Genomic DNA, 113,836 nt, shown 5'->3' on the forward strand with positions numbered 1-113,836 from the left:
CCACACGTCCAGCTCGGGCTTGAACAGGCAGAGCGACATGGGCAGTCCGTAGCCGCTGATCGACTTGGAGACGGTCACGATGTCCGGGACGATCCCGGCCTCCTCGAAGGAGAAGAAGGCCCCGGTGCGCCCGCATCCCATCTGGATGTCGTCGACGATCAGCAGCATGTCCTGGCGCTCGCACAGGTCCTTGAGCGCCCGCAGCCACTCCGGACGCGCGACGTTGATGCCGCCCTCGCCCTGCACGGTCTCGACGATCACGGCGGCGGGCTTGTTGAGCCCGGACCCCTGGTCCTCGAGCAGCCGCTCGAACCACAGGAAGTCGGGGACCTGGCCCTCGAAGTAGTTGTCGAACGGCATGGGCGTGCCGTGCACCAGCGGTACCCCGGCACCGGCCCGCTTGAAGGCGTTGCCGGTCACGGCGAGCGACCCGAGGGACATCCCGTGGAAGGCGTTGGTGAACGACACGATGGCCTCGCGTCCCTTCACCTTCCGCGCCAGCTTCAGGGCCGACTCCACGGCGTTGGTGCCGGTTGGGCCCGGGAACATGACCTTGTAGGGCAGGTCACGCGGCCGCAGCACCAGATCCTGGAAGGTCTGCAGGAAGGTCCGCTTGGCCACCGTCGACATGTCGAGCCCGTGCGTGACGCCGTCCCGCATCAGATAGTCGACCAACGCCCGTTTCAGCACCGGGTTGTTGTGGCCGTAGTTGAGGGATCCGGCACCGGCGAAGAAGTCCAGGTAGCGGTGACCGTCCTCGTCGTACATACGGCTGCCCTGCGCGCGGTCGAAGACCGCGGGCCAGCTGCGGCAGTAGCTGCGCACCTCGGACTCGAGGGTCTCGAACACGCTGAGGTCGGGCTGGGTGATGGTCACGACGAAACGCTCCTCGGAGTGGGGGTCGGAAGGAGAGGCGGGCGGAGGCGGGACGGGCGGAGGCGGGGCGGGCGGGTCAGAAGACGAGGGGGCCGATCCGGTACAGGACCTCGGGGTCGTGCGGGCCGTCGGGGAACAGACCGGCGTCGAACAGCACCTCACGGGTGACGGTCGCCCCGTGCCGGTCGGCGAACGAGGTGAACAGCCGCTCGGAGGCGGTGTTGCCCGGCGTGATCGTGGTCTCCACGGCGGTGAGCGGGCGTTCGGCGGCGACCCGTGCGGTCAGCCCGTCCAGCAGGGCGGCGGCGAGGCCGCGACCACGGTGCGCGGCGTCGACGGCCACCTGCCAGACCAGCAGGGTCTGCGGGTCCTGTGGCCGGACGTACCCGGTGACGAACCCGACCGGCTCGCCGCCCTCCGCGCGGGCCACCGCCGAGGTGGCGGCGAAGTCGCGGCACCACAGCAGATAGCTGTAGGACGAGTTCAGGTCGAGCGTCCCGGATTCCTTCGCGAGACGCCAGAGCGCTGCGCCGTCTTCCACCGACGGGCTGTCGATACGTAGGTCTGCTTGTGCGGCAGTCATGCGGATTGAACTTACCCAGGGAAATTCAATAACGCATGGAGAGGCCGTGGTGATTCCGTGATGCCGCTGGGACAGGTCGCCCTTTCGTCCGCTTTTGCACCCCGCAAAAAGGGCATATCGCTCCGCTTGTGCAATGCGTCACGCACTCGAAACCTGCCCGAAATTCCCCGCGTTTAGGTACGGGGAATCGGGGCAGAAGAACTCAGGAAAGCTATCGCCGAGAAGAAGGCAGGGAAAGGAACCGACGGGAATTCTCGAATTACCTTGAATTCAGGCTCCGGTAACCCCGTCGATATGCTCCCGGAGAATGTCCGCGTGGCCGTTGTGCCGGGCGTACTCCTCGATCATGTGGATCAGCACCCAGCGCAGGCTGATCTCGAGCCCGGCCATCGGCCCGTCGGCGATCCGCCCGGTCGCCTCGAGCGGCCGCCCGGCGATCAGCTCACGTCCGCGTGCGATCTCCCGCCGCCACGCGGTCAGCGCCTCGTCGAGGCCCCGCCCGGGGTCGAGGGCGTACCCGGTCCCCTCCTCGAAGACGGGCGGCACGTCCAGCCCGGCGAACGCCCGCTGGAACCAGTTGCGTTCGACCTCGGCGAGATGCTGGACGAGACCGAGCAGGGTCAACTCGGACGGCTCGGCCGCCGGTTGCCGCAGCTGCTCGTCGTCCAGCCCCGCGCACTTCAGCTCGAGCGTGGCCCGGTGGAATGCCAACCAGCTCTCCAGCATGGGGAGTTCGTCACCGGTCAGCAGGGGCACGGGGCGGCCGTCGGGGAGGATGAGGGGAGTGTCGGAGGTCATGCGGGGCAGCATGACAGGCGGCACCGACACCGGGACTTCGTCGGTCCGGCCGACGGCGAACCGACGGCGAACCGACGGCGAACCGGCGGCGGACCGGCGGCGAACCCGCGGCGCCTACCGCCAGGCGCCCTCCACGGCCCGCCGGGCCCCTTCCAGATCGACGTCCAGACCCTTCTCCGCCAGCGCGGCGCCCAGCGCCGCCAGACACCCCTGCACCACGCCGACGGTCGCGTCGCCCCCGTAGTGGTTGACCCGGATCATCTCCGCGGCCAGCGCGCCCCCGCCCGCGGCCAGCGGCAGCTCGGGGTCGCTCGCCAGCGCCCGTGCCACCAGCTCCGAGGCCACCACTGCCGACGGCGTGCGCAGCGTCGTGGCGACGGGCGCCGCCTCCGCCGCGTCGCGCACGTACGGCTCCAGCCCGCCGCCCAGTGCCAGCGCGCCGGCGCGCGTCGCGGCGGCGGCGGACGCGTGCCGGGCCATCACCGTCTGCGGCCGCTCCGCCTCGATCCGCTCGACACACGCCTCCAGCGCCAGCATCTCCAGCTGCGCCGGCGCGTGCAGCAGCGCCTTGCGACCGCCGTCGACCCAGCGCTCCTTCCAGTCCAGCAGGGACAGGTACGACCGGCGCGGCGCCCTCGGGTTCGCGGCCATCCGCGCCCACGCCCGCTCGCTCACCGACACCGCCGACACGCCCGCCGGGCCGCCCATCGCCTTCTGTGCGCCGATCACACACAGGTCCACGCCCCACGCGTCCGGCAGCACCGGCTCCGCGCCGATCGAGGCGACCGCGTCCAGGTAGAACAGCGCGCCGTGCTCACGCACCACCTCGCCGATCTCCGCGACCGGGTTGGTGTTGCCGGTCGCCGCCTCCGCGTGCACCAGCGACACGAAGTCGATCCCGGGGTGCTCGGCGAACGCCTGCCGGATCTGCGCGGCCGTCACCGCCGTGTGGAAGGGCACCGCCAGGTCGATCACCGTGGCACCGCAGTCCCGCAGCCAGTCCCCGAAGGTCTGCCCGTACGGGCCGGTGATCACGTTGAGTGCGGTCGTGCCCGGACCGGCCGTACCGCGGATCGCGCCCTCCAGCGGCAGCAGCGCCTCGCCCTGCATGATCACGACGTCCTGCCGGGTGTCCAGCAGCCGCGCCACACGGTCCTCGATCGAGGCGAAATGTGCGGCGGTCAGCGGGGCAAGATCCAGGAACGGGTGTGTCACGGCGGTGCTCTCTTCACTCACTGGGTAGAGGTGACGAGACTAACCGGCACGCCCCCCACCCTTCCCGCCCTCCCCACCGGTCACTTCGCAGGCCGCACGGCCCGGTGACCATCGGTTTGATTTGAGAGCCTCAAACATCTCCTTATAATCGGAACCCACAGTTCCCTTACAGGAAGGCCCGCCGTGAACACCCTCCCCGGCCGCCGGACCCGCGTCCTGGCCGCCACCACCGTGACGGCCGGGCTGATGCTCGTCGCCGCCTGCACCTCCACCGATGACGGCGGCAGCGGCTCCAAGACCGCCGCCGGCGGGGTCGAGCTCGTCAAGGCGGGCCAGCTCACCACCTGCACCCACCTGCCGTACCCGCCCTTCCAGTCGGAGATCGACGGCAAGGTGCAGGGCTTCGACGTGGCCCTGATCGACCTGGCCGCCAAGAACCTGGGCGTGAAGCAGGAGATCCTCGACACGCCGTTCGAGAACTTCAAGACCGGCGCGTTCCTCAACTCCGGCGAGTGCGACCTGGCCGCGGCCGGCATGACCATCACCGACGAGCGCAAGAAGAACGTCGACTTCTCCGACCCGTACTTCGAGGCCACCCAGGCCGTCCTGGTCGACAAGGGCGCGGGCGTCACCTCGCTCGCCGACGTGAAGTCCAAGGACGTCAAGCTCGGCGCCCAGGCGCAGACCACCGGCGAGGACTACGCCAAGAAGCAGGGCTTCGACCCGGTCTCCTTCGAGTCCTCCGACGCCGTCCTCAACGGTCTGCGCACCGGCCAGGTCAAGGCCGTCATCATCGACTTCCCGGTCGTCCAGGGCTGGCTGAAGGACAAGGCCAACGCCGACGCCTTCAAGGTCGTCGACAACCTCAACACCGGCGAGCAGTACGGCTTCACGGTGAAGAAGGGCAACACCAAGCTGGTCGCCGCGATCAACAAGGCGCTGGCGGACGCGAAGGCCGACGGCACCTACAAGAAGCTGTACGAGAAGTGGATCGGTCCGTACGACGAGTCGGCCGCTTCCCCGTCGGCCGCCGCCTCGGCCTCCTGACCCCATGGCCGACAGCGACGTACGACTCCAACCGAAGAAGAAGGGCCTGACCCGGCGGCAGAAGCGCAGCCTCTCGCGCGGCGCGCAGTACGTCGTCTTCGTCGCCGCCGTGATCGTCTTCGCGGTCACGGCGGACTGGGGCCGGCTGAAGAACCAGTTCGCCCAGTGGGACATCGCGAAGGAGATGTTCCCGGACGTCATCACGCTGGCGTTGAAGAACACCGTGCTGTACACGGTGTCCGGCTTCGTCCTCGGCCTGGTGCTCGGGCTGGTCATCGCCCTGATGCGGCTGTCCTCCGTGGGCCCGTACCGCTGGCTGGCCGGTGTCTACATCGAGATCTTCCGCGGTCTGCCCGCCCTGCTGATCTTCGTCTTCATCGGCGTGGCCGTGCCGCTGGCCTTCCCCGGCACGGAGATCGTCGGCGGCACCTACGGCAAGGCGGCCCTCGGGCTCGGCCTGATCGGGGCCGCGTACATGGCGGAGACGTTCCGCGCGGGCATCCAGGCCGTGCCCAAGGGGCAGCTGGAGGCGGCCCGGTCGCTGGGCTTCTCGCCCGCCCGCGCGATGGTCTCGGTCATCATCCCGCAGGCGTTCCGGATCATCCTCCCGCCGCTCACCAACGAGCTGATCATGCTCTTCAAGGACTCCTCCCTGGTGCTGCTCCTCGGGGTGACGCTGGAGGAGCGCGAACTGTCCAAGTACGGCCGTGACCTGGCCAGCACGACCGCCAACTCCACGCCCATCCTGGTCGCCGGCCTGTGCTACCTGCTGGTGACCATCCCGCTCGGCTTCGTCGTGCGGCGCATGGAGGCCAAGGCCCAGGAGGCCGTGAAATGAGCCGACCGGAGATCGAAGTCCGCGACCTGCACAAGTCGTTCGGCACCAACGAGGTGCTGCGCGGCATCGACCTGGAGATCGGCCAGGGCGAGGTCGTCTGCGTGATCGGCCCGTCCGGCTCCGGCAAGTCGACGCTGCTGCGCTGTGTGAACCTGCTGGAGGAGCCCACCAAGGGCCAGGTCTTCGTGGGCGGCACCGAACTCACCGACCCCGACGTCGACATCGACGCCGTCCGTCGCCGTATCGGGATGGTCTTCCAGCAGTTCAACCTCTTCCCGCACCTGTCGGTGACCGAGAACCTCACGCTGCCGCAGCGCCGGGTGCTCCGGCGCGGCAAGGCGGCGGCGGCGAAGGTGGCCGCCGAGAACCTGGAGCGGGTGGGTCTGTCGGAGAAGGCGGACGCCTACCCCGCCTCCCTCTCCGGCGGCCAGCAGCAGCGCGTCGCGATCGCCCGCGCGCTGGCCATGGGGCCCGAGGTGATGCTGTTCGACGAGCCGACGTCGGCGCTCGACCCGGAGCTGGTCGGCGACGTCCTCGCGGTCATGCGGATGCTGGCCGACGAGGGCATGACGATGATGGTCGTCACCCACGAGATGACCTTCGCCCGCGAGGTCGCCGACCGGGTCGTCTTCATGGACGGCGGGGTGATCGTGGAGGACGGCACCCCGGCCGAGGTCATCGGGAAACCCAGCCACGAGCGCACCCGTCACTTCCTCTCCCGCCTCCTCGACCCGGCGATGGCCCAGGTCGAGGAGGAGACCTCCGACCGGCTGGGCGAGGGCGACTAGTCGGTCACTAAGGTGCGGTGCATGAGCGATCACTCGGTGCTGCACGTGAAGGGCCGGGTCCTTGCCGGGCCCGACGATGTCCGCGACGGGTTGTGGGTCGTCGACGGCCGGATCTCCTACGACCGTCCCGTCGGCGCCCGCGACGTGCGGACGGTCGAGGGCTGGGCGCTGCCCGGCCTGGTCGACGCCCACTGCCATGTGGGTCTGGGCGCGCACGGCCCCGTCGACACGGACGTCGCCGAGAAGCAGGCGCTGACCGACCGCGAGGCGGGCGCCCTGCTGATCCGCGACGCGGGCTCGCCCTCGGACACCCGCTGGGTCGACGACCGCGAGGACCTCCCGAAGATCATCCGGGCGGGCCGGCACATCGCCCGCACCCGCCGCTACATCCGCGGCTACGCGCACGAGATCGAGCCCGAGGATCTGGTCGCGTACGTCGCGCGGGAGGCCCGGCGCGGCGACGGCTGGGTGAAGCTGGTCGGCGACTGGATCGACCGCGAGGTGGGCGACCTGGCGCCCAGCTGGCCGCGGGAGGCGGCCGAGGCGGCCATCGCGGAGGCCCATCGCCTGGGCGCGCGGGTGACGGCGCACTGCTTCGCCGAGAACTCGCTGCGCGACCTCGTGGAGTCGGGCATCGACTGTGTCGAGCACGCGACGGGCCTGACCGACGAGCTGATCCCGCTGTTCGCGTCCCGAGGCGTGGCGATCGTGCCGACCCTCGTCAACATCGCCACCTTCCCGGACCTCGCGGCCGGCGGCGAGTCCAGGTTCCCGCGCTGGTCGGCCCATATGCGCCGGCTCCACGAACGCCGTTACGACACCGTCCGCTCCGCCTACGACGCCGGCATCCCGGTCTTCGTCGGCACGGACGCCGGCGGCACGCTGCCGCACGGTCTGGTGGCCGCGGAGGTCGCGGAACTGGTGACGGCGGGCATCCCGCCGCTGGCGGCGCTCTCGGCGACCACCTGGGGCGCGCGCGAGTGGCTCGGGCGCCCCGGTCTGGTCGAGGGCGCTCCGGCGGACCTGGTGGTCTACGAGAGCGACCCGCGCGCCGACGTCCGGGTGCTCGCGGCACCGCGCCGGGTGGTACTCAACGGCACGGTGGTGAGCTGAGAGCGCCGTGCCGCGGACGGTTGGGGAGAACGTGCGTGCCGATGGATTCGAAGACACGCACGGAAAACTCACGTTGGAGTGAACTCGCGTCACCCTGCTGACCGTTCACCCCTCGTACGTAATTCTTGCGGGGTCCCGAAGCATTTCTCTTCTGGGGGTCCCACCCTTGAACGGCAACAACTTCCCGCTGCCCGCACGCGCCCGGCGCGCCGCCACCGTCGTCGCGGTCACGGCCCTGGCCGCAGGTCCCGCGGCCCTGGCCGGCGCGGGTACCGCCCACGCGACGTCCGGCCAGGGCAGGGCGAGCGCGTCCGTCCTGCGCACCGGCCTCGACGTGGCCCTGCTCAACAAGACCGTCGACATCCCGCTCGCCGTCTCCCTCAACGAGGTGCAGGCTCCGCACAGCGCCGAGAAGACCGCGCTGTCGGCCGAGTTGAACGGCGTCGGAGGCGGAAAGCCCTTCAGCGTCCTGCGCGCGGACGTCGCCGAGGCGAAGGCGACCGTCGACGGCACCAGGGCCGAGGCCTCCACCCGCCTCGCCCACGCCAAGCTGCACGTCCCCGGCCTCCCGCTGCTGTCCCTCATCGAGGTCGGCACGGTCACCTCCAGGGCGACCTGCGAGGCGGGCAGGACGCCGGTCGCCGTCTCCAACCTGCTCGGCTCGGTGACGGTCCTGGGCAAGAAGGTGTCGGTCAGCACCGGCGGCACGACGGACGTGAAGGTACCGGGCGTGGGCGAAGTCCGCCTGGACCTGTCGAAGCGCGGGACCACCTCTCGCACGGCCGCCGCCACCGCCCTCGAACTCACCGTCTCCGTCAATCCGTTGAGCCTCAACGTCGCCGAGGTGACAGGCACCCTGACCCTCGCGAAGGCCACCTGCGAAGCCCCCGCAGGGCAGAAGCGGGAGCAGGAACAGGGCGAGGGCCAGGGCCAGGCAGACGACCAGGGCGAGGCGCAGGACCAGGGCGAGGCGCGGGACCGGGGGCAGGAGCAGGCCGCCGGGCCGAGCGCCGCCCCGGCCGGTGACGTCAAGGCCCAGGGCGCGCCCGCCCAGGCCGACCTGGCGCAGACCGGCGGCAGCTCGACGACCCCGTACATCGCGGGCGGCGCGGTGGCGCTGCTGGCGGCGGGCGGGGGAGCGGTGGTACTGGCCCGCCGCCGCGGCTGACCGGACGGAGCACGAAGCACGGGGGTACGGATCCGGGACGTCCCGCCCGGGTCCGTACCCCCGTGCGTCATCCCCGGGTCAGGGCCAACGCCTGGTCCAGCGCCTGGAGGAAACGGTTCACCGTCGCCCGGTTCCGTACCGCCAGCCGCAGCCACTCCTCGTCCAGCCCCGGGAAGGTGTCCCCGCGCCGGACCGCGAACCCCAGGGTGCGCAGCCGCCGGCGGACGGCGTCGGCCCCGGGCAGCCGCACCAGGACGAACGGGCCCTCCGCAGGCCCCACGACCCGCACCCCCTCGACGGCGAACTCCTCCAGACCGGCCACGAGGTGCGCCCGGTCCGCGGCGACGCGGTGGGCGGCGTGGGCGGCCTCCGCCAGTGCCTGCGCCCCCATGCACGCCTCGGCCGCCACCAGCGCCGGCGTGGACACCGGCCACAGCGGCTGGGCCCGCTCCAGGTCGGCGACGGTCTCCGGCGCGGCGAGCAGGTAGCCGATCCGCAGCCCGGCCAGCCCCCAGGTCTTGGTCAAACTGCGCAGCACCACCAGGCCGGGCACGTCCGTGTGCCCGGCGAGGGCCTCCCGCTCGCCCGGCACCGCGTCCATGAACGCCTCGTCGACCACCAGCGTCCGTCCGGGCCGGGCCAGCCGCCGGATCGTCTCCGCCGGGTGCAGCACCGACGTGGGGTTCGTCGGATTGCCGATGACCACCAGGTCCGCCGTCTCCGGGACGGCCGCCGGATCCAGCCGGAAGCCGTCCTCGGCGCGCAGCACCACCCGGTCCACGCTGTGCCCCGCGTCCCGCAGCGCCGCCTCCGGCTCCGTGAACTGCGGGTGCACGACGACGGGCCGCCGCACCTTCAGGGCCCGTGCCAGCAGCACGAACGCCTCCGCCGCGCCCGCCGTCAGCAGCACCCGCTCGACGGGCAGCCCGTGCCGCGCCGCGACCGCCGCCCGCGCGGCCCGCCCGTCCGGGTAGGCCGCCAGGCCGCCCAGGGACGCGGCGACCCGCTCCCGCAGCCAGCGCGGCGGGGTGTCCGCGCGGACGTTCACCGCGAGGTCGACGAGCGCCGAGCCGTCGTCGCGCACCTCGGCGTCCCCGTGATGGCGCAGGTCGTGGCCGCCGGAGTGACCCTCGGCGGGTCCCTCGGCGGGTCCCTCAGTGCGCATGGGAGTGCGCGTGGCCGTGATGGTGGTGGCCGTCGTGGTGGTGGCCCTCGTCGTCCGGGTGGAAGTGCGGCTGCTGAGGCGTCCCCACCTTGTCCTCGAAGCCCGGCAGCGCAATCCGGTACACGCACGAGTCGCAGTTCATCCGCAGGTCGCCCTTGACGGCCTCCTCGTACCGCTCCATCACCAGGTCGAGCAGCTCCGGCTCGGGACCGATGACGTCCGCCGACCGCACCTCGACCTCCGGATGCGCGGCCGCCCAGCCCTCGGTCTGGTGCCGGACCCGCTCGGGGAGGATCCCGGTGAACAGGAAGTAGGGGAGCACGACGATCCGCTTCGCCCCCAGCCGCACGCACCGGTCGAGCCCGCTCGGCACGTCCGGCGCGGCCAGCGACACGAACGCGGTCTCCACACCCGCGTACCCGCGTCCCTCCCACAGCAGCCGCGCCGCCTTGTACACCTCGGCGTTGGCGTCCGGGTCCGTCGAACCGCGCCCGACCAGCAGCACGGTCACGTCGGCCAGGTCCTCGGGGGTGCGCCCCCCGGTGCCCAGCGCCTCGTCCAGCCGGCGCTCCAGCACCTGCAGCAGCGCCGGGTGCGGGCCCAGCGGACGCCCGTACGTGTAGGAGATCCCCGGGTGCCGCTCCTTCTCGCGGGACAGCGCCGCGGGGATGTCGCCCTTGGCGTGCCCGGCGGACACCAGCATCAGCGGAACGGCGGCGAACCGTCGTACGCCACGCTCCACCAGCTCCGTCACCGCCTCGCCCAGCGGCGGCGGGGACAGCTCGATGAAACCGCCCGCGACGGGCAGTTCGGGATGGCGGCGGCCCAACTCCCGTACGAAGTCGCGGAACGCCTCGGCTCCGGCCTCGTCCCGGGTGCCATGGCCGGCGATGAGCAGGGCGGGCGGCGGGGTGGTCACGATTTCTCCTCGGACTGCGAATCGGGCTGTGGAACAGGGTGGTACAGCAGGGCGTTGAGCGCGGCGGAGGCGACCGCCGACCCGCCCTTCTCGGACACGTTGCTCACGGCGGGCAGCCCGCTCTCGCGGAGCGCGGCCTTGGACTCGACCGCGCCGACGAAACCGACGGGCAGGCCGATGACGAGCACCGGGGCGGCGTCCAGGGTGAGCAGTTCCTCCAGCGCGGTCGGCGCGTTGCCGATCACCCAGAGGGCCCCCGGGCCGACCTGCTCGTACGCGAGCCGTACGGCGTGCGCCGAACGGGTCAGCCCCGGCCCGGACTCGGCGTCCTTGAGCCGGCAGACGGTGTCGCGGCGGGTGATCCCGGCCGCGACCATCTCCACGTCCACGACGACGGGCGCTCCGGCGTGCAGGGCGGCGTGCGCCTTCGCCAACTCGCCCTCGTCCATGACGAGATCGCTCGCGTACTCCAGGTCGGCGGCGGAGTGGACGACCCGCTCCACCACCGCCCGGGTCAGCGGCGGGAAGTGCGAGGTGTCCAGGCGGGCACGCAGCCGCCGGTAGGACTCCTGCTCGATCGGGTGGATCACACGGTTCACCGGGCGCCCTCCTGCTCCTGCGAGGTCTCCTGCCAGCGGTAGCCGCGCGGCGTCACCATGCGCCCCGCGATGTTCCGGGTCGCCGTGTTGCCCACGGTCACGACCGTCATCATGTCGACCCAGGCCGGGTCGAGTTCCGAGAGCGTCGTCAGCCGCGCGGTGCCGTCCGGGCGCGAGGCGTTGCGCACGACACCCACCGGTGTCGTCGGCTCCCGGTGCTCGGCGAGGATCGAGAGCGCCTTGGGGAGCTGCCAGTCGCGGCCCCGGGAACGGGGGTTGTAGAAGGTGACGACGATGTCCGCCTCGGCCGCCGCCCGCACCCGCCGCTCGATGACCTCCCACGGCGTGTGCAGATCGGACAGGCTGATCGACACATGGTCGTGGCCCAGCGGAGCGCCGAGGATCGCACCGGCCGCGAGCGCGGCGGTCACCCCCGGCACCCCGACCACGTCGATGTCGTCGGACGCCTCGGCGAGCGCGGGGGAGGCCATCGCGTACACGCCCGCGTCCCCGCTGCCGATCAGCGCCACGCTCTGCCCGCGCCGGGCCTCCTCGACGGCCGTCCGGGCCCGCTCCTCCTCGGCGCCGAGCCCCGACTCCAGGATCCGGGTGCCGGGCCGCAGCAGGTCGCGGATCTGGTCGACGTACTGGTCGAGGCCGACGAGCACCGAGGCGCGCCGCAGCTCCGCCTTCGCCCGCGGTGTGAGCAGGTCCCGGGCGCCCGGCCCGAGTCCGACGACCGCGAGCCGCCCGCGCCCGGGGCGCCGTACGACGGCACAGGTGGCCATCGCGGGCCGCTCGTCCACGCGCTCCGACTTCCGTTTGGGGACGAGGAGTTCGCCCCCGCCGATCAGGGCCGCCGCCTCCGCCACGGACGGTGTGCCGACGGCGGCGAGCGGCGCGTCGGACGGGTTCGGCACCTCGACACCCGCCAGCTCCTCGGCGGAGTACGTCACCACGGGCACGCCGAGCCGCCGGGCGGCCCCGACGATGCCCGGCTCGTACCGCTTGGCGTCGACGGTGGCGAGCTCGGCGAGACTCCGGACGGACAGCCCCGCCTCCCGCAGCACGCCCTCGACCAGGTCGAGCACCTCGTCGACCGGGGCGCCCCTGGACGCGCCGACACCGACGACGAGGGACGGCGGACGCAGCAGCACCTCCCCGGACCCGGGCTCGATCGCACGGTCCGTCAGCCGCACGGTGTACGAACCCCGCTCCGCGAACGGCACCGGCGGCAGCGGCCACGCCACCTCGGCGGCCAGCGCGACCGGCTCGCCGTCCAGCAGGGCCCGCGTCACGCCGGCCACATCGCCCTCCACGGGAAGGCCCAGCGTGTCGAGACCGGGGATGCCGACGGCGTCCGTGGCCGTGGTCACCACCGGCTGCGCACCCAGCAACTCACCGACGGCCAGCGCGAGTTCGTTGGCGCCGCCGGCATGCCCGCCGACCACCGGGACGGCGAACCGCCCGGCCTCGTCGACACACACCACACCCGGGTCGGACGTCTTGTCGGACAGCAGGGGCGCGACCAGGCGGACGACCGCCCCGGTCGCCAGGAAGCACACGAGCTGCTCGCACTCGGCGAACGCCCGCCGGACGGCGTCCCCGACCGGGCCGTCGTACACGCGCGTGCGGTCCGGCCAGGCCGCGGCCAGCCGGCCGCGCGCCGCCGCCCCCGCCGCGGTGGCGGAAATGAGGCCGATCACAGGGCTACTCCTTCTCGATGGACAGGGTGCGCGCCGACGGCGTCCTTGACACCCCACAGCAGGAAAACGGGATTGGTCGCGGCCAGCCGGGTCACGTCACCCGGCAGCGGCGCGAGCCGTGAGGAGTGCAGCAGCACACCGTCGCAGTCGAACCCGGCGTCGCCGAGCGCGGCGCGCACCGCCGGGACCCGGTCCAGCGCGGCCATCGCGACGACCACGGTCCGCCGGGCCCGCCGCGCGCACCTGCCGACGATGCCGGGCAGCTCGCGCCCGCCGCCGCCGACGAACACGGCGTCGGGATCGTCGAGTCCGGCCAGCGCGTCGGGCGCGCTGCCGTGCACCACGTGCACGTCGACGCCGTGCGCCTCGGCGTTGGCGCGGATCCGGGCGACCCCGTCCGCCGCCTTCTCGACGGCGCTGACGGCGGCGCCGAGCCGCGCGCACTCCACGGCCACGGACCCCGACCCCGAGCCCACGTCCCAGACCAGGTCGCCGGAGCGCGGTCCGAGCCGGGCCAGGGCCAGCGCCCGCACCTCGAACTTGGTGATCATCGAGTCGCGGTGGGCGAAGTCGCCCTCGTCCAGCGCCCATCCGGCGGGCCGGACCCCGGGCCCGGCCAGCGTCCGTACCGGACCGAGCGTGCGCGCCTCGTCCAGGCACAGGACGACACTCACCGCCGTACCCCAGTCACGTCCGGCGGCCTCGCCGGGGGAGACGCGCTCCACCCGCTCGCCCGCCGGGTCGCCCAGCGCGCAGGCCACGACGAGCACCCGTCCGGGCGCGCTGCGCGCGAGCGCGGCGCCCAGCTCGGCGGGTCCGGCGCCAGGTCCGGTCAGGACGGCGACCTTCGGATGGGCCCGGCAGACGTTGACGGCCGTCCGCGGATCGCGCCCGTGCGCGCTCACGACGACGGCGTCGTCCCAGGTCAGTCCGAGCCGCGCGAAGGCGGTGGCCACGGAGGACACACCGGGCCGGACGTCCAGCCGGTGCGCCCCGAACCGTTCGGCCAGCGCCCGCACGATCCCGAAGAAGCCGGGGTCACCGGAGGCCAGCACGACCACGCGCCGGTCCTTTGCGACGTACTCCTCCATGGCGTCGAGGGCCGGCGCGAGCGGACCGAGCACGATCCGCTCGACGGACGCGGGCAGCCCCGCGGCGTCCAGATGGCGCCGCCCGCCCACGACGAGCTCGGCGCCGGCGAGGACCTCCCCGCCGGGCGCCGTCCCGGTGCCCGTGCCGACGACGGTGATCGGTCGGCCGGTGATCGGTCGGTTCACGTACTGGCACCCCGGGTCCGCAGCGCCCGGCGGGCCTCCGGGTCGGCCTTGCGATAGCCGTGGAAGTGACCGGGGTGGTACAGGTGCGAGCGGGTGCCGTGCGCGTCGAGGGCCGGGCCGACCAGGAAGAGGGTGTGCTTCCAGAGCTTGTGCTCCTTGACGGTCTCCTCCAGCGTCTCGATCGTGCACTTCACGACCAGCTCCTCCGGCCAGGTCGCCTGGTAGGCGATGACCACCGGGGTGGCGGTCGGGTAGCCGCCCTCCAGCAGCTCCCGCACCAGCTGACCGCTGCGCGCGGCCGACAGGAAGATCGCCATGGTCGTGCCGTGCTTCGCGAACTCCCGCACCTCCTCGCCGGGCGGCATCGGCGTCTTGCCGCCGCCGAGCCGGGTGAGGACGACCGACTGCGCGACCTCGGGGATCGTCAGCTCACGCCGGGCGAGCGCGGCGACGGCCGAGAAGGAGGACACCCCGGGCACGATCTCGGTCTCGACGCCGATCTCCTCGCACCGGTCGAGCTGCTCCTGCGTACCGCCCCAGAGGGCGGGGTCGCCGGAGTGGATGCGGGCGACCTTCAGCCCCTCCCGGCGGGCCCGCTCGTACACGGCGACGACGTCCTCCAGGGACATGGTCGCCGAGTCGAGGATCTCCGCGCCCTCGCGCGCGTGCTCGAGAACCTCCGCCTGGACCAGGCTCGCGGCCCAGATCACGACGTCGGCGTCGGCGATGGCACGCGCGGCGCGGAACGTCAGCAGGTCGGCGGCGCCGGGGCCGGCACCGACGAAGGTCACCTTGCCGGTGGGGGCATCGGCCATGGGTTCGGGTCCTCTCATCGCGGGCGTTGTGTGTGCATTACCGCTGATTTGCGGGATCGGCGGGTGGCGCGGATGTGCGCGATCGGGGGTTGATCGGATAGCAAGGGCCTATGGCGGTCTTCGTCGCGCTCGGCGCGTTCCTCATGACGCTGGCCGGCGGCTGGACGGCACAGCGCGTGACCGACCGCCGCCATCTGGTGCTGGGCCTGGCCGGCGGCCTGATGCTGGGCGTCGTCGGCCTGGATCTGCTGCCGGAGGCACTGGAGGCGGCCGGCACCGAGGTCTTCGGCGTCCCGGCCGCGCTGCTGCTCTTCGTGGCGGGCTTCCTGCTGGCCCATCTGGTCGAACGTCTGCTGGCGGTACGGCAGGCCGCGCACGGCGCCGAGGAGCACGACGGCCGGGCCCCCGAGGTCGGCCTGACGGCGGCCGCGGCGATGGTCGGCCACAGCGCCATGGACGGCGTGGCGATCGGCGCGGCCTTCCAGGTGGGCGGCGGCATGGGCATCGCCGTCGCCCTCGCGGTCATCGCCCACGACTTCGCGGACGGCTTCAACACCTACACGATCACGAGCCTGTACGGGAACGACCGCCGCAAGGCCCTGGCCATGCTGTTCGCGGACGCGGCCGCACCGGTCGTCGGCGCGGCCTCGACGTCCTTCGTCACCATCCCCGAGCAGCTGCTCGGCGCCTATCTGGGCTTCTTCGGCGGCGCGCTCCTCTATCTGGCGGCCGCCGAGATCCTCCCCGAGGCGCACCACGAACACCCCGCCCGCTCGACCGTGCTGTGCACGATCGCGGGCGCGGCCTTCATCTGGCTGGTGGTGGGCCTGGCCTCGTGACCCGGCGGCGGACGGACTCACAGCTTGCCGCCCCGGCCGCCCTCGCGCCGCGCGGGCGCGATGAGCGTGGAGAGATAGGGCAGCGGCTCGCCGTCCAGCTCCCCGGCGGGCCGGATGGACTCCTCCGCGAGACCGAGCGCCGACCCCCACACGGCGTCCGCGATCCGCCCGGTCTCGCGCAGCGCCTCGGCGACCTCGGCGGCCTGCCGTCCGAACTTGTAGGCCACGACGGTCCCCGGCCCGGCGAGCGCGTCCTTCAGCACGGCCGAACCGGCGGTCACCGGCACCAGCGTCAACGGCTCGGTGCCCTCGGTCAGCACGGCACCCGACCGCGCCGCGAGATCCTGCATGGCGGTGATCCCGGGGACGGTCTCGATCGCCACGCCCGGCACCGACTCCACGATTGTCTGCGCGAGATAGGTGAAGGTGGAGTACACGTTGGGATCGCCGATGGTCGCGAAGGCGACGCTGCCGTGCTGGCGCAGCAACTCGGCGACCCGCTCCCCGGCGGCGTCCCAGGCGGCCTCCCGCCGCGCCCGGTCGGTCCGCTCGTTGAGCGCGAAGACGACCCGGACGATCTTCTCCGCCGGCACGTAGTGCAGCACGGTCGCCTCGGCCCGCCCGCGCTCCCCGCTGTCCATCACGGGCACGACGACGACCTCGGCGGCCCGCAGCGCGTTGACGCCCTTGACGGTCACCAGCTCCGGATCCCCGGGACCCACCCCGACTCCGACCAGCTTGCTGCTCATGACGTCCGGCACCTCTCCACGAACCGACGGGCCACACCGGGCTCGGACGCCCAGTGCGTGTGCAGATAACTCGCGTGCACACCGCGTTCCACAAAACCTTCGACCCGCCGCGGGGCCAGCACACCCCAGGCGGGAGCCGCCCCCGAGCCGGGCTCGACGACGGTCCGATGGAACTCGTGTCCGCGCATCCGCGTCCCGGCCACGGCCAGCACACTGTCGCTCACGGCCACGGCGTCCCGGTACCCGAGCGTGAGCCGCTCGCTCATCCGCGCGGTGGCGTCGAGCACCCCGCACATGGGCTGCCCGTCCAGCTCCCGGCACAGGTACAGCAGCCCGGCACACTCGGCGGCGACCGGGGCTCCGGCCTCCACGAGCGCGCGGACCTCCTTGCGCAGCGCCTCGTTCCCGGACAGCTCGGCGGCGTACACCTCGGGAAACCCGCCCCCGATGACCAGCCCACGGGTCCCTTCCGGCAGCCCCTCGTCCCGCAGCGGATCGAAGACGACGACCTCGGCCCCGGCAGCGCTGAGCAACTCGGCATGCTCGGCATAGGAAAAGGTGAAGGCAGCCCCACCGGCGACGGCGACCCGCACTCTCCTTTCCAGCCCGTCCGGCGATTGAGGACGAGGCCGTTCAGGCCGAAAGCGGGGGTCCGGGGACGCAGCCCCCAGGGTCGGGACGGGAAGGGGCGGCGGGGGCGAGGAATCAAGCGCCTCGGCCGCGTCCCAGGCCGCACCCGACAAGACCCCCGCACCACGAGCCAGCGCGACCAGGGCCTCAAGATCGCACCCCTGGGAAACCTGCGCCCCCATGGCCGCGACGGAGTCCACCGCGGCAGCCCGCCGCTCGGCCACCGGCACCAACCCCAGATGCCGGGACGGCGTATCCACCTGAGCCACCCGCCGCAGCACACCCAGCACCGGCACCCCGGCCGACTCGAGCGCCTCCCGCAACAATTCCTCGTGCCGATCGGACGCGACCTTGTTCAAGATCACGCCCCCGATCCGCACCTCCGGATCCCAGGAGGCGAACCCGTGCACGAGCGCGGCCACGGACCGCGACTGCGACGAGGCGTCGACCACGAGCACGACCGGCGCCCGCAGCAGCTTCGCCACCTGGGCGGTGGACGCCAGTTCACCCTCCCCGGCGGCCCCGTCGAACATCCCCATGACCCCTTCGACCACGGCGATGTCACACCCGCGCGCACCGTGCGCGAACAGCGGCCCGACCAGCTCGGGACCGCACAGATACGCGTCGAGGTTGCGCCCCGTCCGTCCGGTCGCGAGCGAGTGGTACCCGGGATCGATGTAGTCCGGCCCGACCTTGTGCGGGGACACGGTGAGCCCCCGCGCGGTGAGCGCGGCCATCAACCCGGTGGCGACGGTGGTCTTGCCGGAGCCCGAGGAGGGCGCGGCGACGACCAGCCGGGGGACGGAGGACGGGGAGGTCAGCACGGCGTCACCACTCGATACCCCGCTGCCCCTTCTGGCCCGCGTCCATCGGATGCTTGACCTTGGACATGTCGGTGACGAGGTCGGCGACGTCGACGAGCTTCTCCGGCGCGTTCCGCCCGGTGATCACGACATGCTGGGTACCGGGCCGGTCCCGCAGCACGGAGACGACCTCGTCGGTGTCGACCCAGCCCCAGTGCATCGGGTACGCGAACTCGTCGAGCACGTACAGCTTGTACGTCTCGGCGGCGAGATCCCGCTTGACCTGCTCCCAGCCCTCGCGGGCCTTCTCCTCGTTGTCCATCTGGGAGTCCCGCTGGACCCAGGACCACCCCTCGCCCATCTTGTGCCAGTCGACGCTCCCGCCCTCGCCGGAGGCGCCCAGCACGCGCAGCGCGTTCTCCTCGCCGACCTTCCACTTCGCCGACTTGACGAACTGGAACACCCCGATGGGCCACCCCTGGTTCCAGGCCCGCAGCGCGAGCCCGAAGGCGGCGGTGGACTTGCCCTTGCCGACTCCCGTGTGCACGACGACCAGCGGCCGGTTGCGTCGCTGACGTGTGGTCAGCCCGTCGTCCGGCACCACACTCGGCTGTCCCTGAGGCATTACGCGGCCCTCCTCGAAGTCCCCTGCACGTCCCTGACCAGCCCTGCGATGGAGTCGGCCCGCAGCTCGTCCAGCGTCACGGCGGTACCCCCCAGCTCGCCCGCGAGCTGCCCCGCGAGCCCCAGCCGCACGGGCCCCGACTCGCAGTCGACGACCACCGACGCGATCCCCTCGGCGGCGAACAACCGTGCCGCCCGCCCGGCGAGGGCGACCGGCTCCGGGCCGCCGGTGGCCCGTCCGTCCGTCACCACGACGACCAGCGCCCGCCGTGCCGGATCGCGCAACCGCTCGACGCGCAGCACGTCGTGCGCCTTGAGCAGCCCCGCGGCGAGCGGCGTCCGCCCGCCGGTGGGCAGCGACTCCAGCCGTACGGCGGCGGCGTCCACCGACGAGGTGGGCGGCAGCGCGAGGTCCGCGGCCGTCCCCCGGAAGCTGACGAGCCCCACCTTGTCGCGCCGCTGATAGGCGTCGAGCAGCAGCGACAGCACGGCACCCTTCACCGCGCTCATCCGCTGCCGGGCCGCCATCGACCCGGACGCGTCCACGACGAACAGCACGAGGTTGCCCTCACGCCCCTCCCGGGTCGCCTGCCGCAGATCGTCCCGGCGTACGACGAGCCCGCGCCCGGACCGCCCCCGCTGCCGCTGGTGCGGGGCGGCGGCCATCACCGTGGCGGCCAGGTGCAGCTTGGTCAGCGTCCCGCGGGGCCGCCGCGCACCCGTCGTGCGCCCGTGCTCGGTCCGCGCCCGTGAGCGCCGTCCGGCCGCGCCCTCACCGATCCCGGGCACGCTCAGCACCTTCGTACGGAACGGCTCGGCGGCCCGTACGGCGGGCTGCGGCTCCCCGCCCTTGCCGTTCTCCGGGCTCTCCGGGCTCTCGGCCGTCCCGTCGGAATCGGGCCGGTCGGCGGTGCCGTCGCCCTGCGGCCCGTCACCGTCGGACTGCGGCGGCTCCCCGCCGTCCCCGCCGCCGGGCCCGTCGGGGTCGGGGTCGGGGTCGGGGTCCTCGTCGTCCGGGCCGGCGAACTCCTCCAGCGTGTCGTCGAGTTTGTCCTCGTCGAGCCCCGGGGCGTCGAAGGGGTTGCGGCGCCGGCGGTGCGGCAGCGCCAGCAGCGCCGCCTGCCGTACGTCCTCCGCGAGCACGTCGGTGCGCCCGGCCCAGGCGGCCAGCGCCGTGGCCGTCCGCGCCATCACGATGTCGGCCCGCATGCCGTCCACCTCGAAGGCGGCGCAGGTCGCCGCGATCTGCCGCAGCGCCCCGTCGCCCAGCCGCACCGAGGGCAACAGCTTGCGCGCCGCCACGATCCGCCCGCGTACGGCGCTCTCCTCGTCCGCCCACCGCTCGGCGAAACCGGCCGGATCGTCGTCGTACGCGAGCCTGCGCCGGACGACCTCCACCCGCTGGTCGGGCTCGCGCGAGGCGGCCACCTCCACCGTCAGCCCGAACCGGTCGAGCAACTGCGGCCGCAGCTCGCCCTCCTCGGGGTTCATCGTCCCGACCAGCAGGAACCGCGCGGCGTGGCGCACGGAGACACCCTCGCGCTCCACGTACGAGGCACCCATCGCGGCCGCGTCGAGCAGCAGGTCGACCAGGTGGTCGTGCAGGAGGTTGACCTCGTCGACGTACAGGATCCCGCGGTGCGCGTCCGCGAGGAGCCCCGGCTCGAAGGCCTTGACGCCCTCGGAGAGCGCCCGCTCGATGTCGAGGGCGCCGACCAGCCGGTCCTCGGAGGCGCCGACGGGCAGTTCGACCATCCGGGCCGGCCGGGTCTCGAAGGCCCCCGGCTCGTGCGGCCCGTCCGGGCAGGCGGGGTCGGGGGAGTCGGGGTCGCAGGAGAACCGGCAGCCGGAGACCACGTCCAGGGCGGGCATGAGCGCCGCGAGGGCGCGGACGGCCGTGGACTTGGCGGTGCCCTTCTCACCACGGACCAGCACCCCGCCCACCGCCGGCGAGACGGCGTTCAGCAGCAGCGCGAGCCGCAGGTCGTCCTGGCCGACGACGGCCGTGAACGGGAAAGGAGTACTCACTTCTCGTCGCCCTCCAAGTCGCCTTCCAGCTCCAGATAGGTGGCGCGCAGCCGCTCGATCGTGTCGGCGTCCGGCTCGGCCCACAGTCCGCGGTCGGCGGCTTCCAGCAGCCGCTCGGTGATGCCCCGCAGGGCCCACGGGTTGGACTTCTTCATGAAGTCCCGGTTCTCCGCGTCGAAGACGTACTCGGCGCTGAGTTTCTCGTACATCCAGTCGTCGACGACTCCGGCGGTGGCGTCGTAGCCGAAGAGGTAGTCGACGGTCGCCGCCATCTCGAAGGCGCCCTTGTAGCCGTGCCGCCGCATGGCCGCCATCCAGCGCGGGTTGACCACCCGGGCCCGGAACACGCGGTGCGTCTCCTCGCCGAGCGTTCGCGTCTTCACCTGGTCCGGTGTCGCGGAATCGCCCACGTACGCCTCGGGGTTGGCACCCGTCAGGTGCCGCACCATGGCGACCATGCCGCCGTGGTACTGGAAGTAGTCGTCGGCGTCCACGAGGTCGTGCTCGCGCGTGTCCACGTTCTTGGCCGCGACGGCGATCCGCTTGAACGCCGTCTCCATGTCCCCGCGCGCCGCCCGCCCGTCGAGCCCGCGACCGTAGGCGTACCCGCCCCAGACGGCGTACACCTCGGCGAGGTCCGCGTCCGAGCGCCAGTTGCGGGCGTCGATCAGCGGCAGCAGCCCCGCCCCGTAGGCCCCCGGCTTGGAGCCGAAGATACGGGCCGTCGCACGGCGCCGGTCGCCGTGCGCGGCGGCGTCCTCGTCCACGTGGGCGCGCACGAAGTTGGACTCGGCGGGCTCGGCCAGCTCGGCCACCGCCCGCACCGCGTCGTCGAGCAGTCCCACCACGTGCGGGAACGCGTCCCGGAAGAACCCGGAGATGCGGACCGTCACATCGATGCGCGGCCGGCCCAGCTCGGCCAGGGGCACGACCTCGAAGCCCGTCACCCGGCGCGAGGCGTCGTCCCACACCGGACGGCAGCCGAGCAGCGCCAGGATCTCGGCGATGTCGTCGCCCTGGGTGCGCATCGCGGAGGTGCCCCAGACCGTCAGGCCGACGGACTTCGGGTAGTCGCCCGTGTCCTGGAGGTACCGCTGCACGAGGGAGTCCGCGAGAGACTGCCCGACCTCCCAACTCAGCCTGGAGGGAATGGCCTTGGGGTCGACCGAGTAGAAGTTCCGGCCGGTCGGCAGGACGTTGACCAGTCCGCGCGTCGGAGAGCCCGAAGGACCGGCCGGGACGTAACCGCCGTCCAGCGCCTTGAGGATGTGCCCGACCTCGTCGGTGGTCCGCTCCAGCCGCGGTACCACCTCCGTGCACGCGAACTCCAGCACCGCGACGGCGTCCGGGAGTTCGGTGCCCAGGACCTCACGGACCAGCGCCCGGCTCCCGGTGACGGCCCACCCGCGCTCCTCCGCGCCCTCCGCGATCCGCCGGCACAGCTGCTCCAGCAGGTCGATGGCGTCGGCGCCGGTACGGGAGGGGCCCTCGACGAGCTCCGTCAGCTCGACCGGCACCTTCACCGGCGCACCCGGCTCGGCGAGCAGCTCCTTCTCGACCAGCCCGAAATGGGCGGCCAGAGCGGCCCGCAGTCCCGGCAGCGCGTTCGCCTGACCGCCCCACACCTGCGAGGCGCGCAGCACGGCCAGCACGAGGTTCACCCGCGCCTCGCCGACCGGACCGCCGCCGAGGATGTGCAGCCCGTCCCTGATCTGCACGTCCTTGATCTCGCACAGATAGCCGTCGATGTGCATGACGAACTCGTCGAACGCGTCGTCGTCCGGCTGGTCGTCGACGTGCAGGTCGTGGTGCAGCTCGGCCGCCTTGACCAGCGTCCAGATCTGCGCGCGCACGGCCGGCGCCTTCGTCGGATCCAGGTCGGAGACGAGCGCGTACTCGTCGAGGAGCTGCTCCAGCTTGGCCAGGTCGCCGTAGGTGTCGGCGCGTGCCATCGGCGGCACGAGATGGTCGACGACGGTGGCGTGCCCGCGCCGCTTGGCCTGGGTGCCCTCGCCGGGGTCGTTGACGATGAACGGGTAGACGAGCGGCAGATCACCGAGGACGGCGTCCGGGGCACAGCCGCCGCTCAGCCCGAGGCCCTTGCCCGGCAGCCACTCCATCGTGCCGTGCTTGCCCATGTGCACGACGGCGTCGGCGCCGAAACTGTTCTCCAGCCACCGGTAGGCCGCCATGTAGTGATGCGACGGCGGCATGTCGGGGTCGTGGTAGATCGCGATCGGGTTCTCGCCGAAGCCGCGCGGCGGCTGGATCATCACGACGACGTTCCCGAACTGGAGGGAGGCCAGCACGATGTCGTCCCCGTCGACGTACAGCGAACCCGGCGGCTCGCCCCACGCCTCCAGCATGCCGTCGCGCAGGTGCGGGTCGAGCTTGTCGAACCAGGCCCGGTAGTCGGCCAGCGGGACCCGGGCGGGCGCGGCGGCCAGCTGCTCCTCGGTGAGCCATTCGACGTCGTGGCCACCGGCGTTGATGAGCCGGTGGATCAGCTCGTCGCCGTTGTCCGGATGCCCCTGGACCCCGTACCCGGCGTCCCGCAGCGCGTCCAGGACCCGGATGGCCGAGGCGGGGGTGTCGAGGCCGACCGCGTTGCCGACCCGCGAGTGCTTGGTCGGGTAGGCGGTGAAGACGAGCGCGAGCTTCTTCTCGCCGTTCGGCTTGTGCCGCAGCCGGGCGTGCCGTACGGCGATCCCGGCGACGCGTGCGGCCCGCTCGGGGTCGGCGATGTACACCGGCACGTCGTCCGGGCCCTGCTCCTTGAAGGAGAAGGGGACCGTGATGATCCGTCCGTCGAACTCCGGGATGGCGACCTGCATCGCCGCGTCCATGGGGGAGAGCGCGGCGTCGGACTCCTCCCAGGCGCTCTTCGACGAGGTGAGGCACAGCCCCTGCAGCACGGGGACGTCGAGGTCGGCGAGCGCGCCGATGTCCCAGGCCTCCTCGTCCCCGCCCGCCGAGGCCTGCGAGGCGTGCGCGCCGCCGGCGGCGAGCACCGTGGCGACGAGGGTGTCGGTCCGCCCGAGGATCTCGTACAGCCCCGGGTCCGCCCCGCGCAGCGAACCGCAGTACACGGGAAGGGCGTTGGCGCCGTGCGCCTCGACGGCGTCGCACAGCGTGTCCACGAAGGCGGTGTTGCCGCTCAGTTCGTGCGCCCGGTAGAAGAGGACCCCGATGGTCGGCCGGCCCTCGACGAAGGCACGCTCGCCATGGACGCCGTACTCGGGCATCTTCTGCGGCTCGACGAAACCCTCACCGGTCAGCAGCACGGTGTCGGAGAGGAACCGGGCCAGCTCGGTCAGGTTGGCCGGCCCGCCCTCGACGAGATACCGCAGCGCCTCCGCCACCACGCCGGCGGGCACCGACGACTCGGCCATCAACTCCGCGTCGGGCACGGTCTCGCCGCCCAGCAGCACGGTCGGCACGCCGGACGCCTTGAGCGCGGCGAGCCCGTCCTCCCAGGCCCGCTTGCCGCCCAGCAGCCGGACGACCGCGAGGTCGGCTCCGTCGAGGAGCGCGGGGAGTTCCCCGGCGACATCCACCCGGGTCGGGTTGCCGATCCGGTACGAGGCGCCGGAAGCGGCCCGGGCCGCCAGCAGATCCGTGTCGGCGGTCGACAACAACAACACTGTGCTCATGCGGGCGCTCCCGGTGGAATGAAAGGCAGTCCTTGCGGCGCGCCCGACTCGATGAGCCGCCAGAGCGCGTCGGTGTCCGCGTGCTGTTCGATCAGGTCGCCGAGCCGGTCGAGCTGCTCCTCGCGCAGCCCGGCGAACGAGGTGTCGGCGGCGGGCACGAAACGACGGCCCGCGGCGGCCGCCACCTCGCGCAGGAAGGCCCGCCGGAATCCGTCCGACTCCAGCGAGCCGTGCCAGTGCGTGCCCCAGGTCTGTCCGACCCGGCAGCCGTCCAGGCCGTGTCCGCGGTCGTCGGTGAGGAACGCCTCGCCCCCCTGGACGTCGGCGACCCCGTGATGGATCTCGTACCCCTCGACCCGCTCGCCGAGGGCTTCCCCCACCGGCCGGGTGAGGGTCTTCTCGCGGGCGAACCGCACCCGGACCGGGAGGACTCCGAGGCCCGCCACCTGTCCCAGCCGGCTCTCGACCTCGTCCTCGATGTGCTCGCCGAGGAGCTGGAAGCCACCGCAGATGCCGAGGACGGGCCGCTGCTCGGCGGCCCTGCGCAGGATCGCCTCGGCCAGCCCCCGCTCCCGGAGCCACTCCAGGGCGCGCACGGTGCCCCGGGTCCCCGGAATCACCACCAGGTCGGCGTCGGCCAGTTCCTCGGGCCGGTCCACGAACCGCACGACGACGCCGGGTTCGGCGGCCAGCGCGTCCACGTCCGTGAAGTTGGACATGAGCGGGACGGCGCAGACGGCGATGCGCAGCACGTCCTCGCCGACGGGCGGGGCGGTGTTCGACTCCCGTACGGTCCCGCGCAGCGAGACCCTCAGCCCGTCCTCCTCGTCGATCCCGAGCCCGTGCCGGAACGGCAGTACGCCGTACGTCCGCCGCCCGGTGAGCCCGTGCAGCATGTCCAGGCCCGGCTCCAGCAGGGAGACGTCCCCCCGGAACTTGTTGACCAGGAACCCGGCGACCAGCTCCTGGTCCTCGGGCGAGAGCAGGGCGACGGTGCCGAAGAAGGAGGCGAAGACGCCCCCGCGGTCGATGTCGCCGACGACGAGCACGGGCAGCCGCGCGCCCCGCGCGATCCCCATGTTCACGATGTCGGTCCGCCGCAGATTGATCTCGGCCGGACTGCCCGCCCCCTCACAGATCACCGCGTCATACGTGCCCCGCAACTCGGCGAGGCAGTCGAGAACGGTTCCGAGGAGTTTCTGCTGCCGCCCCCCGTGATACCCACGGGCGGTCATCTCGCCCACCGGCTTGCCGAGGAGCACGACCTGACTGCTCTGCTCACCGCCCGGCTTGAGCAGCACGGGGTTCATCAGCGCGGTCGGCTCCACCCGGCAGGCCTGGGCCTGCATGGCCTGGGCCCGCCCGATCTCGGCGCCCTCCGTCGTCACGAACGAGTTGAGGGACATGTTCTGCGCCTTGAAGGGTGCGACCTTCACCCCCTGCCGCACCAGCCACCGGCAGATCCCGGCCGTGACGACGCTCTTGCCGGCGTCGGAGGTGGTGCCGGCGACGAGGAGACCCCCGCTCATGTCGTACGCCCCTTCAGCTGGTTCCGCTGGCTGCCCTGGTTGCGCTGGTTGCTCGCGACGATGTTCGTGGCGACGACGCGCGCGGCGACGGTGACGCCGAGCGCGAGCAGACCGACGCGGCGGGAGAGCCGCGCGGCACGTTCGATGTCCCGGGCGACGACGGGCCGCCCGGCCGCGCCGTTCAGCACGGGCCGGTGCTCGACCCGCCCGGCGTACGACAGGGTCCCGCCCAGCCGCACCCCGAGGGCGCCCGCGAAGGACGCTTCCACCGGCCCGGCGTTGGGGCTCGGATGCCGGCGGGCGTCGGCCCGCCAGGCCCGCACGGCGCCCCGCGGATCGTCCCCCGCGAGGGCGGCGAGCACGGCGGTCAGCCGGGCTCCCGGCCATCCGGCGACGTCGTCGAGACGGGCGGCCGCCCAGCCGTAGCGCAGATACCTCGGCGACCGGTGACCGACCATGGCGTCCAGGGTGTTGACGGCCCGGAACCCGACCAGGCCCGGCACCCCGCCCACGGCCCCCCACACCAGCGCCCCCACGACGGCGTCGGAGGTGTTCTCGGCGACGGACTCCAAGACCGCCCGGGCGATCCCGTCGGCGTCCAGGGCCTGCGGATCCCGCCCGCACAGATGCGGCAGCCGCTCCCGGGCGGCCTCGACGTCCCCCGCTTCGAGCGCCCGGCCGATGGCCCGGGCCTCCCGGACCAGTGAACTGCCCCCGACCACGGCCCAGGTGGCGGCGGAGACGAGAGCGACGGTGGCGGCGGGGGAGCGGCGTACGGCCCGCTCGGCGACGGCGCCCAGGGCCACGACCCCGCCGGCGCACACGACGGCGTGCAGGGCCCCGCTTCCCCGGTGGTCCCGCCACAGCAGCCGCTCGACGGCACCGGCGGCCCGCCCGAACGCGGCGACGGGATGCCCTCGGCGGGGATCGCCGAGCAGCAGGTCGCCCAGAAGGCCGGTGGCGGCGCCGTACGCGTAGAGGCGATCGGCACGCATCGGCTCAGCCGGCCGTGGGGTCGGGCAGCGACCTGGTGCTGTGCCTCAACGGCCGAGCGAGCATGGCGATATGTCCTCACTCAGGGTGTCCACGCCCTGGTTCGACGAGACCGGCGGCGAGAGTTCCTGGCTCCCGGGGGTTTCTACCCCGGTCACAGTGGCGGGACCGCGCCGGATTCACACCGGCTTCCTCTTCTGCTGCCGTACATGGCTCGGGCAGTCCACCACGGCCCGCAAGAGCCGTCAACTTGCCTTTGACCTGCGAGGCTCGAGTGTGCAGAACCCCACACAGGGCGGGTCGGCGGGGCCGCGAACGACAAGAGGTGCGGGACGGTGATCCGTCCCGCACCCCAGGGGTGTTCGGATGGTGCGTCAGGCGACGATCAGTGAGATCCCGTACGCCACCGCCGCCGCGCAGGCCGCGAAGCACGCGTACGCGCCGGTCACCGCGAGGGTGGCCGAGCCGCCCTGCGCCGACGCGCGTTCCTGCCGCGACAGGCCCATGACGCCGAGGGTGAACAGGGCGACGAGGCCGACGGTGACCACGAGGCTGACGCCGAAGACAGAGCCCAGGGCTGCCCAGTCGATCTTCATGCTGCTTCTCTTCCTTCGTGCCGGGTGCGCGGGCTCAGACGGCCGCGGCCGGGGGAGCGGCGGGGGTCGCGGGCTCTGCCGCCGGGCCGGGGATCGTGGCCGTCAGGTCCGTGAGGTCCTCGGCCAGGGTGCCCGCGGGCGGCGGGGTGACGGCGGCGATCGCCGTCGTGACGACGCCCGCGGGCTCGTCGGGCTCGTTGACGTTCGAGGCGTCGACGACCTCGCGCCGGGAGACCTTCCAGATGGCCGCGCTGGAGGCGATCAGGAAGACCGCGACGAGGGCCGTGCCCCAGTCGCCCAGGCCGGTGACGGACTCGGCGAGCGCGCCCACCAGGGCCGCGGCCGGGAGGGTCAGGCCCCACGCGACGAACATCCGGGTCGCCGTCGACCAGCGGACCACACCGCCCTTGCGGCCCAGCCCGGCGCCCATCACCGCACCGGAGACCGAGTGCGTGGTGGAGAGGGAGAAGCCGAGGTGCGAGGAGGCCAGGATGACCGTGGCCGCGCTGGTCTGGGCGGCGAAGCCCTGCTGCGGCTGGAGGTCGGTCAGGCCCTTGCCCATGGTGCGGATGATGCGCCAGCCGCCGAGGTAGGTGCCGAGCGCGATGGCCAGGCCGGCGGAGAGGATGACCCAGGTGGGCGGGTCGGAGTCGGGGGCCACGGCACCGCCGGCCACCAGGGCCAGGGTGATGATGCCCATCGTCTTCTGCGCGTCGTTGGTGCCGTGGGCGAGGGAGACCAGGCCGGCCGAGGCGATCTGGCCCGCGCGGTAGCCCTTGGCCGCCGCCTTGCCGTCGGCCTTCTTGCCGAGGGTGTAGGAGAGGCGGGTCGCGAGCATGGCCGCGACGCCCGCGACGATCGGTGCCGCGATCGCCGGGATCAGCACCTTGGTGACCAGGGCGTCACCGTGCACCGCGCCCATACCGGCCGAGGCGATGGTGGCGCCGATCAGACCGCCCATCAGGGCGTGCGAGGAACTGGAGGGCAGGCCCACCAGCCAGGTCAGGAGGTTCCAGAGGATCGCGCCGACCAGGGCGGCGAAGATGACCTCGGGACGGATGCCGGTCTCGTCGACGAGACCCTTGGAGATCGTGTTGGCGACCTCCACCGAGAGGAAAGCTCCCACAAGGTTGAGCGCGGCGGACATGGCCACCGCAACCTTGGGCTTGAGTGCACCGGTCGAGATGGTGGTGGCCATCGCGTTGGCGGTGTCGTGGAAACCGTTCGTGAAATCGAACGCGAGTGCGGTGACGACCACAATCGCGAGGATCAGCGAGAAGTTTTCCATTTACCCAGGCAATCGTTCGAAGTCATTGGCGCGTTGACCGTAAGCAATCTGGGTGAACGGAAGATGAACTGAACAGGGCATCCGGGTGTCTGTGCAAGGGGGGTGCGGCGGTCTTCCGTCGCCGCGCCGGGGCCGGGGTCAAGCGCCGTACGGTCACCCGTCTTTGGCGGGCCTGCGCGACCGGCTCCCGGAGCCGCGAAAGAGATTCTGGTCACCCGGGGGCTGCCGCTGTCGGCGTACTGTCAGAAGTGCTGTCAGAAGGGCTGTCCGAAGGCCCCTGTCGGCCGTCCGGCCGGTAGTGTCCCGGCGTCGGACATCCCGTGACGGGCGACCCACAGGGCGTGATCCGTATGACCGTCCGGGCCTCGGTCGGGGCCGTGGTGTGGGCGCCCCCGTCGCAGGGGTGGCACCCGACGTCGAGCGCGGGCGGCGGGGCCCGGCCGACGACGCTCCGGCCGCCGCCGTTGTGTACGAAATACGCGGCCTGCTCCTTGCCCGAGCCCTTGTCCGGCACAGCGAAGCGGAACGCGCCGCGGAACGGCCCGGCGGCGGCCCCCGGCGCCTCCTGGCAGGATCTCCACATGGCTGAGCAGCGACCCGAGCAGGGGGGCGCCCGGGGTCACCGGGACGGCGCACAGAACGTGGTGGAGCGGCGGGGGAGGCATGCGGTCCTCGAGGAGGCGCGGGCCTGGGAGGCGCTTGTGACGGCGGCCCGCCGCACCGTGACCGACGGGCTGGTCGTCGGCACCTCCGGCAACGTCTCCGTACGCGTCGGCGACACCGTGCTGGTCACCCCGTCGGGCATGCCCTACGAGCGGCTCACCCCGGACGACGTCACGGGCGTCGACCTGGCCGGCCGGCAGGTGCTCGGCACCCTGCGCCCGACGAGCGAGCTGCCCATGCACCTCGCCGTCTACCGCACCACGGACGCCGGGGCGGTCGTCCACACCCACGCCGTGCACGCGACCGCCGTCTCCACCCTCGTCACCGAGCTTCCCCGCGTCCACTACATGGCGGGCGCGCTCGGCGGATCCGTCCGGGTCGCCCCCTACGCGGCCTACGGCACCGAGGAGTTGGCCGAGAACATGCTCCGCGCCCTCGTCGGCCGGAGCGGCTGCCTCCTGCAGAACCACGGCACCCTCACCCACGGCACCACCCTCGACCAGGCCTACGACCGTACGGCCCAACTGGAGTGGATGTGCCGCCTGTGGCTGACGGCCTCGTCCGTGCCCGGCCTGAACCCCACGCTCCTGACGGAGGAACAGGTCGCGGAGGCGGGCGAGCGACTGCGCGGGTACGGGCAGCCGGAGTGACCGGCCGTCCCCCGACGGGCTCCACCACTGGCCGGGAGGAAGGCGGGCCAGGACACTGGACGGGTGCGCACTGTCAAAGCGACGGCCGCCGCCGTCACCACAGCCCTGGCCGCCGCCGCCGTCAGTGTCGCCGTCGGCCGGCTGGCCAGCGACGCCGCGCTGAAGGCGCCGCCCGGCCGGCCCCTGCCCACCGAACCCCGGCTCACCGTGCACGGCACGGCCGCCGGCCGGATCACCCTCACCCGTGACCTGGCCGCACTGCGCCCCGGCACCTACGGCCTCTCCGGCAACGGCTCCCACGCCGTCGTGGGCGCCGTCCTGCCCACCGCCCCGCACTCCGCCGACACCGTCGTACGCCGCCTGGAGCGGGTCACCCACGGCACCCTGAGCGCCGGCGACGCGGTCTGGCTCACCCCCAACCTCCATGTCGGCAACCCCGGCAGCGCCCTCGGTCTCGACCACGCCGACATCGACATCCCCGGGGAACTGGGCAACCTGCCCGCCTGGTTCGTGCCCGGTCCGCGCCGCACCTGGGTGATCGCCGTGCACGGCCTGGGCACCACCCGGGAACACGCCCTCAACATCATGGGCTTCCTGCACCGCCGCCGCTTCCCCGTCCTCGCCCTCGCCCATCGCGGCGACCTCGGCGCACCCCGCTCCCCGGACGGCCTGAACCATCTCGGCGAGACCGAGTGGCGCGACCTGGACGCGGCGATGCGGTACGCCGTGCGGTACGGCGCCGAACGTGTCGTCCTGTTCGGCTGGTCCACCGGCGCGACCATGGCCCTGCGGGCCGCCGCCGACTCGGGGCTGCGCGATCTCGTCTCCGGGCTGGTGCTGGACTCCCCGGTCCTGGACTGGCGGACGACGGTGCGTGCCCTGGCCGCCGCCCGGCACACCCCGGGCGCGCTGCTGCCGCTCGCCGTCCGCGCCGCCGAGGGCCGCACCGGTCTGCACGCCGGGCCCGGCGGCCACGGTGACGCGGCCGCCGATCCGGACCGGCTGAGGGTCCCGACCCTCGTCCTGCACGGCCCCGACGACACCGTCGCCCCCTGGGGCGCCTCCCGCCGTCTCGCCGACCTCCGCCCCGAGCTGGTCACCCTGCACACCGTCCCGCACGCCCCGCACGGCGCCATGTGGAACCCCGACCCCGCGGCCTACGAGGAGGCCCTGCGACGCTTCCTGACCCCGCTCATGTGACCCGCCGACGCGACGCGCACGGACCCGCCCCGACAAGCGGCCGGACCGGTGCCGCCGGTTCCGTTTAAGCCCGTACCACTGGCCTGAAGGCGCCTCTCCGCCGGTCACGGAACCCCGTGCCTTGGCCAGTCCCGTAGCCCGCCGTGACATTCCGTTTGGGTTTTCGGACCGTCAACCGGAAGACTGCACCCGTGACGTCCCGTATCCCGCGCGACTCCAGGCTTCGACTCGTCCGCCCGCGACCCCTGGCCGCCGCCCCCTCAGCTGTGAACGAGCGGCGCCCGCGCCGCCCCGCACCCCGCCCGCCGGAGGGCACCCCGGCCCCCGCGGAGCTGGCCAGAATGGCACGCTCCGGACTGGCCGCCGCGGCCCGTGTCGCCCGCTGGGCCGACAACGCCCTCGGCCCCGGCCGAGACGCCGCCACGACCGACGGCAAGGCCACCCTCTCCGACGCGACCGCCGAACGGGCCGCCAGTGATCTGGGCCTGACCACGGACCGGATCCGCGCCGACTGGGACACCGCCCGGCTCGCCGGCCTCGTCGAGGTGCACGGCGACAGCGCCCGCCCCGGCTGGCGGCTGCGCGCCTGGAACCGCGACGACAGCGCCGTCCTGCGCGGCTGGGTCGCCCTGTTCGACGCCTGGTCGCTCGCCTCCCCGGAACCCGGGGACCACGAGCCCGCCGCCGTCGCCGAGGTCGTCTCGGCCATGCCCCAGGTGCTCTCCTTCCTCCAGCTGTCCGCCGGGCCCGTCCCCGTGGAGCAGCTCCTGGACCTGCTGCGCCAGCGGGTCACCGAACTGCGCACCGAGCGCTGCGAGGTGCCCTACGGCGCCGGCTCGGAACCCGCGATCCCCATCGCCCCGGTCCTCTCCGTCGACGCCGACCCGGCGGAGCCCGCCCAGGACGCCGAACTCGCCCCCCTCCTCGACTGGGCCCTGCACGCCCTCGCCGCCGTGGGCGCCCTCACCTACGGCGCGGGCCAGGCCACGCTCACGCCGCTGGGCAACTGGGCGGTCTGGGTCAAGCTGGAGCAGATCTGCGTCGCCGCGCAGAGCCCCGCCGGCAACATCGAGCAGTCCGCCGAGGCCATGCTCCGCGGCTGCGCCCAGCTGCGCCCCAACGCGGCCCGCGCCGAGTACCGCGCCTGGCTCGCCGCCCGGACCGTCGGCAGCGCCGTCGCCGAGCTGCTGTTCGCCGCCCGCGGCGACGACGCCCTGCTGCGCGGTCTCGCCTTCGAGGCGCTGCGCGTCGTCGGCGCCCCCGCCGAGCCCGATGTCCGCGCGGTCGTCGACGAACCCGCCCTGCGGCCGTACGCGCTGCTGTGGCTCGCCGAGCACGACGGCGTCGACCCGGAGGACGCCCACGAGGTGCTCACCCGGCAGGAGGCCACCTGGCTGTGGGTCGACACCGCCGCGGCCGTCGCCGACCACGGGGAGGCGCCGATGCTCGTACGTCACCTGGAGTCCGCGCTCCAGCCGACCGTCCCCGCCCTGCTGACCGAGGTGCGCGCCGTCGGACATCCGCGCACCGTGCAGGTGCTGGTGGCGCTCGCCGCCGCGCACCCCGACCCGGCGCTGGCCAAGGCCGTCCGCCGGGCCGCCTTCCAGGTGCACACCGGGGGCAGCTGAACGAGTTCGGCGCGGGCTCCGCACGAACTCCGCGCGGGCTCCGCACGAGCTCCGCGCGGGCTCCGGCGGGGCTCTCAGCCCTGTATCTCGGGCGCGTAGGTGCCGAAGCTCCAGAGGTTGCCCTCCAGATCGCGGGCCATGTAGTCCCGGGAGCCGTAGTCCTGGTCCGTCGGGGGCATCAGGATCTCCGTGCCGTGCTCCACGGCCCGCCGGTGGTGTGCGTCGACGTCGTCCACCACGACGTACACCCCGGTCGGACCCGCATCCTTCATCGCCGTGTCGAAGACCCCGCCGCGGCCCTTCGAGCCGAGCATCACCGCGCCGTTGCCCTGCACCAGCTCGGCGTGCACGACCGAGCCGTCCTCGCCCTCGTAGACGGACAGCTCCGCGAACCCCAGCGCCTCCGTGAGCTGCCGGATCGCCGCCTTCGCGTCGGTGTACAGCACCGTCGGATAGATGCTCGGGCGCCCGCTGTTCGTGGCTGCCATGCCGATCACTCCCTTGTGATCCATGCCGGATTCGTCATCCGCTGCCCAGTCTGGCACCCACCACCGACAACGCCCCCGGGAGGAAGATCCGGCGGGAGCGCGGAAAGATCGAACACCTGAACCCAGAAAAAGTGCTTGCACGATCCCGTTAGACTGGCCCTCATGGCCATTCTCCTCGCGCATTAGACGGCGGGAACGTCCTCGGCCGTCCATCCTGCCAACGACCCCCGCTCTGGAGTCTGTCCGTGATCTCCGCCTCCGGCATCGAGCTGCGCGCCGGTGCCCGCATCCTCATCGAGAACGCCTCCTTCCGTGTGGCCAAGGGTGACCGCATCGGTCTGGTCGGGCGCAACGGCGCCGGCAAGACCACGCTGACCAAGGTCCTGGCCGGCGAGGGCATCCCGGCCGCCGGCCAGGTCACCCGCTCCGGCGAGGTCGGCTACCTCCCGCAGGACCCCCGCACCGGCGACCTCGACGTGCTGGCCCGCGACCGCATCCTCTCCGCGCGCGGACTGGACATCCTGATCCGCAAGATGCGCGAGAACGAACAGCGGATCGCGAACGGCTCGGGCGCCACCCGCGACAAGGCGATGCGCCAGTACGAGCGCCAGGAGACGGAGTTCCTCACCAAGGGCGGATACTCCGCCGAGGCCGAGGCCGCCACCATCGCCGCCGCGCTCAACCTGCCCGACCGGGTGCTCGGCCAGCCCCTGCACACGCTCTCCGGCGGTCAGCGGCGCCGGGTCGAGCTGGCCCGCATCCTGTTCTCGGACGCGGACACCCTCCTCCTCGACGAGCCGACGAACCACCTCGACGCCGACTCGATCGTCTGGCTGCGCGACTACCTCAAGACCTACCGCGGCGGCTTCATCGTCATCAGCCACGACGTCGACCTCGTCGAGACGGTCGTCAACAAGGTCTTCTACCTGGACGCCAACCGCTCCCAGATCGACGTCTACAACATGGGCTGGCGGCTCTACCAGCAGCAGCGCGAGTCCGACGAGAAGCGCCGCAAGCGGGAGCGCCAGAACGCCGAGAAGAAGGCCGCCGCGCTGCATTCGCAGGCCGACAAGATGCGCGCCAAGGCCACCAAGACGGTCGCCGCGCAGAACATGGCCCGCCGCGCCGACAAGCTGCTCTCCGGCCTGGAGGCGGTCCGTCAGTCCGACAAGGTCGCCAAGCTCCGCTTCCCCGAGCCCGCGCCCTGCGGCAAGACGCCCCTGATGGCCGAGGGCCTGTCGAAGTCCTACGGCTCACTGGAGATCTTCACCGACGTCGACCTGGCCATCGACAAGGGCTCCCGGGTCGTCATCCTCGGCCTGAACGGCGCGGGCAAGACGACTCTGCTGCGTCTGCTCGGCGGGGCGGAGCAGCCCGACACCGGCGAGGTCGTCGCGGGCCACGGCCTCAAGCTCGGCTACTACGCCCAGGAGCACGAGACGCTCGACCCGGAGCGTACGGTCCTGGAGAACATGCGCTCCGCCGCCCCCGACCTGGATCTGGTCGAGGTCCGCAAGACGCTCGGCTCGTTCCTGTTCTCCGGCGACGACGTGGACAAGCCCGCCGGCGTGCTCTCCGGCGGCGAGAAGACCCGGCTGGCCCTCGCCACCCTCGTGGTCTCCTCGGCCAACGTGCTGCTGCTCGACGAGCCCACCAACAACCTCGACCCGGCCAGCCGCGAGGAGATCCTCGGCGCGCTGCGTACCTACAAGGGCGCGGTCGTCCTCGTCACCCACGACGAGGGCGCCGTGGAGGCGCTCCAGCCCGAGCGGATCATCCTGCTGCCCGACGGCGTCGAGGACCTGTGGGGCGCCGACTACGCGGATCTGGTCGCGCTGGCCTGACCGCACCCGGGCTCCACGGCGTGATCCAGGACGTGATCCACGACGTGATCCACGATGTTGGATCATTCGTCTGGATCATTCGGCCCACCGGTGATCCATCATCTGTGTGAGATCTCCTCGTATCGAGGTGTGTCCTACATCGATTTCTCGGCCGATCCCTTTGTCGACAAGGGATCGGCCGTCGCGCGTCTCTGACCTGCCACTTCGCACGACAATCCGTTCGGCCCCACGAACACCACCGGGTGGAATCACAGATTCCACTTGTGGGGACGCGCTCCTGTCGTCAAAACCCTGTCGCACGGACCTTGCCGAATGGGTGGCCATCGCGCGCCGGAGGGGTGATCATGAGGATGACCAGAGCGCACTTCCCATGAGGAGGCACGGGTGGCCGAGACTCTGAAGAAGGGCAGCCGGGTGACCGGCGCCGCGCGCGACAAGCTCGCGGCAGACCTGAAGAAGAAGTACGACTCCGGTGCGAGCATCCGGGCGCTGGCCGAGGAAACCGGTCGCTCGTATGGCTTTGTTCACCGGATGCTCAGCGAGTCGGGCGTCACGCTGCGTGGGCGTGGCGGGGCGACCCGAGGCAAGAAGGCTGCCTCGTCCTGACCCGGGGCGGCCCACCGCTTTAGATGGTGGCCACCCGGTCGGTTGTCCGACCGGCCGGGTGGTTACTGTGCAGTCACTTAGCTGACCGCTAGCTGACCGCACCCATCGGAGGCTCCTCATGGCCACGCCCGACCAGGATCTCGTTCCCCTGCTCGACAAGGACGGCGTACGGCTCACCGTCGACGACACGCTCGCCACGGTGACGCTGGCCAACCCGGCCAAGCGCAATGCGCAGAGCCCCGCCATGTGGCGGGCGCTCGCAGAAGCCGGGCGGCTGGTGCCGGGCTCCGTCCGCGTGGTCGTGCTGCGCGGCGAGGGCAAGTCCTTCTCCGCGGGGCTCGACCGGCAGATGTTCACGCCCGAGGGGATCGAGGGCGAGCCGTCCTTCATCGACCTCGCGCGCAGTGGTGACGCCGAACTCGACGCCGCCATCGCCGGGTTCCAGGAGGGCTTCACCTGGTGGCGGCGCAACGACCTCGTGTCCATCGCCGCCGTCCAGGGCCACGCCATCGGTGCGGGCTTCCAGCTGGCTCTCGCCTGTGACCTGCGCGTCGTCGCCGACGACGTGCAGTTCGCCATGCGGGAGACCGGCCTCGGCCTCGTGCCGGACCTGACCGGCACGCATCCCCTCGTCTCCCTGGTCGGCTACGGCCGTGCGGCCGAGATCTGCCTGACCGGCCGGTTCGTGCACGCCGAGGAGGCGGTGAGCTCCGGGCTCGCCAACATCGCCGTGCCCGCGCAGGACCTCGACACCGCGACGCGTGAACTGGCCGCGGCGATCCTGGCCGCGCCCCGGGAGGCCGTCATCGAGACCAAGGCGCTGCTGCGCGGCGCCGGCGACCGCACCTACGACGAGCAGCGCGCCGCCGAGCGCGCCGCCCAGGGCCGCCGTCTGCGGGACCTGGCCGGCGTGGGCGAGTGAGCCGATTCCTCGCGGGCCCCGGTCACTCCACCGCCGTGACCACCACGGCCACCGTCGGGTGATCCCGTAGCGCTTCCGACACCACCGCACGCACCCCCCGGGCCACCTCCACGGCCCGGTGGTGCGCACTCACCGCGATCTCCACGCGTGCGTGGCGGTTCGGCAGGGCGGTCGTGTGCTGTCGTTCCTCGATGCGCACCGCCCTGCCGACGACATCGGTCAACCGGGTCACCCCGGGCACGGACAGAGCGGCGACGGTCACGCGTGCCTCGTCGCCGTGCTGTGCGGCGCCGACGTGCTGTGGCTCCGGACCGGGCCGTACCGCCTCCGGTTCCGGCTCCTCGTCCAGCAGGGCCGTCACCCGCAGGTCGACCTCCGACACCACCAGGCCGAGCCGATCCGTCGCGGCCGCCGCCAGCGCCGTGCGCAGGCGGGACGCCGCCGTCGGCAGCGGCTCGGACGAGGACGCGGCGATGTCCGCCGTCACCCGCAACGGCCCGGGCGGCAGGGCGCTCGGCGGAGATGGCACGGCGGGCTCGTACACCCCCGCCGGGTCGGCCACCGCGATCCGCAGCGTGCCCATCCGCACGCCCTCCACACCCCGCACCGCCCGCCGCAGCACCGCCTCGGCCGCCGCCTCCGTGATCCATGCGCCGTCCCGCGGCCCGCCCAGCGGGAGCAGCCTGCCGAGGCTCAGCTGATGCCGTACCGCGCTCGTCCATCCGTCCGCCGTCATTGCTCCAGCCTGCCGCATCCCTGGCGCGCGGTCGGGCAACCGCGCTTACCGTGGTCAAGGGACGAGGAACGAACCGGACGTAAGGACGTACGGCGATGACCGAGGCAGCAGCGGAGCAGCACCGGACGCAGGTTCCCGACGGCGGTACCGAGCCGCTGGGGACCCGCAGGACGACCAAGCGCGGCGGCGGTGATCCGGCGACCCGAGGGCGGACCACCATCGCCGACGGCGTCGTCGAGAAGATCGCGGGCCTCGCGGCACGGGACGTCCTGGGCGTCCACGCGATGGGCAGCGGACTCAGCCGCACCTTCGGCGCCGTGCGGGACCGGGTGCCCGGCGGCTCGAAGTCGGTGACCCGAGGAGTGAAGGCCGAGGTCGGCGAGGTGCAGACCGCGCTCGACCTGGAGATCGTCGTCGACTACGGCGTGGCCATCGCCGACGTGGCGCAGGCCGTGCGGGAGAACGTGATCGCGGCCGTGGAGCGGATGACCGGACTGGAGGTCGTCGAGGTCAACATCGCGGTGAGCGACGTCAAGCTGCCCGACGAAGAGGACGAGGAGCCGGAGCCCCGGATCCAGTGACACGCAGACGACGGCCGGGTGACCGGACCGCCGAGGGGAGAACACCTTGAGCATGGCCGTGGTCGGCATGATCGCCGGCATGGCGCTGGGCTTCGCCGGATACTTCGGCGGGTTCGGGGCCTTCCTCCTGGTGGCGGCACTGGGCGCCGTCGGGTTCGTCGTCGGCCGGTTCCTGGAGGGGGACCTGGACCTCGGCGACCTCTTCCGTACCCGCGACGACCGGCGCCGGTGAGCTCCGTGGACGAGGGGGGCGCCGCCGTCGGAGGGCGCCCGTCCGTCGTTGCCCCGGGCGCGCGCGGCGCGACCCGCATCGCCGACCGGGTCGTGGCGAAGATCGCCGCCCAGGCCGCCCGCGAGGCGGTCGGACCCCTGCCGTCCGACGCCGCGGGACCGCACGCCACCGTCGTCGTCCACCACGAGACCGCGCATGTCCGGGTCCATCTCGAACTCGACTACCCGACCGATATCGGCGGACGCTGTCACCGTGTGCGTCGACATGTCACCGAGCGGGTAGGCGCGTTGGTGGGAATGGAGGTTCCGGAGGTCGCGGTCCAGGTGGAACGGCTGCACCTGACAGCGGCCCCCGGCGTGGCGCACGGGAGGGCGCGATGAGCGAGCCCGGAGGCTTGCAGGGCAGCACACTGCCTGTTCTGGAGAAACCCACGCAAGAGGACCGCCCCGGCGCGGCGGGCCCCGCCGACCACCGCTTCTGGTCGGCGCGCCGCGTCCCGGCCGGAGTCGTCGCGGCACTGCTGCTGGTCGTCGCGGCCGCCTTTCTCTACGACGTGGTCGCCGTACGCGCCCACCGGTCCGCCATGGCCTGGCGGACCGGACTCGCCCGGCAGCTCGCCGAGCGCCCCCTCGACGACATCTGGGTGCTGCTCGGCGCCGGGGTCGCGGCGGTCCTCGGCCTCTGGCTGATCGTCCTGGCGGTGACCCCGGGTCTCAGGGAGGTCCTGCCGATGCGCCGCACCCACCCGGACGTACGGGCGGGCCTCGACCGGAACGCCGCCGCACTGGTGCTGCGCGACCGGGCCATGGAGGTCGCCGGCGTGCAGTCGGTACGGGTGCGCGCGGGCCGCCGGAAGGCCGACGTCCGCGCGCTCGCCCACTTCCGCGACCTGGACGACGTGCACGCCGACCTGGACGCCGTCCTCACCGACGCGATCCGTGGCCTGGGCCTGGTCCGGCCGCTCTCCCTGGCGGTCCATGTGCGGCGACCCGGGAAGAAGGGGTGACGACGATGCTCGGTACCGTCAACCGCGCGCTCATCGCAGTCGTCGGAGTGGTGCTGCTCGCCGTCGGCGGGGCGGTGCTGGCCGTGGGCCTGGGCGCCTCCGCGCCCTCCTGGTGGCTCCACCAGGGCCCGCACGACGTCCTTCTCACCACCGCCGAACGCACCCGCTGGCGCGCCGACGCCTGGTGGTGGCCGACGGTGATCGCGGTCCTCGCGCTCCTCGTCCTGCTGACCCTGTGGTGGCTGACGGCGGTCCTGCGCCGCCGCCGGCTGGGCGAGCTCCTCGTCGACACGGGCGACGGTGCGGGAGCGCTGCTGCGGGGCCGCGCCCTGGAGGGCGTACTCGCCGGCGAGGCGCAGCGGCTGGACGGCGTCGCCCACGCCCATGTGGCGCTGAAGGGCAGGAGGGAGGCACCCGAGGCACGGGTGCGCCTGGTCCTGGAGCCGCACGTGGACCCGGCGACGGCACTGGACCACCTGACGGAGCAGGCACTGACCCACGCGCGGGAGTCGGCGGCGCTCGCGGCACTGCCCGCGGAGGTGCGGCTGAAGGGCGCCGGACACAAGGCCGAAAGGGTCGGTTGAGCTGCCCGGGAGTGCGGGGACGGTGACGGACCGCGGCGTTGCCGCGTGAGCGTGACCGGTCCCCGCGCCCGGCGCGGGACCGGTCAGAACCCGTGCCGCATCCCGCCGTCGACCGGCACCATGAGGCCCGTCAGATAGGAGGCCGCCGGCGACAGCAGGAACGCGGCCGTCCGGCCGAACTCCTCCGGAGTCCCGTACCGCCGCAGCGGAATCCGGGACTCGTTCGCGGCCCGGGTGGCCTCGGGATCGGCCGACAGACCGTCCAGCTCCCGCACCCGATCGGTGTCGATACGGGCCGGCAGCAGTCCCACGACCCGGATCCCCCGGGGCCCCAACTCGTCGGAGAGCGACTTCGCGAACCCGGCCAGTCCCGGCCGCAGACCGTTGGAGATGGTCAGCCCGGGAATCGGCTCGTGCACCGACCCCGACAGGACGAACCCGATGACCCCGCCCGCCTCCAGCTCGGCGGCGGCCGTCCGCGCCAGCCGGACCGCCCCGAGGAACACCGACTCGAACGCGGTCTGCCACTGCTCGTCCGTGTTGTCCGCGACGAACCCGGGCGGCGGACCGCCCACGCTCACCAGCACCCCGTCGAAGCCGCCGAAGGCGTCGCGTGCCGCCGCGATCAGCCGCGCTGCCGCCCCGGGGTCGGCGTTGTCCACGGCGAGTCCCACGGCGTTCGGCCCCAGTTCGGCCGCGGCGTCGGCGACGCGCTTCTCGTCCCGCCCGGTGAGCACGACCTTCGCGCCGTCCGCGACCAGCTCGCGCGCGGCGGCGTTGCCGAGGCCGCGCGTCGCCCCGGTGACCACGTACACCCGGTCCTTCAGTCCAAGATCCATGGTCCCTATCCTGCCTTCTCGGCGCCGAACAGGGCGAGGGCGGTGTTCACCAGGCCGATGTGGCTGAAGGCCTGCGGGAAGTTGCCGAGGTGCCGGCCGGTGGTCGGGTCGTACTCCTCCGCCAGCAGGCCCACGTCGTTGGCCAGGCCCACCAGCCGTTCGAACAGCTCCCGCGCCTCCTGTGTGCGGCCCGTCATGTGCAGCGCGTCCGCGAGCCAGAACGAGCAGGCCAGGAAGGTGCCCTCGCCGCCCGGCAGGCCGTCGACGGGCGTGCCGTCCGTGCTGTAGCGGCGCAGCAGACCGCCGTGCCCCAGCTCCGCACGGACCGCGTCGACGGTCCCGACCACCCGCGGGTCGTCCGGCGGCAGGAAGCCGACGCGCGGGATGAGCAGCAGGGCGGCGTCCAGGTCGCGCGAGCCGTAGTACTGGGTGAACGTGCCCCGCTCCGGGTCGTAGCCCCGCTCGCACACCTCGCGGTGCACCTCGTCGCGAAGCGCCCGCCAGCCCGCCAGGTCACCGCCCAGATCGGGGTGCTCCTCCAGCGCGCGGACGGCCCGGTCGGCGGCCACCCACACCATCACCTTGGAGTGCACGAACTGGCGCCGGCCACCGCGCACCTCCCACAGACCCTCGTCCGGCTGCCGCCAGTTCTCGCGGAGCCACTTCATCAGCGCGCACTGCAACGACCATATGTGCGGCCGGGGCGACATGCCCGAGGTCCGGGCCAGCGACAGCGAGTCCATGACCTCGCCGTAGACGTCCAGTTGCAGCTGGTCCACGGCGCCGTTGCCGATGCGCACCGGCCTGGAGTCCCCGTAGCCGGACAGCCAGGGCAGCTCGCACTCGGGCAGCCGCCGCTCGCCCGCCAGGCCGTACATGATCTGAAGGTCCGCCGGATCTCCCGCGACGGCGCGCAGCAGCCAGTTGCGCCAGGCCTCGGCCTCGTCCTGATAGCCGGCCGCCAGCAGGGCTCCGAGGGCGAGGGTGGAGTCGCGCAGCCAGCAGTAGCGGTAGTCCCAGTTGCGGACCCCGCCCATCTCCTCGGGCAGGGAGGTGGTGAGCGCGGCGACGATGCCGCCGGTGGGGACGTAGGTGAGGGCCTTGAGGGTGATCAGGGAGCGGACGACGGCGTCCCGGTGGGGCCCGTCGTAGCGGCAGCGGGCGGCCCACGCCTGCCAGTCGTCGACGCTGACCCGCAGCGCCTCCCACGGGTCGACGAGCGGCGGGCGCGACTCGTGCGAGGGGTGCCAGGTCAGCACGAAGGCGACCGACTCGCCCTCGGCGACGGTGAACTCCGAGTACGTGGTGAAGTCCTCGCCCCAGGTGCGCACCTCCGGCTCGCTGCGGAACCAGACCGCGTCCGGACCGCCGATCGCCACCCGGTGGCCGTCGGCCCGGCGCATCCACGGGATGACCCAGCCGTAGTCGAAGCGCAGCCGCAGCGCGCTGCGGACGGTGACCCGGCCACGCAGCCCCTCGACGATGCGTACGACGTCGGGGGCCCTGTCGCGCTGGGGCATCAGGTCGGTGACCCGGATCGCGCCCTCGTCGGTCTCCCACTCGGTGTCCAGGACAAGGGTGTCGGGCCGGTAGGCACGCCGCGTGCAGGGACCCTGCACCCCCTGGGGCGCGATGCGCCAGTGGCCGTTCTCCTCCTCGCCGAGGAGACGCGCGAAGCAGGCTCCGGAGTCGAAGCGGGGCAGACAGAGCCAGTCGACGGAACCGTCCATGCCGACCAGCGCGGCGGTCTGTTCGTCGCCGATGAGCGCGTAGTCCTCGATGCGGGGGTGCACGCAGTTCCGGGTTCCCGGCGGGCCCCGGGGGCAATCAGGGCTGCGGCCGGGCGAGTGACGGCGAGGCCGCCGGGGCGCCCGCGCCCGAGAAGACGACCCCCGGGTCCGACGGCGCCTGGTTCAGCACCCACAGACCGATCAGCGTCGCCAGGGCGAAGACGACGGCGATCAGCACCGCGAGCACGAGCCGCCGCCGGCGTTCGCGCCGCAGCCACTCGCCGCGCGCCGTGCGATAGGCGTCCGGGGCCGGCCGCACCCCGTCGGCCAGTGCCTCCAGGGCCTCGCACAGCTCACGCCGGGTGCGGTCCTGCGCCGACGGCCGCGGCGGTTCCTGCCGGACACGGTCCGGGCCGGTGTCGTTCATCGCCGGGCCTCCATCGCCTGGGTGAGCGCGGCGAGGCCGCGTGAGGTGTGGGTCTTGACGGACCCGCAGGAGATGCCCATCGCGGCGGCGATCTCGCTCTCCTTCAGACCGAGCCAGTGCCGCAGCACGAGCGCCTCGCGCTGCCGGGCCGGCAACTGCTGGAGGGCGTCGATCAGCACCCGCTGGTCGTCGCGCAGCAGCGCGGCGCTCTCCGCGGACGCCACGGTCTCGTCCGGCAGCTCCGGTGGGCTCTCCACATGCCGGCGGGCCACCTGGAGATGACGTATCCGCATCCGGGTCAGATTGCAGACGGTGGACCGCAGATACGCCTCCGCCGCCTCCACGTCCCGCAGCCGCCGCCACTTCCGGTAGATCTGGTAGTACGCCTCGGCGACCACGTTCTCCGGATCGTCGGCGCCCAGCAGAACGGCCAGCCGCAGCATCGAGGAGTAGTGCAGTTCGAAGAGCCGGGCCAGGCCCGCCTCACGTTCCAGCTCGGCCGGGTCGCTCACCGCGGGGGCGAGCACCCGCTCCTCGACGAACGGCTCCGGTACGGGTATCGGGGGTCTGCGTCTCACGGGTGGTTCGCTCCCGTCTCGGGGCGTCGCCTGACGGTCAGGCGGGACGGCAGGTCGGTCGTGTCGGCGCCACGCGGGACGCCGAGGCGTTCGAGGGCCGCGGTGCCGGCCACCGCGACGGTCAGGTTGAGCAGCAGGGCCACGATCCCGGCGTAGATCTCCAGCGGGCCGAACCCCAGGGTCACGATGGAGGAGAACCCCTCACGCACCACGAGGAAGGTCCCGGCCGCCATGCCGGCCGCCCACCCGGCGAGCAGCGCGCGCGGATGCAGCCGCCCGGTGAACAGCCCGACGGCCACGGCCGGGAAGATCTGGAGGATCCACACCCCGCCCAGCAGTTGGAGGTTGACGGCGTCCTGGTCGCGCAGCCCGATCACGAACGCCACCGCCCCCGCCTTCGCGGTCAGCGACACCGCCTTGGCGATCCGCACCTGCCGCTTGGGCGTGGCCGTCGGATGCACGTACTCGACGTACACGTTCCGTACGAAGCCGGTGGCGGCCGCGATCGACATCACCGCGGCCGGGACCAGCGCGCCCACGGTGATCGCGGCGAACACCAGCCCGGCCAGCGGCCCCGGCATCAGCCGGTCGACGAGCATCGGCACGGCGGCCTCGGCGCTCCCCCTGGGTGCCCGCACCCCCGCCGCGAGGGCCGCGATCCCCAGGAAGCCGAAGAGGGCGAGCAAGCCGGTCCAGGCGGGCAGCGCCGCGGAGACCTTGCGCAGGGTGCGGGGGCCGTCGGCGGCGAAACCGGCGGTGAGCACATGCGGATACATCAGCAGCGCCAGCGCGGAGCCGAGCGCGAGCGTGGCGTACGCGGGTTGCTGCGCGGGGGAGAGGGCCAGCGGGGAGTGGGCGACGTCCGTCCCGCCGAGCCCGCGCGCCGCGCCGGCGAACACCGCCCCGGGACCGCCGAGCCGCCGGAACACGAGCCAGCACACGGCGGTCAGCGACACGAACACCGCCACCGCCTTCAGCGCCGAGATGACCGCGGGCGCCCGCAGCCCGTGCCGGTACGTCGCCACCGCGAGCCCCGCGAACAGCGCCACCATCACCAGATCCCCGGCCGCGCCCCGCGGATACACGCCCCCGGCCGTCAGCACCGCCCGTATCCCGAGCAGTTGCAGCGCGAGATACGGCATCGTCGCGAGGATCCCGGTGAGCGCGACCACCAGGGCCAGCGGCGGTGACCCGTACCGCCCCCGCACGAAGTCGGCGGCGGTGACATAGCCGTTCCTGCGGGCCACGCTCCACAGCCGGCTCAACAGCACGAAGGCGAGCGGGCAGACGATCACCGTGTAGGGCACCGCGAAGAACGCGGGCGCGCCGTTGCCGTACGCCAGCCCCGGGACGGCCGTGAAGGTGTACGCGGTGAAGATCGTGCCGCCCAGCAACAGCCAGGTCCACACCGGGCCGAGGCTGCGGTCGGCCAGCGCCCAGCCCTCCAGCGAGGGCAGCCGGTCACTGGGGCGCAGCCGCCGCGCGGTCACGGCGAGCAGTGACGCCCCGCCGATCACGGCGAGGAACGTCGTGGTCATGGCGCCGTCGGCCATGGGTCACCGTCCTTGGTGTGCCTGTGCCCTCACCGGTTGGTTGCGCGAACGGCGGTTTCGGTTGACGGGGAACCGGCGGGAAATCCTCTGGAAATTCGCTGTCAACCGCTCCCGGCGGGTGGGCAACTCTTGCACAGACCGACAGCGCGCGGGAGAGCCGCCCGCCGCTGACCTCCGTGTTCTCCGTGTTCTCCGTAACCTCCGTCAGCTCGGCGAGGAGCCGCCATGCGTACGTCAGCCCTGCCCGAAACCGGCCTCCCCGCGCCGGAAAAATCCCGTATCACCCCGAAATCCATCCTGCTGTGGAGCGCTGTCGCGCTGGTCGGAGCCGTCGCCTGGGGCGTTCTGGCCCTCGCCCGGGGCGAGCGGATATCGGCGGTCTGGCTGGTGGTCGCGGCCCTCGGTTCGTACGCCATCGCCTACCGCTTCTACGCCCGCCTGATCGCCCGGCGGGTCCTGAAGCCGGACGACCGCCGCGCGACCCCCGCCGAACGCCTCGAGGACGGCGTCGACTTCCAGCCGACCGACCGCCGGGTCCTGCTCGGCCACCACTTCGCCGCGATCGCCGGCGCCGGCCCGCTGGTGGGACCGGTGCTCGCGGCCCAGATGGGCTACCTGCCCGGCACCCTGTGGATCGTCGCCGGCGCGATCTTCGCGGGGGCGGTGCAGGACATGGTCGTGCTGTTCCTGTCGATGCGCCGGGACGGCAAGTCGCTCGGGCAGCTGGCCCGCGACGAGATCGGCCGGGCCGGCGGGGCGGCCGCCCTGGTCGCCGTCTTCGCCATCATGATCATCCTGCTGGGCGTGCTGGCGCTGGTCGTCGTCAACGCCCTCGCCCACTCGCCCTGGGGGACCTTCTCGGTCGCGATGACCGTGCCCATCGCCCTCTTCATGGGCTTCTGGCTGCACCGGATCCGGCCGGGCCGGGTCGTCGAGACGAGCTTCATCGGCGTGGCGCTGCTGCTGCTCGCGATCGTCGGCGGCGGCTGGGTGCAGAACTCCTCGCTGGCCGACACCTTCACCCTGAGCCCGACGACGCTCGTCTTCTGCCTCGTCGGCTACGGCTTCGTCGCGTCCGTCCTGCCGGTGTGGATGCTCCTCGCCCCGCGCGACTACCTCTCCACCTTCATGAAGATCGGCACCATCGCCCTGCTGGCGGTCGGGGTGGTCGTCGCCGCGCCCGTGCTCAGGGCGGACGCGGTGAGCGACTTCGCGTCCTCGGGCGCGGGCCCCGTCTTCGCCGGCTCGCTGTTCCCCTTCCTCTTCATCACCATCGCGTGCGGCGCGCTGTCCGGCTTCCACGCCCTCGTCGCGTCCGGGACCACCCCCAAGCTGATCCAGAAGGAGTCCCAGGTCCGGCTGATCGGCTACGGCGCGATGCTGATGGAGTCCTTCGTCGCGATCATGGCGCTCATCGCGGCCGCCACCCTGGAGCCCGGCCTGTACTACGCGATGAACGCGCCGGCGGGCCTGCTGGGCACGACGGCCGAGTCGGCGTCCCACGCGGTCGCGGGCCTCGGCTTCACCATCACCCCCGACCAGCTCACCCAGGCCGCGAAAGCAGTCGAGGAACAGACCCTGATCGCCCGCTCGGGCGGTGCGCCCACCCTCGCGGTCGGCATGTCGGAGATCTTCTCCGGCATCTTCGGCGGCTCCGCGATGAAGGCCTTCTGGTACCACTTCGCCATCATGTTCGAGGCCCTGTTCATCCTGACGACCGTGGACGCGGGCACCCGGGTCGGCCGCTTCATGCTCCAGGACATGCTCGGCAACGTCTTCAAGCCGCTCGGCCGCGTCAACTGGAAGCCCGGCATCTGGCTGTGCAGCGCTCTGGTCGTCGCCGCCTGGGGCTACTTCCTGTACTCCGGCGCCACCGACCCGCTCGGCGGGATCAACCAGCTCTTCCCCCTCTTCGGCATCGCGAACCAGTTGCTCGCCGCCATCGCCCTCACCGTCTGCACGACGGTCCTGGTCAAGTCCGGCCGACTGCGCTGGGCCTGGGTGACGGGTGTCCCGCTGGCCTGGGTGGTCGCGATCACCTTCACCGCCGGCTGGCAGAAGATCTTCTCCGACGACCCCAGGATCGGCTTCTTCGCCCAACGCACGCGGTACGCCGACGCCCTCGACGCCGGCCAGGTGCTGCCGCCCGCCAAGTCACCGGCCGACATGCACACGGTGGTCACCAACTCCACGGTGGACGGCGTACTGATCGCCGTGTTCCTGCTGCTGGTCGCCGTGGTGATCGTCAACGCGGCGGTGGTGTGCGTACGGGCCCTGCGATCGCCGGCTCCGCTCCCGACGACCGAGGCGCCCTTCGCCGAGTCCCGTATCGCCGTCCCCACGAGGAAGACGGAACCAGAACTCCTGACGGAGGCCCGCCTGTGACGTCCGCTGCCGACGGGGCGAGGGACGGGCGCGGGGTGCGGGGTATGGCTCGGGGCGCGCGCTGGGTGCGGGCGCGGGCCGTGCAGGGTGTGGCTCGGGGCGCGCGCTGGGTGCGGGCCGTGCGCTGGTATCTGCGGGAGTTGACCGGGGAGGCGGAGTACGACCGCTACTGCGAGCGGCACCGGCGCCACCACCCGCTCGCACCGATCCCGACCCGGCGCGAGTACCAGACGCTGCGCAGCCGGCACCGCGAGGAACACCCGCAGAGCCGCTGCTGCTGAGCTGCTGAGCTGCCGGGTGGCCGAGTAGGCGGCAGACGTGGGCGGGCTCCCGGGCCTCGCCCGCGCCGGTGTCCGGGCCCGCCGCCCGGGCCCGCCGCCCGGGCCCGCGCCCGTGTCCGCGTGGCGCGGGCGTCAGACCGTCGCCGGCTCGGCCTGCTCCGCCTCTCGTACGGCGGCCTGGGCCCGGTCGCGGGTCTCGCGGCGGACCAGGATCACCCAGCCGACGGGGACGCCCACGGAGAACAGCCACCACTGGATGGCGTACGCGTAGTTGAGGGCCGCGTCCTCGCTGCCGGGCCGGCCGACCAGCTCCGGGCTGTCGCCCTTCGGCTCGGGCGCGGTCTGCGCGATGTAGCCGCCGAGCACCCGCGCGCCGAGCCGCCGGGCCTCCTGCTCGCTGTTGATCAGCATGACCTGCCGGTCCGGCAGTCCCTTGAGGTCCTTGATGCCGCTCGCGGCGGTCGTCTCGTCGGGCATCAGCCGCCCGGTGACGGTGATCCGGCCGGCGGGCGGCGCGGGGACGTCGGGGAACGAGGTCTGACTCGGGGCGTCCGCGGGGATCCAGCCCCGGTCGACCAGCAGCACCTTGCCGTCCGTCAGGACGAACGGGGTGAGGACGTGGAAGCCGACCGTCTCGTCGGCGTTGACCCGGCGCCGGACGACGACTTCGCGCTCGGTGTCGAAGGAGCCGGTGGCGGTGACACTTCGGTACCGCTCGTCGCGGGTGACGGCGTGCCCCGGGGTGGTCAGCGTCTCCACCGGCACCGCCGCGGCGGTCAGCGCGTCGGAGACCAGCTGGTTGCGGGCGGTGCGCTCGTCGTAGCGATGCATCTGCCAGAAGCCCAGCCTGATCATCGTGGGGATGAGGAGGAGGGAGACCAGCGTGAGGATCACCCACTGCCGGGACAACAGGAAGCGGTACACCCCACGACCGTACAACTCGGTCGTGGGGCGCATTCGGCCGGGTACCGGAAGGCGGCGTCCTCGGACGCCGGTCCCCGGAAGCCGCCGGGCCCGCTCACACCTTGTCGACGATGCCCGCCCTGCCCTCCGCGCGGGCGCAGTGCGCACCGCAGTACCAGTGGCCCTCCACCTCGACGCCCTGGCCGATGATCTGCACCCGGCAGTGCTCGCAGATGGGGGCCATGCGGTGGATCGCACAGGAGAAGCAGTCGAAGACGTGGATCGCGCCCTGCGCGTGCACTTCGAAGGTCATTCCGTAGTCATTGCCGCAAACTTCGCATCTCGCCATGCGCCACAGGGTGAGCCGTCACCCGCGCGCGGGCGAGCGGTCGGCGGGCGAGTCGCGCGGCAATCACCCGTACGTACGGGTCACCCATGCGTACGGGTCACTCGCCGGCGGGCTCCACATCCCGCAGGAGTTGCCCGAAGGCGGCCTCGTCCACGACGGGCGTCCCGAACTGGCGTGCCTTCACCACCTTCGAGGTGCCCGAGTCGGGGTCGTTGGTGACCAGCAGGCTGGTCAGCCGGGACAGGCTCGTGGCGACATGCAGCCCCGCCTCGGCGGCGCGGTCCTCCAACAGCTCCCGCTCGACCGACGTGTCGCCCGAGAAGGCGACCCGCATGCCCTGCTTGAGCCTTTTGCCGTCTTCGTACCGGCCGGGGTTGGGATGGGGGCATGCGGGCCTTTTGCGGGACGGCCGCCAACTGCCGGGCCGGTAGCTGCCGTAGCCGCCGCCCGAACCGCTCGCCTGCCGGCCGATCAGGGGCGCGGGCCGGTCGGACCACTCGGTCAGCGGCCGGCACTCGAGCAGCGGCAGCCGGACCCCGCCGGCCGCCGCGGCCCGCAGACTCGGCCGGAACGCCTCCGCGAGCACGCGCGCGTCGTCCAGCGCGTGGTGGGCCCGCTGCTGCACCACACCGAAGTGGGCCGCCAGGGACTCCAGCTTGTGGTTGGGCAGCGGAAGGCCGAGCTCCTTGGAGAGCGCGATGGTGCACAGCCGCTGCCGCACCGGCGCCTCGCGCTCCGCGCGCGCGTACTCCCGCGCGATCATCTGCCAGTCGAAGACCGCGTTGTGCGCGACGAGTACCCGCCCGTCGAGCCGGGCGGCGAACTCGGCGGCCACCTCCTGGAAGAGGGGCGCCCCGTCGAGCACATCGCTCGTCAGACCGTGGATCCACACCGGGCCCGGGTCGCGCTCCGGGTTGACCAGCGTGTACCAGTGGTCCTCCACCTCGCCGCGCGCGTCCAGCCGGTAGACGGCGGCGGAGATGATCCGGTCGTCCCGGGCCAGGCCGGTGGTCTCCACGTCAACGACCGCGTACCCCTGGGGATACGCGGTCGGCCACTCCGTGGGGGAGGACGCTGTCGTCGTGTGGTCTTCGAGCATGGTCATTGAGGATACGGGCCCCCACTGACAGCTTGCGGCACCCGCCCCGAAGAGGGGCCGTGCGAAGCCCTTCGGACCGTACGGGAGTTCGCGGGGCGCACGCGCGCGTGCCTGCGGCCGTCGGCCGATGCCCGGCCAACTCCGACCTGCCGGACGACGGTTCACGCTCCCGCCCACCCGGCCCGTCTCGCCCGCTCCCGCGCCCGCTCCCGCGCCCGCTCCCGCGCCCGCTCCTGCGACGGCGAGCGTCGGTACGGGGCACGCGCCTCCCGGGGTGCCATCCTCCGTGCTGTGACGGAACCCACCCACGCCGAGGCCCACGGGGGCTCGCTCGGATCCCGGCTCAACTGGCTGCGGGCCGCGGTCCTCGGCGCCAACGACGGCATCGTCTCCACCGCAGGCCTCGTCGTCGGTGTGGCCGGCGCGACGGACGACCGCTCGGCCCTGCTGACGGCGGGCCTCGCCGGTCTGCTCGCCGGGTCGATGTCCATGGCGGCGGGGGAGTACGTCTCGGTGTCGACCCAACGGGACTCCGAGAAGGCCGCCCTCGCACTGGAGCGCCGGGAGCTGCGCGAGCAGCCGGAGGCCGAGCTGGCGGAGCTGACCGGACTGCTGGAGGAACGCGGACTGTCCCGGGACGTGGCCCGGGAGGCCGCCGTCCAGCTCACGGAACGGGACGCCCTGAGGGCCCACGCGCGCGTGGAGCTCGGCATCGACCCCGACGACCTCACCAACCCCTGGCACGCGGCCTGGGCCAGCTTCCTCGCCTTCACGGCCGGCGCCCTGCTCCCCCTGCTCGCCATCGTGCTGCCCCCGGCGGACTGGCGCCTCCCGGTGACCGTCGCGTCGGTCCTGGCGGCCCTGGCCGGCACCGGCTGGAGCAGCGCCCGCCTGGGAGCAGCGGCACCGGGCCGCGCGGTCCTGCGCAACGTGGGCGGCGGGGCACTGGCGATGGGGGTGACGTACCTCGTCGGATCGCTGCTGGGGGCAGCGGGGGTGTGAGGGCCGGGACGGAGGCGCGGTGGCAACGCCCGGTGCCCGGTGCCCGGTGCCCGGTGGGTGTGGGCGGGTCTCTGAGGGCGGATCGGCCCGCCGCGACCACCGCGGCTCCCACCGGCGCGTCGGCGGGACCCGCCCGCCGATTGGCGGAGATCGCCAACAAGCAAGCGCGTACCGTCGGTAATACTTGTGGGTAACAACGTCTAGCCGCAGCCCATCAGCCGTTCTACGGTGCCACCATGCCGAACCTGCCCGATGTCGTGCTGTGGTCGATACCCGCGTTCGTGCTGCTCACCGTGGTCGAGGTGATCAGCGTCCGGCTCCATCCCGACGAGGATGCGGCCGGGTACGAGACGAAGGACGCCGCGACGAGCGTCGGCATGGGGCTCGGGAGTCTCGTGTTCGACTTCGTGTGGAAGATCCCGATCGTCGCGATCTACACGGCGATCTACGAGCTGACCCCGCTCCGTGTCCCGGTCCTGTGGTGGACGCTCCCGCTGATGCTGCTCGCGCAGGACTTCTTCTACTACTGGTCCCACCGCGGCCACCACGTCATCCGCGTGCTGTGGGCCTGTCACGTCGTCCACCACTCCAGCGAGAGGTTCAACCTCACCACCGCCCTGCGCCAGCCCTGGACCACGCTGACCGTCTGGCCGTTCTACGTCCCGCTCATCGCCCTCGGCGTCCACCCGGCCGCGCTCGCGTTCTGCTCCTCGGCCAACCTCGTCTACCAGTTCTGGATCCACACCGAGCGGATCGACAGGATGCCCCGGTGGTTCGAGTTCGTGTTCAACACGCCCTCCCATCACCGCGTCCACCATGCCTCCCAGGGCGGCTATCTGGACCGCAACTTCGGCGGCATCCTCATCGTCTGGGACCGGCTCTTCGGGTCGTTCGTGCCCGAGGTCACCCGGCCCGTCTACGGGTTGACCAAGAACATCAACACGTTCAACCCGATCAAGGTGGCCACGCACGAGTACGTCGCGATCGTCAAGGACGTGAAGGCGGCGAGCAGTTGGCGCGAGCGGACGGGACGCGTGTTCCGCGGGCCCGGCTGGCAGCCCGCGTCCGCGCCGGCACCCTCGACAGCCGCCGCCACCACGGCCGCCGCCACCACAGCCACGCCCACCACGGCCGAGGAGACCACGGCCGCGTGACCCGCTCCCGCGTCCTCCTCGGTCTGTTCGCCCTCGCCGCGGCCGTCGACCTGCTCAGCCTCGCGGCCGGCTCCGACGCCGGGCACACGGTGGCCAAGCCTCTTCTGATGCCCCTCCTGGCCGCCTGGGCGGCCTCGCGGGGCGCGCCCCGGCTCCTGGTCGCCGCCCTTCTGTGCGGCTGGGGCGGCGACACCCTGCTGCTGCTCGACGCCGACCCCGCCTTCCTCGCCGGCATGGCGTCCTTCGCCGCAGGTCACGTCTGCTACCTGGCGCTGTTCGCCCGCATCGGCCGACCCCACGCGCGCGGCGCCCTCCTCGCCCCCTGCTACGCCACCGCCCTGATCGCCACCGTCGCCCTGCTGTGGCCCGACCTCCCAGCGGACCTGCGCCTCCCCGTCGCCGTCTACAGCACCCTGCTCACCGCCATGGCGTACTTCGCCGCCACCCGGCTCGGTCCGGTCGCCGGTGCCGGTGGCGCGCTGTTCCTGCTCTCCGACACCCTCATCGCCACCGGCGTCGCCGACTGGCCGCAGGCTCCGCGTCCCGACCTGTGGATCATGCTCACCTACATCGCCGCACAGGTCCTGCTGGTCCTGGGCGCAACAAGCCGCCGCCACCCGACAGTTGACCCAAGGCCCTTGATCCTCAACCCTTGATCGGCAGCGGCAACGCCGTCAACAGCCCCGACACCGCGACCACCACCCCCAGCGCGACGATCTCCACGCGCGCGGGGGAACAGGCGGCCAGCGGGTCGGGGGACTGGCGCAGCCGGGTCCGCGCCCACAGGGCGAGCAGGGCGACCGCGCCCACGACAAGCACCTTGGCGAGCAGCACGCGCCCGTACGCCGTCGTCGTCAGCTGACCGAGCACCGCCTCCGACGGCATCCGGCGCAGCGAACTGAACAGCCCGGTCGTGGTGACCCCGGCGAACAGAACGGCCGCCACGCGCGCGTAGAGCCCCAGCAGCGCGGCGCCCGCCTCGCTGTCGCCCCACCCGCGCAGCGTGCGGAGCACGTTCAGCAGTCCGCCGGCCCACAGCGCCGAGCACGTCAGATGCACCACCGTCAGCGCGGAGCCGATCAGTGGCGTGGACTCGGTCGGCGGATGCGCGCGCAGCGCCTCCGCCAGGATCACCGCGGCGAGCGGCCACGCCTGACGGTTCGGCCGGCGCGTGAGCGCGCACAGTCCCGCCACGGCGAACGCGACCGCCTCCAGCAGCGCGAGAACGCCGCCCCGCGAGCCATGGCCGTGCGGCGCCAGCTCACCGGCGGCCGCCGCGGCCGAGAATCCCACGACCGCCGCGTACGGCGCCCAGCCGACCGGTCGGCCGGGCGGGGCGCCCGGCACCCACCGGGTGAGAACGGCCGCGAACAGCTCGCCCACCTGCACGCACAGCGCCGCGAACAGCAGCACCCGCAGCAGCGCCACCACGCCGGAGTCCGCGGTCGCGGTCTCCGCGGTGCCGTGCGCGGCGACGGAGGGCCCGAGCAGCGGGATCAGGGCCGCGAGCCCCACCAGGACGACCAGCGCCACCGCCCGGCCCCGGCCGGTACGGCGTACGGATTCGGTCGCGTCGGTCGCGTCGGTCGGTCGTATGAGGGCCATGCCAGGATCTTCACCATCCCCAGCAAATCCGGGCAACTCATTCTGAACCGGTCAGGTGGATCCGGTGTCGGCACGGGAGCCGGTCGTCCGGGGGCTCAGAGCCAGCGCGCCGGATCGGCTCCCCAAGGCCCCGGCGGCCGTGCCCAGTCGCCCGGCCCACCGTCGAACGACACCGGTGGAAGGGCGTGGCGCAGCCGCCCGAGAGGGCTGTCGGTCTCCGCGAGCCGGCGGCCGGGGTCGACGCTCCCGCCCCCGCTCACCTGCCGTTCCTGCGCCTTGGTCATCCCTTTGCCCTCCCCTTCGTCCATCCGGACTCCCTCGGTGAGCCACGCCGCGGTCCGGGCCAGCGCCGACCGTACGAACCGGCTGCCGCCGTCGTACGACTGCTCGGTCAGCGCCCGCAGCACGGCCGCCGCCAGCAGATAGCCGGTGCCGTGGTCGAGGGCCTGTGCGGGCAGCGCGCCCGGCCGTCCGGCGGAGCCCTCGACGGTCGCGATGCCGGTGGCCACCTGGACCAGGCTGTCGAAGCCGCGCCGCCCGCCCCACGGCCCGTACGCGCCCCACGCCGACACCTGCGCCACGACGAGCCCGGGCCGACGCTCGGCCAGCGCCTCCGGGGAGAGTCCGAACCGGTCCAGGGCGCCCGGCCGGTAGCCGGTGACCACGACATCCGCCGTCGCGAGCAATTCCTCGAAGGTGCGCCGGTCCGTCGTCAGGTCCAGCAGCGTCGAGCGCTTGCCGAAACCCGTGTCGGCGTGCTGGTCGGGCAGCTCGGACAGATGAGGTGCGTCGACCCGCAGGACGTCCGCGCCCAGCAGGGCGAGGGTGCGAGTGGCGACCGGCCCGGCCAGGACCCGGGTCAGGTCCAGGACGCGCAGTCCGGCGGCGGGCAGCAGTGGGCCGCCCTCCAGCGGCGCGAAGGTACGCACGCGTGCCTCGTCCGACCGGCCCCGCTCCACCAGGGGGCGAGCGGCGATCAGGGCCGCCTGCTCCTGGGCCGCCCACTCCTCGGGCGTGCGCGACGCGACGGCCAGGCCCCCGGCCGCGTACACCGTGTCCTCCACCTCCAGGGCGGAGCGCTCCGCGAGCGAAGCCTCGACGGCGGCCGCGTCGGCGTCCTCCGGCAGCGCCAGGGCCCCGAGCAACCGCACGCGGTGGTGAGGGTAGTTGGCGTGGGTGCGCACCCATCCGTCGGCCGTCCGCCACAACCGTGACAGCGGGGCGAAGGTGACCGGCGCCCGCCCGTCGACCAGCAGCTGCCGCTCGCTGGCGAACGCGGTGCCCACCGCCGCGTCGTCCACCCGCACCCCGGGCACCTCCGGGAGGTCGGCCCGCCGCGCCGCCAGTTCGGCGCCGGCCAGCGCGCACACGCCCACACAGGCGCGCGCCAGCTCCCGCACCGGAAGACGCGCCGGGAGGGCGCCCTCCCGGACGACGGTCGACACGCGCGCGAGGAGGGCGGGATCGCCGCCCAGCTCCGACCAGGCAAACTTGATTCCAGTCATGACTGCACTATGCATTATTGATTCAATCAATATGTGCGTCGAGGGTGCACGCGGGAGGCGCGACGACATGCACCGCCCGTCGGCCCGCCGGCACATCTGCATACCCGCGCACACGCACGAAGGGCCGGGCGGATGTCCGCCCGGCCCTTCAACCGCCTGTCAGACGACTACTTCACGGCACGCAGCGCGTTCACGACGCCGAAGCCGAAGAAGCCGTTGAGGCGCTTGCCGCCCACGCAGGTCGCGTCCACGACCCCGTTGCCGTCGCCGTCGTACGGCTCGGTCGGGCACGCCGTGCTGTCGGCCTGGAGCTTGAGCAGCGCCTGGAGCTGGGCCGGGCTCGCGTGCGGGTGGGTCGACTTCAGCAGCGCGGCCACACCGGCGACGTGCGGGGACGCCATCGAGGTGCCCTGGAGGAAGCCGTACGTGTTGTTCGGCAGCGTCGACAGGATGCGGCCGTTGGCGGACGGGGTGTCCGGTATCTGGTACTTGTCGCCGCCCGGAGCCGCGACGTCGATCGCGCCCAGGCCGTACGTGGAGTAGTACGACTTGGTGCCCTTGACGCCCGTCGCGCTCACCGTGACGACACCCGGCAGCTGGGTCGGGACGTCGAAGCACTCGTGCGGGTCGACGGTCCGCTCGACCGGCGTGGAGTCGTCCGGGCTCGAGGCGTCGACCAGGGAGTCGGAGTCCAGGTCGTGGTTGGAGTTGCCCGCCGAGGCGACGTTGAGCGTGCCCTTCTTCTGGGCGTACAGCTGGGCCCTGTTGACCGCGTCGACGATCGCCTTCTGGTCGGGGTCGTCCATGCAGTTGTACAGCCACGGGTCGACGTAGTAGCTGTTGTTCGTGACCTCGACGCCGTGGTCGGCGGCGAACACGAAGGCGCAGACGACGTTCTCCGGGTAGAAGAGGCCGTCCTTGGGGTCGCTCACCTTGATGCCGGCGACCTTCACGCCGGGCGCGACGCCCGCCACACCGATGCCGTTGCGGGCCGCGGCGATCTCACCCGCGACATGGGTGCCGTGGTAGTCGTCCGCGGTGTAGGGGCGCCAGGCACCCTCGCTGGTGTCCGCGACGCCGCCGACGCAGTTCGCCGACTGGGACGCGGAGAAGTTCGGCGCGAGGTCCGGGTGGGTGTCGTCGACGCCGGTGTCGATCACAGCGACCGTCACCTTCTTGCTGCCCGGGTTGATCCCGGCGGCCTTGTCGGCGCCGATCGCGCGCAGGTCCCACTGGTCGGCCTCGAGCGGCTCGCTCTGGCCCGCCGCGTCGGACGCCTTCGCGATCTTCGCGGCCTCCGCCTTGGAGAGGACCTGCGCGGCCCCCTCGTCGGTGGTGCCCGCGGCGCTGAGCGGCGCGGTACGGGTCGCACCCGCCGACTGCACGCCGCGTACCGCGCGTATCTGCGGCCCGAAGTCGGGGTTCGCCGAATGGACGACGAGGACGCCGATCTTCTCGTACGCCGCGACGACGGTGCCGCCGGCCGCGGCGATCGCCTTCTTCACCGACCCGATCGTGCGGTGGTCCACCTTCGTGTTGACGACGTACGCCAGGGTTCCGGCATCGGCCGTCCGGGTGGCGGAAGTCGTGACGGGTGCCGCGGAGGCCGCCGTCGGCAGGAAGCCGAGGGAAGCGGTCAGCGACAGCACGACGGGCACCGCGAGCGCGAGGCGGCGTCTGGAAGGCAGATGAGCCATGGGGTCTCCACATCATCCGGAAACGGGACCTGACCCAGGCGCAGGTGCTGCGTGGGCAGGTACATGACGGGTGGTGCTTGCCCGAAGCTATCTCCCTGACTCACCGGCCAGCAATGACTTCCAGGCGGCGAGTTTGCCGACCCATGACCTGATGCTGCCCCCGCTCGTTGGTCATGACCTGCCGAAGGCCACTTCGACAAACCCGCCCGACGCGTTGAACCCGTCCCTGTGCGGCGCCGTGACCTTGGGCAGGGAGCGAGAGGACACTCGCCTCCTTTCGCCGTCCGACCCGCATCCGCAACGAGGAGACTTCGTGGCCACCGAGACACCGCCCCCCTCGAAATCCCCAACCCAACTCCCGTCCACCGAGGAGTTCGTCGCGGTGCAGGAGAGCGCGGAGTTCGGTGAACTGCGCAGCTCCTACCGCAGCTTCGCCTTCCCGCTCACGGTCGCCTTCATCGCCTGGTACCTGCTGTACGTCCTGCTGTCCAACTACGCGGGCGACTTCATGGGCACCAAGCTCTTCGGCAACTTCAACGTGGCCATGGCCCTCGGCCTCGCCCAGTTCCTCACCACCTTCCTCATCGCCTGGTGGTACGCGCGGACCGCCGCCGCACGGTTCGACCCCAAGGCCGAGGCCATCAAGTCCCGGATGGAGGGCGGAGCATGAGCCCCGCACAGCACACCCTGCTCGCCGCGGGCGAGGCCAGCGAGCACCGCACGCTGATCATCATCCTGTTCTCGGTGTTCGTCGCCGCGACCCTCGTCATCACCGTCTGGGCCGGCCGCCAGACCAAGGACGCCGCCGACTTCTACGCCGGCGGCCGCCAGTTCACCGGCTTCCAGAACGGCCTCGCCGTCTCCGGTGACTACATGTCCGCCGCGTCCTTCCTCGGCATCGCGGGCGCCATCGCCCTCTTCGGCTACGACGGCTTCCTGTACTCCATCGGCTTCCTGGTCGCCTGGCTGGTCGCCCTGCTCCTGGTCGCCGAGCCGCTGCGCAACTCCGGCCGCTACACGATGGGCGACGTCCTGGCGTACCGCATGCGCCAGCGGCCGGTCCGCACGGCGGCCGGCACCTCCACCATCGTGGTGTCGATCTTCTACCTGCTGGCCCAGATGGCGGGCGCGGGCGTCCTGGTCTCGCTGCTGCTGGGCATCACCAGTGACAGCGGCAAGATCGGCATCGTCGCGCTGGTCGGCGTACTGATGATCGTCTACGTGACGATCGGCGGCATGAAGGGCACCACCTGGGTCCAGATGGTCAAGGCGGTCCTGCTCATCGCCGGCGCCCTCCTGCTCACCTTCCTGGTCCTGCTGAAGTTCGACTTCAACCTCTCCGACCTGCTGGGCTCGGCCGCCGACAACAGCGGCAAGGGCGCGGCCTTCCTGGAGCCCGGCCTGAAGTACGGCGCCACCGGCACCACGAAACTGGACTTCATCTCGCTCGGCATCGCCCTGGTCCTGGGCACCGCGGGCCTGCCGCACATCCTGATCCGCTTCTACACCGTGCCCACCGCCAAGGCCGCCCGTAAGTCGGTCCTCTGGGCCATCGGCCTGATCGGCGCCTTCTACCTGATGACCCTCGCCCTCGGCTTCGGCGCCGCCGCGCTGATCAAGCCGGACGAGATCACCGCCTCCAACAAGGCAGGCAACACCGCGGCGCCCCTGCTCGCCCTCCATCTCGGCGGCGTCGACTCCAACTGGGGCGCGATCCTGCTGGCCACCATCTCGGCGGTCGCCTTCGCGACCATCCTCGCGGTCGTCGCGGGCCTCACCCTGGCATCGTCCTCGTCGTTCGCCCACGACATCTACGCCAACGTCATCAAGAAGGGCACCGCCACCGAGAAGCAGGAGATCAACGCGGCCCGCTACGCCACCGTGGGCATCGGCGCGGTCTCCATCCTCCTGGGCGCCCTCGCCCGCGACCTGAACGTCGCCGGCCTGGTCGCCCTCGCCTTCGCGGTCGCCGCCTCCGCCAACCTCCCGACGATCCTCTACAGCCTCTTCTGGAAGCGGTTCACCACCTCCGGAGCCCTGTGGTCGATCTACGGCGGCCTGGTCACCGCGGTCGGCCTGGTGCTGTTCTCGCCGGTCGTCTCGGGCAAGCCCACCTCGATGTTCCCGGACGTCGACTTCCACTGGTTCCCGCTGGAGAACCCCGGCATCATCTCGATCCCGGTCGGCTTCCTGCTGGGTGTCGTAGGCACCCTGCTGTCGAAGGAGGAGCCCGACAAGGGGAAGTTCGCCGAGCTGGAGGTCCGCTCCCTGACCGGCACCGGAGCCCACTGAGCAACCGCTGACCGTCCCGCCCCCGCGGCCGCGTCGTAGATCTCTACGACGCGGCCGCGTTCCGCTCCGTGGGATCTCGTGGGATCGGGCCCTGTTGTTGTCACCGGTGTCACGTAGGCTCGCAGGGGACGGGAAAGAACACGCGATCGCTACGAGGGAGGGGGCCCACGTGCTCATCGACACCTATGGCCGAGTGGCCACCGACCTGAGGGTCTCGCTGACGGACCGGTGCAACCTTCGCTGTACGTACTGCATGCCCGAGGAGGGCCTGCAGTGGCTGTCCAAGCCCGATCTGCTCGACGACGACGAGATCGTCCGCCTGATCGGCATAGCGGTCTCCACGCTCGGCATCGAGGAGGTCCGCTTCACCGGAGGCGAGCCCCTGCTGCGTCCGGGTCTGGTCGGCATCGTCGAGCGGGTCGCGGCCCTGACCCCCCGCCCCCAGATGTCCCTCACGACGAACGGCATCGGCCTGCGCCGTACCGCCACCGCCCTCAAGGCGGCGGGCCTGGACCGGGTCAACGTCTCCCTCGACACCCTGCGGCCCGACGTCTTCAAGACCCTCACCCGCAGGGACCGTCACAAGGACGTCCTCGAAGGCCTCGAAGCCGCCCGTGAGGCAGGCCTGACGCCGGTGAAGGTCAACTCGGTCCTGATGCCCGACCTGAACGAGGACGAGGCCCCCGACCTCCTCGCCTGGGCCGTCGAGCACGACTACGAGCTGCGTTTCATCGAGCAGATGCCGCTGGACGCCCAGCACGGCTGGAAGCGCGAGGGCATGGTCACGGCCGGCGACATCCTGGCCTCCCTGCGCACCCGCTTCGACCTCACCGCCGAGGGCGAGGGAGAGCGCGGCTCCGCTCCGGCCGAACGCTGGCTGGTGGACGGCGGCCCGCACCGGGTGGGCGTCATCGCCTCCGTCACCCGCCCGTTCTGCGCCGCCTGCGACCGCACCCGCCTCACGGCCGACGGTCAGGTCCGCACCTGCCTCTTCGCCCGCGAGGAGACGGACCTGCGAGCGGCCCTGCGCTCCGGCGCACCCGACGAGGAGATAGCCCGTATCTGGCGACTGGCGATGTGGGGCAAGAAGGCGGGCTCGGGCCTGGACGACCCGACGTTCCTCCAGCCGGACCGGCCGATGTCGGCGATCGGCGGCTAGGAAGCCTCCGGGGACTCCCACTCGGTCAGCAGGACGACGTCCTTGAGGAAGCCCCGGACGCCGAGGAACTGCGACAGATGCTCCCGGTGCTCCTCGCACGCGAGCCATGTCTTGCGCCGCTCCGGCGTGTGCAGCTTCGGGTTGTTCCACGCCAGTACCCACACCGCGTCGACACGGCAGCCCTTGGCGGAACAGATCGGGGTCTCGTCACTCACAGGTTTGTCTCACCACACGCACACAAAGGCGACGCCGAGCAGCCACGGGGGGAGCTGCCCGGCGTCGGTCCGTCGCTCCGACGGGGGATGCGGAGCGCGTACGAAGTATGTCATGGCTCACGGTCCGCACGGCACTGGAACAACATGATTGATCTGAGCTTTTCCTGAGCTTGGAGCACAGTCCGCCCATGGCCTGTTCACGGCTGACGCTCAGCCGGATCGGGCTGCGGTTCCTTCCGGCGGGGTTCCGCGAAGCCCTCCTCTTCCGGCACCGAGTCCACGGATTCACCCTCGGCCCGCGGCGGGGCGATCATGGTTCGCACCGGCACCGTCAGGAAAGTGGAGGGCAGCGAAGGCACGTTCTCCCGCCCCGCGTTGGCGATCACCACCGAGATGTAGGGGAGCACCACTCCCAGGACCAACGCCACGATCGCCACATGGCGTTCCACGTTCCACAAGGTCGCCGCGAGGATCACCGAGAGCGTACGGATCGACATCGAGATGATGTACCGCCGTTGCCGGCCCCGCACGTCGTCCTGGAGTCCCTGGCGCGCACCGGTGATCCGGAACACCTGGACGTTGCCGCCGCCACCCTGCTTCCGCATCACATTCCACCGTCCGCCCGCATCGGCCTTGCCCAGGCCCCTCTCCGGCCGGCACCCGATCGGGGAACCGGGCCCGGACACCGTCCACGTTACGCCGCGACTGCGCCGCCTTCGAGACCGGGTCACCTGCCGCCCGGGCGAACGTTCTGCGCCGTGCCGCGTATGGCCGCACCCGACATGCGCCGTACGGCGGGCAGACCGAGACTTGGGGGCAATGCTCACGTAGAGCCGTACAAGGAGGCAGCCATGGGCTGGTTGTGGGCCATCATCGTGGGATTCGTGCTGGGCCTGATCGCGAAGGCGATCCTCCCGGGCAAGCAGCACAGTCCGCTCTGGCTGACCACCATTTTCGGCATGCTGGGTGCGATCGTGGGCAACGCGATCGCCCGCGCGGCAGGGGTCGAGGAGACTTCCGGCATCGACTGGAGCCGCCACCTGTTCCAGCTGATCGCCGCGATCATCATCGTCGCCCTCGGCGACATGCTCTACATGGCGACGCTGGGCAAGCGGAAGACCCACGCCTGAGCCGACGCCCGGGAGGGGCGCGGGAAACCGCGCGACAAGCCACGACGAAAGCCGTGGCCGGCAGAAACCCGCACCCCTACGGCGCACCCCCTACGCGCGACCCGTAGAGCGAAAGCGCGGCACTCAGACGTCGGTGACCTCGACGGCGGCCAGGTTCTTCTTGCCGCGCCGCAGCACCAGCCACCGCCCGTGGATGAGCTCGTCCTTCGCCGGGACGGCGTCCTCCGCGGTGACCTTGACGTTGTTCACGTAGGCCCCGCCCTCCTTCACGGTCCGCCGCGCGGCGGACTTGCTGGCCACCAGGCCGACCTCGGCGAACAGGTCCACGACCGGTCCGAGTTCGGTGACCTGGATGTGCGGCACCTCGGAGAGGGCCGCGGCCAGCGTCCGGTCGTCGAGCTCGCCGAGCTCGCCCTGGCCGAAGAGGGCCTTGGACGCGGCGACCACGGCGGCCGTCTGGTCGGCGCCGTGCACCAGCGTCGTCAGCTCCTCGGCCAGCGCGCGCTGAGCGGCCCGGGCCTGCGGACGCTCCTCGGTCTGCCGCTCCAGCTCCTCGATCTCGTCATGGGACCTGAAGCTGAAGATGCGCAGGAACTTCGACACGTCCCGGTCGTCCGCGTTCAGCCAGAACTGGTAGAAGGCGTACGGCGTGGTCATCTCGGGGTCGAGCCAGATCGTGCCGGACTCCGTCTTGCCGAACTTGGTGCCGTCCGCCTTGGTGATCAGCGGGGTGGCCAGCGCGTGCACCACGGCGTCGGACTCCACCCGGTGGATCAGGTCGGTGCCCGAGGTGAGGTTGCCCCACTGGTCGCTGCCGCCGGTCTGGAGCGTGCAGCCGTGCCGCCGGTACAGCTCCAGGAAGTCCATCCCCTGGAGGATCTGGTAGCTGAACTCGGTGTAGCCGATGCCCGCCTCGGAGTTGAGCCGCCGGGAGACGGCCTCCTTGGCGATCATCTTGTTGACGCGGAAGTGCTTGCCGACGTCCCGCAGGAACTCGATGGCCGACAGGCCCTGCGTCCAGTCCAGGTTGTTGACCATGACCGCCGCGTGCGGGCCGTCGAAGTCGAGCAGCGGCGCGATCTGCGCACGCAGCCGCTCGACCCACTGGGCGACGACCTCGGGCGAGTTCAGCGTCCGCTCCGCGGTGGGCTTCGGGTCGCCGATCAGCCCGGTGGCGCCCCCGACCAGACCCAGCGGACGGTTGCCCGCCTGCTGGATCCTGCGCATCGTCAGGATCTGCACGAGGTTGCCGAGGTGCAGGCTGGGCGCGGTCGGGTCGAAGCCGCAATAGAACGTGACGGGACCGTCCGCGAACGCCTTGCGCAATGCGTCCTCGTCAGTGGAGAGGGCGATCAGCCCGCGCCACTGCAGTTCGTCGACGATGTCCGTCACGGTTCTCATATCTCCTTGATGATCTTCAGACTGTGTTCGGGCGGTCGAGCGACCACCGGCTACGAGGTTATACGCCCTGACTGACAGAGCTCATATTGAAGTCCGGCACCCTCAGCGCGGGCATCGCAGCCCTAGTGAACCAGTCGCTCCACTCCCGGGGCAGCGTCTTTTCCGTGCGCCCCGCCTCCGTCGCCCGCCCCAGCAGGCCGACCGGCGACTCGTTGAACCGGAAGTTGTTCACCTCGCCGACCACCTCGCCGTTCTCCACCAGGTAGACGCCGTCCCGGGTCAGGCCGGTGAGGAGCAGCGTCGCCGGGTCGACCTCGCGGATGTACCACAGGCAGGTGAGCAGCAGCCCGCGTCCGGTGGCCGCGACCATCTCCTCCAGGGAGCGGTCCTCGCCGCCGTCCAGGATCAGGTTGTCGGCCCCGGGGGCCACCGGCAGGCCGGTCAGGGCCGCGCTGTGCCGGGTGGTCGTCAGGCGCTTCAGCTCGCCCGCGGAGATCCACTCGGTGGGCCGCACGGGCAGGCCGTTGTCGAAGACCGACTGGTCGCCGCCGGAGGAGTGCGCGATGACGAACGGCGGCGCCTCCAGACCCGGCTCGTTCGGGTCGCTGCGCAGGGTCAGCGGCAGGTCGGACAGCTTCTCCCCGAGCCGGGTGCCGCCGCCGGGCTGGGAGAACACCGTCCGGCCCTCGGTGGCGTCCCGGCCGGACGCCGACCACAGCTGGTAGATCATCAGGTCGGCCACCGCGGTCGGCGGCAGCAGCGTCTCGTACCGCCCGGCGGGCAGCTCGATCCGCCGCTCCGCCCAGCCCAGCCGTACGGCCAGCTCGGCGTCGAGCGCCGCCGGGTCGACGTCCTTGAAGTCCCGGGTGGAGCGCCCGGCCCACGCCGAGCGGGTCCGGTCCGGGGACTTGGCGTTGAGCTCCAGCGTTCCGTTCGGCTGGTCGTGCCGCAGCCGCAGTCCGGTCGACGTGCCCAGGTACGTCGAGACGAGCTCGTGGTTGGCGAACCCGTACAGCTCGCGACCCCCCGCACGCGCGCGTGCGAACGCCTCACCCAGGGCGGGCGCGAAGTCGGCGAACACCGCCGACGAGGTTTCCGCGGGCGCCTCGGTGAACTCGGGGGACCGGGCCACGTCGGCGACCAGCGGCTGCGCGTCCTCGGCGGGGGCCGCGCCCCGCGCGGCGGCCTCGGCGGCGCGGACCAGGGGCTCCAGCTCGTCCTTGGTGACGGCGGCCCGCGAGACGACACCGGAGGCGGTGCCCTCCTTGCCGTCGACCGTGGCGATCACGGTGAGCGTGCGCCCGCGCGTGACGCCGTTGGTCGTGAGCGCGTTGCCGGCCCAGCGCAGGTTCGCCGTGGACTGTTCGTCGGCGATCACGACACAGCCGTCGGCCCGCGACAGTTCGAGGGCGCGCTCGACGATCTCGTGCGGCTGCTGCGCCTTGTTGGTGCCCGCGCTCATCGACCGGCCTCCTGCGTGGTGTTCAGAATGTTGACGCCCTTGAAGAGGGCCGACGGGCAGCCGTGCGACACCGCCGCGACCTGGCCCGGCTGGGCCTTTCCGCAGTTGAAGGCGCCGCCGAGGACGTACGTCTGCGGGCCGCCGACCGCCGCCATCGACCCCCAGAAGTCGGTGGTCGTCGCCTGGTAGGCCACGTCCCGCAGCTGGCCGGTGATCCGTCCGTTCTCGATCCGGAAGAACCGCTGCCCGGTGAACTGGAAGTTGTAGCGCTGCATGTCGATGGACCAGGACCGGTCGCCGACGACGTAGATGCCCCGGTCGACGCTGCCGATGAGACCTTCGGTCGACATCCCGGCCGGATCCGGCCGCAACGACACGTTGGCCATGCGCTGCACCGGGACATGGCCGGGGGAGTCGGCGAAGGCGCACCCGTTGGACCGCTCGAACCCGGTCAGCTTCGCGATCCGCCGGTCCAGCTGGTAGCCGACGAGCGTGCCGTCCTTCACGAGGTCCCAGGACTGGCCCTCGACGCCCTCGTCGTCGTAGCCGACGGTCGCCAGGCCGTGCTCGGCGGTGCGGTCGCCCGTGACGTTCATCAGGTCCGAGCCGTAGCGCAGTTTGCCGAGCTGGTCGAAGGTGGCGAAGGAGGTGCCGGCGTAGGCGGCCTCGTAGCCGAGGGCCCGATCCAGCTCGGTGGCGTGCCCGATGGACTCGTGGATGGTCAGCCACAGGTTCGACGGGTCGACGACCAGGTCGTACAGCCCCGGCTCGACGCTCGGCGCCCGCATCTTCTCGGCGAGCAGCTCCGGGATCCGGTCGAGCTCGTCGTCCCAGTCCCACCCGGTGCCCGTGAGGTACTCCCAGCCGCGTCCGGCGGGCGGCGCGATCGTGCGCATCGAGTCGAACTCGCCGCTCGACTCGTCGACCGACACCGCGGTCAGTGCCGGGTGCAGCCGCACCCGCTGCTGGGTGGTCACCGTCCCGGCCGTGTCGGCGTAGAACTTGTTCTCGTGGACGGTGAGCAGCGAGGCGTCCACGTGGTTGATCCCGTTCGCCGCCAGCAGCCGCGCGCTCCAGTCCGCGAGCAGCGCCGCCTTCTCCTCGTCCGGCACCGTGAACGGGTCGATCTCGTAGGACGAGATCCACGTCCTGTCGGCGTGCACCGGCTCGTCGGCCAGTTCCACCCTCTCGTCCGAACCGGCCGCCTTGATCACCTGGGCGGACAGCTTGGCCATCGCCACGGCCTGCGAGGCGACCCGGGCCGCGGCGTCCATCGTGAGATCCACGCCGGACGCGAACCCCCACGTACCGCCGTGCACCACCCGCACCGCGTACCCGAGGTCGGTCGTGTCGGAGGACCCGGAGGGCTTGGCGTCCCGCAACCGCCAGGACGCGCTGCGCACCCGCTCGAACCGGAAGTCCGCGTGCTCCGCCCCCAGCGCACGCGCGCGTGCGAGAGCGGCGTCGGCGAGGGCGCGTAGGGGTAGGGCCGTGAAACTTTCATCGATGCTGTGGGGCACCTACGTCTCTCCCTGGTGTCGTCGTGTGAAGGCCTCGATCATGTCGCGCCCGGCAGCCCCGGACCACACGTTTCCGCCCCGCTTCCGCAAACTTTCTGTAGAGACCCCACAGTCAGTCCGGTGAGCCACTGTCGGTGCCCGAATGTCCGTCGGACGAGGCAGACCGATAGGTTTCGAGGGAAGCCACCTGCCGTTCCGTGTTCGGGCGGGTGCGTCAGACCCCTATCGAAAGGGTGATCCGTTGAGCCGCTCGGTTCTCGTCACCGGAGGAAACCGGGGCATCGGCCTCGCCATCGCCCGCGCGTTCGCCGATGCCGGCGACAAGGTCGCGATCACGTACCGCTCGGGCGAGCCACCGGCCGGCTTCTTCGCGGTCAAGTGCGACATCACCGACTCCGAGCAGGTGGAGCAGGCCTACAAGGAGATCGAGGCCGAGCACGGCCCCGTCGAGGTTCTGATCGCCAACGCCGGCGTCACCAAGGACCAGCTCCTGATGCGCATGTCCGAGGAGGACTTCACCTCGGTCATCGACACCAACCTCACGGGCACCTTCCGCGTGGTCAAGCGCGCGAACCGCGCCATGCTGCGCGCCAAGAAGGGCCGTGTCGTCCTGATCTCCTCGGTCGTGGGCCTGCTCGGCTCCGCCGGGCAGGCGAACTACGCCGCCTCCAAGGCCGCCCTGGTCGGCTTCGCGCGTTCCCTCGCCCGTGAGCTGGGATCGCGCAACATCACCTTCAACGTCGTCGCGCCCGGCTTCGTCGACACCGACATGACCAAGGTGCTCACCGACGAGCAGCGCGCGGGCATCGTCTCGCAGGTCCCGCTCGGCCGGTACGCGCAGCCGGAGGAGATCGCCGCGACGGTGCGGTTCCTCGCCTCGGACGACGCCTCGTACATCACTGGAGCCGTCATTCCCGTTGACGGCGGACTGGGAATGGGTCACTGATCACCATGAGCGGAATTCTCGAGGGCAAGCGCGTCCTGATCACCGGCGTGCTGCTGGAGTCCTCCATCGCCTTCCACACCGCCAAGCTGGCCCAGGAGCAGGGTGCCGAGATCATCCTGACCGCGTTCCCGCGGCCCACGCTGACCGAGCGCATCGCCAAGAAGCTGCCGAAGCCCACCAAGGTCATCGAGCTCGACGTGACGAACGACGAGCACCTCGGCCGGCTGGCCGACATCGTCGGCGAGGAGCTCGGCGGTCTCGACGGCGTCGTGCACTCCATCGGCTTCGCGCCGCAGGACGCCATGGGCGGCAACTTCCTCAACACGCCGTTCGAGTCGGTCGCCACGGCCATGCACGTCTCGGCGTTCTCCCTGAAGTCGCTCACCATGGCCTGTCTGCCGCTGATGCAGAACGGCGGCTCGGTCGTCGGCCTCACCTTCGACGCCTCGTTCGCCTGGCCGCAGTACGACTGGATGGGCCCCGCCAAGGCGGCCCTGGAGGCCACCAGCCGCTACATGGCGCGTGACCTGGGCAAGCAGAACATCCGCTGCAACCTGGTCTCCGCCGGTCCCATCGGTTCCATGGCGGCCAAGTCCATCCCGGGCTTCTCCGAGCTGGCCTCCGTGTGGGACGACCGCTCCCCGCTGGAGTGGGACCTCAACGACCCCGGCCCGGCCGGCCGCGGTGTGGTCGCCCTGCTGAGCGACTGGTTCCCGAAGACCACCGGCGAGATCGTGCACGTCGACGGTGGCCTGCACGCCATCGGAGCCTGATCACCGACACGCCGTAGACGCCCCGTTCCCCCGCTCGCGCGCGGGGAGCGGGGCGTCACCCGTTCGGCTCATCCGGCCAGGCGGGGGAGTGCCCCGGCAAGGCACTCTGAAGTGCGGGTTCCTTACCGCGCTTTCCTCCCCAGCACGGCCGAGGAGGTCCCCTTGTGCGCCTGTCTCGCAGCCTGGCCCCAGTGACCGTCGCTGTCTGTCTCGTCCTGTCGCTGCCGTACGACGCGTTGCCCCACGCGCGCGTGCCGGCCGCCCGGCAGGCCACCGCCGCACCCGAGGAGCCGTTCGGCGCGGAGTGCCGCACGGAGGTCCGCGGCTCCCGAGTCGTCGCCTACTGCCACAACCCCTACGCCGACACCGACCGCGTCCGTCTGCACATCGAGTGCGACCGCTGGTGGGATCTCGACACCGACGGCACCCCCGCCGACGCAGGCCCCGCCCAGACCGTACGGCTCACCGGCCGCTGCTGGAAGGAGGTCCGCTCGGCCTGGGTCAGCCACCAGAAGCTGTGAACCGGCCGGGGCGGCACAGCAGGGGGTAGCTGGCCGCCTCGACGGCGGCGGCCTCCGCGTCGCCCGCGCGGATCGCGTCCACCAGCCGCGTGTGGTCCATGTACGTCTCCGGCGTCAGCTCCTCGCCGACGTCCTCGCGCAGCCAGTCCCGCAGCACCTCGCCGAGGTCCGCGTACATCGCACTCATGACGTCGTTGTGGGAGGCCGCCACCACCGCCAGGTGGAAGCTGGAGTCCGCCGTCACGAACGCCTCCGCGTCGCCCGAGTCCCAGGCCTCCTCACGCCGCAGGAGGAGCGCGTCCAGCTGCTTGAGGTCCTTCTCCGTGCGACGGCCGGCCGCCAGCTTCGCCGCGCTCGACTCCAGCGTGGCGCGCAGCTCGGCGATGTGCCCGGGGTCGGCGTCGGCGAAGCGGCGGTGCATCACACCCGCCAGTTCGCTGGTCGCCACGACGTAGGTTCCCGAGCCCTGCCGGATGTCCAGCAGCCCGTTGTGCGCGAGCGCGCGGACGGCCTCGCGGACCGTGTTGCGGGCGACGCCCAGCTGTTCGACCAGTTCGGGCTCCGTGGGGATGCGCGCGCCGACCGGCCACTCGCCCGAGGTGATCTGGGTGCGCAGCGCGGTGATGACCTGTTCGGACAGCGCCGAGCGGCGGGGATGGCTCAGGGGCATGGCACACCTTCGCACGGGTGGGGCGGCCCAGGGGAACCCGGGCATGGACAACCAATCATCCTATGATTCTATGATGGTCGGCATGGCTAGCGAGCAGACCCGGACGACGACACCCCCGCCCACCCGCACCTCGGCCGCGGGCGAGCCCCCGCGGACGGCCCCCCGCGCGTGGGACTGGGGCACACGGCTGCTCGTCGTCGGCATCGTGCTGGCCGCCCTCAACCTCCGGCCCGCCATCACGAGCCTCGGCGCACTGCTCGAAGAGGTGCGCGACGGGCTCGGCATGAGCGGCAGCGTCGCCGGGCTCCTCACCTCCGTGCCCCCGCTGTGCTTCGCCGTCTTCGGCGTCATGGCACCCCGTCTCGCCCGCCGCTTCGGGCCGGGAGCGGTGGTGTGCGCCGGCATGGTCGCCATCACGGCGGGGCTGCTCCTGCGCCCCTACGCGGGCGGTACGGCGGGGTTCCTCGCCGCCAGTGCCCTCGCCCTCATGGGCATCGCCGTCAGCAACGTCCTGATGCCGGTCATCGTCAAGCGTCACTTCCCCGACCGGGTCGGCACCATGACCGGCCTGTACTCGATGGCCCTGGCCCTCGGCACCTCCGCCGCCGCCGCGATCACCGTGCCCATGACCGAGGCGCTGGGCGGCAGTTGGCAGACCGGCCTCGCGCTCTGGGCGGGCCTGGCGGCGGCGGCCGTCCTGCCCTGGCTGCCGCTCGCACGGGACCGCGGGACGGCACCGGGCGGCGCGCGTGCGGAGGGGGAGCGGCAGGAGCGGGGACCTCGGCCCGCCCCGCAGGCCCACGCGCGCGTGCCGCAGCCGTCGGCCGCCCCGCTGCGCATCACCCGCAGTCGTACCGCCTGGGCGCTCGCCGTCTTCTTCGGCCTCCAGGCCACCGCCGCGTACATCACCATGGGCTGGATGCCGCAGATCTTCCGGGACGCCGGGGTGCCCGCGAGCACGGCCGGGCTGCTCCTCGCCGTGACGATGGCGATGGGCGTTCCGCTGGCCTTCGTCATCCCGCGTGTCGCCACCCGGCTGCCGCACCAGGGCCCGATCGTGCTCGCGCTCGGCGGCTGCGGTCTCGTCGGATACGCCGGCCTGTACCTCGCGCCGGCCGGCGGCGCCTGGGTCTGGGCCCTGCTGCTCGGCATCGCCAACTGCGCCTTCCCGCTGGCCCTCACGATGGTCGGGATGCGGGCCAAAACCGGCGCGGGTGTGGCTCAGCTGTCGGCGTTCGCGCAGAGCACCGGCTATCTGATCTCCATCCCCGGCCCGCTCCTGGTGGGGGTGCTCTACCAGCACAGCGGCGGCTGGGGCCTGCCCCTCGCGCTCATGGCGGCCCTGATGGTCCCGCAGACGGTCGTGGGCGTCCTGGCCGGCCGGGACCGCACGGTGGAGGAGGAGGCCACCCGCTGACCCCCGGGGGAACCGTGGGGGACGCGGGGTGCGAGACTTGCCGTATGCCAGTGCTCGACCCGAACCCCCAGAACGGTCAGAAGAAGATGCTGATTGTCTTCGGCTCGTTCTTCGCCATCTTCGTCGTCATCGCCGTCATCGCGACCATCGCCTCGCCCTGACGGCCCGGACGTGACGATCCAGACGTGACGATCCGGACGTGACGAGCCGGACGTGACGAGCCGGTCGTGACGACCGGCCGCATCGACCCTGCCACGATCTCGTCCGGGTGACCGGGGTGGGGTTAACCCCCCTGTCCCCTAGGGGGTGAGGGTCAGGGTCAAGTGGGTGGATCACCGGATGGGTTGAGGGCCGCCGATTCCGTAACTTCGAGGTGTGGCCGCAGGACGCGGATCACCTGCCAAGGTCCACGGACCACTCGAAGACAGCGGAGGCACCCATGTCGGCCCCTACGCACACCCGGCCCCACCCGGCCACCTCGGGCGGCGTCGACACCTGGCTGCCCTGGTGGGCCCTCGCCCTCCCGACGCTCGCCTTCATCACCCTGCTGGTGCTGATACTGAACCCCGCCGACGCCCACGCGGCCACCGGCGACCCGGCGATCACCCACCTCGTCGAGCGCGTGCACATGCTGGTCACCCGCTAGGGCGGAGCTCAGGACCGCTGGTGAAGCCGCGTGTCAACTCCCTGCGCCCCGTGGCCTGTTTCATGCGAAGCTGGGACTCATGAGCGTCGCAGAACCCCGCAGGATCGTCCTCTTCCGCCATGCGAAAGCCGACTGGCCGCAGGTGACCGACCATGAGCGTCCGCTCGCTGAGCGGGGCCGGAAGGACGCCGCCGTCGCCGGACGCAAGCTGGTCGACAGCGGTATCCCCATCGACCTGGCCGTCTGCTCCACCGCGACCCGCACGCGCGAGACGTGGAAGCTCGCCGTCCATGAGTTCCCGCAGCGGCCGAAAACCGTCTACGAGGAGCGGATCTACGAGGCCTCGCCCGGTGAGCTGATCGCCCTGCTCAACGAAACACCCGACGACGTGCGTGACGTCGTCCTGATCGGCCACAACCCGGGCATCCAGGGTCTCGCCGACATCCTCTCCGGCCGGAGCGACGGCGACGCCGGCGAGCGGATGCGCCGCCGCGGGTTCCCGGCCGCGGCCTTCGCCGTCGTCTCCTTCGACGGCCCCTGGAAGTCCCTGGAGCCCGGCGTTGCCACGCTGCTCGACTACTGGGCGCCCTCCGAGTGACCCACCCGGCACGCGCGAGGGCCCGGCACCGCGATGGTGCCGGGCCCTCCGCGTCCGTCGGGGCACCCGTGCGTCCGCGCGCCGACGACCGTGCGTCTTCGCCACGCCCGCGCGGGGCTACTGCTCGTCGTGCGTCTCCGCGGCCTCGACCTCTTCACGGGTGATGCCGAGCAGATACAGGACGGTGTCCAGGAACGGCACGTTCACCGCCGTGTGCGCCGCCTCGCGCACCACCGGCTTGGCGTTGAAGGCGACCCCGAGACCGGCCGCGTTGAGCATGTCGAGGTCGTTGGCGCCGTCGCCGATCGCCACGGTCTGCGAGAGCGGTACGCCCGCCTCGGCGGCGAACCGGCGCAGCAGCCGCGCCTTGCCCGCACGGTCCACGATCTCGCCGGTGACCCGGCCGGTCAGCCTGCCGTCGACGATCTCCAGCGTGTTGGCCTGCGCGAAGTCCAGCCCGAGCCGCTCCTGAAGATCGTCGGTGACCTGGGTGAAGCCGCCGGAGACGACCCCCACCTGGTAGCCGAGCCGCTTCAGCGTCCGGATCAGCGTGCGCGCGCCCGGCGTCAGCCGGACCTCGGCGCGCACCTTGTCCACGACCGACGCGTCCAGTCCCGCCAGCAGCGCCACGCGCGCATGCAGCGACTGCTCGAAGTCGAGCTCACCACGCATCGCGGCCGCCGTCACCTCGGCGACCTCGTCCTCGCAGCCGGCGTGCGCGGCGAAGAGCTCGATCACCTCGTCCTGGATCAGGGTGGAGTCGACGTCCATCACGACGAGCCGCTGGGCCCGCCGGTACAGGCCCGCGTCCACCACCGCGACGTCCACCCCCAGCGCCGCCGCACCCGTGACCAGAGCGGTGCGCAGGGGCGCGGTCTCCACACCGGAGACGGCGAACTCGACGGCGGTGACGGGGTACTTGGCGAGCCGGAAGATACGGTCGATGTTCCCGCCGGCCATCGTGATCTTCGCGGCCACCGCCGCCGTGGCCTCCGCGGTGAGCGGATGCCCGAGCACGGTGACCAGCGACCGGCCGAGGCCGCGCGGCCGGTTGTCACCGATGCCGGAGATGATCTCGGCCTGCATCTTCATCGACTCGGCCCAGCTGTGGACCGTGGACCGCAGTTCCCCCTCGAAGCCGGTCGGCGGCTCGGTCACGAGCGCGCACAGCACCATCCGGCCTCGGGTGACGACCTGCTCGATGTCGACCACGTCGACGGAGAAGGCGGCGAGGGTGTCGAAAAGGCCGGCCGTGATGCCCGGCCTGTCCTTGCCGAAGATCTTGACAAGGAGCGTGGGGACGTCAGAGGACGAAGTCTGCAAAGCGCTCATGGTGTACCCACCGTATCCGGCACCCAGTGCCGCGCGCCGCCGAGGTCCGCCTGACGGACGGGGAACAGTGGATGTCGGTGAGGTGGCGCGCTCCACAACAGACGGCTGCGGGCGTTTTGCGGGTGTTCCGGCCCCGGCCCCTCACCGCGGTCCGCCGGGCGGCCTGGGGCCCCTCGGAGGAACGGGAGGAGGGGGCGGAGGCGGCGGCGGACCCTCCTCCGGTCCGGGCGGCGGCCGCTCACCGGGCCGTGGACCGGGAGGCCGGCGCGGCGTGCGGGGAGCCGGCCCGATCGGCCGGACCACGGTCGGGGCGCCGTAGACGTCGTCCGCCCCCGGCGGCCCGGCAGGCGGCCGCCCCTCGCCCGAGGGGGGCTCGGTCCGCCGGGAGCTCTCGTAGGGCCTCGGCTGCCCGCTCCTGTCTTTCCTGGCCCGCTCGGGGCGGACCCGCTGCGGCCCCGCGTCCCGCGACTCACGCAACTCCTCCGGAATCCGCAGATAGGGATTGGTCGCCGGATTCGGCGGCCGGTAGGGCGCACCCGGCGCATACGGCCCGGCCCGGTCGTCCGGGTACCCCGAAGGCCCACCTGCCACGCCGGGGCCCGCGGAGCCCCACGGGTCACTCCGTGCCAGTGGCGCCGCCCGCCGCCCCGCGGCGCCGCTCGCCCACGCCAGCAGCGCACCGGCGGCCCCCGCCCCCGCGCCCCACCCGGCACCCAGCAGCAACGCCGCCCCGAGGTGCCCGTGCAGCTCGATCCCCGCCCCGAAGGCGTCGAACCCCAGCACGGAGAGAGAGGCGTCCACGGACACGTTCGTCAACCAGGCGATCAACGGCAACGCCACGGCGGTCGCCGCCCCCAAGCGCACGGCGCAACGCCCGGCGAACCCGATAGCGCCGGCCCCGCGCCCGCCCCGGCCCTCGGACCCTGCCCCCGACGCGGCCCCCGACCCGGTCCTCGCGCCCGGCGTGAACCCCGCAGGCCCCACCGGCGTCCGCACCGCCGTCAGCACCCCCGCCAGCAGCATCGTCAGCGCCGCCGCCACGCCCAGCAGCCACACCCGGCCGTCCAGCTCCGCGAGGCGGCCCAGCGTCACCGACTGCTCGGTGCCGACGCCCAGCAGATCGTCCAGCGGGTCCGGGAGGACGCTCGTCAGCGCGCCCGTCGCCCGTCCGTCCCAGGGGACGAACAGGCCGATCGGGATGCCCAGCCAGACCCCGTTCGGCGCGCCGAGCAGCGCCGCCCCCGCGATCCGCCGGGGGTGGTCGTCACCGATCGCCGCGTACGCCGCCGCGGCGAACCCGGCCGCCACGGCCACCAGCAGCACGGTCACGACGGCGGACACCGCCGGACGCACCACCCGGTGCACCGCCTCCCAGCCGCCCGGCAGCGGCGTCCGGCGCGAGGCCAGCAGCGCGATCAGCAGGATGCCGAGGGACCAGCCGAGGCCGCCGAGCAGCGTGGGCACCGTGTCGACGGTGAAGCCGACCGCGGCCTTCGCGTCGACCAGGTCACCGAGCCGGTCGGGCAGCAGTCCGCCGATGTCCCCGAGCCCGGGGATCTCCAGGCCGCCACCGCCACCGCCCCCGCCGCCGGGCAGGTCGTCCAGCCCCAGCGCGCCCCCGTCGAGCGTGATGACGTCGTGCCCCGCCCAGGCCAGTCCGCCGAGCATCGCCACGTACAGCGCGACCACCGTCCCGACGCGCGCGAGGAGTTCGGCCGGGGCGATCACAACTCCCGCCGCGCGCAGGGACCGCAGGAAGAACCACGACAGCAGCAGCGCGCCCACCAGGCTCACCCCCAATGGCGTGATCTCGATGGCCGTGTTCGCCTCCGCGCCCGTGAGCCCGAAAGCGGACACATCGCCCGACGGAGTCACCGAGCCCCCGGCGGCCAGGGCCACCACCGCGGCCGTCATCGGGCCCAACGAGCCCGCGGAGTCCGCCTCCAGGAGGTGCAGCCCCAGCGCCGCCGTCCCGGCCATCCCGATCAGCGCCCAGCTCACCGCCGCGACGGCGGCCAGCAGCACGTCGATCCACGGCACGCCCCTGCCGCGCGCCGCGCTCCCACTGCCTTCGACACCCGTACCGGCACTCATGCAGACCCCCCGATCCGCGGCGCGCAGCGGCGAAGATCGCCGCTTCCGTCCCCCTCGCGTGCCTTTACCACTCTCCGGCCCGGTTTCAACCCCGTCAACGGGAACGGCCGATACGCTCGCGCACGCTCTTCACAAGGCCCGACTTTCGGTCAGGGGGCCGCTACTGAAATAGTTCCCCCCGATGTTCGACATCCCTAGACTCCCCGTTGATGGGGCTAACTCGGGGGACAACTCAGTGGGGCTGGAGTGCCGGAACTCGTACTGGAATTGAACGGACGCACCTGGACGTTGGATCCGTCCAGGCCATACACCCTCGGACGTGATCCGCAGGGCGACATCGTCCTCGACGACGCCAGGGTCTCCTGGCGTCACGCCACGGTCAGCTTCAACGGGCGCAGTTGGGTCGTCGAGGACCACGGGAGCACCAACGGCACGTTCGCGCAGGGGCAACGGATCCATCAGCTGGAGATCGGCCCCGGCTCGGCGCTGCACCTGGGCAACGCGACCGACGGGCCGCGCGTGAACCTGTCGGGCACGCAGGCGCCCGCCGCGCAGCCCCAGCAGCCGTACGCCGCGCAGGCCGCGAACCCGGGCTGGGCCCAGCAGGCCCCGCCGCAGCAGGCACCGCAGGCCGGCTGGCAGCCGCCGCAGCAGGGCGCGCCGCATGTCCCGCAGCAGCAGGGGCCGAGCGAGCCGTACGTGCAGAATGTGCCCGGTGGAGGCGCGGGGGCGCCGCCGGTCTACGGAGACCGCAGCCCGACCACGTTCCACCAGTTCTCCCTCGGCCGCGTGATGCGCATCGGCCGTGCCCTGGAGAACGAGCTGGTCGTCTCCGACCTCCAGGTCTCGCGGAACCACGCCGAGTTCCACTCGACGCCCGACGGCCGCATGGAGATCCGCGACCTCGGCTCGCACAACGGCACCTACGTCAACGGCCAGCCGATCCCCAAGGGCGGCTCGGTCCAGCTGGGGCCCACCGACATCGTGGGCGTCGGCCACTCGACGTTCCGGATCGTCGGCGACCGGCTCGAGGAGTTCGTCGACACCGGTGAGGTCTCCTTCTCGGCCCGCCATCTGACCGTCACGGTCGACGGCGGCAAGCAGATCCTCAAGGACGTCTCCTTCGGTGTCCCGGAGAAGTCCCTGATCGCGGTCATCGGACCGTCCGGTTCCGGCAAGTCGACCCTGCTCAAGGCGCTGACGGGCTACCGCCCGGCCAACCAGGGCGACGTCCTCTACGACAACCGGAACCTGTACAAGCAGTTCGCCGAGCTGCGCCAGCGCATCGGTCTGGTCCCGCAGGACGACATCCTGCACAAGGAACTGACCGTCAAGAGGGCCCTCAAGTACGCGGCCAAGCTCCGCTTCCCCGCCGACACCACGGGCGCCGAGCGCGACGCCCGCATAGACGAGGTGCTGCGCGAGCTGAAGCTCGACATCCACAAAGAGAAGAAGATCACCTCCCTCTCCGGTGGTCAGCGCAAGCGCGTCTCGGTGGCCCTGGAACTGCTCACCAAGCCGTCGCTGATCTTCCTGGACGAGCCGACCTCCGGCCTCGACCCGGGCATGGACCGCGATGTCATGCAGCTGCTGCGCGGCCTCGCCGACGACGGCCGCACGGTCCTGGTGGTCACGCACTCGGTGGCCGAACTCGCGATCTGCGACAAGCTGCTCGTGATGGCGCCGGGCGGTGCCGTCGCCTACTTCGGCCCGCCCGAGGAGGCGCTGAACTTCTTCGGCTACGACACCTGGGCCGACGTCTTCTCCGCCTTCGAGAACTACCGCGACTACGACTGGGCGGGCCGCTGGAAGGGCTCGCAGCACTACCAGATGTACGCCGCGGACATCGACGCCATCGCGCCGCAGTCCGTACAGATGCCGCCGATGCAGGCGATGAAGCCGCCGAAGCCGCAGGGCTGGATGTCCCAGTTCGTCACACTGGTGCGCCGCTATGTCTCGGTGATCGCCTCCGACAAGGGCTTCCTGGCCCTGACGGTGATCCTGCCGGCCGTCCTCGGCGCGGTGAGCCTGCTGATCGACTCCGGGAACAGTCTGCTGCCCAACCCGGTCAACCCGAAGACCGGCCGGATCATCCCCAACGGCACGGCCACCACCGTCCTGCTGATCCTCGCGGTCGGCGCCTGCTTCGCGGGAGCGGCCAACTCGGTCCGCGAGCTCATCAAGGAACGCGTCATCTACGAGCGGGAACGCGCCACGGGTCTGTCCCGGTCCGCGTACCTGATGTCCAAGGTGTTCGTGCTCGGCGTGGTCACCGTGCTCCAGGGCCTGCTGGTCGGCGTGATCGGCTTCGCGAGCCGGGAGATCCCGACCGAGGGCCTGGTCCTCGGCAGCGCCACCATGTTCGAGCTCTCCATCCCGATCATGGCGCTGGGCTTCACCTCGATGATGTTCGGCCTGGTCATCTCGTCGCTGGTCAAGACGGCCGAGAAGACCATGCCGCTGCTGGTCATGTTCGCGATCATCCAGGTCGTGTTCACCGGCTGCCTGTTCACCCTGAACGGCGCGGTCGGCGTCAACGAGTTCTCGTACCTGATGCCCTCGCGCTGGGCGGTCGCCGCCGCGGGTGCCACGCTGGACTTCAACAAGATCAGCCCGCCCAAGGACGGCGGCGAGACGGACCCGCTGTGGGAGCACACCGTCGGCGCCTGGGGCCTGGACATGGTCGCGCTGATCGTCCTCGGCGTGATCTGCGGCTTCTTCGTGGCCCGCTTCCTGCGCCGCCACGAGCCCGAGGTCATGCGCAAGTAGTCGCTGCCGTAGTACGCCGATGGGCGGCACCCCCGGTACGGGGTGCCGCCCATCGGCGTGCGGAGGTGGCTCAGTACGCGCTGTCGACGTTGTCGATCGTGCCGTACTTGTCGGCCGCGTAGTTCGCGGCGGCGGTGATGTTGGCGACCGGGTCGTAGATGTTCCAGGACGTCCCGGCGACGTGGTACGCGGCGAAGGTCGGCGGGATCACCTGGAGCAGGCCCTTGGACGGGATGCCGTTGATGGCGTTGATGTCCCAGTTGTTGATCGCCTTCGGGTTGCCCGAGGACTCCCGGATGATGTTGCGGTGCAGACCGCTGTAGGAGCCCGGGATGCCCTTGGACTTCATGATGTCCAGGGAGTGCTTGATCCAGCCGTCGAGGTTGTTGGCGTAGCTCTTGGTGGCGGCCTTCTTGACCGCGACACGCTCGGTGGACCGGCTCGCGGCCTCCTTGGCCGTGCGCGCGGCGGCAGCCTTCTTGGCGGCGGCCGCAGCGGCCGCCTTCTTCTTCGCTGCCGCTGCCTTCGCGGCGGCCTCGGCGGCTGCCTTCTTCTTGGCGGCGGCGGCCGCGGCGGCCTTCTTCTTGGCCTCGATGGCGTCGACCTTCACGCTCGTCGTGGCCAGCTGGTCGGTCACGCTGGCCTTGACGGCCTGCGCCGGTGCGGCGTTGTAGGCGACCCGGGCCGAGGAGACGGCGTCCGTAGTGGTCGTCTGCGCGTCGGCCGGCACCACGGAGAAGGCGAGGGCAGCGGCACCGAGCGTGGCGGCACCGGCGATCGCGATCTTACGAGTGTTCTTGGGCATGCGGATGGACCTCTTCGAATAGCGCGGAGGTCGCTCTCTTCGTCCGACGGCGGACAGCGGGTGCTTTCGGCACGGGCGCCGCCGGGGGAGAACCCACGGCGCTGAGCGACGAGAGCCATTGTTAGCGGCCGCAAAATGGGCAGGCAAAGGTGTGACGTACGATCCCCGATAGTGGATCAGGGAAGGGCAAATCGGGACAGATGGAACCATCTGCCCCGCTCACCGTGTCCCCTTTATCTCCTATTGCCCGTAGTACGTGATCCGCGCCCTATGTGCGGGCTCACACGGGCCCCACCCTGTTCTCACTGGCAGTTGCCCGAGCAATGCTCTGCGTCAGCGCTCTCCTCCGGAAGGACGAGGTGCACGTCCCCGAACTCGTGCCACAGGTAGCGCCCGCCCAGCGCCTCCTCGTAGCCACGGCCGATCGCGTCCCGCCCCGCCACCGCCTCCAGCATCAGCAGATGCGAGGCCTCCGGCTCGTGCAGCCCGGTCAGCAGCCCGTCCACCACCCGCACCCCGCGCGCGGGAGTGACCACGAGATCCGTCCATCCCGCACGCGCGCGTACGACCCCGTCCACCCCGGCCGCCGACTCCACGGCCCGCACAGCGGTCGTCCCCACCGCGATCACCCGCCCGCGCGCCTGCCGCCCCCCACCACCGCGCACGGCGTTGATCAGCCGCGCCGACGCCTCGGGCACCACGAACCGCTCCGGGTACGGCGGCTCGTGCACCTCCGCCGAGGCGACCCCGGTGTGCAGGGTGATCGGCGCGAACTGCACCCCCCGGCTCACCAGCTCCGCCACCAGCCCCGCGGTGAAGGGCCGCGCCGCACTCGGCATCTCCGCACTGCCCGACCCGTCGGCCGACGGCAACGCGAACACCGTCTGGTAGACGGACAGCGGCTGATCCCGCTCCGTATAGGAGTAGCGGATGGGCCGCCCGTGCTCCCGCAGCAGCCCGGGCACCGCGCCGACGGGGGACACCCGCGCCCACCACAGCCGTCCGCTCCCCGGGCTCAGCGGCTCCTCCGGCGTCAGCCGCACACCCCCGGCCAGCCGCACCTCGGCCCCCGCGGGCCCACCCGCACGCGCGCGGGTGGTGCCCTTCCCGTCCGGCTCCCGCAGCTCCACGGCCCACCGTCCGTCGTCACCGCGCGTGGAGAAGTGCACCACCACGCGCGCGTGCCCGATCCGGCCGTCCACGGCCGCCGCCAGCGTCGGCGAGGTGTTCACCACGAGCAGGTCCCCGGCCCGCAGCAGACACGGCAGCTCCCGGAACGCGTGATGCGTGGCCTCCGTCCCCCGCGACACCAGCAGCCGTACGTCGTCCCGGTCCCGTCCCGGCCCGCGCTGCTCGGCCGGCACCCGAGCCGACAGCTCCTTCGGCACCTTCCCCCACCCTCGGCTGCGCTCGTGCGGCGGCACCCCCAGCGCCAGCGTCATCGCCGTCCCTCCAGCAGGGCCGGAGCCCCGTACCGCCCGCTCGCGGGACGCTCGTCCAGCAGCCGCAGGAAGGCCGGCGCCACACCGGCCGGATCCGGCCGCGGATCGTCGTCCTCCGGTACGGCCGCCGCGTACAGGTCCGTGGCCATGTCCCCGGGGTCCACCGCCCACACCCGCAGCCCCGGCTCCTCCGCACCGAGCACCGCCGCGAGATGGTCCAGGGCCGCCTTGGACGCCCCGTAGCCGCCCCAGGTCTCGTACGCCTCGGCCGCCGCGTCCGAGCTGACCGTGATCACCGCGCCCGCCCGCGCGCCGTGCAGCAGCGGCAGCGCCTCCTGGACCAGCCCCAGCGCCGCCACCACGTTCACCTCCAGTGCCCGCCGCAGCCCGTCCAGGGGCAGCTCGGCCAACCGCACCAGCGGCTCGGCGTCCAGCGCGCTCGCGTTGTTCACCAGCAGGTCGCATCCCCCGAGCCGCCAGGCGGCCGCCACCAGCTCGGCCCGGTGCGCCGCGTCGGTGACATCCCCCGCACGGGCCTCGACCCGGGCCCCGTGCGCCGCGACGGCCGCCGCCGTCTCCTTCAGCACGTCCGCGGTTCTGGCGTCGAGCACCAGATCCCAGCCACGTGCGGCCAGCGCCTCGGCCAGCGCCCGCCCCAGCCCCTTCGACGCACCCGTGATGATCGCAACCGGCATGACAACCGTCCCCTCGTCCGACCCGCCTCCGTCCGGCGGTGATCCCAACGTAGGAACCGGCCCCCCGCCCCCGCCTCGGACGCGGGACGCAAGCCGGAGGGGCCCTTCGTCGTACGCCCGGGCACCCGGTCCCTTCGCCCTAGGCCGCGGTACCGGGGACCTCGGACCTAGGTCTTCCGCCGCAGCCCGTGGCCGTCACAGGACCGATCCGCGCTGTCACACCCCGCCGGTACCGTGAGGGCATGAGTCAAGGCCCCCGGTCCGGCCTCGCCGCGGTGAGTTCCGCGCTGCTGGCCATGAGCAGGCACCTCGAGGTCCGCGACGTCCTCAAGACGATCGTCGCCTCCGCCCGCGAACTGCTGGACGCGCAGTACGCCGCCCTCGGCGTCCCCGACGACCACGGCGGCTTCGCCCAGTTCGTCGTCGACGGCGTCGGCGAGGAGCAGTGGAAGGCCATCGGTCCGCTGCCCCGCCAGCACGGCATCCTGGCGGCGATGCTCCAGGAGGCCCGGCCCCAGCGCCTCGCCGACGTCCGCAAGGACCCGCGCTTCGAGGGCTGGCCGTCCGCCCACCCCGAGATGTCCGACTTCCTGGGCCTGCCCGTCCGGGACGGCGACGAGGTCCTCGGCGCCCTGTTCCTGGCCAACAAGAACTGCGCCAGGCCCCACGGCGGCTGCGGCTTCACCGAGGACGACGAGGAACTGCTCGCGATCCTCGCCCAGCACGCCGCGATAGCCCTCACCAACGCCCGCCTGTACGAGCGCAGCCGTGAACTGACGATCGCCGAGGAACGCTCCCGGCTGGCCCACGAACTGCACGACGCGGTCAGCCAGAAGCTGTTCTCCCTGCGCCTGACGGCCCAGGCCGCCACCGCCCTCGTCGACCGCGACCCCGCGCGCGCGAAGGGCGAACTGCAACAGGTCGCGGCGCTCGCCGCGGAGGCCGCCGACGAACTGCGCGCCGCCGTGGTGGAGTTGCGCCCCGCGGCCCTCGACGAGGACGGCCTCGTCGCCACCCTCCGCACCCACATCCAGGTCCTCGACCGCGCCCATGCCGCGCGCGTGACCTTCACCAGTCAGGGCGTCCGCGCTCTGCCCGCCGCGCAGGAGGAGGCCCTGCTGCGGGTCGCCCAGGAGGCTCTGCACAACGCGCTGCGCCACTCCGGGGCACAGTGCGTCGAGGTGACCCTCGGCAAGCGCGGCCCGGGCACGGTCCTGCGCGTCACGGACGACGGCGGCGGCTTCGACCCGACGACGGTCCGCCGGGCCGGCCGCCACCTAGGGCTGGTGTCGATGCGGGACCGGGCGAGCGGGGTAGGTGGCACGCTCACGGTGGAATCGGCGCCCGGCAAGGGCACCACGATCGAGATGGAGGCTCCCGGTGGCTGACGCAATCAAGGTGCTGCTCGTCGACGACCACCAGGTCGTCCGCCGGGGCCTGCGCACCTTTCTGGAGGTGCAGGACGACATCGAGGTCGTCGGCGAGGCCGCCGACGGCGCCGAAGGAGTCGCTCTCGCCGAGGAGTTGAAACCCGACGTCGTCCTGATGGACGTCAAGATGCCCGGCATGGACGGCGTCGAGGCCCTCCGCAGACTCCGCGACCTGGCCAACCCCGCGCGCGTGCTGATCGTCACCAGCTTCACCGAACAGCGCACGGTGGTCCCGGCCCTGCGCGCGGGTGCCGCCGGATACGTCTACAAGGACGTGGACCCCGACGCCCTCGCCGGCGCCATCCGCTCGGTCCACGCCGGCCACATCCTGCTTCAGCCGGAGGTCGCCGGCGCACTCCTCTCCCAGGACGAGGGCACCTCGGGCCAGGGCAGAGGCGGCGCGCTCACGGAACGCGAGCGCGAGGTGCTCGGCCTGATCGCGGACGGCCGCTCCAACCGCGAGATCGCCCGGGCCCTGGTCCTCTCCGAGAAGACCGTCAAGACACACGTCTCGAACATCCTGATGAAGCTCGACCTCGCGGACCGCACCCAGGCCGCGCTGTGGGCCGTACGCCACGGCGTGACCCGCTGAGCGGAAGGTTAACTTCCGATCCGAGATTCATACCGTCGTGGGAATGTCCCCCGGATGGCGCATCCTTCGTGGCCCGCCGCCGTTCTCCAGTGCGTGCCGCGGCGATTGCCGCGGCAATCGCTAGGAGGGGTCAGAAGTGAAGAACCTGAAGAAGGCAGCGGCCGTGACGATGGTGGCCGGCGGGCTGATGGCCGCGGGTGCCGGCATGGCCTCCGCCACCGACGGCGCCACCGCTCTCGGCGAGGCCAAGGGCTCGCCGGGCGTCGTCTCGGGCAATCTCGTCCAGGCCCCGGTGCACGTCCCGGTCAACGTGGTCGGCAACAGCGTGAACGTCATCGGCGTGCTGAACCCGGCCTTCGGCAACCTGGGTCTCAACCACTGAGGTTCCGCCCGCACCCGCGGTGACCTCCGGCCTCCCTCGGCCCCCACCGAGGGAGGCCGGTCTGTTTGTCGCTCCAATGATCCGAACGAGGTGTCTTTCCGGCGGGCCCCGCATCGTTCCCGATCACTCTCGCGTTGGGCAGTGTCCGACCCGCGGCCGGGTCGGACACGCAAACGCAGGAGGAACGCTTCTCATGAACATCGCCAAGAAGGCTGCTGTGGCCCTCACCGTCGCGGGTATCGCCGCGGGCGCCTCGGCCGGTGCCGCCGTCGCCGACGCGGGTGCGGAAGGCGCGGCCGTGAAGTCGCCGGGCGTCATCTCGGGCAACGTCGTCCAGGTGCCGATCCACATCCCGATCAACCTCTGCGGCAACACGATCAACCTGGTCGGCGTGCTGAACCCGGCGTTCGGCAACACCTGCATCAACGACTGATCTCGCAGCCGCACCACAGAGGGGCCCACGCGTCACGGACGACACGTGGGCCCCTCTGCATGCCGTGACCATTTCAACCCCGCCCGGCAATCCCGCCCGTCCGGAGCTCGGTATGTCGGCACCTTCCACCACCGCCCGGCAATCCAGCCCGTCCGGCGCTTGAGGACAAGGCCCCTTCAGGGCCGAAGGGGGGCCTGGGGGCACAGCCCCCAGAGGCTCACACCAACCCGGGCCACCCGAGCAGCGACGCTCACCGAACCCCCCGCTCCCGCTCCTCCACAACGGAGTTGTACGCGGCGACCTGCGCCCGCCGCCCCGTCCGCTCGACCGGCCGCAATGCCTCCGCACGCACCGCCATCTCCGCGGAGCTGACCGCACCCCCGGGTCCGTTCTCATAGGCGAGGGACACCAGCAGCCCCACCCGCTGCGCCAGCTCCAGCACCCGCACCGCCCGCGGCGGATACCCCGGCGCCAGAACCTCCCGCCCCTGCTCGGCCCGAGCCCGGTACGCGTCGATCGCCGCCTCCGCCACCGGCCCCGATCCCGCCAGGTCCAGTCGCGCCAGCACCGCCGTGGCGTCCCGCAGAGCCTCCGCCAGCTCCCGCTCCGCCTCGCCCAGCGACGGCACATCGGCCGGCGGAGCCTCCCGCACCGGCAGGCAGTGCCACACGACCTCGACATGTACATCACCGTCGGGCCCGGCCTCGTACACCTCCGGCACCAGCCCGTACCCGGCGCCGTGACAGACCACGGCCTCCTCCGCCTCCAGCGCCCGCGTGTTGAACTCCGGCGGCCCGCTCAGCCCCAGCGGATGTCCCGGCGCGGGCAACGCCACCCGCAGCCCGTTCACCCCGAGCGCCCGCAGCCGCCCCAGCGCGAGCGTGAGTCCGACGGGCGCCGACTCACCGGGCAGCCCCTCCACCCGGTGCACGGCGTCCTCGCCGACGATGGCGAGGACGGCGTCGTCCGGCGAGACAATTCCGGCCAACAGGGCATTTCCCCAAGCGGCAAGGCGACCAGAGCGCGGTTCCGAGAGCATGCCTCCACCCTAAGGACCGGACCGATGGATCGGGCCGCCCGACCGGTGGCGTAGATTTTCCCGGAGAGGCCGCGCCCACCCATGCGCGGCGGTCCGAGCCACAGGCGCCCGCGACAACCGACCGGCCACACAGCAAGGGGAGACAACGCGCTCATGAGCGATGTTCTGGAGCTTCAGGACGTATCCGTGGTCCGTGAGGGCCGGGCTCTGGTGGACCAGGTCTCCTGGTCGGTCAAGGAGGGCGAGCGCTGGGTGATCCTCGGTCCCAACGGGGCCGGCAAGACGACCCTTCTGAACATCGCCTCCACCTACCTCTTCCCCAGCGCCGGCACCGTCTCCATCCTCGGCGAGACCCTCGGCAGCCCCGGCACCGACGTCTTCGAGCTGCGCCCCCGTGTCGGCATGGCCGGTATCGCCCTCGCCGACAAGCTCCCCAAGCGCCAGACCGTCCTCCAGACGGTGCTGACCGCCGCGTACGGCATGACGGCCGGCTGGCAGGAGGAGTACGAGGACGTCGACGAGCAGCGCGCCCGCGCCTTCCTCGACCGCCTCGGCATGAGCGACTACCTGGACCGCAAGTTCGGCACGCTCTCCGAGGGCGAGCGCAAGCGCACCCTCATCGCCCGCGCCCTGATGACCGACCCCGAGCTGCTGCTCCTCGACGAGCCCGCGGCCGGCCTGGACCTCGGCGGCCGCGAGGACCTCGTACGACGCCTCGGCCGCCTCGCGCGCGACCCCATCGCCCCCTCGATGATCATGGTGACGCACCACGTCGAGGAGATCGCCCCCGGCTTCACCCATGTCCTCATGATCCGCCAGGGCAAGGTCCTCGCCGCGGGCCCGGTCGAGCTGGAGCTCACCTCCCGCAATCTCTCCCTCTGCTTCGGCCTCCCGCTCGTCGTGGAACAGGTTGGCGACCGCTGGACGGCGCAGGGCCTGCCGATGTCCTGACCGCTCCCTGTGCGCCCTGTCCCCGGCAGGACGTGCGGCCCTACCATGACGGTGTGAACGACATCGACGCGTGGGTGTGGTGGCTCGTCGGCGCGGCAGCGCTCGGAATCCCGCTCGTGGTGACCGCGATGCCCGAGTTCGGCATGTTCGCGGTCGGCGCGGTGGCCGCCGCCGTCGTGGCAGGCCTCGGCTTCGGAGCCGTCGCCCAGGTGCTCGTCTTCATCGTCGTCTCCGTCGCACTGATCGCCGTCGTACGCCCGATCGCGACCCGGCACGCCAAGCAGCGTCCCCAACTCGCCACCGGCATCGACGCGTTGAAGGGCAAACAGGCCGTCGTGCTGGAGCGCGTCGACGGCTCGGGCGGCCGCATCAAACTCGCCGGAGAGATCTGGTCGGCCCGCGCCCTCGACACCGACCGCGCCTACGACGTGGGGCAGGAAGTCGATGTCGTGGACATCGAGGGGGCCACGGCGATCGTCATCTGACCCTGCGCAACTCCCGCACGACGTAAGTGAACAGAACACCTCACGAGCCGCACGACGGTCTGTCACACTCGTCCAGCAAGATCTTCAACAGGCATAAGATCTTCCGAAAGCGCCGAGGCGGAGAAAGGTACGGGGAGCCGCGATGGAACCGGTCATCATCGTCCTGGTCATTCTGGTGGTGTTGGTCTTCATCGCCCTGATCAAGACGATCCAGGTCATCCCGCAGGCGAGTGCCGCGATCGTCGAGCGGTTCGGCCGCTACACGCGGACACTCAACGCGGGCCTCAACATCGTCGTCCCGTTCATAGACACCATCCGCAACCGCATCGACCTGCGCGAACAGGTCGTGCCGTTCCCGCCGCAGCCGGTGATCACCCAGGACAACCTGGTCGTGAACATCGACACCGTCATCTACTACCAGGTGACCGACGCCCGGGCCGCGACCTACGAGGTCGCCAGCTACATCCAGGCGATCGAGCAGCTCACCGTCACCACGCTCCGCAACATCATCGGCGGCATGGACCTCGAGCGGACCCTGACCTCCCGCGAGGAGATCAACGCGGCGCTGCGCGGAGTCCTCGACGAGGCGACCGGCAAGTGGGGCATCCGCGTCAACCGCGTGGAACTGAAGGCCATCGAGCCCCCGACCTCCATCCAGGACTCGATGGAGAAGCAGATGCGCGCCGACCGTGACAAGCGTGCCGCGATCCTCACCGCCGAAGGCACGCGCCAGGCCGCCATCCTCACCGCCGAGGGCGAGAAGCAGTCCCAGATCCTGCGCGCCGAGGGTGAGGCCAAGGCAGCGGCGCTGCGCGCCGAGGGCGAGGCCCAGGCCGTGCGTACGGTCTTCGAGGCCATCCACGCCGGCGACCCGGACCAGAAGCTCCTCTCCTACCAGTACCTCCAGATGCTCCCGAAGATCGCCGAAGGCGACGCCAACAAGCTCTGGATCGTCCCCAGCGAAATCGGCGACGCCCTCAAGGGGTTGTCCGGCGCCATGGGCAACTTCGGCAACTTCGGCGGCAATTCGGGCGGCAACAACTCCGGCAACGGCGGCGGCTCGGAACGCCGCGAGAAGCCGTCGATCGACTGACCCACGGACACACGACCGGGGCCCACCTTCCGAGCGAAGGCGGGCCCCGGTCACATCCGGATACGGGCTACGCCGCGTCCATGGTCAGCCACTCCGGCAGCGCGGCCAGGTCGTCCTGCCCCAGAGCCAGCAGCATCGCGTCCGCCGGCGTCGGCTCGAACGGCTGCCGCAGCAACGGCATCTCCGCCTGCTCCGGAGTCCGGTCCGCTTTGCGGTGATTGTCCTCCGCGCACGAGGCGACGGTGTTCAGCCACACGTCCTGACCCCCCTGCGCCCGCGGCACCACGTGGTCCACGGTCGTCGCCCGGCGACCGCAGTACGCGCACCGGTGCCGGTCCCTTATCAGCACACCCCGCCTCGACCACGGAGCTTGTCTTCGGAAGGGCACCCGTACGTACCTGCACAGCCTGATCACACGAGGCGCCGGGATGTCGACCTCGGCTCCGCGCATCCGCAGTTCGGGGTGGGCCTGCTCGACGACGGCCTTGTCCTGAAGCACCAGAACGACGGCTCGGTTCAACGTCACCGTCGACAGCGGCTCGAAGCTCGCGTTCAGTACCAGCGTGTCCCGCATACCAGCCCACCTCCTGTGTGCACCGGCCCACCCCCTGGCGGGCTGGGATCAACTCTGGCCGGGCACGCCGAGATGGACAACGCAATATCTGCTGCTCCACGGGAGGTGACCCCCGCGACCCCCGGCAACAAAAATGCCCGCCTCTGATCACTTCCAAGACCAGAGGCGGGCAAACGTTCAATGAACGATGAGCTGACTCATCACTCCGCGGGAACCTCGTACTCACCGATCAGCTGGGCGCGGCCGATCGCGTGGAACCGCAGGTTGAAGCCCACGGCGGCGGGCGAGGCATCGGCATCCGGGCCGAGCTTCTCCTGGTCCACCGCGTACACCGTGAAGACGTACCGGTGCGGCCCGTCCCCAGGCGGCGGGGCGGCCCCGCCGAACTCCTTGCTGCCGTAGTCGTTGCGCGCGTGTACGGCGCCCTCGGGCAGCCCCTCGAACTTGCCGCCGCCCGCACCCGCCGGCAGCTCGGTCACCGAGGCCGGGATGTCGAACAGGACCCAGTGCCAGAATCCGCTGCCCGTCGGCGCATCGGGGTCGTAGCAGGTCACGGCGAAACTCTTGGCCCCGGACGGGAAACCCTCCCACCGCAGCTGGGGCGAGGTGTTCCCCGCCGCATGGACCTGGGCGTCCTTGAGCGTCGCCCCCTCCTCGACATCCTCGCTCGTGACCGTGAACGACGGAACCGGCGGATGGAAATCGTGGGGCAGCGGCCGCCTCTTCGGCTCGGTCACTTCGACACCTCCTGATCGATCGGCAAGCACTCCCTTCGGAGCCTACGACCTCCGCACCCCGCGCGGACGCACAGAGGGCCCGGAACGCCGTACGGCACTCCGGGCCCTCTCTGTGTGTCAGAACCAGTTGCGCTTGCTGCCGACCTCGGACAGCCACTGGTTGAGGTACGCCGTCCAGTCGGTTCCCTGGTAGTCGTGCAGACCCACCTGGAACGAGCGGAAGGTGTCACTGCCCTCGCTGAACAGCCCCGGCTTCTTGTCCATCTCCAGCACGACGTCCATCGTGTGCTCGTCGGCCACGAAGCTCAGCTCGACCTGGTTCAGCCCCCGGTACTGCGACGGCGGGAAGAACTCGATCTCCTGGTAGAACGGCAGCTTCTGCCGCGTACCGCGGATGTGCCCGCGCTCCAGGTCCGCGTTCTTGAAGCGGAAGCCCAGCTGGATGAAGGCGTCCAGGATCGCCTTCTGCGCCGGCAGCGGGTGCACGTTGATCGGGTCCAGGTCACCGGAGTCCACGGCGCGGGCGATCTCCAGCTCGGTGGTCACACCGATGTTCATGCCGCGCAGCGTCTGACCGTCGATCGTCGTGACCGGCGTCTCCCACGGGATCTCGAGCCCGAACGGCACCGCGTGCACGGCACCGGCCTGGAGCTCGAAGGCACCCCCGAGCCGCAGCTTCGTGAACTCGATGTCCTGCTTGTACTCCTGGTCGCCGTTCTCGACCTCGACCTTGGCCTGAAGCCCGACCGAGAGCCCCTCGATCTGCTGGTTGACGGACCCGCCCTGGATCCGCACCTCACCCTGCACGACACCGCCCGGAACGACGTTGACCTCGGTCAGCACCGTCTCGACCGAAGCCCCGCCGGCCCCCAGACTCGCGAGCAGCTTCTTGAACGCCATGTCTCTCCCTCTACGACCTTCTTCTTACGGGATCCCTCGACCCCTACATACGCGATCCCGGCGCGGCCGGTTCCGTGCCCCACACCCTGGCAAGGCGGATGCCCGCTGACCACCCCGACGCACCCACGCGTCTGCACTACGCTCGGAGAGCATGATCGCGACCCCCGACCGTACGCCCCTCCCCAGGACCTTCTTCGACCGCCCTGTCCTGGAGGTGGCCCAGGATCTGCTCGGCCGTCACCTCGTCCGTACGACCCCCGACGGTCCGATCACCCTGCGCCTCACGGAGGTCGAGGCCTACGACGGCCCGAACGACCCGGGCTCCCACGCCTATCGCGGCCCCACGGCCCGCAACGGCGTGATGTTCGGTCCCCCCGGACATGTGTACGTCTACTTCACCTACGGCATGTGGCACTGCATGAACCTCGTCTGCGGTCCGGACGGCACGGCCGGCGCCGTCCTGCTCCGCGCCGGCGAGATCGTCGAGGGCGCCGAGTCGGCCCGCAAACGTCGACTCTCGGCCCGAAATGACAAGGAACTGGCCAAAGGCCCTGCCCGCCTGGCCACCGCCCTGGACGTGGACCGAGCCCTCGACGGCACGGACGCCTGCGCCCCGGGGGACACCCCCCTGAGGATCCTGACCGGTACCCCGGTCACCTCCGACCAGGTACGCAGCGGCCCGCGCACCGGAGTGTCCGGCGATGGAGCGGTCCACCCCTGGCGGTACTGGGTCGCCGACGACCCGACGGTGAGCCCTTACCGGGCCCATGTCCCCAGGCGCCGACGAAGTTGACTCGCTGTTGGCCGGAGCGTAACGTAGCCCGAGCCGCTTGACCCGGGTACGGCATTCGCCGGCAGTCGGAAGCGGCCAACCCACTACCTACGACGCCCCTCAGCGGGAGCGAATTCGGCATGTCCGCATGCCCGAATTCAAACCCGGCGGAACTCGATTATGAGTTGCGGAGGGAATCGGCTAACGTAGTGAATGTCGAAAGGCCGACAGGCGAAAGCCCAAAGCCCAAGACAATCCCCTCGACAGGGAATCGGATCAAGAAAAGGACCTGATAAAGTCGGAAACGCAAGACCGAAGGGAAGCGCCCGGAGGAAAGCTTGAGAGAGTCTCTCGGGTGAGTACAAAGGAAGCGTCCGTTCCTTGAGAACTCAACAGCGTGCCAAAAATCAACGCCAGATATGTTGATACCCCGTCCCCGGCAGTGATAGCCGAGGATGAGGTTCCTTTGAAACAAAACACAGCGAGGACGCTGTGAACGGCCGGGCTTATTCCGCCTGGCTGTTCCGCTCTCGTGGTGTCGACCGGATTACCGGTAAACATTCACGGAGAGTTTGATCCTGGCTCAGGACGAACGCTGGCGGCGTGCTTAACACATGCAAGTCGAACGATGAACCACTTCGGTGGGGATTAGTGGCGAACGGGTGAGTAACACGTGGGCAATCTGCCCTTCACTCTGGGACAAGCCCTGGAAACGGGGTCTAATACCGGATAATACTTCCACTCGCATGGGTGGGGGTTAAAAGCTCCGGCGGTGAAGGATGAGCCCGCGGCCTATCAGCTTGTTGGTGAGGTAATGGCTCACCAAGGCGACGACGGGTAGCCGGCCTGAGAGGGCGACCGGCCACACTGGGACTGAGACACGGCCCAGACTCCTACGGGAGGCAGCAGTGGGGAATATTGCACAATGGGCGAAAGCCTGATGCAGCGACGCCGCGTGAGGGATGACGGCCTTCGGGTTGTAAACCTCTTTCAGCAGGGAAGAAGCGAAAGTGACGGTACCTGCAGAAGAAGCGCCGGCTAACTACGTGCCAGCAGCCGCGGTAATACGTAGGGCGCAAGCGTTGTCCGGAATTATTGGGCGTAAAGAGCTCGTAGGCGGTCTGTCACGTCGGATGTGAAAGCCCGGGGCTTAACCCCGGGTCTGCATTCGATACGGGCAGACTAGAGTGTGGTAGGGGAGATCGGAATTCCTGGTGTAGCGGTGAAATGCGCAGATATCAGGAGGAACACCGGTGGCGAAGGCGGATCTCTGGGCCATTACTGACGCTGAGGAGCGAAAGCGTGGGGAGCGAACAGGATTAGATACCCTGGTAGTCCACGCCGTAAACGGTGGGAACTAGGTGTTGGCGACATTCCACGTCGTCGGTGCCGCAGCTAACGCATTAAGTTCCCCGCCTGGGGAGTACGGCCGCAAGGCTAAAACTCAAAGGAATTGACGGGGGCCCGCACAAGCAGCGGAGCATGTGGCTTAATTCGACGCAACGCGAAGAACCTTACCAAGGCTTGACATACACCGGAAACGTCTGGAGACAGGCGCCCCCTTGTGGTCGGTGTACAGGTGGTGCATGGCTGTCGTCAGCTCGTGTCGTGAGATGTTGGGTTAAGTCCCGCAACGAGCGCAACCCTTGTTCTGTGTTGCCAGCATGCCCTTCGGGGTGATGGGGACTCACAGGAGACTGCCGGGGTCAACTCGGAGGAAGGTGGGGACGACGTCAAGTCATCATGCCCCTTATGTCTTGGGCTGCACACGTGCTACAATGGCCGGTACAAAGAGCTGCGAAACCGTGAGGTGGAGCGAATCTCAAAAAGCCGGTCTCAGTTCGGATTGGGGTCTGCAACTCGACCCCATGAAGTCGGAGTTGCTAGTAATCGCAGATCAGCATTGCTGCGGTGAATACGTTCCCGGGCCTTGTACACACCGCCCGTCACGTCACGAAAGTCGGTAACACCCGAAGCCGGTGGCCCAACCCCTTGTGGGAGGGAGCTGTCGAAGGTGGGACTGGCGATTGGGACGAAGTCGTAACAAGGTAGCCGTACCGGAAGGTGCGGCTGGATCACCTCCTTTCTAAGGAGCACTTCTAAGCCTGTCCCTTCGGGGGCCGGTTCAGAGGCCAGTACATCGGCGTACGTCCGATGCTGGTTGCTCATGGGTGGAACGTTGATTATTCGGCATTCTCAGTCATCTCGGGCTGCAAGTACTGTTCTTCGGAGCGTGGAAAGCTGATCACGAGTGGCGAGGGTGCCGGGCACGCTGTTGGGTATCTGAGGGTATGGCCGTATGGCTGCCTTCAGTGCCGGCCCCAGTGCACTCGGATCCGTTAAGGGTTCGGGGTGATGGGTGGCTGGTCGTTGTTTGAGAACTGCACAGTGGACGCGAGCATCTGTGGCCAAGTTTTTAAGGGCGCACGGTGGATGCCTTGGCACCAGGAACCGATGAAGGACGTGGGAGGCCACGATAGTCCCCGGGGAGTCGTCAACCAGGCTTTGATCCGGGGGTTTCCGAATGGGGAAACCCGGCAGTCGTCATGGGCTGTCACCCGCTGCTGAACACATAGGCAGTGTGGAGGGAACGCGGGGAAGTGAAACATCTCAGTACCCGCAGGAAGAGAAAACAACCGTGATTCCGGGAGTAGTGGCGAGCGAAACCGGATGAGGCCAAACCGTATACGTGTGAGACCCGGCAGGGGTTGCGTGTACGGGGTTGTGGGATCTCTCTTTCACAGTCTGCCGGCTGTGAGACGAGTCAGAAACCGTTGATGTAGGCGAAGGACATGCGAAAGGTCCGGCGTAGAGGGTAAGACCCCCGTAGTCGAAACGTCAACGGCTCGTTTGAGAGACACCCAAGTAGCACGGGGCCCGAGAAATCCCGTGTGAATCTGGCGGGACCACCCGCTAAGCCTAAATATTCCCTGGTGACCGATAGCGGATAGTACCGTGAGGGAATGGTGAAAAGTACCGCGGGAGCGGAGTGAAATAGTACCTGAAACCGTGTGCCTACAAGCCGTGGGAGCGTCGCGCATTGAGTTTACTCAATGCGTCGTGACTGCGTGCCTTTTGAAGAATGAGCCTGCGAGTTTGCGGTGTGTTGCGAGGTTAACCCGAGTGGGGAAGCCGTAGCGAAAGCGAGTCCGAATAGGGCGTTTCAGTAGCACGCTCAAGACCCGAAGCGGAGTGATCTAGCCATGGGCAGGTTGAAGCGGAGGTAAGACTTCGTGGAGGACCGAACCCACCAGGGTTGAAAACCTGGGGGATGACCTGTGGTTAGGGGTGAAAGGCCAATCAAACTCCGTGATAGCTGGTTCTCCCCGAAATGCATTTAGGTGCAGCGTCGTGTGTTTCTTGCCGGAGGTAGAGCACTGGATAGGCGATGGGCCCTACCGGGTTACTGACCTTAGCCAAACTCCGAATGCCGGTAAGTGAGAGCGCGGCAGTGAGACTGTGGGGGATAAGCTCCATGGTCGAGAGGGAAACAGCCCAGAGCATCGACTAAGGCCCCTAAGCGTACGCTAAGTGGGAAAGGATGTGGAGTCGCACAGACAACCAGGAGGTTGGCTTAGAAGCAGCCACCCTTGAAAGAGTGCGTAATAGCTCACTGGTCTAGTGATTCCGCGCCGACAATGTAGCGGGGCTCAAGCGTACCGCCGAAGTCGTGTCATTGCAGCTATAGGGCCAACGCCCGCTGTGATGGGTAGGGGAGCGTCGTGTGCCGGGTGAAGCAGCCGCGGAAGCGAGTTGTGGACGGTTCACGAGTGAGAATGCAGGCATGAGTAGCGATACACACGTGAGAAACGTGTGCGCCGATTGACTAAGGGTTCCTGGGTCAAGCTGATCTGCCCAGGGTAAGTCGGGACCTAAGGCGAGGCCGACAGGCGTAGTCGATGGATAACCGGTTGATATTCCGGTACCCGCTGTGAAGCGTCAAACATCGAACCAGGCGATGCTAAGTCCGTGAAGCCGTTCCGGACCCTTCGGGGAAAGGAAAGTGGTGGAGCCGACGAACCAGACTTGCAGTAGGTGAGTGATGGGGTGACGCAGGAAGGTAGTCCATCCCGGGCGGTGGTTGTCCCGGGGTAAGGGTGTAGGACGAACGGTAGGCAAATCCGCCGTTCACATAGTCTGAGACCTGATGCCGAGCCGATTGTGGCGAAGTGGATGATCCTATGCTGTCGAGAAAAGCCTCTAGCGAGTTTCATGGCGGCCCGTACCCTAAACCGACTCAGGTGGTCAGGTAGAGAATACCGAGGCGTTCGGGTGAACTATGGTTAAGGAACTCGGCAAAATGCCCCCGTAACTTCGGGAGAAGGGGGGCCACGTCTGGTGAGAGCACTTGCTGCTCGAGCTGGGGGTGGCCGCAGAGACCAGCGAGAAGCGACTGTTTACTAAAAACACAGGTCCGTGCGAAGCCGTAAGGCGATGTATACGGACTGACGCCTGCCCGGTGCTGGAACGTTAAGGGGACCGGTTAGTCACTCTTCGGGGTGGCGAAGCTGAGAACTTAAGCGCCAGTAAACGGCGGTGGTAACTATAACCATCCTAAGGTAGCGAAATTCCTTGTCGGGTAAGTTCCGACCTGCACGAATGGCGTAACGACTTCTCGACTGTCTCAACCATAGGCCCGGTGAAATTGCACTACGAGTAAAGATGCTCGTTTCGCGCAGCAGGACGGAAAGACCCCGGGACCTTTACTACAGTTTGATATTGGTGTTCGGTTCGGCTTGTGTAGGATAGGTGGGAGACTTTGAAACGTGGACGCCAGTTCACGGTGAGTCGCCGTTGAAATACCACTCTGGTCGTGCTGGATGTCTAACCTGGGTCCGTGATCCGGATCAGGGACAGTGTCTGATGGGTAGTTTAACTGGGGCGGTTGCCTCCTAAAGAGTAACGGAGGCGCCCAAAGGTTCCCTCAGCCTGGTTGGCAATCAGGTGTTGAGTGTAAGTGCACAAGGGAGCTTGACTGTGAGACCGACGGGTCGAGCAGGGACGAAAGTCGGGACTAGTGATCCGGCGGTGGCTTGTGGAAGCGCCGTCGCTCAACGGATAAAAGGTACCCCGGGGATAACAGGCTGATCTTCCCCAAGAGTCCATATCGACGGGATGGTTTGGCACCTCGATGTCGGCTCGTCGCATCCTGGGGCTGGAGTCGGTCCCAAGGGTTGGGCTGTTCGCCCATTAAAGCGGTACGCGAGCTGGGTTTAGAACGTCGTGAGACAGTTCGGTCCCTATCCGCTGCGCGCGCAGGAATATTGAGAAGGGCTGTCCCTAGTACGAGAGGACCGGGACGGACGAACCTCTGGTGTGCCAGTTGTTCTGCCAAGGGCATGGCTGGTTGGCTACGTTCGGGAGGGATAACCGCTGAAAGCATCTAAGCGGGAAGCCTGCTTCGAGATGAGTATTCCCACCCCCTTGAGGGGTTAAGGCTCCCAGTAGACGACTGGGTTGATAGGCCGGATGTGGAAGCCCAGTAATGGGTGAAGCTGACTGGTACTAATAGGCCGAGGGCTTGTCCTCAGTTGCTCGCGTCCACTGTGTTAGTTCTGAGGCAACGACTGTTGCCGGCTAGAGCTGAAAACAAGTAAAAAGTGTGCTTGTTCGCTCGAAACCATTAGGGTTTCGGTGGTCATAGCGTAAGGGAAACGCCCGGTTACATTCCGAACCCGGAAGCTAAGCCTTACAGCGCCGATGGTACTGCAGGGGGGACCCTGTGGGAGAGTAGGACACCGCCGAACAATCTTTGGAAGGACCCCTGGTCCCAGCGTTCAGCTGGGGACCAGGGGTCCTTTTTGTTTTTCTGTAGCGCGCCGGGTACCCGGGTGCGCGAGAATGTTTGCGGTACCGAAGACAGGAGTCACCGATGTCCACCAACTCTCCCGACGATCGACCGGAGCGCGACCAGCGGCGACGGGACAGTAGTGGGGACCGTGACAACCGTGGCGGCGACCGCGGTGACCGTGGCGGCTTCCGTCGAGACAACGACCGTGGTGGTGCGGGCCGGCGCGACGACCGTCGTGACGACCGTGGGCCGCGCCGTGATGATCGTGGTGAGCGTCCTCCCTTCCGTCGTGACGACCGGCGTGATGACCGCCGGGATGACCGGGGTTCGCGTCCGGCGTTCCAGCGTGACGATCGCGGTGACCGTGGCCCGCGCCGCGACGACCGTGGTGAGCGTCCTCCCTTCCGTCGTGACGACCGGCGTGATGACCGCCGGGATGACCGGGGTTCGCGTCCGGCGTTCCAGCGTGATGACCGCGGTGACCGTGGCCCGCGCCGCGACGACCGTGGCGAGCGTCCCCCCTTCCGTCGTGACGACCGGCGTGATGACCGCCGGGATGACCGGGGTTCGCGTCCGGCGTTCCAGCGTGATGACCGCGGTGACCGTGGCCCGCGCCGCGACGACCGTGGCGAGCGTCCCCCCTTCCGTCGCGATGACCGACGCGATGACCGGCGTGATGACCGGCGTGATGACCGCCGTGACGATCGAGGTTCGCGTCCCGCGTTCCAGCGTGATGACCGTGGGCCGCGCCGCGACGACCGTGGTGAGCGTCCCCCCTTCCGTCGTGACGACCGACGCGATGACCGGCGTGACGACCGGGGTTCGCGTCCGGCGTTCCAGCGTGATGACCGCGGTGACCGTGGGCCGCGCCGCGACGACCGTGGTGAGCGTCCCCCCTTCCGTCGTGACGACCGGCGTGATGACCGCCGGGATGACCGGGGTTCGCGTCCGGCGTTCCAGCGTGATGACCGCGGTGACCGTGGCCCGCGCCGCGACGACCGTGGCGAGCGTCCCCCCTTCCGTCGTGACGACCGACGCGATGACCGGGGTTCGCGTCCGGCGTTCCAGCGTGATGACCGCGGTGACCGTGGGCCGCGCCGCGACGACCGTGGTGAGCGTCCCCCCTTCCGTCGCGATGACCGGCGTGATGACCGTCGGGACGACCGTGGGGATCGCCCCGCCTTCCGGCGGGACGACAACCGTGGTGGTGGCTACGACCGGGGTGACCGTGGGCCGCGTCGGGACGACCGTGGTGGACGGCCCGGTGGGTCCGGAGGTGGGTTCCGGGGCCGTGACGGGCGGGACGACCGTCGGGACGACCGGCGTGGCGGCGGGCCTCGTTTCCGCGACGAGCGGGACCGGGACCGTGAGCCGATCAAGCGGCTGCCGATCCCGGAGGACGTCACCGGCGACGAGATCGACAAGGACGTACGGCAGGAGCTCCAGAGCCTGCCCAAGACGCTCGCCGAGGATGTCGCCAAGAACCTCGTGATGGTCGCCCGGCTGATCGACGAGGACCCCGAGGGTGCCTACGGGTACTCCAAGGTGGCTCTGCGGCTCGCTTCGCGTGTCGCCGCCGTGCGGGAGGCCGGCGGGTTCGCCGCGTACGCCACCCAGAGGTACAGCGAGGCGCTCGCCGAGTTCCGGGCCGCGCGGCGGATGAGCGGCGGTGTCGAGCTGTGGCCCGTCATGGCCGACTGTGAGCGTGGGCTCGGGCGGCCGGAGAAGGCGCTCGACATGGCCGGTGCTCCCGAGGTGAACAAGCTCGACAAGGCCGGCCAGGTGGAGATGCGGCTCGTCGCGGCGGGTGCCCGGCGTGACTTGGGGCAGCTGGATGCGGCCATCGTGACGTTGCAGAGCCCCGAGCTCGCTGCCGGCTCCGTCCAGCCGTGGACCGCGCGGCTGAGGTACGCGTACGCCGACGCGCTGCTCGCCGCCGGGCGTGAGGGCGAGGCACGGGAGTGGTTCGCGAAGGCCCTCGAGGCCGACCGGGACGGCAGCACGGACGCCTCCGACCGGCTCGCCGAGATGGACGGGGTGGACTTCGTCGACGCCCTGGACGAGGACGAGGACGAGGTCGACACCGAGACCGAGACTGAGATCGACGAGACTGTCGTCGAGCAGGCGGCGGAAGCGGAAGAGGCCGAGGACTCGGTCGAGGGTCAGGTCGGTCGTGACGAGGCCGAGCACGTTGTCGTCGACCGTGACGAGGACTGACGCAGGCCGGTAGCAGCGGCGAGGGGCGGGATCCGGTGTCCACCGGGTCCCGCCCCTTCGTGCGTTCGGGGGTGCGGTGCGTTCAGAGGTCGAGCGCGCGCAGGACCAGGCCCGATGCGGGTTTCGGGCCGAACGATGTCGACTTGCGGGGCATCGTGACGCCCTGCCGGGCGAGATCGCGGACGACCTCCTCGCGGACGGGGTGCAGGAGGACCGCCGTACCGCCGTCGCGTTCCGCCTTGCGTACCGTCGCGGCGGTGTCGTGGATGTAGGCGATGCGGGTGGGGTCGTCCTCGGGGATGTGCCAGATGTGGTCGAGGAGCGTGGCGTGCAGGACCGTGGCGTCCAGGGTGCGCCAGGCCTCGGGGAAGTCGGCGGGGATCGTGCGGTCGAGGAGTGCCGGGTCCGGTCGGTCGACGAGGTGGAAGGCGCCGTCGCCCGCCAGCAGGAACCCGTTGCCCGCGCAGACCGCGTCCGCGAGGGCGTCGAGGGCCTCCGCGAGCGGGACGTCCAGGCGCTGGACGCGGAAGCGGCCGTCGAGCGCGGCCAGGGCGTCGGCGACCGGAAAGCCGTGCAGCAGGCGGTGGATGGCGCGGACGCGCAACGGGAAGCGGGCGGTGTCGACCAGGAGGACCAAACCGTGGTCCCAGGGGCTGGGGGAGGGGTGCTCCGCGCGTAGACGCAGGTAGGTCGCCCAGCGGTGGTGTCCGTCGGCGATGAGGGCCTGGTGGTGGGCCAGGTCCGTGAGGACGCGGGCCGTCTCGGCGGGGTCGGTGATCGCCCAGAGGCGGTGGCTGTAGCCGTCCTCGGTGGTGGTGGAGAGAAGCGGGGGCCGCTCCGCCGCGCGGTCCACGATCTCGGCGGCGGTGCCGTTGCCGCGGTAGGTGAGGAGGAGGGGCTCGAGGTTGGCGTGCGTGGCGCGCATCAGGGCCGCGCGGTCCGCGACGATGTGCGGCATGACGTCCTCGTGAGGGAGGACGATTCCCTCCGAGGGCTCCGAGACCCGCAGGGTGCCGATCAGCCCGCGCTGGAGCATGCCGTCCGCGTGGCGCTGCTCGTAGACGTACAGGGCGGGCTCGGGGTCCGCGGTCAGGACGCCCTCGGCCAGCCAGCCGCGCAGGGTGTCGGCGGCCTGTTCGTTGCGGGCGGCGGGAGTGGTGGCCTGGGGCAGGATCAGGCGGACGATGTTGTACGGGTCCGCGTCCTGGAGGTGGTGCAGGCCGTCGGGGCGGACCACGACGTCGTACGGCGGGGAGGTGACGGCGGCGAGACTGCCGACCCGGTCGGGGTCGTAGCGCAGGCCTCGGAACGGGGTGAGTTCCAGGCCTCGGGGCGCCGTTGCTTCCGAGTGACCTGCTGAGTTCATCCCGGCATCGTACGTCTGTCGGTGGCATGCGGGATGATCGGGGGAAAGCGGAGCGAACGAGGAGCGATGTGGAATGAGCCGGAGCGTCAGGACGAGGCCCGAGGGCAGTGGGCAGGCCCTGAGCGAGGCGTACGACACGGCGCTGCTCGACCTGGACGGGGTGGTGTACGCGGGGGGCAACGCCATCGCGTACGCCGTCGAGTCGCTGGCCACCGCGCGTGCGGGCGGGATACATCTCGCGTACGTCACCAACAACGCGCTGCGGACGCCGGACGCGGTGGCCGGGCATCTGACGGAGCTGGGGATACCGACCGGCGCCGACGACGTCATCACCTCGGCGCAGGCCGTCGCGCGGCTGATCAGTGAGCAGGTGCCGGCCGGCGCGCGGGTGCTGGTGATCGGCGGGGAGGGGCTGCGGGTCGCGCTGCGCGAACGCGGGCTCGAGCCGGTGGAGTCGGCGGACGACGATCCGGCGGCCGTGGTGCAGGGGTTCGGCGGGCCCGATCTGCCGTGGGGGCGGTTCGCGGAGGCTTCGTACGCCGTCGCGCGCGGGGTGCCGTGGTTCGCGTCCAACACCGACCTGACGATCCCCAGCGGGCGTGGCATCGCGCCGGGCAACGGCGCGGCGGTGCAGGTCGTGCGGATCGCCACCGGTGCCGAGCCGCAGGTCGCGGGCAAGCCGTTGCCCCCCATGCACCGGGAGACGATCCTGCGGACCGGCGCCGAGCGGCCGTTGGTCGTCGGGGACCGGCTGGACACGGACATCGAGGGGGCGTTCAACGGCGAGGTCGATTCGCTGCTCGTCCTCACCGGCGTCACCGACGGGGCGCAGCTGCTCGCCGCGCCGCCGCAGCACCGGCCGACGTATGTCGACGCCGATCTGCGGGGGATGCTCACCGGTCAGCCCGAGGTCGCCGTGGACGGCGACGGCTTCCGCTGCGGTGGCTGGACGGCGAGCGCGGGTGCCGAGAGCCTGGAGCTGGCGGGGGACGGCGAAGCCCTGGACGGGCTGCGGGCGTTGTGCGCGGCGGCCTGGACGGCGGCCGGTGAGGGGACGTGCGAGCTGGACGGAGGGAAGGCGCTGGCGCGGCTGGGGTTGTGAACCGCCGGGCCGGAAGAGGAGCGGGTGGTGGGGCCGCGAAGCGGTGATGCTGTGAACCCTGGCGCGGGCGTGACCAGGGATCGAGGCGTGTTGGCAGGGTAGGCTAACCTAACTGCGTGTTGGTCGACAGTGTTCCCGAACAGCGCGCGGAGACCGCCCCCGCGCCTCCAAAACGGCGGGCGATACGTTCCGTCGGATTGCTCGCCGCCCTGGCGCTCCTGCTGCTGGTGGCGATGGCGAGCATCGCCGTAGGGGCCAAGGAGCTGTCCGTGGCGCAGGTGCTGCACGGGCTGTTCGAGGGCTCGGGGACCTACGCGGACGTCGTGGTCGACGAGCGGTTGTCGCGGACCGTGCTGGGGCTGCTCGTCGGGGCCGCGCTCGGGCTCTCCGGTGCCGTGCTCCAAGCGCTGACGCGCAATCCGCTGGCCGACCCCGGGCTGCTCGGTATCAACGCGGGCGCCTCGGCGGCCGTCGTCACCGCCATCACGTACTTCGGTGTCACGAGCCTGACCGGCTATGTGTGGTTCGCCTTCTTCGGGGCGGCCGCCGTCGGTGCGCTGGTCTGGTTCCTCGGCGGGAGCCGGGGAGCCACGCCGGTGCGGCTCGCGCTCGCCGGCACGGCGATCAGTGCCGCGCTCTACGGCTATCTCCAGGCCGTGATGATCATGGATGACGCGGCGCTCGCCAGGATGCGGTTCTGGACGGTCGGTTCGCTGTCCACGGCGACCGACGAGACCATCCGGCAGGTGCTGCCCTTCCTGGTCGTCGGCACCCTTCTCGCGTTCGTCCTCGCCCGGCCGCTGAACGCCGTGGCGATGGGCGACGACACCGCCAAGGCGCTCGGCGCCGACCTCAACCGCACGCGGGCGCTGTCGATGCTGGCCGCGACCGTGCTGTGCGGTGCCGCGACCGCCGCCTGCGGGCCGATCGTCTTCGTCGGGCTGATGGTCCCGCACGTCGTCCGCTCGTTCACCGGCCCCGATCTGCGCTGGATCATGCCGTACGCGGCCGTCCTGTCCCCGGTGCTGCTGCTGGGCTCCGATGTCATCGGCCGGGTCGTGGCCCGGCCCTCGGAGGTCCAGGTCGGCATCATCACCGCGATCATCGGCGGGCCGGTCTTCATCTTTCTCGTACGACGGCGGAGGACGGCCCAGCTGTGAAGACCGCGCAGAAGATCACCCACGGCCGCCCTCGGGCGCTGCGCACCCCGGGTGGGTTCTCCGTCCGGCTGGAGCCGCGGGCGCTGATCGTCGTCGCCGCGCTGGTGGTGGCCGCGCTCGCCGCGAGCGTGGTGCTGATCGGCACCGGCGACTTCCCGATCCCGGCCGCGGACGTCGTGAAGACGCTGCTCGGCGACGGCAACGCCGGTCAGGAGTTCATCGTCAACGAGCTGCGGCTGCCGCGGGTCCTGGTGGGCCTGCTCGTCGGGGCCTCGCTGGGGCTCGGCGGTGCGCTCTTCCAGGCCGTGGCGCGCAACCCGCTGGGCAGCCCCGACGTGCTGGGGCTCGGGCAGGGCGCGACGGCCGGCGCGCTCGTGATGATCGTGCTGTTCTCCGGGAGCGCCGCCCAGGTGACCGTCGGCGCGCTGGTGGGCGGCCTGGTGACCGGAGCCCTCATCTACCTGCTGGCATGGAAGCGGGGCGTCCACGGGTACCGGCTGGTGCTCGTCGGCATCGGCCTCTCGGCGATCGCGACGGCGGTCAACGGCTATCTGATGACCAAGGCCGACTTCGTCGACGCGGCCCGCGCGGTCGTGTGGATGACCGGCACCCTCGACGGCCGTGACTGGAAGCAGGTCTGGCCACTGCTCGTACTGGCCTGCGTGCTCGTGCCGCTCGTGCTCGCCAACGCGCGCGGGCTGCGGATGATGGAGATGGGCGACGACGTCTCCCACGCGCTGGGGGTGCGGGTGGAGCGCGTCCGGCTGGTGCTGATGGTCTCCGCCGTGCTGCTCACCGCGGCCGCCACCGCCGCCGCGGGGCCCGTCAGCTTCGTGGCGCTCACCGCGCCGCAGCTCGCCCGGCGCCTGACCCGCTCGCCCGGGCCCAACCTCGTGCCGTCCCTGTGCATGGGCGCCGCCCTGCTGGTCATCGCCGACTGGGCCTCGCAGCGGCTCTTCGGTGACGGACAGCTGCCCGTGGGCGTGGTCACCGGTGTGCTGGGCGGGGTGTACCTGCTGTGGCTCCTCGTCACCGAGCGCAGGGCGGGCCGGATATGAGCGCCGCGGTCGACGACAACGGCCGCCCGGCCGACCGGAACAACCCAAGGAGCACCGTGAACCGCCTGTCCGCCGAGAACGTCACCCTCGCCTATGACCAGCGGGTCATCGCCGAACAGTTGTCGGTGGAGATACCGGACAACTCCTTCACGGTGATCGTCGGCCCGAACGCCTGCGGCAAGTCGACGCTGCTGCGGGCGCTGTCGCGGATGCTGAAGCCGAGTCGGGGCCGGGTGCTGCTCGACGGGCAGGTCATCCAGTCGATGCCCGCGAAGAAGGTCGCGCGGACGCTGGGGCTGCTGCCGCAGTCGTCGATCGCGCCCGACGGGATCACCGTCGCCGACCTCGTGGGCCGCGGCCGCTACCCGCACCAGGGCATCCTGCGCCAGTGGTCGGCCGAGGACGAGCGGATCGTGCAGGAGTCCATGGTGCAGACCGGGGTGGCCGAGCTCGCCGACCGCTATGTCGACGAGCTGTCCGGCGGTCAGCGCCAGCGGGTGTGGATCGCGATGGCCCTTGCCCAGCAGACACCGCTGCTGCTGCTCGACGAGCCGACGACCTACCTCGACATCCAGCACCAGATCGACGTACTGGACCTGTGCGCCGAGCTGCACGAGGAGCAGGGGCGCACGCTCGTCGCGGTGCTGCACGACCTCAACCACGCGGCCCGGTACGCCACCCACCTGATCGCGCTGAAGGGCGGCGAGGTGATCGCGCAGGGCACGCCGAACGACATCGTCACCGCCGGGCTGGTGGAGGAGGTCTTCGGGCTGCGCTGTCAGGTCATCGACGACCCGGAGACGGGGACCCCGCTGGTGGTGCCGGCGGCGCGCAAGGCACGGGCCGGGCAGGCGGTGCGGGCGGTCGCTACAGAAGTTTCCTGAGCTGGAACAGATCGCGCAGCCCCGCTTCGAGCTTCACCCGGCCCGAGGCCCAGGCCTTGGCGAAGTTCAGCTCGCCGGCGACCAGCGCGACCAGGTCGTCGCCGGTCATGGTCAGCCTGATCTCGGCCTTCTCCACCGGAGGCCCCTGAAGGGTGTCCTGCACGACGATCCGGCCGTCCGTCATCCGGCCGACGAACGTGACGTCCAGGTCGGTGATCCGGCAGCTCACCGAGCGGTCCAGGGCGGCGGCCGTCCGGGCGTCCCCTTCGGCGCTGCGCATGTTGTCCGAGAGCTTCTCGAGTGCGGCGTGGCACTCCTCGATCGTGGCCATCGTGATCGACGGTACCCCAGGCCTTCGAGGTAGCGTCTTCGCATGAGCGACACAGCGCCGGATCCGGAGCCGGAGCCGGGGACGGAGACCGTGCCCGAGGAACAGGAGCGGGAGCGGGAGCACGATCCCGCTGCACCCGCCCCGCTGGGCGTCCCGCGGACCCCCACCGGCAACGCGGAGGCGGACGCGCTGCTGGACCGGCTGGCGGATGCCGACCACCTCGCCACCGACGGACACGTCGAGGTGTACGAGGATGTACACCGGGGGCTGCGCGACGCGCTCACCGCGCTCGACGCCCGCCCGGGACCTCCGGTTCCCACCCGTCACCCGACCACCACCCCGCAATGAGACCTCCGGGTCACCCCGCTCGACCGTCACACCAACACAGGAGCTGAACCGAACGTGGCAGGAGTCGCACGACGCCGTCTGGACGCGGAGCTGGTCCGCCGCAAGCTCGCGCGCTCGCGTGAGCATGCCGGCCAGCTGATCGCCGCCGGGCGGGTCAGCGTCGGCAAGACGGTCGCGACCAAGTCCGCGACCCAGGTCGAGACGGCGGCCGCGATCGTCGTCGCCGTCGACGGCGACGACCCCGACTACGTGTCCCGGGGCGGCCACAAGCTCGCCGGCGCGCTGGCCGCGTTCGTGCCGCAGGGGCTCCTGGTGGAGGGGCGGCGGGCGCTGGACGCCGGCGCGTCGACCGGCGGGTTCACCGATGTGCTGCTGCGGGCGGGGGCCGCGCACGTGGTCGCCGTGGACGTCGGATACGGACAACTCGCGTGGTCTCTGCAGAGCGATGAACGCGTCACCGTCAAGGACCGTACGAACGTACGCGAGTTGACGCTTGAAGCGATCGATGGGAAGCCTGTGGATCTTGTCGTGGGGGACTTGTCCTTCATCCCGCTGGGGCTGGTGCTGCCCGCCCTGGCACGGTGCACCGCGCCGGACGCGGACCTGGTGATGATGGTCAAGCCGCAGTTCGAGGTGGGGAAGGAACGGCTCGGCAGCGGGGGTGTCGTACGGAGTCCGCAGCTGCGGGCGGAGGCGGTGCGCGGTGTGGCGGGGAAGGCGTGGGACCTGGGGCTCGGGGTGAAGGGTGTCACCGCCAGCCCGCTGCCCGGACCTTCGGGCAATGTCGAGTACTTTCTGTGGCTCAGGGCCGGGGCGCCTGCGCTCGACCCGGCCGATGTTGACCGTGCAGTTGCGGAGGGGCCGCGTTGACTCAGAACCGAGCTCGTACTGTTTTCCTGCTCGCCCACACCGGGCGGCCCGCGGCCATCCGCAGTGCCGAGCTGGTCGTCAAGGGCCTGCTGCGTGAGGGCATCGGGGTGCGCGTCCTGGAGTACGAGGCCGCCGACCTGCCGCTGCCCGAGGAGGTGGAGCTGGTCTCCGAGGCCACCCCGCAGTGCCTGGAGGGGTGTGAGCTGCTCATCGTCCTCGGCGGCGACGGCACGCTGCTGCGCGGCGCGGAGTTCGCGCGGGCGTCCGGGGTGCCGATGCTGGGCGTCAACCTCGGGAGCGTCGGCTTCCTCGCCGAGGCCGAGCGCGACGACCTCGACAAGGTCGTCGACCGGGTGGTGACGAAGGCGTACGAGGTCGAGGAGCGGATGACCGTCGATGTCGTCGTGCATCGCAACGGGGACATCGTGCACACCGACTGGGCGCTGAACGAGGCGGCCGTGCAGAAGGCCGGCGCGGAGAAGCTGCTCGAAGTGGTGCTGGAGATCGACGGGCGGCCGGTCACCGGGTTCGGGTGCGACGGGATCGTGCTGTCCACGCCGACGGGGTCGACCGCCTACGCGTTCTCGGCGGGCGGACCCGTGGTGTGGCCCGAGGTCGAGGCGCTGCTGATGGTGCCGATCAGTGCGCACGCGCTGTTCGCGAAGCCGCTGGTGACCTCGCCCGACTCCGTGCTCGCGGTGGAGGTGCTGCCGCACATTCCGCCGGGCGTTCTGTGGTGCGACGGACGGCGGACCGTCGAGCTGCCCGCCGGTGCCCGGGTGGAGGTGCGGCGGGGGGCTGTGCCGGTCCGGCTGGCCCGGCTGCATCACGCGTCGTTCACGGACCGGCTGGTGGCGAAGTTCGCGCTGCCCGTCTCCGGCTGGCGAGGGGCGCGTCACTAGCGGTCCGTACGCCCCGGCGCCCCGGTGCGACTGCACTCAGCCGGGTGACACGGTGCCGTCGATACACATTCTTCACCTGCGGGTTCCCCTTCCGGGGCCGGGGGGCGTCGCACTTCCTCCCCCCGACCTCGTAAGGTCTTGTCCGTGTTGGAGGAGATGCGGATACGGTCGCTCGGAGTCATCGACGACGCGGTCGTCGAGCTGTCGCCAGGCTTCACCGCTGTCACGGGTGAGACAGGCGCGGGCAAGACCATGGTGGTCACCAGCCTCGGGCTGCTGCTGGGCGGGCGCGCTGATCCCGCGCTCGTGCGGATCGGCGCCGAGAAGGCGGTCGTGGAGGGGCGGATCACCGTGCCCCCGAACGCCTCGGTGGTGGTACGGGCCGAGGAGGCCGGGGCCGAGCTCGACGACGGGGCGTTGCTCATCAGCCGTACCGTTTCCGCCGAGGGGCGGTCGCGGGCGCACGTGGGCGGGCGGAGTGTGCCCATGGGCGTGCTCGCCGAGCTCGCCGACGAGCTGGTCGCCGTCCACGGGCAGACGGACCAGCAGGGGCTGCTGAAGCAGTCCCGGCAACGACAGGCGCTCGACCGGTACGCGGGCGACGCGGTGACCGTGCCGCTCGCCAAGTACACCGAGGCCTACCGGCGGCTGCGGGCCGTCGCCGTCGAGCTGGAGGAGATCGTCACGCGCGCGCGTGAGCGGGCCCAGGAGGCCGACATGCTGCGCTTCGGGCTCGACGAGATCGCCGGCGTCGAACCGCGCGCGGGGGAGGACGTCGAGCTTGCGGAGGAGGCCGAGCGGCTCGGGCACGCGGAAGCGCTGTCGTCCGCCGCCACGGCCGCCCACGCCGCCCTCGCCGGTAATCCGGAGGACCCCGAGGGCATCGAGGCCACCACGCTCGTCGCGGGCGCGCAGCGGGCCCTGGAGGCCGTCAGGTCGCACGATCCGGCGCTGGCCGCGCTCGCCGACCGGATCGGGGAGATCGGGATCCTGCTCGGCGATGTGGCGGGCGAGCTCGCGGGGTACGCCGACGACCTCGACGCCGATCCGCTGCGGCTGTCGGCGGTCGAGGAGCGGCGGGCCGCGCTCACCGCGCTCACCCGCAAGTACGGGCAGGACGTGGACTCCGTGCTCGCCTGGGCCGAGCAGAGCGCCGCCCGGCTCACCGAGCTGGACGGCGACGACGAGCACATCGACGAGCTGACCGCGGAACGGGACGCGCTGCGCGGCGAACTCGGCGGGCTGGCACAGGCACTGACGGACGCGCGCACGGACGCCGCCGAGCGGTTCGCCGCCGCCGTGACCGCCGAGCTGGCCTCTCTCGCCATGCCGCACGCGCGCGTGTCGTTCGACATCCGGCAGACCGAGGACCCGGAGGGCGTCGAGGTCGGCGGGCGTCCGGTCGCCTACGGGCCGGCCGGTGCGGACGAGGTCGAGCTGCTGCTCGCCCCGCACCCGGGCGCGCCGCCGCGGCCCATCGCCAAGGGCGCGTCCGGCGGTGAGCTCTCGCGTGTGATGCTGGCCGTCGAGGTCGTGTTCGCGGGGACGGATCCCGTGCCGACGTATCTCTTCGACGAGGTCGACGCGGGTGTGGGCGGCAAGGCCGCGGTCGAGATCGGACGGCGCCTGGCCCGGCTCGCCAAGACCGCTCAGGTCGTCGTGGTCACCCACCTTCCGCAGGTCGCCGCCTTCGCCGACCGGCAGCTGCTGGTCGAGAAGACCAACGACGGGTCGGTGACCCGGTCCGGCGTGAAGGTCCTGGAGGGCGAGGACCGCATCCGGGAGCTGTCCCGGATGCTCGCCGGTCAGGAGGACTCCGAGACGGCCCGGGCGCACGCCGAGGAGCTGCTGGCCACGGCCCGCGCGGACGGCTAGCGACGCGGTTCGGCGCGGGCGCCGACCGGTCCGGGTGCCGGGCGCCCGTCGCCCGTTCCTGAGGGTGAAGGGCATGTCCACCCCTAGGGGAGGGGGCCCGGCGTTCGCGGTGGCGGCCGGGCCGACCCGGGGACGACGGCGGCTCCGCGCGCCCCGGCGCCCGCAGGACGCGCACGCCGGAAGCGCGGGAACCACGGAGGCCGGACGGTCGGCCGGCACTGCGGCCCGCCGCCGCGCCGGCCGCGACTCCGGCCGTCGGCCTCGGGGGTGGACGGGTCGCGTCGGCCGTCGTGCTTGCCGGGGTCGGTGCCGGGATCTGCGGGGGCCGGTGAGCCAGGTGGTGAGGTCAGTGCTCGGGTAATCGAACGGAACCCCGAGTTCTCTCACCCGTGTGGGTGATGAGGGGGACCCCGTGACCGGGTGTCAGGGTGCTCGGCGGCACGGAACACCCGTACGTGCTGGCATCCTTGGGCGTAGTACGTGGAGGAACGCCAGCGGTCCACCCCTCCGCCCGGTCCCTCTGTACGTTTCTTCGTGACCGTCCGACGCCGAACCAGGAGCCCCGGCCACGTGAGCAGCCACTCACCGCACGGCCAGTCGTCGTTGCGCACCGTGCAGGTGCTGGGCGGCGGCAACGCCGGCAGCAGCGCGCACGTGCGTTCCCTGGCGGCGGGGCTCGTCGCGCGGGGCGTGCGAGTGACGGTGTGCGCCCCCGGCGAGGCGGATGACACCTACGACTTCACGGGGGCCGGGGCCGAACACGTGCACGTCCCGCGCAGCAGCGATCCGGGATCGGTGGCGGCGCTCCGGGCGGCCTGCACGGACGCCGACCTCGTCCACGCGCACGGACTGCACGCCTCGTTCCGGGCCGTCCTCGCACTCAGCGGCCGGCGCACCCCGCTCATCGTCACCTGGCACAACCGCGCGCACGCCGAGGGGGCCCGCGCCCATCTGCTGCGGCTGTTGGAACGCCGGGTCGCGAGGACGGCGACCGTGGTCCTCGGCACCACCTCCGACCTCGTCGACCGGGCCCGCAGGACCGGCGCACGTGACGCACGGCTCGCCGCCGTGGCGCTGCCCCGGCCCCGCCGGACCGAGGGGAACGAGGAGTCCGAGCGGCCGTCCTCGAAACTGCGGGCCGAACTCGGCGCCATAGGGCGCCCGTTGTTCACGGCCGTCGGGTGCCTGGACGGTCACCGCGGTCACGACCTGCTGCTGGACGCCGCGCGGGTGTGGCGCGGCCTCGACCCGGTGCCGCTGGTCGTGGTGGCGGGGGAGGGGCCGCAGCGGGCGGAGCTCCAGCGCCGCATCGAGGACGAGGAGCTGCCCGTCCGGCTGCTGGGGCGCCGCGACGACGTGAGCGAACTGCTCGCCGCCGCCGACCTCGCGCTGCTGCCCGGCGGCGAGGAGTCCCGGTCGGTCCTGGCCCAGGAGGCCCTGCACGCGCGCGTGCCGCTCGTCGCCGCCCTGACCGGCGGCATCCGCGAACTCGTCGGCGACGCGGCCGAACTGGTCCCGCCGCACGACCCGGGAGCCTTCGCCGCGGCCGCCGTACGCCTCCTCGACGACCCCGAACGGGCCGAACGCCTCCGGGACCTGGGCGCCCGGCAGGCGGCCGGCTGGCCCACCGAGGACGAGACCGTCGCCCAGGTCCTCAGCGTCTACGACGAGCTGACGCAGCCCCAGCCGATGATCTGAGCCCTACGCCACGTGCCGCCGCGCCCGCAGCGCCAGGCTCAACGCCAGCACCGTCTGCGGGTCGTCGAGGTCGGTGCCGAGCAACTCGCCGATGCGGGCGAGCCGGTTGTACAGCGTCTGGCGGTTCAGATGCAGCTCGCGGGCCGTCTCCGCCTTGCGGCCCGCGTGCGCGAGGTAGGTCTCCAGGGTGGGCAGCAGGGGCGGCTTGGAGCGGTGGTCGTGGTCGCGGACCGGGCCGATCGCGCGGTCCACGAAGGCCGCCAGATCGGGGTGGTCGCGCAGTCGCCACAGCAGGAGGTCGATGTCCAGGCGGCGGGCGTCGTACCAGGGGCGGTCCGACAGGCCCTGCGCGGCGGTCGCCGTCTCCGCCGCGTGTCTGAGCCCCGCAGAGGCGGCCGCCCAGCCGCCCGCCACCCCGACCACCACCACCGGCGGCTGGGCCCCCGGCCGCTGCATCCCGGCCCGTTCCACCCCGGCCCGCAGCGCCGCCGCGACCCGGTCCGCCACCGCCGAGCGCTCCGACTCCGACCGCAGGCCCAGCAGCAACGGCACCCGGCCCTCCACCGGCCGCACGCCCAGCAGCACGGGCACACCCACCGACGCCAGCTCCTCGGCGACCGCCCGCGCCAGCACCGCCCAGCCTCCGCCGGGGGAGAGGCCGTCGCCCAGCCGCATGACGACCGGGAGCAGCGGACTGGTGCCCGGCTTGAAGCCGAGGACGCGCGCCTGCGCCGGAGCGTCCTCCGCGGCGATCCGGCCCTCGGCGAGGTCGGTGAGGAAGTCGCCCCGGCCGCGTGCCGCCAGCTCCTCCTCCTGGCGGGCCTGCATCAGCACCACGGCCAGGATCCCGGCCGCGCGTTCGGCGGCGATCCGGTGCACTGGTGCCAGAGGGGCGCGCACGGGCAGCAGCACGAGCCGGGCGCGTACCGAACCCGCCCCCGGCCCGCCCCCGGGCACGTCCACCAGCACCGAGCCGACGGGCGGCGGCGCGTCCTTGTGCGGCCCGCGCAGGCCCTCCCACACCTGGAGCGGGTCCGCGCCCTCGGGGCCGGCTCCGGCGGCGTACAGAAGCTGGCCCTCGGTCGTCTCCAGGAAGACGGGGTTGCCGCTGAAGTCCGCCAGGATGCCCAGGACCTGCGGTATCCCGCCCCCGCCGAGCAGCGCTTCGGTACAGCGCCGGTGCACTTCCTCGGCCTGCTGGAGCAGGGCGTAGTGCCCGTTGACGATCTCGGTGTGGATCTCCTCCGTGACGGTCACGAACGGCACCTCGCGGTGCAGCTGGACCAGGGGGAGCCCGGTCGTGCGCGCCGTCTCCACCAGGGCCGCGGGCAGCCGGGTGAAGCGCGGGCCCAGCTCGATCACCAGGGCCGCGATGCCCCGCTCGGCCAGTGTGCGGACGAACGCCCGCTGCTCGGCCGGACGGGTGCCGAGGCCGTAGCCCGTGGTCAGCAGCAGCTCGCCGCCCTTGAGCAGCGAGGCGATGTTCGGGACCTCGCCCGCGTGCACCCAGCGCACCGTGCGGCCCAGCCGGTCGGCGCCCGCGAGGATCTCGGGCAGCCCGCTGCGCAGGCCGGGCAGCTCCAGCGCGCGTCGCACGGTGATGCCGGCGCTCTGGCTGTCGAATCGGTGGTCCGTGCCGCTGTCCATGCAGCGGACGCTACCTGCGCGGACGTCCAGGTGACAGCTCCGTCCGGCATGGGGCGGCCGTCGCCGGGTAGCGGCGGACCATGGATTTCAGTGTGGTGGCCGTGGCCCGTGAGGACGACAGCCCGGTCGACGAGCCGCTGCGGGTCGCGGCGCTCGCCGACCGGCTCGGCTACCGGGAGGTGTGGGCGGGCGAAGGGCCGACCTGGGACGCGTTCGTGCTCGCCGCGGCGCTCGGCCGGGTCACCGAGCGGGCCGCGCTGACGGCGGGGCCGGTCCCGGTGTCGGTGCGCGACCCGTACTCCCTCGCCCGGGGTGCCGCGTCGGTCTCCGCCGTCACCGGTGGACGGGCGGTCGGCGTGGCGCTGGGCACCTCGAGCAAACGCGTCGTGGAGGGCGTGCACGGGCGGCCCCGGGTACGCCCCGCCGCCGTCCTGACCGAGACCGCGGCGGCCGTCCGCGCCCTGCTGCACGGCGCGCCCGGTGAGCCGGTCGTGCCCGGCAGCAGCTTCCGGCGCCGGCTGCCGCCGCCCGGCGGCCTGCTCACGGTGGCCGCCTTCGGGGACCGCGCGATCGCCGCGGCCGCCGCGCACGCCGACCGGATGCTGCTCGACGTGGTCTCCCCGGAGCAGGTCCGTGAGCTGCGCGCCAAGCTGGACGCGGCGGCCGGGCGGGCGGGACGTGCGCGGCCCACGCTCGCCGCCTGGCTGCCCGCGGCCGTCGACCCGGCGCCCGAGTCGCTCGCCGAGGTGCTGGGCAGCATCGCCGGGTACCTGACGGTGCCGGGGTACCGCGAGGTGTTCGCCGAGGCCGGTTTCGCGGCCGCCGTCGAGCTCGCCGCGGGCGGCGCCGACCGCGCCACCCTCGTCCGCGCCCTGCCGGCGGCAGCCGCGGCCACCGTCGGCCTGGTCGGCGGCCTCGACACCGTGCGCGCCCGGATCGACGCCTACGCGCAGGCGGGACTCGACGAGATCGCGCTCGTCCCGGCGACGGCGGCGGATCCGGCCGGGGAACGGACGCTGACGGCACTGGCGGGCCTCGCACGGGGCTGACGGCCCGGACCGACAGCCTGGGCACCTCGGGCCGACGGCTCGGGCGCCGACGGTTCTCAGGCCGGCTTGATGTTGTGGTTGAAGCGGAAGACGTTGTCGGGGTCGTACCGCCGCTTCAGGTCCGCGAGCCGCCGGGCGTTCGCCTCGCCCACGCCCGCCACGACCCGGTCGGCACCCTCGTCGCCGATGAAGTTGAGGTAGACCGCGCCCGTGCTCCAGGGCTGTACGGCGGCCCGGACGTCCTGGACCCACCGGACGCACCGCTCGTCGTCCGCCGGGTCCTCCCACAGCCCGAAGGGGTGCACCCCCCAGGGCGCGTCGCGGTAGGGCACCGGGTACTCGTGCGGGCCGGCGCCGATCGCGCCGCCCTGCGGGAACAGCGCGTGCATGGTGCCCGTCGGCACGGGCATGGCCCGGCCACGGGCGCAGTACACGTCCACGAAGTCGTCCGGGGCACCCGTCAGGTACTCCGCCGACCAGTAGTTCCGCATCCCGGGCGGATCGTCGATCATGCACTGGACGTCGGCGTACGGCATCGCCCCGACGACCTCCGTCTCGTGCGGCATCGCCAGCAGCGGTTCGGCGAGCTTGCGCATGTCCGCCTCGGCACCGGCGTACGTGAGCAGCACCCCGCACAACAGCGAACCGACCAGGTGCGGCGGGACGAACTCCTCGGGCGGACCGGAGAGGTAGATGACGGCGCCGCTCGCCTCGTCGGGGCCGGCCGTGATCACGTCCCGGTAGGTGCGGGTGACCTCGGCGCCGAACTCGGGCAGGTACAGCAGCAGCGCAATGGAGAACTCGGGCAGCTCGTGCAGTTTCAGGGTGAGCGCGGTGGCGATGCCGAAGTTGCCGCCGCCGCCGTGCAACGCCCAGAACAGGTCAGGGTTCTCGTCGGCGTTGGCGTGGACCTGCTGGCCTTCGGCGGTGACCAGCTCGACGCCGAGCAGGTTGTCGACGGCCAGCCCGCAGCAGCGGTCGAGCCAGCCGGTGCCGCCGCCGAGGACGAAGCCGCCGACGCCGGTGGTGGAGGCCCGTCCGCCGGTCGTGGCCAGACCGTGGGGCTGGCAGGCACGGTCCAGGTCGCTCATGGTGGCCCCGCCCGCGACCCGTACCGCCTCGGCGGCGGGGTCGACGGTGACCGCGCGCATATGGCGCAGGTCCACCACCAGGGCCCCGTCGCCCAGCGCCATGCCCGCGACGCTGTGTCCGCCGCCGCGCACCGCGATGGGCAGGTCCAGGTCACGGGCGAAGCGCACCGACCGCACGACATCGGCCTCGTCCACGCACTGGGCTATCACCGCGGGACGCCGGTCGATCATCGAGTTGAAGACCGCCCGGGCCTCGTCGTAACCCGGATCCTCCGGGGCGAACACG

Annotated in this window: 105 protein-coding genes, 3 rRNA genes and 1 riboswitch (2 of these 109 only partly in view); of the genes, 57 read left to right on the top strand and 51 right to left on the bottom strand. The window is 71.6% G+C overall.

Annotated features, from left to right (window positions below; translation table 11 throughout):
- The 4 genes from ectB to OG933_RS33135 all read right to left on the bottom strand — a co-directional run.
- Positions 1–876, bottom strand: partial view of a diaminobutyrate--2-oxoglutarate transaminase gene (gene ectB, locus OG933_RS33120; protein WP_054239220.1) — the 5' portion only. 396 nt of this gene lie to the left of the window's left edge; only the first 876 of its 1,272 coding nucleotides appear in the window; it begins with the start codon at positions 874–876; its stop codon lies off the left edge, out of view.
- A 76-nt stretch (positions 877–952) separates the two neighbouring features.
- The gene (gene ectA, locus OG933_RS33125; RefSeq protein WP_405630521.1) at positions 953–1,459 is read right to left on the bottom strand and encodes a diaminobutyrate acetyltransferase; all 507 of its coding nucleotides are present in this window, start codon (positions 1,457–1,459) and stop codon (positions 953–955) included.
- Between the two features lie 270 nt (positions 1,460–1,729).
- Positions 1,730–2,257 carry a DinB family protein gene (locus OG933_RS33130; RefSeq protein WP_142269683.1) on the bottom strand — a complete coding sequence of 176 codons (528 nt, stop codon included), beginning with the start codon at positions 2,255–2,257 and terminating at the stop codon, positions 1,730–1,732.
- 114 nt (positions 2,258–2,371) lie between these two features.
- Positions 2,372–3,472 (bottom strand): pyridoxal-phosphate-dependent aminotransferase family protein, encoded by a 1,101-nt coding sequence (locus OG933_RS33135; protein WP_405630524.1) that lies wholly within the window; start codon positions 3,470–3,472, stop codon positions 2,372–2,374.
- Between the two features lie 183 nt (positions 3,473–3,655).
- Here OG933_RS33135 and OG933_RS33140 point away from each other — a divergent pair, with 183 nt between their 5' ends.
- The 5 genes from OG933_RS33140 to OG933_RS33160 all read left to right on the top strand — a co-directional run bounded on the left by OG933_RS33140 (position 3,656) and on the right by OG933_RS33160 (position 8,426).
- Positions 3,656–4,519, top strand: a complete 864-nt coding sequence (locus OG933_RS33140; RefSeq protein ID WP_020130459.1) for a transporter substrate-binding domain-containing protein — start codon at positions 3,656–3,658, stop codon at positions 4,517–4,519.
- Between the two features lie 4 nt (positions 4,520–4,523).
- A complete protein-coding gene (locus OG933_RS33145; protein WP_020130458.1) occupies positions 4,524–5,357 on the top strand; it encodes an amino acid ABC transporter permease in 834 nt (277 codons plus the stop codon).
- Positions 5,354–6,145 carry an amino acid ABC transporter ATP-binding protein gene (locus tag OG933_RS33150; protein WP_405630527.1) on the top strand — a complete coding sequence of 264 codons (792 nt, stop codon included), beginning with the start codon at positions 5,354–5,356 and terminating at the stop codon, positions 6,143–6,145. Before OG933_RS33145 ends, OG933_RS33150 begins: the two co-directional genes overlap by 4 nt.
- Before the next feature lie 21 nt (positions 6,146–6,166).
- Complete coding sequence (locus OG933_RS33155) at positions 6,167–7,258, top strand: amidohydrolase family protein (protein ID WP_362520764.1); 1,092 nt, start codon at positions 6,167–6,169, stop codon at positions 7,256–7,258.
- 166 nt (positions 7,259–7,424) lie between these two features.
- Positions 7,425–8,426 (top strand): SCO1860 family LAETG-anchored protein, encoded by a 1,002-nt coding sequence (locus OG933_RS33160; RefSeq protein WP_405630531.1) that lies wholly within the window; start codon positions 7,425–7,427, stop codon positions 8,424–8,426.
- Between the two features lie 67 nt (positions 8,427–8,493).
- On the opposite strand, the gene cobC is transcribed toward OG933_RS33160, so the two are convergent.
- Genes cobC through cobM form a run of 6 tightly spaced genes read right to left on the bottom strand, consistent with a single transcriptional unit; the run spans position 8,494 to position 14,907 of the window.
- A complete protein-coding gene (cobC, locus tag OG933_RS33165; RefSeq protein ID WP_362570449.1) occupies positions 8,494–9,591 on the bottom strand; it encodes an Rv2231c family pyridoxal phosphate-dependent protein CobC in 1,098 nt (365 codons plus the stop codon).
- Positions 9,581–10,510 (bottom strand): sirohydrochlorin chelatase, encoded by a 930-nt coding sequence (locus OG933_RS33170; RefSeq protein ID WP_020130453.1) that lies wholly within the window; start codon positions 10,508–10,510, stop codon positions 9,581–9,583. Before OG933_RS33170 ends, cobC begins: the two co-directional genes overlap by 11 nt.
- Positions 10,507–11,109: a precorrin-8X methylmutase gene (locus OG933_RS33175; RefSeq protein ID WP_362520772.1), complete on the bottom strand. Its 603-nt coding sequence runs from the start codon at positions 11,107–11,109 to the stop codon at positions 10,507–10,509. The genes OG933_RS33170 and OG933_RS33175 overlap by 4 nt, the downstream gene beginning before the upstream one ends.
- Entirely contained in the window at positions 11,106–12,815 is a 1,710-nt protein-coding gene (cobJ, locus tag OG933_RS33180; RefSeq protein ID WP_405630536.1) for a precorrin-3B C(17)-methyltransferase, read from the bottom strand. The genes OG933_RS33175 and cobJ overlap by 4 nt, the downstream gene beginning before the upstream one ends.
- Positions 12,812–14,092: a precorrin-6y C5,15-methyltransferase (decarboxylating) subunit CbiE gene (cbiE, locus tag OG933_RS33185; RefSeq protein ID WP_362520777.1), complete on the bottom strand. Its 1,281-nt coding sequence runs from the start codon at positions 14,090–14,092 to the stop codon at positions 12,812–12,814. Before cbiE ends, cobJ begins: the two co-directional genes overlap by 4 nt.
- Positions 14,089–14,907, bottom strand: a complete 819-nt coding sequence (cobM, locus tag OG933_RS33190) for a precorrin-4 C(11)-methyltransferase (protein WP_054239231.1) — start codon at positions 14,905–14,907, stop codon at positions 14,089–14,091. Before cobM ends, cbiE begins: the two co-directional genes overlap by 4 nt.
- A gap of 110 nt (positions 14,908–15,017) precedes the next feature.
- Here cobM and OG933_RS33195 point away from each other — a divergent pair, with 110 nt between their 5' ends.
- Positions 15,018–15,746: a ZIP family metal transporter gene (locus OG933_RS33195; protein WP_020130448.1), complete on the top strand. Its 729-nt coding sequence runs from the start codon at positions 15,018–15,020 to the stop codon at positions 15,744–15,746.
- Positions 15,747–15,763: 17 nt separating this feature from the next.
- Here OG933_RS33195 and cobI read toward each other — a convergent pair whose 3' ends face one another.
- The 9 genes from cobI to OG933_RS33240 all read right to left on the bottom strand — a co-directional run bounded on the left by cobI (position 15,764) and on the right by OG933_RS33240 (position 28,639).
- Positions 15,764–16,495, bottom strand: a complete 732-nt coding sequence (gene cobI / locus OG933_RS33200; RefSeq protein WP_362520780.1) for a precorrin-2 C(20)-methyltransferase — start codon at positions 16,493–16,495, stop codon at positions 15,764–15,766.
- Positions 16,492–17,949: a cobyrinate a,c-diamide synthase gene (locus OG933_RS33205; protein ID WP_405630540.1), complete on the bottom strand. Its 1,458-nt coding sequence runs from the start codon at positions 17,947–17,949 to the stop codon at positions 16,492–16,494. The genes cobI and OG933_RS33205 overlap by 4 nt, the downstream gene beginning before the upstream one ends.
- 4 nt (positions 17,950–17,953) lie before the next feature.
- Positions 17,954–18,553: a cob(I)yrinic acid a,c-diamide adenosyltransferase gene (gene cobO, locus OG933_RS33210; protein WP_028806950.1), complete on the bottom strand. Its 600-nt coding sequence runs from the start codon at positions 18,551–18,553 to the stop codon at positions 17,954–17,956.
- Positions 18,553–20,580 (bottom strand): putative cobaltochelatase, encoded by a 2,028-nt coding sequence (locus tag OG933_RS33215; protein ID WP_405630541.1) that lies wholly within the window; start codon positions 20,578–20,580, stop codon positions 18,553–18,555. The genes cobO and OG933_RS33215 overlap by 1 nt, the downstream gene beginning before the upstream one ends.
- Positions 20,577–24,233, bottom strand: a complete 3,657-nt coding sequence (cobN, locus tag OG933_RS33220; RefSeq protein WP_405630544.1) for a cobaltochelatase subunit CobN — start codon at positions 24,231–24,233, stop codon at positions 20,577–20,579. The genes OG933_RS33215 and cobN overlap by 4 nt, the downstream gene beginning before the upstream one ends.
- Complete coding sequence (locus OG933_RS33225; RefSeq protein WP_362520793.1) at positions 24,230–25,762, bottom strand: cobyric acid synthase; 1,533 nt, start codon at positions 25,760–25,762, stop codon at positions 24,230–24,232. Before OG933_RS33225 ends, cobN begins: the two co-directional genes overlap by 4 nt.
- Positions 25,759–26,757, bottom strand: coding sequence for a cobalamin biosynthesis protein (locus OG933_RS33230; RefSeq protein WP_405630546.1), 999 nt, complete (start codon positions 26,755–26,757; stop codon positions 25,759–25,761). Before OG933_RS33230 ends, OG933_RS33225 begins: the two co-directional genes overlap by 4 nt.
- A gap of 99 nt (positions 26,758–26,856) precedes the next feature.
- A riboswitch (cobalamin riboswitch) is annotated at positions 26,857–26,999 on the bottom strand.
- A gap of 130 nt (positions 27,000–27,129) precedes the next feature.
- Positions 27,130–27,351 carry a hypothetical protein gene (locus OG933_RS33235; protein WP_020130440.1) on the bottom strand — a complete coding sequence of 74 codons (222 nt, stop codon included), beginning with the start codon at positions 27,349–27,351 and terminating at the stop codon, positions 27,130–27,132.
- A gap of 34 nt (positions 27,352–27,385) precedes the next feature.
- A complete protein-coding gene (locus OG933_RS33240; RefSeq protein WP_327182305.1) occupies positions 27,386–28,639 on the bottom strand; it encodes an anion permease in 1,254 nt (417 codons plus the stop codon).
- A 581-nt stretch (positions 28,640–29,220) separates the two neighbouring features.
- Between OG933_RS33240 and OG933_RS33245 the strand changes: the two genes are divergently transcribed.
- The 3 genes from OG933_RS33245 to OG933_RS33255 all read left to right on the top strand — a co-directional run bounded on the left by OG933_RS33245 (position 29,221) and on the right by OG933_RS33255 (position 32,780).
- Positions 29,221–29,952: a class II aldolase/adducin family protein gene (locus tag OG933_RS33245; protein WP_405630548.1), complete on the top strand. Its 732-nt coding sequence runs from the start codon at positions 29,221–29,223 to the stop codon at positions 29,950–29,952.
- 63 nt (positions 29,953–30,015) lie between these two features.
- Positions 30,016–31,152, top strand: a complete 1,137-nt coding sequence (locus OG933_RS33250; RefSeq protein ID WP_405630550.1) for an alpha/beta hydrolase family protein — start codon at positions 30,016–30,018, stop codon at positions 31,150–31,152.
- A 191-nt stretch (positions 31,153–31,343) separates the two neighbouring features.
- Positions 31,344–32,780, top strand: coding sequence for a hypothetical protein (locus OG933_RS33255; protein WP_362520806.1), 1,437 nt, complete (start codon positions 31,344–31,346; stop codon positions 32,778–32,780).
- 74 nt (positions 32,781–32,854) lie between these two features.
- On the opposite strand, the gene OG933_RS33260 is transcribed toward OG933_RS33255, so the two are convergent.
- Entirely contained in the window at positions 32,855–33,268 is a 414-nt protein-coding gene (locus OG933_RS33260) for a VOC family protein (protein WP_362520809.1), read from the bottom strand.
- 245 nt (positions 33,269–33,513) lie between these two features.
- Between OG933_RS33260 and OG933_RS33265 the strand changes: the two genes are divergently transcribed.
- The 3 genes from OG933_RS33265 to OG933_RS33275 all read left to right on the top strand — a co-directional run bounded on the left by OG933_RS33265 (position 33,514) and on the right by OG933_RS33275 (position 36,640).
- A complete protein-coding gene (locus OG933_RS33265) occupies positions 33,514–35,112 on the top strand; it encodes an ABC-F family ATP-binding cassette domain-containing protein (protein WP_171396457.1) in 1,599 nt (532 codons plus the stop codon).
- Between the two features lie 384 nt (positions 35,113–35,496).
- The gene (locus tag OG933_RS33270; RefSeq protein WP_004002281.1) at positions 35,497–35,718 is read left to right on the top strand and encodes a helix-turn-helix domain-containing protein; all 222 of its coding nucleotides are present in this window, start codon (positions 35,497–35,499) and stop codon (positions 35,716–35,718) included.
- A gap of 118 nt (positions 35,719–35,836) precedes the next feature.
- Positions 35,837–36,640: an enoyl-CoA hydratase/isomerase family protein gene (locus OG933_RS33275; RefSeq protein WP_054239242.1), complete on the top strand. Its 804-nt coding sequence runs from the start codon at positions 35,837–35,839 to the stop codon at positions 36,638–36,640.
- Between the two features lie 22 nt (positions 36,641–36,662).
- Here the strand turns inward: OG933_RS33275 and OG933_RS33280 are convergent, their stop codons facing one another.
- Positions 36,663–37,376: a nucleopolyhedrovirus P10 family protein gene (locus OG933_RS33280; protein ID WP_405630552.1), complete on the bottom strand. Its 714-nt coding sequence runs from the start codon at positions 37,374–37,376 to the stop codon at positions 36,663–36,665.
- A 95-nt stretch (positions 37,377–37,471) separates the two neighbouring features.
- Between OG933_RS33280 and OG933_RS33285 the strand changes: the two genes are divergently transcribed.
- The 5 genes from OG933_RS33285 to amaP are packed head-to-tail and all read left to right on the top strand — an operon-like array spanning position 37,472 to position 39,779.
- Positions 37,472–37,957 (top strand): Asp23/Gls24 family envelope stress response protein, encoded by a 486-nt coding sequence (locus OG933_RS33285; RefSeq protein ID WP_362520815.1) that lies wholly within the window; start codon positions 37,472–37,474, stop codon positions 37,955–37,957.
- Positions 37,958–38,003: 46 nt separating this feature from the next.
- Positions 38,004–38,189 carry a hypothetical protein gene (locus OG933_RS33290; protein WP_054239245.1) on the top strand — a complete coding sequence of 62 codons (186 nt, stop codon included), beginning with the start codon at positions 38,004–38,006 and terminating at the stop codon, positions 38,187–38,189.
- Positions 38,186–38,569, top strand: coding sequence for an Asp23/Gls24 family envelope stress response protein (locus OG933_RS33295; RefSeq protein ID WP_405630555.1), 384 nt, complete (start codon positions 38,186–38,188; stop codon positions 38,567–38,569). Before OG933_RS33290 ends, OG933_RS33295 begins: the two co-directional genes overlap by 4 nt.
- Complete coding sequence (locus tag OG933_RS33300; RefSeq protein ID WP_362520820.1) at positions 38,566–39,195, top strand: DUF6286 domain-containing protein; 630 nt, start codon at positions 38,566–38,568, stop codon at positions 39,193–39,195. The genes OG933_RS33295 and OG933_RS33300 overlap by 4 nt, the downstream gene beginning before the upstream one ends.
- A 5-nt stretch (positions 39,196–39,200) precedes the next feature.
- On the top strand, positions 39,201–39,779 hold the full coding sequence (gene amaP, locus OG933_RS33305) for an alkaline shock response membrane anchor protein AmaP (RefSeq protein WP_405630557.1): 579 nt from the start codon (positions 39,201–39,203) through the stop codon (positions 39,777–39,779).
- 83 nt (positions 39,780–39,862) lie between these two features.
- Here the strand turns inward: amaP and OG933_RS33310 are convergent, their stop codons facing one another.
- The 5 genes from OG933_RS33310 to OG933_RS33330 are packed head-to-tail and all read right to left on the bottom strand — an operon-like array spanning position 39,863 to position 44,906.
- Positions 39,863–40,618, bottom strand: coding sequence for an SDR family oxidoreductase (locus OG933_RS33310; RefSeq protein ID WP_054239248.1), 756 nt, complete (start codon positions 40,616–40,618; stop codon positions 39,863–39,865).
- A gap of 5 nt (positions 40,619–40,623) precedes the next feature.
- Entirely contained in the window at positions 40,624–42,411 is a 1,788-nt protein-coding gene (locus OG933_RS33315; protein ID WP_405630559.1) for a glycoside hydrolase family 15 protein, read from the bottom strand.
- 34 nt (positions 42,412–42,445) lie between these two features.
- Entirely contained in the window at positions 42,446–42,775 is a 330-nt protein-coding gene (locus OG933_RS33320) for a hypothetical protein (RefSeq protein WP_362520830.1), read from the bottom strand.
- Entirely contained in the window at positions 42,772–43,302 is a 531-nt protein-coding gene (locus OG933_RS33325; protein ID WP_020130423.1) for a sigma-70 family RNA polymerase sigma factor, read from the bottom strand. Before OG933_RS33325 ends, OG933_RS33320 begins: the two co-directional genes overlap by 4 nt.
- 47 nt (positions 43,303–43,349) lie before the next feature.
- Positions 43,350–44,906 carry a sodium:solute symporter gene (locus OG933_RS33330; protein ID WP_405630560.1) on the bottom strand — a complete coding sequence of 519 codons (1,557 nt, stop codon included), beginning with the start codon at positions 44,904–44,906 and terminating at the stop codon, positions 43,350–43,352.
- Between the two features lie 225 nt (positions 44,907–45,131).
- Here OG933_RS33330 and OG933_RS33335 point away from each other — a divergent pair, with 225 nt between their 5' ends.
- Together OG933_RS33335 and OG933_RS33340 are read left to right on the top strand one after the other, a co-directional pair.
- Positions 45,132–47,291 (top strand): carbon starvation CstA family protein, encoded by a 2,160-nt coding sequence (locus OG933_RS33335; protein ID WP_405630562.1) that lies wholly within the window; start codon positions 45,132–45,134, stop codon positions 47,289–47,291.
- A 44-nt stretch (positions 47,292–47,335) separates the two neighbouring features.
- Entirely contained in the window at positions 47,336–47,572 is a 237-nt protein-coding gene (locus tag OG933_RS33340; RefSeq protein ID WP_405630563.1) for a YbdD/YjiX family protein, read from the top strand.
- Positions 47,573–47,704: 132 nt separating this feature from the next.
- Here OG933_RS33340 and OG933_RS33345 read toward each other — a convergent pair whose 3' ends face one another.
- The 3 genes from OG933_RS33345 to OG933_RS33355 all read right to left on the bottom strand — a co-directional run bounded on the left by OG933_RS33345 (position 47,705) and on the right by OG933_RS33355 (position 49,923).
- Positions 47,705–48,496, bottom strand: a complete 792-nt coding sequence (locus OG933_RS33345; RefSeq protein ID WP_405630565.1) for an SURF1 family protein — start codon at positions 48,494–48,496, stop codon at positions 47,705–47,707.
- 94 nt (positions 48,497–48,590) lie between these two features.
- Positions 48,591–48,824, bottom strand: coding sequence for a hypothetical protein (locus tag OG933_RS33350; protein WP_078615750.1), 234 nt, complete (start codon positions 48,822–48,824; stop codon positions 48,591–48,593).
- A gap of 97 nt (positions 48,825–48,921) precedes the next feature.
- Positions 48,922–49,923, bottom strand: coding sequence for a DEDDh family exonuclease (locus tag OG933_RS33355; RefSeq protein ID WP_054239251.1), 1,002 nt, complete (start codon positions 49,921–49,923; stop codon positions 48,922–48,924).
- A 291-nt stretch (positions 49,924–50,214) separates the two neighbouring features.
- Here OG933_RS33355 and OG933_RS33360 point away from each other — a divergent pair, with 291 nt between their 5' ends.
- The 3 genes from OG933_RS33360 (at position 50,215) to OG933_RS33370 (ending at position 52,735) form a co-directional block, all read left to right on the top strand.
- Positions 50,215–50,925, top strand: a complete 711-nt coding sequence (locus OG933_RS33360) for a VIT family protein (RefSeq protein ID WP_362520842.1) — start codon at positions 50,215–50,217, stop codon at positions 50,923–50,925.
- Positions 50,926–51,161: 236 nt separating this feature from the next.
- Positions 51,162–52,079 (top strand): sterol desaturase family protein, encoded by a 918-nt coding sequence (locus tag OG933_RS33365; RefSeq protein WP_362520845.1) that lies wholly within the window; start codon positions 51,162–51,164, stop codon positions 52,077–52,079.
- Entirely contained in the window at positions 52,076–52,735 is a 660-nt protein-coding gene (locus OG933_RS33370; protein WP_362520848.1) for a lysoplasmalogenase, read from the top strand. The genes OG933_RS33365 and OG933_RS33370 overlap by 4 nt, the downstream gene beginning before the upstream one ends.
- On the opposite strand, the gene OG933_RS33375 is transcribed toward OG933_RS33370, so the two are convergent.
- The 3 genes from OG933_RS33375 to OG933_RS33385 all read right to left on the bottom strand — a co-directional run bounded on the left by OG933_RS33375 (position 52,725) and on the right by OG933_RS33385 (position 56,886).
- Positions 52,725–53,684, bottom strand: a complete 960-nt coding sequence (locus OG933_RS33375; RefSeq protein ID WP_405630567.1) for a CopD family protein — start codon at positions 53,682–53,684, stop codon at positions 52,725–52,727. The genes OG933_RS33370 and OG933_RS33375 overlap by 11 nt on opposite strands.
- A gap of 95 nt (positions 53,685–53,779) precedes the next feature.
- Positions 53,780–55,189 (bottom strand): CoA transferase, encoded by a 1,410-nt coding sequence (locus tag OG933_RS33380; RefSeq protein WP_405630570.1) that lies wholly within the window; start codon positions 55,187–55,189, stop codon positions 53,780–53,782.
- Between the two features lie 167 nt (positions 55,190–55,356).
- The gene (locus tag OG933_RS33385) at positions 55,357–56,886 is read right to left on the bottom strand and encodes a S8 family serine peptidase (protein ID WP_362520856.1); all 1,530 of its coding nucleotides are present in this window, start codon (positions 56,884–56,886) and stop codon (positions 55,357–55,359) included.
- Between the two features lie 313 nt (positions 56,887–57,199).
- Between OG933_RS33385 and OG933_RS33390 the strand changes: the two genes are divergently transcribed.
- From OG933_RS33390 to moaA, 3 genes are all read left to right on the top strand, one after another.
- On the top strand, positions 57,200–57,556 hold the full coding sequence (locus tag OG933_RS33390) for a DUF485 domain-containing protein (protein WP_362520858.1): 357 nt from the start codon (positions 57,200–57,202) through the stop codon (positions 57,554–57,556).
- On the top strand, positions 57,553–59,178 hold the full coding sequence (locus OG933_RS33395; RefSeq protein ID WP_362520860.1) for a cation acetate symporter: 1,626 nt from the start codon (positions 57,553–57,555) through the stop codon (positions 59,176–59,178). The genes OG933_RS33390 and OG933_RS33395 overlap by 4 nt, the downstream gene beginning before the upstream one ends.
- Positions 59,179–59,347: 169 nt before the next feature.
- The gene (gene moaA / locus OG933_RS33400; protein WP_362520863.1) at positions 59,348–60,337 is read left to right on the top strand and encodes a GTP 3',8-cyclase MoaA; all 990 of its coding nucleotides are present in this window, start codon (positions 59,348–59,350) and stop codon (positions 60,335–60,337) included.
- Here the strand turns inward: moaA and OG933_RS33405 are convergent.
- Entirely contained in the window at positions 60,334–60,552 is a 219-nt protein-coding gene (locus OG933_RS33405) for a hypothetical protein (RefSeq protein ID WP_054239261.1), read from the bottom strand. The genes moaA and OG933_RS33405 overlap by 4 nt on opposite strands.
- Positions 60,553–60,749: 197 nt before the next feature.
- Positions 60,750–61,157 carry a DUF3099 domain-containing protein gene (locus OG933_RS33410; RefSeq protein WP_405630573.1) on the bottom strand — a complete coding sequence of 136 codons (408 nt, stop codon included), beginning with the start codon at positions 61,155–61,157 and terminating at the stop codon, positions 60,750–60,752.
- Positions 61,158–61,403: 246 nt separating this feature from the next.
- On the opposite strand from OG933_RS33410, the gene OG933_RS33415 reads away from it, so the two are divergent.
- Positions 61,404–61,682, top strand: a complete 279-nt coding sequence (locus tag OG933_RS33415) for a GlsB/YeaQ/YmgE family stress response membrane protein (RefSeq protein ID WP_020130406.1) — start codon at positions 61,404–61,406, stop codon at positions 61,680–61,682.
- A 123-nt stretch (positions 61,683–61,805) separates the two neighbouring features.
- Here the strand turns inward: OG933_RS33415 and tyrS are convergent, their stop codons facing one another.
- The 3 genes from tyrS to OG933_RS33430 all read right to left on the bottom strand — a co-directional run bounded on the left by tyrS (position 61,806) and on the right by OG933_RS33430 (position 66,065).
- Positions 61,806–63,074 carry a tyrosine--tRNA ligase gene (gene tyrS, locus OG933_RS33420; RefSeq protein WP_362520951.1) on the bottom strand — a complete coding sequence of 423 codons (1,269 nt, stop codon included), beginning with the start codon at positions 63,072–63,074 and terminating at the stop codon, positions 61,806–61,808.
- Positions 63,075–63,141: 67 nt separating this feature from the next.
- Positions 63,142–64,545, bottom strand: a complete 1,404-nt coding sequence (locus OG933_RS33425; protein WP_362520869.1) for a metallopeptidase TldD-related protein — start codon at positions 64,543–64,545, stop codon at positions 63,142–63,144.
- The gene (locus OG933_RS33430; protein WP_020130403.1) at positions 64,542–66,065 is read right to left on the bottom strand and encodes a TldD/PmbA family protein; all 1,524 of its coding nucleotides are present in this window, start codon (positions 66,063–66,065) and stop codon (positions 64,542–64,544) included. The genes OG933_RS33425 and OG933_RS33430 overlap by 4 nt, the downstream gene beginning before the upstream one ends.
- A gap of 241 nt (positions 66,066–66,306) precedes the next feature.
- Here OG933_RS33430 and fabG point away from each other — a divergent pair, with 241 nt between their 5' ends.
- From fabG to OG933_RS33445, 3 genes are all read left to right on the top strand, one after another.
- The gene (gene fabG / locus OG933_RS33435; protein WP_020130402.1) at positions 66,307–67,011 is read left to right on the top strand and encodes a 3-oxoacyl-[acyl-carrier-protein] reductase; all 705 of its coding nucleotides are present in this window, start codon (positions 66,307–66,309) and stop codon (positions 67,009–67,011) included.
- A gap of 5 nt (positions 67,012–67,016) precedes the next feature.
- Positions 67,017–67,784 carry an enoyl-ACP reductase FabI gene (fabI, locus tag OG933_RS33440; protein WP_020130401.1) on the top strand — a complete coding sequence of 256 codons (768 nt, stop codon included), beginning with the start codon at positions 67,017–67,019 and terminating at the stop codon, positions 67,782–67,784.
- Between the two features lie 164 nt (positions 67,785–67,948).
- The gene (locus OG933_RS33445; RefSeq protein WP_362267012.1) at positions 67,949–68,305 is read left to right on the top strand and encodes a hypothetical protein; all 357 of its coding nucleotides are present in this window, start codon (positions 67,949–67,951) and stop codon (positions 68,303–68,305) included.
- Here OG933_RS33445 and OG933_RS33450 read toward each other — a convergent pair.
- Positions 68,286–68,975 carry a FadR/GntR family transcriptional regulator gene (locus tag OG933_RS33450; protein WP_362520872.1) on the bottom strand — a complete coding sequence of 230 codons (690 nt, stop codon included), beginning with the start codon at positions 68,973–68,975 and terminating at the stop codon, positions 68,286–68,288. The two genes, OG933_RS33445 and OG933_RS33450, sit on opposite strands and share 20 nt — an antisense overlap.
- A 70-nt stretch (positions 68,976–69,045) precedes the next feature.
- On the opposite strand from OG933_RS33450, the gene OG933_RS33455 reads away from it, so the two are divergent.
- From OG933_RS33455 to OG933_RS33470, 4 genes are all read left to right on the top strand, one after another.
- Positions 69,046–70,392, top strand: coding sequence for a CynX/NimT family MFS transporter (locus tag OG933_RS33455; RefSeq protein WP_405630576.1), 1,347 nt, complete (start codon positions 69,046–69,048; stop codon positions 70,390–70,392).
- A gap of 44 nt (positions 70,393–70,436) precedes the next feature.
- Positions 70,437–70,553, top strand: coding sequence for an SGM_5486 family transporter-associated protein (locus OG933_RS33460; RefSeq protein WP_107095507.1), 117 nt, complete (start codon positions 70,437–70,439; stop codon positions 70,551–70,553).
- Between the two features lie 278 nt (positions 70,554–70,831).
- A complete protein-coding gene (locus tag OG933_RS33465) occupies positions 70,832–71,038 on the top strand; it encodes a hypothetical protein (RefSeq protein ID WP_362520878.1) in 207 nt (68 codons plus the stop codon).
- A 79-nt stretch (positions 71,039–71,117) separates the two neighbouring features.
- On the top strand, positions 71,118–71,636 hold the full coding sequence (locus OG933_RS33470) for a histidine phosphatase family protein (RefSeq protein ID WP_327182274.1): 519 nt from the start codon (positions 71,118–71,120) through the stop codon (positions 71,634–71,636).
- Positions 71,637–71,753: 117 nt separating this feature from the next.
- Here the strand turns inward: OG933_RS33470 and serB are convergent, their stop codons facing one another.
- Together serB and OG933_RS33480 are read right to left on the bottom strand one after the other, a co-directional pair.
- Positions 71,754–72,968, bottom strand: coding sequence for a phosphoserine phosphatase SerB (gene serB, locus OG933_RS33475; protein WP_362520881.1), 1,215 nt, complete (start codon positions 72,966–72,968; stop codon positions 71,754–71,756).
- 141 nt (positions 72,969–73,109) lie between these two features.
- Positions 73,110–75,062: a streptophobe family protein gene (locus tag OG933_RS33480; RefSeq protein ID WP_405630578.1), complete on the bottom strand. Its 1,953-nt coding sequence runs from the start codon at positions 75,060–75,062 to the stop codon at positions 73,110–73,112.
- Between the two features lie 246 nt (positions 75,063–75,308).
- Here OG933_RS33480 and OG933_RS33485 point away from each other — a divergent pair, with 246 nt between their 5' ends.
- Positions 75,309–77,831 carry an FHA domain-containing protein gene (locus OG933_RS33485; RefSeq protein WP_362520887.1) on the top strand — a complete coding sequence of 841 codons (2,523 nt, stop codon included), beginning with the start codon at positions 75,309–75,311 and terminating at the stop codon, positions 77,829–77,831.
- A gap of 70 nt (positions 77,832–77,901) precedes the next feature.
- Here OG933_RS33485 and OG933_RS33490 read toward each other — a convergent pair whose 3' ends face one another.
- The 3 genes from OG933_RS33490 to OG933_RS33500 form a co-directional block, all read right to left on the bottom strand.
- Positions 77,902–78,636 (bottom strand): transglycosylase SLT domain-containing protein, encoded by a 735-nt coding sequence (locus tag OG933_RS33490; protein WP_362520890.1) that lies wholly within the window; start codon positions 78,634–78,636, stop codon positions 77,902–77,904.
- 302 nt (positions 78,637–78,938) lie between these two features.
- A complete protein-coding gene (locus tag OG933_RS33495) occupies positions 78,939–80,078 on the bottom strand; it encodes an S-adenosylmethionine:tRNA ribosyltransferase-isomerase (RefSeq protein WP_405630582.1) in 1,140 nt (379 codons plus the stop codon).
- Positions 80,075–80,773, bottom strand: coding sequence for an SDR family NAD(P)-dependent oxidoreductase (locus OG933_RS33500; protein ID WP_405630584.1), 699 nt, complete (start codon positions 80,771–80,773; stop codon positions 80,075–80,077). Before OG933_RS33500 ends, OG933_RS33495 begins: the two co-directional genes overlap by 4 nt.
- A gap of 242 nt (positions 80,774–81,015) precedes the next feature.
- Here OG933_RS33500 and OG933_RS33505 point away from each other — a divergent pair, with 242 nt between their 5' ends.
- From OG933_RS33505 to OG933_RS33520, 4 genes are all read left to right on the top strand, one after another.
- Positions 81,016–82,161: a GAF domain-containing sensor histidine kinase gene (locus OG933_RS33505; RefSeq protein ID WP_362520900.1), complete on the top strand. Its 1,146-nt coding sequence runs from the start codon at positions 81,016–81,018 to the stop codon at positions 82,159–82,161.
- Positions 82,154–82,795, top strand: a complete 642-nt coding sequence (locus tag OG933_RS33510; protein WP_020130387.1) for a response regulator transcription factor — start codon at positions 82,154–82,156, stop codon at positions 82,793–82,795. The genes OG933_RS33505 and OG933_RS33510 overlap by 8 nt, the downstream gene beginning before the upstream one ends.
- A 136-nt stretch (positions 82,796–82,931) precedes the next feature.
- Positions 82,932–83,177, top strand: a complete 246-nt coding sequence (gene chpE, locus OG933_RS33515) for a chaplin ChpE (RefSeq protein WP_057599241.1) — start codon at positions 82,932–82,934, stop codon at positions 83,175–83,177.
- A gap of 193 nt (positions 83,178–83,370) precedes the next feature.
- Complete coding sequence (locus tag OG933_RS33520; protein WP_362520903.1) at positions 83,371–83,610, top strand: chaplin; 240 nt, start codon at positions 83,371–83,373, stop codon at positions 83,608–83,610.
- A 250-nt stretch (positions 83,611–83,860) separates the two neighbouring features.
- Here OG933_RS33520 and OG933_RS33525 read toward each other — a convergent pair whose 3' ends face one another.
- A complete protein-coding gene (locus tag OG933_RS33525; RefSeq protein WP_362520906.1) occupies positions 83,861–84,649 on the bottom strand; it encodes a hypothetical protein in 789 nt (262 codons plus the stop codon).
- A 153-nt stretch (positions 84,650–84,802) separates the two neighbouring features.
- Between OG933_RS33525 and OG933_RS33530 the strand changes: the two genes are divergently transcribed.
- From OG933_RS33530 to OG933_RS33540, 3 genes are all read left to right on the top strand, one after another.
- Positions 84,803–85,600 (top strand): ABC transporter ATP-binding protein, encoded by a 798-nt coding sequence (locus OG933_RS33530; RefSeq protein ID WP_054239278.1) that lies wholly within the window; start codon positions 84,803–84,805, stop codon positions 85,598–85,600.
- Between the two features lie 53 nt (positions 85,601–85,653).
- Positions 85,654–86,085 (top strand): NfeD family protein, encoded by a 432-nt coding sequence (locus tag OG933_RS33535; RefSeq protein WP_020130382.1) that lies wholly within the window; start codon positions 85,654–85,656, stop codon positions 86,083–86,085.
- A gap of 142 nt (positions 86,086–86,227) precedes the next feature.
- On the top strand, positions 86,228–87,178 hold the full coding sequence (locus tag OG933_RS33540) for an SPFH domain-containing protein (protein WP_020130381.1): 951 nt from the start codon (positions 86,228–86,230) through the stop codon (positions 87,176–87,178).
- Positions 87,179–87,245: 67 nt separating this feature from the next.
- Here OG933_RS33540 and OG933_RS33545 read toward each other — a convergent pair whose 3' ends face one another.
- From OG933_RS33545 to OG933_RS33555, 3 genes are all read right to left on the bottom strand, one after another.
- Entirely contained in the window at positions 87,246–87,752 is a 507-nt protein-coding gene (locus OG933_RS33545) for an HNH endonuclease (RefSeq protein ID WP_054239279.1), read from the bottom strand.
- A gap of 200 nt (positions 87,753–87,952) precedes the next feature.
- Positions 87,953–88,489 (bottom strand): YbhB/YbcL family Raf kinase inhibitor-like protein, encoded by a 537-nt coding sequence (locus OG933_RS33550; protein WP_362520913.1) that lies wholly within the window; start codon positions 88,487–88,489, stop codon positions 87,953–87,955.
- A gap of 117 nt (positions 88,490–88,606) precedes the next feature.
- Entirely contained in the window at positions 88,607–89,389 is a 783-nt protein-coding gene (locus tag OG933_RS33555; protein ID WP_267020640.1) for a sporulation protein, read from the bottom strand.
- A 151-nt stretch (positions 89,390–89,540) separates the two neighbouring features.
- Between OG933_RS33555 and OG933_RS33560 the strand changes: the two genes are divergently transcribed.
- The 6 genes from OG933_RS33560 (at position 89,541) to OG933_RS33585 (ending at position 98,169) form a co-directional block, all read left to right on the top strand.
- On the top strand, positions 89,541–90,182 hold the full coding sequence (locus OG933_RS33560) for a DNA-3-methyladenine glycosylase (protein ID WP_405630590.1): 642 nt from the start codon (positions 89,541–89,543) through the stop codon (positions 90,180–90,182).
- Between the two features lie 539 nt (positions 90,183–90,721).
- Positions 90,722–92,247: ribosomal RNA gene (locus tag OG933_RS33565) — 16S ribosomal RNA — on the top strand.
- A gap of 320 nt (positions 92,248–92,567) precedes the next feature.
- A 23S ribosomal RNA gene (locus OG933_RS33570) occupies positions 92,568–95,690 on the top strand.
- A 101-nt stretch (positions 95,691–95,791) separates the two neighbouring features.
- A 5S ribosomal RNA gene (gene rrf / locus OG933_RS33575) occupies positions 95,792–95,908 on the top strand.
- Together the 16S, 23S and 5S rRNA genes form the textbook arrangement of a ribosomal RNA operon.
- A 201-nt stretch (positions 95,909–96,109) precedes the next feature.
- Positions 96,110–97,444 (top strand): hypothetical protein, encoded by a 1,335-nt coding sequence (locus OG933_RS33580; RefSeq protein ID WP_405630592.1) that lies wholly within the window; start codon positions 96,110–96,112, stop codon positions 97,442–97,444.
- Complete coding sequence (locus tag OG933_RS33585) at positions 97,336–98,169, top strand: hypothetical protein (protein ID WP_405633584.1); 834 nt, start codon at positions 97,336–97,338, stop codon at positions 98,167–98,169. The genes OG933_RS33580 and OG933_RS33585 overlap by 109 nt, the downstream gene beginning before the upstream one ends.
- Before the next feature lie 82 nt (positions 98,170–98,251).
- Here the strand turns inward: OG933_RS33585 and OG933_RS33590 are convergent, their stop codons facing one another.
- On the bottom strand, positions 98,252–99,535 hold the full coding sequence (locus tag OG933_RS33590) for a DUF1015 domain-containing protein (RefSeq protein WP_405630595.1): 1,284 nt from the start codon (positions 99,533–99,535) through the stop codon (positions 98,252–98,254).
- 73 nt (positions 99,536–99,608) lie between these two features.
- On the opposite strand from OG933_RS33590, the gene OG933_RS33595 reads away from it, so the two are divergent.
- The 4 genes from OG933_RS33595 (at position 99,609) to OG933_RS33610 (ending at position 103,739) form a co-directional block, all read left to right on the top strand.
- A complete protein-coding gene (locus OG933_RS33595; protein WP_405630598.1) occupies positions 99,609–100,637 on the top strand; it encodes an HAD hydrolase-like protein in 1,029 nt (342 codons plus the stop codon).
- 116 nt (positions 100,638–100,753) lie between these two features.
- Positions 100,754–101,797: an iron chelate uptake ABC transporter family permease subunit gene (locus OG933_RS33600; protein WP_362528209.1), complete on the top strand. Its 1,044-nt coding sequence runs from the start codon at positions 100,754–100,756 to the stop codon at positions 101,795–101,797.
- Positions 101,794–102,855: an iron chelate uptake ABC transporter family permease subunit gene (locus tag OG933_RS33605; RefSeq protein WP_362528211.1), complete on the top strand. Its 1,062-nt coding sequence runs from the start codon at positions 101,794–101,796 to the stop codon at positions 102,853–102,855. Before OG933_RS33600 ends, OG933_RS33605 begins: the two co-directional genes overlap by 4 nt.
- The gene (locus tag OG933_RS33610; protein ID WP_405630601.1) at positions 102,852–103,739 is read left to right on the top strand and encodes an ABC transporter ATP-binding protein; all 888 of its coding nucleotides are present in this window, start codon (positions 102,852–102,854) and stop codon (positions 103,737–103,739) included. Before OG933_RS33605 ends, OG933_RS33610 begins: the two co-directional genes overlap by 4 nt.
- Here the strand turns inward: OG933_RS33610 and OG933_RS33615 are convergent.
- On the bottom strand, positions 103,723–104,070 hold the full coding sequence (locus OG933_RS33615) for an alkyl sulfatase C-terminal domain-containing protein (RefSeq protein ID WP_405630602.1): 348 nt from the start codon (positions 104,068–104,070) through the stop codon (positions 103,723–103,725). The genes OG933_RS33610 and OG933_RS33615 overlap by 17 nt on opposite strands.
- Before the next feature lie 42 nt (positions 104,071–104,112).
- Here OG933_RS33615 and OG933_RS33620 point away from each other — a divergent pair, with 42 nt between their 5' ends.
- The 5 genes from OG933_RS33620 (at position 104,113) to OG933_RS33640 (ending at position 109,763) form a co-directional block, all read left to right on the top strand.
- A complete protein-coding gene (locus OG933_RS33620) occupies positions 104,113–104,418 on the top strand; it encodes a hypothetical protein (protein ID WP_362528219.1) in 306 nt (101 codons plus the stop codon).
- A gap of 54 nt (positions 104,419–104,472) precedes the next feature.
- Entirely contained in the window at positions 104,473–105,288 is an 816-nt protein-coding gene (locus OG933_RS33625; RefSeq protein WP_020128150.1) for a TlyA family RNA methyltransferase, read from the top strand.
- Positions 105,285–106,190: an NAD kinase gene (locus OG933_RS33630; RefSeq protein ID WP_020128151.1), complete on the top strand. Its 906-nt coding sequence runs from the start codon at positions 105,285–105,287 to the stop codon at positions 106,188–106,190. Before OG933_RS33625 ends, OG933_RS33630 begins: the two co-directional genes overlap by 4 nt.
- Positions 106,191–106,346: 156 nt before the next feature.
- Positions 106,347–108,065 carry a DNA repair protein RecN gene (gene recN, locus OG933_RS33635; RefSeq protein ID WP_405633586.1) on the top strand — a complete coding sequence of 573 codons (1,719 nt, stop codon included), beginning with the start codon at positions 106,347–106,349 and terminating at the stop codon, positions 108,063–108,065.
- A 570-nt stretch (positions 108,066–108,635) separates the two neighbouring features.
- Positions 108,636–109,763, top strand: a complete 1,128-nt coding sequence (locus OG933_RS33640; RefSeq protein ID WP_405630605.1) for a glycosyltransferase family 4 protein — start codon at positions 108,636–108,638, stop codon at positions 109,761–109,763.
- Between the two features lie 3 nt (positions 109,764–109,766).
- On the opposite strand, the gene OG933_RS33645 is transcribed toward OG933_RS33640, so the two are convergent.
- Entirely contained in the window at positions 109,767–111,410 is a 1,644-nt protein-coding gene (locus tag OG933_RS33645) for a PucR family transcriptional regulator (protein ID WP_362272254.1), read from the bottom strand.
- Positions 111,411–111,490: 80 nt separating this feature from the next.
- Between OG933_RS33645 and OG933_RS33650 the strand changes: the two genes are divergently transcribed.
- A complete protein-coding gene (locus OG933_RS33650; protein ID WP_362272253.1) occupies positions 111,491–112,459 on the top strand; it encodes an LLM class F420-dependent oxidoreductase in 969 nt (322 codons plus the stop codon).
- 56 nt (positions 112,460–112,515) lie between these two features.
- Here the strand turns inward: OG933_RS33650 and OG933_RS33655 are convergent, their stop codons facing one another.
- Positions 112,516–113,836, bottom strand: the 3' portion of a protein-coding gene (locus OG933_RS33655; protein ID WP_405630609.1) for an FAD-binding oxidoreductase. Its footprint extends 62 nt past the window's final position; only the last 1,321 of its 1,383 coding nucleotides appear in the window; its start codon lies off the right edge, out of view — the gene reads right to left on this strand; it ends in the stop codon at positions 112,516–112,518.

This window comes from Streptomyces sp. NBC_00016 (assembly GCF_045040885.1).
Taxonomy (GTDB): Bacteria; Actinomycetota; Actinomycetes; order Streptomycetales; family Streptomycetaceae; genus Streptomyces; species Streptomyces coriariae.

Coding starts and splice junctions, on each gene's coding strand:
- OG933_RS33470 (WP_327182274.1), top strand. CDS start 71,118: ATGAGCGTCGCAGAACCCCGCAGGATCGTCCTCTTCCGCCATGCGAAA.
- OG933_RS33455 (WP_405630576.1), top strand. CDS start 69,046: ATGATGGTCGGCATGGCTAGCGAGCAGACCCGGACGACGACACCCCCG.
- OG933_RS33545 (WP_054239279.1), bottom strand. CDS start 87,752: ATGCGGGACACGCTGGTACTGAACGCGAGCTTCGAGCCGCTGTCGACG.
- OG933_RS33450 (WP_362520872.1), bottom strand. CDS start 68,975: ATGCCCCTGAGCCATCCCCGCCGCTCGGCGCTGTCCGAACAGGTCATC.
- OG933_RS33280 (WP_405630552.1), bottom strand. CDS start 37,376: ATGACGGCGGACGGATGGACGAGCGCGGTACGGCATCAGCTGAGCCTC.
- OG933_RS33530 (WP_054239278.1), top strand. CDS start 84,803: ATGAGCGATGTTCTGGAGCTTCAGGACGTATCCGTGGTCCGTGAGGGC.
- OG933_RS33555 (WP_267020640.1), bottom strand. CDS start 89,389: ATGGCGTTCAAGAAGCTGCTCGCGAGTCTGGGGGCCGGCGGGGCTTCG.
- OG933_RS33395 (WP_362520860.1), top strand. CDS start 57,553: ATGAGCCCCGCACAGCACACCCTGCTCGCCGCGGGCGAGGCCAGCGAG.
- OG933_RS33350 (WP_078615750.1), bottom strand. CDS start 48,824: ATGGCGAGATGCGAAGTTTGCGGCAATGACTACGGAATGACCTTCGAA.
- OG933_RS33340 (WP_405630563.1), top strand. CDS start 47,336: ATGGCTCGGGGCGCGCGCTGGGTGCGGGCGCGGGCCGTGCAGGGTGTG.
- OG933_RS33645 (WP_362272254.1), bottom strand. CDS start 111,410: ATGGACAGCGGCACGGACCACCGATTCGACAGCCAGAGCGCCGGCATC.
- OG933_RS33490 (WP_362520890.1), bottom strand. CDS start 78,636: ATGCCCAAGAACACTCGTAAGATCGCGATCGCCGGTGCCGCCACGCTC.
- cobC (WP_362570449.1), bottom strand. CDS start 9,591: ATGCGCACTGAGGGACCCGCCGAGGGACCCGCCGAGGGTCACTCCGGC.
- OG933_RS33285 (WP_362520815.1), top strand. CDS start 37,472: ATGACCGAGGCAGCAGCGGAGCAGCACCGGACGCAGGTTCCCGACGGC.
- cobO (WP_028806950.1), bottom strand. CDS start 18,553: ATGCCTCAGGGACAGCCGAGTGTGGTGCCGGACGACGGGCTGACCACA.
- OG933_RS33620 (WP_362528219.1), top strand. CDS start 104,113: ATGAGCGACACAGCGCCGGATCCGGAGCCGGAGCCGGGGACGGAGACC.
- OG933_RS33145 (WP_020130458.1), top strand. CDS start 4,524: ATGGCCGACAGCGACGTACGACTCCAACCGAAGAAGAAGGGCCTGACC.
- OG933_RS33310 (WP_054239248.1), bottom strand. CDS start 40,618: ATGGATCTTGGACTGAAGGACCGGGTGTACGTGGTCACCGGGGCGACG.
- OG933_RS33520 (WP_362520903.1), top strand. CDS start 83,371: ATGAACATCGCCAAGAAGGCTGCTGTGGCCCTCACCGTCGCGGGTATC.
- OG933_RS33500 (WP_405630584.1), bottom strand. CDS start 80,773: ATGCCGGTTGCGATCATCACGGGTGCGTCGAAGGGGCTGGGGCGGGCG.
- OG933_RS33230 (WP_405630546.1), bottom strand. CDS start 26,757: ATGCGTGCCGATCGCCTCTACGCGTACGGCGCCGCCACCGGCCTTCTG.
- OG933_RS33595 (WP_405630598.1), top strand. CDS start 99,609: ATGAGCCGGAGCGTCAGGACGAGGCCCGAGGGCAGTGGGCAGGCCCTG.
- OG933_RS33615 (WP_405630602.1), bottom strand. CDS start 104,070: ATGGCCACGATCGAGGAGTGCCACGCCGCACTCGAGAAGCTCTCGGAC.
- OG933_RS33415 (WP_020130406.1), top strand. CDS start 61,404: ATGGGCTGGTTGTGGGCCATCATCGTGGGATTCGTGCTGGGCCTGATC.
- OG933_RS33480 (WP_405630578.1), bottom strand. CDS start 75,062: ATGAGTGCCGGTACGGGTGTCGAAGGCAGTGGGAGCGCGGCGCGCGGC.
- OG933_RS33195 (WP_020130448.1), top strand. CDS start 15,018: ATGGCGGTCTTCGTCGCGCTCGGCGCGTTCCTCATGACGCTGGCCGGC.
- recN (WP_405633586.1), top strand. CDS start 106,347: ATGCGGATACGGTCGCTCGGAGTCATCGACGACGCGGTCGTCGAGCTG.
- cobN (WP_405630544.1), bottom strand. CDS start 24,233: ATGAGCACAGTGTTGTTGTTGTCGACCGCCGACACGGATCTGCTGGCG.
- cobM (WP_054239231.1), bottom strand. CDS start 14,907: ATGGCCGATGCCCCCACCGGCAAGGTGACCTTCGTCGGTGCCGGCCCC.
- OG933_RS33540 (WP_020130381.1), top strand. CDS start 86,228: ATGGAACCGGTCATCATCGTCCTGGTCATTCTGGTGGTGTTGGTCTTC.
- OG933_RS33355 (WP_054239251.1), bottom strand. CDS start 49,923: ATGCTCGAAGACCACACGACGACAGCGTCCTCCCCCACGGAGTGGCCG.
- cobI (WP_362520780.1), bottom strand. CDS start 16,495: ATGAGCAGCAAGCTGGTCGGAGTCGGGGTGGGTCCCGGGGATCCGGAG.
- OG933_RS33495 (WP_405630582.1), bottom strand. CDS start 80,078: ATGACGCTGGCGCTGGGGGTGCCGCCGCACGAGCGCAGCCGAGGGTGG.
- OG933_RS33525 (WP_362520906.1), bottom strand. CDS start 84,649: ATGCTCTCGGAACCGCGCTCTGGTCGCCTTGCCGCTTGGGGAAATGCC.
- fabI (WP_020130401.1), top strand. CDS start 67,017: ATGAGCGGAATTCTCGAGGGCAAGCGCGTCCTGATCACCGGCGTGCTG.
- OG933_RS33330 (WP_405630560.1), bottom strand. CDS start 44,906: ATGGCCGACGGCGCCATGACCACGACGTTCCTCGCCGTGATCGGCGGG.
- OG933_RS33380 (WP_405630570.1), bottom strand. CDS start 55,189: ATGACTGGAATCAAGTTTGCCTGGTCGGAGCTGGGCGGCGATCCCGCC.
- OG933_RS33335 (WP_405630562.1), top strand. CDS start 45,132: ATGCGTACGTCAGCCCTGCCCGAAACCGGCCTCCCCGCGCCGGAAAAA.
- OG933_RS33505 (WP_362520900.1), top strand. CDS start 81,016: ATGAGTCAAGGCCCCCGGTCCGGCCTCGCCGCGGTGAGTTCCGCGCTG.
- OG933_RS33275 (WP_054239242.1), top strand. CDS start 35,837: ATGGCCACGCCCGACCAGGATCTCGTTCCCCTGCTCGACAAGGACGGC.
- OG933_RS33465 (WP_362520878.1), top strand. CDS start 70,832: ATGTCGGCCCCTACGCACACCCGGCCCCACCCGGCCACCTCGGGCGGC.
- OG933_RS33260 (WP_362520809.1), bottom strand. CDS start 33,268: ATGGCAGCCACGAACAGCGGGCGCCCGAGCATCTATCCGACGGTGCTG.
- OG933_RS33300 (WP_362520820.1), top strand. CDS start 38,566: ATGAGCGAGCCCGGAGGCTTGCAGGGCAGCACACTGCCTGTTCTGGAG.
- OG933_RS33320 (WP_362520830.1), bottom strand. CDS start 42,775: ATGAACGACACCGGCCCGGACCGTGTCCGGCAGGAACCGCCGCGGCCG.
- OG933_RS33225 (WP_362520793.1), bottom strand. CDS start 25,762: ATGAGCGGGGGTCTCCTCGTCGCCGGCACCACCTCCGACGCCGGCAAG.
- OG933_RS33590 (WP_405630595.1), bottom strand. CDS start 99,535: ATGAACTCAGCAGGTCACTCGGAAGCAACGGCGCCCCGAGGCCTGGAA.
- OG933_RS33235 (WP_020130440.1), bottom strand. CDS start 27,351: ATGAAGATCGACTGGGCAGCCCTGGGCTCTGTCTTCGGCGTCAGCCTC.
- OG933_RS33385 (WP_362520856.1), bottom strand. CDS start 56,886: ATGGCTCATCTGCCTTCCAGACGCCGCCTCGCGCTCGCGGTGCCCGTC.
- ectA (WP_405630521.1), bottom strand. CDS start 1,459: ATGACTGCCGCACAAGCAGACCTACGTATCGACAGCCCGTCGGTGGAA.
- OG933_RS33245 (WP_405630548.1), top strand. CDS start 29,221: ATGGCTGAGCAGCGACCCGAGCAGGGGGGCGCCCGGGGTCACCGGGAC.
- OG933_RS33240 (WP_327182305.1), bottom strand. CDS start 28,639: ATGGAAAACTTCTCGCTGATCCTCGCGATTGTGGTCGTCACCGCACTC.
- OG933_RS33150 (WP_405630527.1), top strand. CDS start 5,354: ATGAGCCGACCGGAGATCGAAGTCCGCGACCTGCACAAGTCGTTCGGC.
- OG933_RS33610 (WP_405630601.1), top strand. CDS start 102,852: ATGAGCGCCGCGGTCGACGACAACGGCCGCCCGGCCGACCGGAACAAC.
- OG933_RS33560 (WP_405630590.1), top strand. CDS start 89,541: ATGATCGCGACCCCCGACCGTACGCCCCTCCCCAGGACCTTCTTCGAC.
- OG933_RS33365 (WP_362520845.1), top strand. CDS start 51,162: ATGCCGAACCTGCCCGATGTCGTGCTGTGGTCGATACCCGCGTTCGTG.
- amaP (WP_405630557.1), top strand. CDS start 39,201: ATGCTCGGTACCGTCAACCGCGCGCTCATCGCAGTCGTCGGAGTGGTG.
- OG933_RS33410 (WP_405630573.1), bottom strand. CDS start 61,157: ATGCGGAAGCAGGGTGGCGGCGGCAACGTCCAGGTGTTCCGGATCACC.
- OG933_RS33155 (WP_362520764.1), top strand. CDS start 6,167: ATGAGCGATCACTCGGTGCTGCACGTGAAGGGCCGGGTCCTTGCCGGG.
- OG933_RS33130 (WP_142269683.1), bottom strand. CDS start 2,257: ATGACCTCCGACACTCCCCTCATCCTCCCCGACGGCCGCCCCGTGCCC.
- OG933_RS33650 (WP_362272253.1), top strand. CDS start 111,491: ATGGATTTCAGTGTGGTGGCCGTGGCCCGTGAGGACGACAGCCCGGTC.
- OG933_RS33425 (WP_362520869.1), bottom strand. CDS start 64,545: ATGAGCGCGGGCACCAACAAGGCGCAGCAGCCGCACGAGATCGTCGAG.
- OG933_RS33375 (WP_405630567.1), bottom strand. CDS start 53,684: ATGGCCCTCATACGACCGACCGACGCGACCGACGCGACCGAATCCGTA.
- serB (WP_362520881.1), bottom strand. CDS start 72,968: ATGAGCGCTTTGCAGACTTCGTCCTCTGACGTCCCCACGCTCCTTGTC.
- OG933_RS33460 (WP_107095507.1), top strand. CDS start 70,437: ATGCCAGTGCTCGACCCGAACCCCCAGAACGGTCAGAAGAAGATGCTG.